Genomic DNA, 115343 nt, shown 5'->3' with positions numbered 1-115343 from the left:
CAAAAATGCTCCCACTGTGGTTTCATCCAAAATAGAGATGCCAAACCGTTCCTCCATCTCGGTATTCAAAAACCAATACTCTCTTTCCGTCACATACCAATTCCATTTCCCTTCAAAAATAACACCAACAATGATGTTTTGTGCATATTCAGGCCATAATTTCATGAGCTTCCCGCGTTCCCCTCTTTCTCACTCACAGTTCGATCCAAAACCGGTTTACACGGTTTCCGTCTTCCTCTATGTAATCCTTGTCCGGCGTTCCGCCGTTTTGTATGATTGTTTTTTTGGAGGCAATATTATCGGAGTCGCATACGACCAGGGCTCGGGAAATCCCCAGCTCTTTTGCTTTTTCTAACGCCAAGGCCAGCATTGTAACAGCGTACCTGTTCCCTCGTGCAGAAGGACGGATACCGTAACCGATATGACCTCCGGCATTCATTAGGTGTTCGTTAAGGTCATGTCTGATATTCACTGCTCCCACAACCTGTTCATTCGCATTCACAAGCCAGTATGTTGAGCTTTTGACCCAGCCTTCAGACAGGTTCATTCCATTTTCCTGATTACTTAAAACCGTCAGCATACCTTCAAAATCGTACGGCTCTACAGAGATCACCCAAGGTACCATATGCTCCTGACTCTTTTTCCATTCCTCATAAAATGAAAGATAAGCTTCCTTCCAGTCCTGATCCGGCTTTACCAATCTGACGGTCTGCATTCCACTCACTGTCCTCTCATTAAACACCCAATTCATCTGCTATTTCTCATATACCTCAATATCTATGAACTTTTGCGCCCAATCTGCAAAAGAGAGCTTATCATCCCAAGTGACTAGCTTCATCGCTTTGGCACATCCCCAGTTTAGAACCTGCTGATGCAGCATATGCACCCGGAAACGCTCAGTAAATCCTTCTTTGGCTTCCATCCCTTGTGCGTAAGCAGTAAAGAACCCTTTTGCCAACTCTTCTTCACCATTCTCCAGATGTCGTTGTCATCTCTACACACCATAGCTCTTAATCGTTGCTTCCAGGGTTTCATCCGTATCTGCCAGCCAAACGAAACTAACCTCAAACGTTCCCGGCTCGAAAAACAATGGAAATCTCCGCTTAAACCAATCCTGCATCGGCAGATTTAGCGCCTCCTTCATATCCACCCAAAGCAATTCTCCCTCAGGGGGATTTTTTAATAGTTCACCTTCAGTAGCTGTAGCTAGATAGTTAAAGACCATATACCTCAGCCCTTGATTTGGATCACAATATTCGTCGATTCCTTTAAATACAATTTCCGTCACGGTTAAGCCCGTTTCTTCCTTTACTTCACGAATGGCCCCATTCACAATGCTTTCTGGAAACTCTACTTTTCCTCCTGGAGCAATATAACCTGGAAACCCCTTTCGATTGGGTCTATTCATAAGCAATACCTTGCTTCCGTCTTGAATCATACACATGGTATATATTTTGTGGGTCACTTCTGTTGTCAATCCGATCATACCTTTCTTTATTCACGATTCACTATAATCTAGCTTTACTTTCACACCGACAAACTGTGGTTAAATATGGCATTTCTCATACTTTAACTCGTTATTTTGTAGAGCGCAATAACTCTAACCATAGACTAGATCAGAGAACCTGCTGCGAAACCTTTGGGCGAAATACGCTCGATCTCTTGAAGCTCTGCTTCCTGCAGAGTAACCTGAAGCGATCACAGTCCCTCGTCAAACAACTGCATACCTATGATTTCAAAGGCGACACCTTCACCCGCTTTAACGTTGACATCACCATTTATTTCTTCAGAATCCAAAATAAACGTAGTGTCTCCTACTACAATCTCCAGACATTCTATCTCGCCTGTTTCGCCCTGTATCACTTGATGTATCGTTCCTTGAATCCAATAGTCGCCTAGCTTTGGTTGAGGTCGAAAAATCCCTGTCTCTTCAGTAGACTTCAGCCTTCTGAACCCCTCTATACTGAATTGAGAAGTCTCGACCGAAATTACACAACCGGGAATCATCTTATTCAAGCTTTGTTCATACGGGACAACATACGCATATCCGGAAGTCAGTTCATGCCAAAAATATGTCCAGTAGCCGTATACTTTTTCCTCGCCCATACTACGAATGATGATATGCTGATCTTTATTTATTTCCTTGATCTGTACACGCATATATAGAGTCCTCAGTAGATACTTTTCTTATAATAATAGTGTTTAAAGCCTCTCGGAGCATCGTCAATGACACCAACGACTTCATACCCATGCTTTTCATAGAATTTAGGCGCTTGAAAAGTAAACGTATTAAGTTGTATAAAATTACACCCTTTATCTCTAGCAATCTGTTCAATTTCACCAAGCAGTTGTGAACCGTAGCCCTTTCCTCTGTAACGCTGATCTACCCACAAAATATCAACCTCCACCCAGTTCCAACATAGTACACTTAGGAGACCGCCCATGACCTGACCGTCTTCATCTTTGAGCGTAAGATTAATCTCTTCGTATCGGGCTCGAATATCTGCTGGGACGTGTTTCGCATTAAACTCAATCAACTTGTTTCTGACTAAACGCGCTTCATCTCTACTACTTCGATTCATCTGAGGTTCCAGCGTCATGGCATAAATCCTCCAATTTGAAATGATTACTAGCACTTACTGATTTAAATATAGAAAATAATAGGGTTAAAATACTTTCATCTTCCTACTGTTATATATTGTATATACTTTTCTATGTTTAGTCACATGATTCAATTTAGATGGACAGAATTATTCTAATCTAAATATCGCTGATTAAAGTCGCTCCCTGGATTCATGCAAAATATTTAGTAAACGAAAAAAGCAGGCCCCTATGAAACGGAGAGCCTGCTATCGTTTATACATCGTCTGTCATACAGGAGAAGAGAGGGGATGATTAAATTGAAATATCCAGTGATTTCCCAACTCCCGTAATATCGCTGCTGTTAGCGCTGTTGATACGAGTTGTTTCTGTGTTACTTGGAGCGGGCTTTTCCATTTTTGGAGTTGACGTACTGCTGGATTGCGAACTTTGCTGTGCAATTTGAGCTTCAATCTGTTTAATTTGTTGCTGAAGCTGCTTCATTTTTGTTTCTTTTGTATCTTTATTATCCTTACTTTGCTGTACCTTGTTGTACTCCGCTTCAAGTTGAGCTTTTTGCTTTTCCAGACTAGCTGTATCGTTGGTACTGGATGAAGATGAAGTGCTTGCAATAGATATTGAACTGCTGGATGTGGATGAAATGTTCATACGAGATTTCCCCTTTATAAAAGTATGAGTTTTACACGTGTGGGCTAACCGGTTCTAAGCTATGGCATTGCACTCTAATGACTATGACGACGATGATACAGATTGTTCAAAAATCTTAGCGATTTTATCGAATAAAGCCGATATTTCTTCATCTGTGGCATTCGATTCATCTGTATTTCCCCACGCGTCTTTTAATGCAGAAAGCAGATCTGTTTCCTGATCTTTGTCCGAAGCTGTTGACCCGGATATAAGACTGGAACTCAGAACGCTCTGCAAATCACTCAGCAAGGACCTTTTTTCATCTACTTCTACTGTGAGCTCTTTTTCAGATGTAGTGCTGTTATCCACTTGATTGGAAGTCTCTTGGATATTCCATGCGAATGGAGGCATAATTCCACCCATTGCCTGCATCATAGGAGGCAGACCACTGCTATCTATTTCAGTATGGGACGGGTCACCTTCAGGCGGCGATGCAGGACGATTATTTTGGATCGTTTCTGCTATCTTATCGAATAGACCCGATACTTCCTCATCTGTTGCCGTCGAAATATCCACATCAGCTAATAAGTCTCTAACCGAAGCCAACGGATTCTTCGTGCTACTGGTGTGATCATCTGTATCAGAGGAAGCACTGGAAGACATCAGGTAACTTTGCAGATCAGACAACAGCGTTTTCTGTTGGTCTGTAGTTAGTGTAATAGTATCCTGGTCGTCGTACTTGTAATCATTACTGTAGTTTTCCGTAGGAAGCGGAACCTGCATTCCTCCCGTGTATTCCATGAATTCCTTGCTCAATTCGAGTGAATCGTTAGATTTCTTGTGTGTGGTATGACCCGCGGTATTTAGTCCATTCTCATTTGACTTCACCGTATTCGATTGATCATAGGAAGTCGTGATGAGATGCCTGTTAATGGATAGTGACAAAGTAGATCCCCTCTCAGTGTACATAATGTTTTAAGCTGCCCACCTACCTTTCATCGGTAACAAAACTGAATGCAACCTGAGGGTATGCTGAATGATAACTGAATAAATACAAACTCATATACCGTAACCCTTTTATTATTCCCTAGACCATAGTCAAGGAAAATCCCCTCCGCAAGACGGGGGGATCAACCCTACTTGAGACAGGAGTAAGTAAAGGGATAATTTGTTACTCTTAGCAAAGAATAAATGAACGTATTTTAAAAATTGAAAGTAGGGAAATGATGTATGATCCGTATTAGCCATTTGGTTCACGAGAGACTTATGTTCCTAGTCAAATTTTTGTACTCGCCTGCATACGTGGGTAGTGTAACACCAAGTTCCAGATTTTTAGCTAAAAATATGATAGAATCCATTCCATGGAGTGAAGTTCATGCTGTTGCCGAGCTTGGTGCTGGAACAGGGGCAATTACCCAATACATCCCGTCTGCTGCTGAATTTCAACCCAAGGTTTTACTCTTTGAGAAAGACCAAACCATGCAGCAGAGTTTAAAAAGAAGATTCCCGAATTATCTGTGCTATTCCGACTCGCGTGAGCTTCAGCTTGCTATGAAAAATGCCCAAATAGAACAGCTTGACTGCATAATCAGCGGGCTGCCATTTTTCAATTTTCCACAAGCGATGCGGAATCAAATTGTAGAACAAATTCATTTATCGCTCAGGGATGGAGGAATGTTTGTGGCCTTTCAATACTCTAAACAGATGAAACAACAGCTAGGTGAATGGTTTGATATTGAAGAAATCAAGTTTGTGCCAATGAATGTTCCACCCGCATTCGTGTATGTATGCCGAAAGAAAACCTAAGAAAGGAGTACGGGTATGGACGTGGAATATTTAATTTCCATCATCGAACAATACGGCTATGCCGCATTATTCTTTTCTCTATGGCTGGGGATTGTGGGTCTACCCATCCCGGATGAAGTCATCGTGATGACTGGCGGGGCTGTAACAGGCATGGGCATACTTCACCCGTTACCCGCTTTTTTAATTGTATATCTTGGGGTTGTATCAGGCTTGTCCTTAGGTTATGTATTGGGGAGAACCGTGGGCACACCGATTCTAGAACGTTTGCGTCGGAAGAAAAAAATGGACAGGTACATTACGTTTTCGGAAAAATTGATACATAAGTATGGAAATTTCACTATTTGCATCAGTTATTTGCTGCCGATCGTCCGTCACATTATCCCTTATATTGTCGGAATCAATAAAATGAGTTTCAAACGCTATGCCCTCTTCTCTTATTCAACAGGTTTGATCTGGACGCTGATCTTCTTTCTACTCGGACGTACCTTTGGCGATCATGTACAAGCAGTAGGAGAACTAATCCATCGTTATGGCTTGCAGATGGTATTGCTTCTCATCATGCTGACAATTATATTTCTTATAATGAAATTTGTATGGGGGAAGAAAACAACAGAGGAGTAAAGGTAGAACACGAGTGGCACTAAGATAACTTTTAAATTTGCTTATATTATGAACATACGTAGACGGATGGTGCTTCCCATCGCCACTGCCCCCGGATATCTGAAATAAAGTCTTCAACAGTAGAAATCCGGGGAGGTGATGCTTCCGAAGTGAGCTTTCCTACGGAAAGCTTTTAAAGCGACCGCTTCGCTTGTACAGCACCATTCCGTCTACTCCGTTTTCCATGTACATTTTTTTAGTTCAACCTATAGAGACTATTATTTCCTCACATGACAGGACAGAGCTATAGGATCAGCTCATAACGGTAAAATCCCCCATCATTGATATTTTGATTTCCTTCATACTCTCTTGTACTGAAATATTATTCTTTCCTATCGATACCCAATTCCCTTGAATCCTGTCAGTGTACATGTTGCTGAGCTGCGGTCAATAATAGTTGGGAGATCCCTCGTTTTCGGTATTCTTCATCCACGCATAAATCATCAACATCCAAGATCATTTTATAGAAATAGAAGAAAACGAAAGAAACAATTGTGTAAACTCAATCACTTTCTTTTTTGCTTATCATTTTAAGTAAAATCAAGAATGTTCACAAAATATTCGATATTTATTGAAATTTCCTATTGATTTGACGTCACTATGATGTCACCTTTCGGTATACCAAATCGCTATGCAATGATACAATATTTACATGATATTTTGTCATTACACATTAAAATATTTTCCCTCCGGAGGTTTGCAAATCATGTCTAATTCTTTAGAAATATTAGTTGAACCCATAATCAGAAACCGATTAGAAACATTGTATAGCAATCTTTCTAAAACCATCCCGGAATACAACCAATTTTCCACGGAAAGCAACCAGTATTTTCAACAAATCCGTGAATCCGTTCCCGAGCATCTCGAACATACCCTGTTTTTATATGAAGATGCCCAAATCTCTCTACAATCTATTTTAGAGAACCAAATATATTTACAGGGATTCAAAGATGCTATGCAAATTTTAGATGAGTTACGTAACACCTATACTGGGTAAGAACTACATAATAATTTTCAACTTTAAAAATATATCTTTTGAAAAAACAAAAAACGCCTAGAAACAGGCGTTTTCATTTTTGTCCTTTTTAGCAATACTATCCATATGATATACTATAAACTAACAACAGAATGGCTTAGATGGGCGGTCGGCTAGTCTCCTGCAAAGGAGGTGATGCCTGTGGAGGTTAAAGATACATTGATGTTGATGATTCAATTTGCGACATTGGTGATCTTGATTCTTTCCTTCAACAAAAAGAAATAGACCGCCCTCTAGAAAAGGTTAGCGGTCTATTTTACTAATCCAACCCTACAGCCACCGCCCTTATAAGCGGCTGTTGTAAAAGAGTGAGGATGTTGGCAGCATCCTTACTCTTTTTCAGTATATACTTATTAGCTTTAGTTTATCACAGGAAAAACCATATTGCCAATATGGCAAATCTTTTTAAGGGGCGGCTTTCCTTTCACACCATATTACTTCTTTAATTGAAGCAACTTTACTAGCTTGTCATGAATGGCAGTATTCGGATAATTCCCGCTAAACTGAGAAGACCCAGGTCCCATCGCGGTTAACGCCACATCAACAGATGTATGTCCACCCGTGGTCCAGTCGATATAAAACTTCTCATCGGAGCCTTTTACAGTAAAAGGACCATCCTCTTTGGAAATGCCTTCACCGGATTCATCCTCCGCATCTTCACCTTCAATCGCCAAACCGCCCGTTTCATGATCTGCCGTCACCAACACTAATGTATCTGGATGCGCTTTGGCATACTCTTTAGCTACTTTAACGGCCTTATCAAGTTGTTGCCCAGCCTTAATCGTTAACTCCCCTTCATTGTCATGCGCCATCTCATCCGTTCCTTCTTCTTCTACCATCAGGAAAAAACCTTTTTGGTTTTTGGAAAGAACATCAATCGCTTTAGCCGTCATATCCGGTAGAGAAACCGTTGGGTTGTAAGAGTTACCCAGCTTGTTGTGAGCTTGAAACATCTCTTCATTGGCGAACAGCCCTAGCAACTTAGAACCTTTGGCTGCTTTCATTCCTGCCTGATCCGTCACATAGCTATAACCCAGCTTCTTCGCTTGTTCTACCAAATTCCCTTGAGTTCCCTTACTAGCTTCCTCAGGATCTTCTGCCGGAGCATCTGGATGTTTGCCTACTGTTCCGGCAGGGTACCAAAAATCCTCACCACCGCCCAGAATAACATCCAGCTTGCTTTTCTCCAGATACTGCTTGGCAATCTCGCTTTGAGCGGAGCGTTTTTCGACATGCGCACCAAAGGCGGCCCCGGTTGCGTCTGTCACTTGGCTTGTCGTCACGACACCTGTAGACATGCCTGCTTTTTTGGCCAGCTCCATAATCGTTGTCACTGGTTTTTTATTCAAATCCATTCCGATTGCGCCGTTATACGTTTTCACACCTGTTGCAATGGCAGTTGCAGCCGCGGCAGAATCCGTAACCAGGTTATCCCCTGAACTTGTACTAACCAGGCCGGTTACAGGCATGTTATCCATTTCAAGTAATCCCGATTTCCCTACCGTCGCCAAGCGAATCGCGTTGCGACTTGCTTCTCCCATACCATCGCCGATAAAAAGAATGACATTCTTAGGAGCATCGACTTTCGCTGACGAAGTTTTCAGTCCTTTGGATACCTGTGCGGTAGTAGACTTGGTATTAGATGAGGCTGCAAAAGCGTTAGGGATATTAGCAGATAACAATGGCGCACTCAAAACGGTAATGGCACCTAAAGCAAGGATACTCTTTTTCATCGAACGCTTTTTCACAAGGTCACACTCCAATAAATTTGATATTCATATATGATAAAGTAATCATATATCTGCTTTGTAAAGCATCGTAAAGCAATAGATTATGCGAATGTAAAATTTGGAATGAGCGCCTATTTATTTATAAAACAAAAAAAGACACCGACTCTTGGTATATCAAAGTCGATGCCCTCTGGCGTTTTTATTTAAATGGCGGCGATATTTTTGCCGATCGGCATGGTGTAGTAGAGCGGTTTTTGCTGTCCATTTTGCTGATAGACTACAAGCAGCAGGGTGTGGCCTTCGGCTGTGAATGGGCTTCCTCCGCTCAGGATATGATCCAGACTGAACGGTAGTACATCCAGCACAGCGTGCTTTTGCAGTTCCTTTTCACTCAGCTTCAAGGAAGCAAAGGCTGGAATAATCTCGCGGTATGGCTGCGGCTGTTGACTGCCTACATCCGTCCCACCTGTACTCTCCTTGCTCGCATCTGCCACAAAATCTGCAACCACAGGTGACAACAGCGCATCCGGATGCTGGAGAACCATTTTCATATAGCTGGACCAATCATTCTTCTCCAAGGTATGCTCCCACCAAATTTTACGCGGCTTGTATTTATGGTTAAGGAAATAATCAAGCTTCATCAGTCCAAGCACCATATCCATTCGCTTTGTTCCACGCGATTCTAGAAAGGACTGGAGACGCGTGAACAAGTCTTCGAGCTGATGCCCGATTTTTTGCCAGCCCTGTCCTTCCCAGTAGTCTCCGAATTCCTGAAAGAAATCAAAGGCGGACGAGAATTCGCGCTCAATCAGATAGTTAACTGTATGATCCATACGATGAGAGTTCCAGTATTTTTCCAATACATCTTCCAAGCGCTTGAGCCGGACGATATCGGCAAAGGAAAGGACGTCATTGCTCAACATTTCATACGGCGCAACATCCATATACGTATAGTTATACTTGTCTGCGTCGATACGCAGTCCGGTGCCACGCAGCATTTTGAGGAAGCCAAGTTGAAGCTCTTCCGGGCCGAGCGCAAAAACGTCATTAAACGTTTTACGGAATGTGTTGTAGTCCTCCAAGGGCAACCCAGCGATCAAATCCAAATGCTGGTCGATTTTACCACTTTGTTTGACCTTGGTAACAGTACGGGAAAGTTTGGTAAAGTTCTGGCGACGCTTAACCAACTCATTGGTAGGATCATTCGTTGATTGGACGCCGATTTCAAAACGAAACACGCCAGGTGGCGCGTTTTCCGCCAAATAATCCAACACCTCGGGACGCATAATATCTGCCGTAATCTCAAACTGGAAGACACAACCACGGTGATTTTCAATCAAAAATTTGAACATTTCCAGCGCATAATCGCGTTTAATATTAAACGTCCGATCCACGAACTTAATTAGGTTGGCTCCATTGTCGATCAGATACAGAATATCCGACTTTGTACGCTCGATATCGTAATAGCGCACCCCAACTTCGATGCTCGACAGACAAAACTGGCAACTGAACGGACAGCCTCGGCTCGTTTCAAAATAAACAACCCGTTTCCCAAGTTCCGGTATATCCTCTGCAAAACGATAGGGCGACGGTAGCTCGTTCAAGTCCGCTTTCGGGCGACCGGGCATCTGAATAACCTCTTCTCCCTTACGGTAAGCCAGTCCATACACAAAATGGAACTTGCCATCCCCTTCCAGCTCCTGCAGCAGTTGATGGAAGGTTTCCTCTCCTTCACCAACCACGATAAAATCCACATTCGCCAAGCGCTTCATCCAGTGATCCGTATCGTAGGATACCTCTGGACCACCCAGAACAATTTTGACCTCGGGCATAATCTTTTTCAACACATCAATGACTTTGATCGTCTCTTCAATGTTCCAAATATAACAAGAAAAGCCGATGACATCTGCCCCGCGTTGAAACAAATCGGATACGATGTTCATCACCGGGTCCTTAATCGTGTACTCCGCCAACTCGATATCAAAGTCCTTTTCACTGTAGGCTTTGAGGCATCGAATGGCCAGCGAGGTATGAATATATTTTGCATTTAACGTTGATAAAATGACTTTCATAGGTCACAACCTTCTATAGTTTGCATGAACTGTTATATCCCCTTACCTTAGTATAGCTATTCAAAATCCTCGTACACATCGTCTGCATAAATCTCGTCCTCGCTTACCGTTCCCCCGATACTCCCCTGATTTTGGAAAAAATCAAGAAACGGCTTGCCGTACTTGCGGAACTTTACTTCGCCGACACCCTTGATCCGCAACATGTCTGCCTCGGATTGCGGGCTCGCTACGCTCATCTCACGCAGCGTTGCATCATTGAAAATGATATAAGACGGTACATGCTCCTGAGCGGCCAGATCACGGCGAATCAGGCGCAATTGCTCGAACACGGTTTCGTTGACTGCAGCCGGGTATGCATCGCGTCCCTGTCGTCCGCGTGAACCTGCTCCACCTGCAAAAGCCGTGGCATGTCGCACCACACGCTGCATGACTTCTCGCTGGCCTTTCAGCACCTCAGCCGCAAGCTGCTGCAAGCGTACAACCGGATATTGTCCCTCGGACAACATCAGATAGCCTTCCGAAACAAGAACATTGATAATTTCGGCAATTTCTTTTTCCGTCCGGTTGCCCATCACGCCATAGGTCGGCAGGCTGTCAAAACCATATTGCAGCACTTTTTTGTTACGCGATCCTTTCAACACCGAAGCGACCATCGAGACCCCATAACGTTCCCGCATGCGATGAATGCACGAAAAAATCTTCTGCGCATCTATGGTCATATCAACCAATTCCCGCTCATCTGTACATGAACTGCATATGCCGCAAGCTTCATGCTCCTCCGCTTCTCCGAAATACTCAAGCTGTGCCGTACGTAGGCAACGAGTCGTGTAGCAATAATCAACCATCTGCTGGAGTTTGCGGTAGTCGTTGCGCTTGCGGTCTTCATCCTGTGGATTTTGCTCAATCAGAAACTTCTGCGTCACAATATCTTGCGGTCCGAACAGTAAAATACATTGACTCGGGTCGCCATCACGTCCTGCGCGTCCCGCCTCTTGTACGTAAGCCTCCATATTTTTAGGCATGTTGTAGTGAATGACATAGCGTACGTTCGATTTATCTATCCCCATGCCAAAGGCATTGGTTGCTACAATGACACGGATATCGTCGTACAGAAACCCTTCCTGGCTATCTGCACGTTCCTGATCTGTCATCCCGGCATGATAGCGTCCAGCCGCCATGCCTGCGTCACGTAGCCGTTGGTACAAATCGTCCACGTCCTTACGTGTCGCCGCATAAATAATGCCCGATTCACCCTCATGCTCACGGGTATAATTCAGCAAAAAGCTGCGTTTGTCTTCCCCACGCAGCACACTGAACGCCAAATTGGGCCGTCCAAGGCCTGTAACGAACGTCTCCGGTGAGCGCAGACGAAGCAGACGCACGATATCATCCATGACCTGCGGTGTCGCGGTTGCCGTAAACGCCGCCACGATTGGGCGTTCATACAGCCCGTCCACGAATGGAGCCACAGCCAGGTAGCTGGTACGGAAATCATGGCCCCACTGGGATACGCAGTGAGCCTCATCTACCGCAACGCAGGAAATCGGCAACTGAGCCATTTCATCGCGAAACCAGTCCAATTCCAGTCGTTCCGGTGCGACATATAGTAACTTCAAGTCACCATTCCGTGCGGCTCGTATGCGATCATTCACTTCTCGACCACTCAACGTACTATTGATGTAGGCAGCAGCAATCCCCATGGTGGTCAGCGCATCCACCTGGTCCTTCATCAGCGAGATGAGCGGTGACACGACAATGGTCAGCCCCTCATGCAACAACGCGGGGATCTGGTAGCATATCGATTTTCCGCCCCCTGTCGGCATGATGCCCAACGTATCGTTGCCCTCCAGCATACTGGCCACAATTTTCTTTTGTCCCTCCCGGAAATCGGGATAGCCATAAAATTTTTGCAGCAAGTCCTGCGCCCGTTCCAGTGTTGGTGCTTGTACACTCATAGTTTCAAAACTCCTCATATTTCTAGCGTCCTTGACGCATATCGGCTTTTCTTTCGTTACCTTTAGTTTACCGGGGTTCAGGGTAATGTTCAACCGCTAGAAGACTGCCAATCTGGTTTAGTCCCTTATGGCGTTCGCTGTTTTCTCATGATATAGTGAACACGGTGCCGCAAATTTGTCCATAATTATGAAGAGACACGGTTCCAAGAAGGAGAAAGAACCCATGAACAATCGGAAACCCCAACGGAAAAATCATACAAAATCTACGTCAAACGCAAGCCATTCCAAACGCAGTCATAAACCTGCCGCAAGATCTGGCTCCCATAGACCGGAAGCTCAACGGAGAACGAATGCTTTTGATAAAGCCCCTGCCAAAACATACATCGTCCAGGAGCCTGCCGAGCTGTTAAGCTTTTTAGTAGAGCATGTGACTGGCATGGGTCGTAACTCCATTAAATCAGCACTGGCTCGTGGGCAGGTGTCCGTCAACGGCATTCCACGTACCGTACACAATTTTCCACTGGAGCAAGGTCAGACTGTCGCGCTTTCCAAGGAAAAAGTAACTCCCGTCGTACCACTGACTGGGCTACGTATCTTGCATGAGGATGAAGCCATTATCGTTATCCATAAGGATGCCGGGTTGCTGTCCGTGGCTTCAGCGCAGGAGCAGGAAGTAACAGCCTATCGCCAGCTTACGGCCCATGTGAGGCGCGAACATCCGTACAATCGTATTTTTGTACTGCATCGTTTGGATCGGGATACATCAGGAGTGATGATGTTTGCAAAAAGCGAAGCCATACAGCAGGAAATGCAAAAAGCGTGGAAGGAAGTTGTGTATGAACGAACATACATTGCTCTTGTAGAAGGACAGGTTAAAAAAGCTGAGGGTACAATCACCTCATGGCTGAAAGAAAGCAAGACGCTAAAAATGTATTCCAGTCCTTATCCAAATGACGGGCAGCACGCAGTCACTCATTACAAGCTGCTTCAAGCCAATCGTCATTTTTCTTTGCTGGAAGTACGTTTGGAAACCGGACGCAAAAATCAAATCCGCGTACATATGGAGGATATCGGTCATCCAATTGTTGGAGATAAAAAATACGGTTCCAAATCCAAGTCGATTGGGCGCCTTGGCCTACATGCGAGGGTATTGTCATTTATTCATCCCGTCACCGGAGTATTGCTGCGTTTTGAATCCGATATTCCTAAAACTTTTTTGAATCCGTTTCGGGAATAGAATTGAGCAAAGCATACGGAGATTAGATGGAAAAGTAGAAGAGGAAATGAGGGGGCTGTAGAAAACAGCACCCTTTTTTGATTGATTAAGCGGTATACCTCCGAACACCATCAGCCATTTTCATCAACTCATCCCATATATATATGGGCGTATTACACACTGGACAATCTAGCCAACCGATTAAATAGGGTAATTGAGCAAGAAGCTTGTTCTCTTCAATTTTTTGGGCATATTCGTGTAACCACTGTATATTAGCACCTTTATGGTCCAATGAACGGGGGCGGATCGGATGGGGAACCAGATTGTCTGAATTTACAGGATCCTTATCATAGACAACCAGGGTGTCATTCTGTTCATCAGGCCAAATATAGAGCGGGGTACCGCAATGCGGACAATCCAGCGTATATTCGTCACCTGTATCGAAACTTTGTAGCATATAAGCTATGCTGCGATAACCCTGAAAAGCGGCACCCGCAGCCAGAACATAGCGTTTACCTACATCTCCTTCGTGTTCTTTCGCATAGAGCACCATTTCTTCAGTCAATTCTGCAAGTCGGACAATGGCACACCGATATTGCGCATAAATATATTCAGCCACACTAGAATCCACTTTCACCTGATCCCTTGTAAATTCCAATGGAACTTTGGTATGTAAGGGATTGTTATTCTTCGCTTCGAATATTCCGCAAATGTTATAGATATCTGCACGAATCCCTGTATCAGAACTTTTTAACGCAATGTCTACAAGGTAAGGAACAGCCGCAAATGTACAAGTATACAATGTATTTTGGTGATACAGTTCCTCCCAATACAAGGTGTCAGCCATTTCGCCGTCATATCCGGCTTGGAGCTGTTTCAACATTTCTGGGACATATTGAGAGGAACCGTAGGGGCCTTGGAGCAGAGTCCAGGCCGGATCGGACAAAGCCAGCATCTTGATACTCCTTCCACCGTTTTTTTACAGTAGAGGATTTTGCAAAAATCCAATAAGCAAATTCCAATGAACAACATATAGATCGAAATGGTTTAGTTCGTCTATAACTTGCACTTCGGAGCGACTCGAATCGAATTTTGTAAAATCCTTATAGTAACATGCGATCGGTTTATAAAATGAATTTTGCTATCAAAATTCATTTTAACTTCATAATTCTCAGCTTCTTACGTTTATTTCATTATACGCACATTATTAGCTGAAGTTGCTTTTTTCGATTTACGCAATATACAAAATCACTATTTTTTTGGGTCTATAATCATATTCGGTTAAGCTTTCGGCATTGTGAAGGTGAAACACATTAAATTAATGAATTAATGAATTAATGAATTACTAACCCGGTTCTTATGTCTTACTACGACTCCTCTGTCCATTCAGTTCCTTCTTCGTATACATAGTTCATATTATAAGTCCTGTTACTTAAAAATTACTGAGTAAGAAATAAAGTATATATACATTAAAATTTCCATACATGTAAAAACAAAGCCACTCCCCTACCTGTTTTTAATTATGCCAAACGGGTAAGACATACTTGTTCAAGCCTTTAATCTAACAGTTACAAAACTGATTTCGTGAATCGGTATATGAAAAGGCGTGTTGGGAATATTATGTACGAATACTGCGACTATAAGGGGAAATAGCCTATGACCATAACACCGGAACAGCGGATTACCCTGCACGGATTTAACAACCTGACCAAATCATTGAGCTTCAATATGTACGATATTTGTTACACCAAAACCAAAGAAGAACGCGAGGCGTACATTGAATATATTGATGAACAATACAACTCAGATCGACTGACAGCTATTTTAAAAAATGTATCTGACATTATCGGCGCCCATGTGCTCAACGTAGCCCAGCAGGATTATGTACCTCAAGGAGCCAGCGTGACCGTACTTATATCAGAAGGACCCATTGTGGAGGTACCGACTGAATCTTATGCCGAGTCACCCGGCCCCCTACCTGAATCTGTCGTGATACAGCTGGATAAAAGCCACATTACGGTTCACACCTACCCGGAATATCATCCAGACGAGGGGATCAGTACGTTTCGAGCAGATATTGATGTCTCTACCTGTGGGGAAATCTCCCCGCTCAAGGCACTCCACTATTTGACTCATTCTTTCGACACCGACATTATGACGATTGATTATCGGGTGCGCGGCTTCACACGTGATACGAATGGACATAAGCTTTTCATCGACCATGATATCGCCTCCATTCAAAACTATATTCCGGACGAAGTCCGCAGTCAGTATGACATGATCGACGTGAATGTGTATCAGGAAAATATTTTCCATACCAAATGTAAGCTAAAACAATTCGATCTGGACAATTACCTGTTCGGCTACACCAAGGAAAGCCTGAGTGAAAAAGAGCAACAAAATATATCAACACGTCTCAAAATCGAAATGGACGAAATTTACTACGGTAAAAATATGACATAACAGATCGAATGCGTAAAAATAAAATAGATCATTTCATTGAAAAAAGGAGGATCGCTTGGACTGGAATATAGCCGGGCTTTCGTCCTTTTTTAAATACAAAATAATAGATATTACTCAACTTGATCTGTACAAGCGAGAGATTGTTCACTATGATAGGGGAAGAAACCACTAATTTAAAATAACAGCATGGATTTTACGTCCGCTTCTTATTGTAAGCGCAATCAATTGATCCTACGTATGATTTTGTTATGGAAAACAAAGGAGGAATTTGTATGCAAGGCGGTATTGGCGGTAAAAACATCATTTTACGATTGGAAATTTCCACCGGGCACATCCAATTTGGTCAATTGATTACGCTGGTAAACGAACATGGCGGAGATGTGATTGCCATTGACGTCATTAGCACCTCTGAGAAGGTCACCGTGAGGGATATTACGGTGACCATTGCCGATCCAGCAGAAATCGACCGTATGATTGCCCGAATTAAAAAAGCACAAGGTGTTAAGGTATTATCCATCTCTGATCGTACCTTCCTATTACACCTCGGGGGCAAAATTGAAATGCAGCCCAAAGTCCCAATTCAAAACCGCGATGACTTATCCCGGGTATATACCCCCGATGTGGCACGCGTATGTATGGCGATTCACGAGGAACCGGACAAAGCTTTCCGTTTGACGATCAAGCGCAACACGGTCGCTGTCGTCTCTGACGGAAGCGCTGTACTCGGGCTAGGTAACATCGGTCCCTATGCAGCCATGCCGGTTATGGAAGGCAAAGCCATGCTGTTCAAGCAGCTCGGCTCCGTCGATGCCTTTCCAATCTGTCTGGATACGCAGGACACCGAAGAGATCATTAAGGCCATTAAGCAAATGGCCCCAGCTTTTGGCGGTATTAATCTGGAGGATATTTCATCGCCACGATGCTTTGAGATTGAACAGCGGTTACGTAAAGAGCTGGACATACCTGTTTTTCATGACGATCAGCACGGCACAGCTGTCGTTTTATACGCAGGGCTGATCAATGCGCTCAAAGTTGTCGGCAAAGCCCTGTCTGACGTCAAAATTGTCGTCTGTGGTATCGGGGCTGCGGGTGTGGCTTGCACCAAAATTTTGCTATCTGCAGGGGCTGTCAACATCATTGGCGTAGACCGCCATGGGGCTCTTACAGCTGATGAAACATACGAGCATCCGATGTGGAACTGGTATGCACAGCATACCAACCCTGATCGGCTGTCGGGCACGCTGTCTGAGGTTCTGAAGGACGCTGACGTGTTTATCGGTCTGTCGGCAGGTGGAATACTGCAACGAGAAGACGTGAAACGTATGAAAGAAGCCCCGGTGCTGTTCACTATGGCTAACCCGGTTCCTGAAATTGCGCCAGAGGACGTCGAGGACATTGCAGGTGTCATCGCCACCGGACGTTCGGACTATCCCAACCAAATTAACAATGTACTTTGTTTCCCTGGCATCTTTCGAGCAGCGCTCGACTGCCGTGCCCGTGAAATCAACGAAGAGATGAAGCTGGCGGCCGCAGAGGCCATCGCAGGCACGATCCGTCCTGAAGAACTAAACAAGTTGTATATTATCCCAGGTGTATTTAACGAGAGTGCGGTTCAACGGGTTCGTGAAAAGGTGATTCAAGCCGCCATTGCGAGCGGTACAGCCAGAAGAGTGCCTCGGGATTTCAGATAAAAGAAAAGGATTGCTCCCCTAATGCGGGTGCAATCCTTTTTGCTATCGAAAGATCAAGCTGCATATCCGTTATCTTTACAGCGGTTATGACCTCCATTTAGAGAACAATTGGCTGGCACGCTGAGCAAACTCCTCGAGATTAAAGTTGGAGTTATCCAGCTTGTAGTACCATTTTTTAATCGTATCCAAAATCCATGAGGGAACCTTAACCTCCGAGATACCGGAATAAAACGTATGATATGCCCACACCAAATGCTCCCAGCGCTTGTCATCGCCTTCCTTCACGTATTCCGATACGTCCAATACCTTGGCACGCCCGTCTTGCATAAGTACATTCTTAAGGTGAATATCACGGGGATTCAGCCCCTTGGACCGGACAAATTCCCTCGCCTTTTCCACATCCAGAATGACCTGCTCTGGCACAGGAATTCCTTGCAGCAAGCAATCCAGCAGCGTAATACCGGATTCATAACTTATGACAATATACTTGTCGCCTTTTCCGTAATAATGAGGAAAAAAGTCAGACCCTCGCAAACGCTCATATACGTCGGCCTCCGCATCTTTTTTCTCGATCGCCATGTCTGAGTACACCTTGAACGCGTAGCCTGGCAACGTATCGAGCGTAAATACGGCCGCATCTGTCCCGATGCCAATACAGCGGACGTCTTGAGTGGCTGTTTTAATGGTAACCGGATCATTATCCTCCGTACTGTATACGGTCACTTGACTTATGATGTCTTCTGCCTGTCTCCATTGTTCTACCATGCGCGATCCCCTCCTTCTCTGTTCTAAACCTTTACCAATGAAGTTAGTTCTATAACAGATAAATAGTATTACGGGTTATCTTTTGGAATGGCTTCAAAATAGGTTGATTCTTTTAAAAAATACGGTATGTACCGTGTCTAACGAGCGTCCGGCAGCAGCAACCTTCTTAACTCTGCATAGCTTGCTGCTGTTTTATAGTCCCCCAGCACATCAGTTTCCGGGGGAGCATTCCTGTGATTGAACCAGATCACCTGCCAATTTGCAGCTATAGCTCCCGCCACGTCATTACGCCAGGAATCCCCAATGTAGCAGCAATGCTCTGCTAACGTTCCTGTCCGCTCATTCACTACTTCGAAGATGCGCGGATCAGGCTTGGCATAGCCAACGGTCCCAGATACAAAGATATGCTCTGCCGCAACATGATTTTCCAACGCCATCGCCTTGATCTTGCTCATCTGGTGTTCTTCAAGACCGTTTGTAATTAATCCAACTAAAAAGCCAGCCGAGCTCAAATCATTTATTAACGAGGTAGCCCCCTCAAAAGGCTCAATTCGGTACTGACGATCCAAGTATTCTTCCTGAACATGTATTGCCTGCTCACGGGTAATTTCTACCCCGAATTCTTTTAAAGCCAGAATGAAACGGCCTTCCCTCATCTCATCCAGTTCATCCGGCCCTGCCTTCCCCTCCAATAGTCCTCCTTTAGCCGACAGTACATCGCTGTAATAGCGAATACGATGGTAGGCTTTCTCATAAGGAAAACGCTCACTCAATCCTAATACTGTACGCAATGCATCGCGTGTAGGGTGCAAATGATCGTACATCGTATCATCTACATCAAAAAAAACAGCCTTCTTTTGCAAGTTCATATGCTCACTTCTTTCTGTTAAATCTTCGGATGACGCTCCTTTTCACCTTGTCCTGATATTATACCCGTTGGCCTGTTACGTTGCACCCTGTCCTTCACACCGCGCATCCTGCAATCACACTTCACGGTTGCTAACATACACTGAAAAGACCGCATTTTCGCAAACCCACTTTACTTCTCTACCGAGCTAACATAGGTATCTTGTCCTGCTTTGCTCGAAAGCGTTTTATTTGACAACACACGGGTAAAAGGTCACATTTTTGAAAATATTCGTCATACAGGTTTACATTTCGTGTAAAATCACGTACCTTTTAGGGATGAACGCTTTAATGGATGTATTGGATAAGGGAGGCATACACGATGGATTCCGGTTCTAACCTAGCCTATGGATCAGCTACACCTTTGATTGAGGCACTTATAGAATTTGAAAAGGAGCTCGAAGCGAACCGGCATTCTCTGAGTTTTGATTTGGGATTGATTATGGAGCAGGGCCGCGCGCCACGATATATGGCTACACCACCAGATGTTATTCCTTTTGCCCACGCAGGAGTGGACGGAATACATTATGGCTTTTTAACGGATTTTGGTCTTGAAAAGGACCTTTCACAGGCCCCTATCGTATGCGTATCTCCCGTCGATTGGACGGGTGTATGGGTGGTTGCCCGTCATTTGCAGGATTTTTTAAGCGTTGTTTATACAGAGAACAGTTCATTAAAACGATACTACGCCAGCGGAGACGACTATTCTGGACATGCAGGTCAGCGACTGCCTCAGCTTGTAGATGAACGTACCGCGTTTGTACGCGAATGCTTTCGGGAACGATTTGGTATCGAACCGATTCAGGATATGGCTGCCTATATCGACAGCTTGCGAGCAGAACGGAAGCACAATGAAGCAGCTCCTACGCTGAACGGCTTGGGCATTCAGGTATCTTCTTCCGCGAAGCATAGCTCTTCTATGGAAAGTACCCTCTTGACCGTAACGGAGCCTTTCCTTTGGGAACAACAAGGCGAAGCTGTGCGTGAATTGTTCTATAACGGTTCGCGTGAAGCCAGACTGGCCTTTATTCGGGATGCCCAGACACGGCATCTGTTCACCCATTCTGCCCTTCGTGCTTTTGTAGCTGGACAGCTTAAGTTGATGGGCCTATCTGAGGCCGCAACATATCTGGAAGAGTCCTACTATACCGTTATTCCCGATATGATAGAATCTTGACGAAAACTTCGATTCCCCCTAACATAACCGCCTCTGAAAAGGCGGCTTTTTGTGCTACAATAAATGAAAATAATAGGGTCGAACGGCCCGGTACGAATGAAAGAGAGCGAGTATGAATAATCATTCCTATCCTACTCCTGAAATCATTGAAGTTTGTCTGTTGGCGGGCAAACTGATGATGCAAAATGGAGCCGAAACCTATCGTGTTGAAGACACGATGTCCCGCATTGCTTCAGCCTATGGCATATCCCAGTCCCATAGCTATGTAACACCAACTGGGATTTTTTTTGCCATTAATGATTCGGAGCCTGCCAAGCTCATCCGCATCGTAGAGCGGACCACCGATTTGCACAAGGTGACAGAGGTCAATTCCATTTCACGTAAAATCAGCACAGGTGATTTGTCTCCCCGCGCTGCCGTCAAGGAGCTTGCGGAGATTGAGCGTGGCCCCCTCCGCTATTCCAACCGTGTACAGCTGATGGCTGCTGCGTTGGCCAGCGGTTGCTTTATGATTATGTTTGGTGGTGTCTGGCGAGACTTCCCCGCAGCTGTGTTATGCGGCGGTATCGGATTTGCAGCCGTACAGTATTTTCACAGGCTCGTTAAGGTCAAGTTTTTCTCAGAGTTTTCTGCATCTTTTCTAATCGGCTTGCTGGCGGCTCTATTAACGATAGTAGGCTGGGGACAGATGATGGATAAAATTATAATTGGCTCCGTCATGCCACTGGTTCCAGGCTTGTTAATTACAAATGCCATTCGTGATTTAATGTCCGGGCACCTTGTTTCGGGTCTTTCCAAGGGAGCCGATGCTTGCCTGACGTCTTTCGGCATTGGAGCTGGCGTTGCGGTTATCATTTCTTATATGTGATTCGGAGGAGATTCAAGTCTATGCTTGCACAATTATTCACAAGCTTTATTGCCACCGCTGGTTTCGGCATACTATTCCACGCCCCCCGGCGCTCGCTGCTGCAATGTGGTTTTGTTGGTATGCTAGGTTGGCTGGTCTATTATTCAACCACGGACAGCATGGGACCTGTGAGCGCCAGCCTTTTGGCAACGATCCTCATCGGCATCGTCAGTCAAGGCTTTGCGCGGCTGTACAAAATGCCTGTGATTATTTTCAGTGTGGCAGGCATGATTCCGCTCGTTCCAGGGGGAATGGCCTATAATGCCATGCGCCAGTTCGTACAACAACATTATCCTCAGGCACTAGAGCTGGCCATGAGCACGCTGATGATCGCAGGAGCTATTGCTGTCGGTTTGGTGCTGTCTGAGGTGCTTAATCAAATTTTTCACAACATACGTTTTAGACCTCAGCGTTAAAAGCGATGAAAATAGCAAAATAAAAGAGGCTGCTCCCAAAATCATCCGCAGTGTATGAGACGATTTTGGAAACAGCCTTTTTCTGTACACATTACAAAAAATATTTAACTGTCATAAGCTATTATTCATCCACTCGCTTGCCCAATATCGCCAAATCTCGCTCTATGCTGTCCAGCACAGCTACACGCGGATAGTACCCCCATTGCTCAAAACCAAACTTCCGCAGCAGCCCAATACTTGGCTCATTATGACCAAAAACAAATCCCAACAACGTTGTAATCCCCAGTCTCGGACATTCATTTAGCAAATGCTGTACCAGTCGACTTCCTGTTCCGGTTCCACGAGAATCCTCATGGACGTAAATACTAATTTCTGCTGTACCGTTATAAGCTGGACGCCCATAAAAGGACTGAAGGCTGGCCCAACCGGCAATTGTCCCCTTTTGCTTTAAAACCCACAAAGGGCGGTGGTTCTCCTGATGAGCCTCAAACCATGGAATGCGGCTCTCCACTGTCACCGGTTCCAGATCTGCGGTGACCATTCGTCCTGCAATCGTAGAATTATAAATATCCACAATATCGGGAAGATCCTCTCTGCACGCAAATTCAATGGAAAAAGATTGGTCCTGATTCATTATTCGTATCCGCCTCCTATGGTGTGATTTATTTATTGTACAAGACAAGCGCCCGATCAGCCATATCGAGTTGTTTTGCGGATTAGTCCCAAAGGGTTTTATAATAGAGCTTGAAGATAAGGAAAAATAAAAACGGGGAAAGCGATTTAACACGATGAGACGGGAGGTATGTTTCGGAGTCAAGGATTCTGAAGCAGCTTAATATGAATATTGGAACTCAACTCTTGATTTTGGAAATACCTATGGAATCTTTTTTTGGAAAAACGACTATTTATCCTGTACTGCTCAAGGACGAGGATGGACTTACACTGATTGACACGGGAATGCTCGGCCAATTTGAGCTATTACGCAAGGCTATCTCAGATGTGGGTGAGGATATCAGCCGCGTGAAAAGAATTATTTTAACACATCAGGATATTGACCATATCGGAAATGTTCATGCACTGCTGGATCTGCTGCCGAATACTGCCCTGTTAGCCCATAAGGATGACGTTCCTTATATGACAGGGGAGCGACCGTTTGTGAAGCTGACGTCGGAACGGATTAAACAAATGGATACTGTGCTCAAGCAGCAAGCAGAGGATATGATTCGCCGCCTGCCAGATTTGCGCTTTGCTCATATTCTTGAGGACGGTGAGCATCTACCCTATGGTGGAGGAATACAGATTATACATACACCTGGCCATACACCCGGGCATATCAGCTTGTATGTGCCCGCACAAAAGCTACTGTTGGCAGCAGATGAACTGCTGGTAGTCGAAGGTGAACTGGTCGGTCCTGCTGAGTCGGCTACGCCGGATATGCCATTGGCTCTGAAGAGCCTCGAAAAGCTGACGGTATTGGATGTTGAAAAGGTAATCTGCTACCATGGCGGCTACTATGATCAGAACGTACAAGCACGTCTGCAAACATTAAGTCAGACAAGAGAGTAAGCCATTCAAAGCTATAAATTATGATGTAATAAGAGCTATAATGAATACATGGACAGAAAGGAATGAGACTCTATGAATGATAAAATTACAAGATTATATGATGAACTGAAATCACAATCTTGGGATGGCCTGCTTGTGACCGATCCCAAACATATTTACTATCTGACGGGCTTTGCTAGTGATCCGCATGAGCGTTTTCTTGGTCTCGTGCTGCTTCGAGACCAAGAACCAGAACTGATCGTACCCGCTCTGGATGCAGAAGCCGCCCAAGCTGCTTCTTCTGTGACTCGTATATCCACCCACACCGATACGGACAATCCATATGATCTGTTGCGTCAACGTACAGGCACCGGAGTGAAAACATTCGCGCTGGAAAAGGAGCACGTCTCCGTCCTCCGTTATGAACAGTTACATACTGCTATTGGCGCGGCTCAATATGTGGATCTGGGTCCTGTGCTTCAAGAAATGCGTGTGAGAAAAACTCCTGAGGAAGTACAACGTCTGAAACATGCAGCTCGTTTGGTGGAAGATGCTCTTCGCCACGGCCTCACCCATGTGCGCGAAGGAGTGACGGAAGTCGAGCTGGTGGCCGAAATCGAATACCAGATGAAAAAAATCGGCGCAGATGGCCCGTCCTTTGACACGACAGTGCTGTCTGGACCTAAAACAGCCTTGCCTCATGGTGTTCCGGGCACCCGCAAGCTACAGCCTGGCGATCTGCTCATGTTTGATATGGGCGTATATTCCGATGGTTATGCTTCGGATATTACGCGTACTTTTGCTTTTGGAAAGCTGCCGGCTGAGCTGGAGACGATTTATGATACGGTTCTTCGCTCGAACGAAGCGGGGATTGCCGCCATTCGCCCAGGAGTTTCCTGCGCATCCGTAGATCAGGCAGCACGGGCTGTTGTTGAAGCCGCTGGATACGGCCCTGCCTTTAACCATCGAGTTGGACACGGCCTTGGTATGAGTGTTCACGAATATCCATCTGTACACGGAGGCAATAGCGATCTGCTTCATGAAGGCTTCGTGTTCACCATCGAACCCGGCATCTATGTGCCAGGCCTCGGCGGTGTGCGGATTGAAGATGACGTTTTGGTCACCTCTAATGGTGTTGAAGTGCTTACCTCTTTTCCAAAAGAACTGACAGTGCTCGGATAAACCCATCGCTATTCATTATATTGGTATGTAAAAAAGGATGAAAAAGGAGGGGCAACCCCAAGCCATCATGGCTTGAGGGTTTGCCCCTCCTCTTCTATAAAGCGGAAATTGCGTGCGATGTACAAAATGGGTGTACCCGCCGCGGTCAGTACAAATTTTAAGATGTAGGTGGTGAATAATATCTCGAGCCATATCCCCCACGCATAACCGTAAAAGGCAATAGTACAGAAAATGAGCGTATCTATAAACGAGCTGATCATCGTGCTGCCATTGCCGCGAATCCAGAGCTGATGACGTTCCGGGAAGAACTTGCGAATCCAGGCGTACAGACGCACGTCCAGCAATTGACTGACCGCATAGGCTGTCAAGCTGGCAAGCGCAAGTCTTGGCAACAATCCGAACAGCTGTTGCATCGGTGTCTGGGCAAAATCCGTTGCAGTAGGCTGGAACTGCAGCACCATCTGCATCGTTATCGTCGTCATAATCAGAGTGAAAAAGCCGAACCACACAGCTTTACGCGCTTCTTTAGGACCATATTTTTCATTCAGTAAGTCGCTGGCCATATACATAGAAACATACATCGTATTTCCCAATGTCGTGGTAATGCCGACCAGATCAATCGTTTTGGTTACCTGAATGTTGGCCAGTACAGTAGCAACACCAATCCAGGCGTACAGCCCTTTTTTACCGAACAACCGAAAACATAACAAAAAGAACATAAAATTGACGAGGACAAAAGCTGCCCCCCATAACAGATTAAACATGAAATCCTCCTAGTTTTGATAGCGCGGGATGGTTGCGAACCGCGGTTCATCCGAAGCAAGCCGGAAAAACATTATTTTAATGTATCATAGATTAGGATTTGTGAACAGCCATAATTTACACTGCCCTAAACTCAATACAAAGAGCCGACCTTATGGCCGGCTCTTTGTACAGCGTACATACAGTACGTGTGTTATATAGGCTACAGATGTGATATGAGACTGATCGTACACCCTTCATTTATCATTACTTAAGAGTGTGCCGTTGCATCCAAATCCATACCATGATTATTGAATACGTCTTGATCGTTCTCCTTGAGCACCTTGCCTGAAATGAGACCTGCAGTAATAGAATCATTGACATTTAACGCTGTGCGTCCCATATCAATCAACGGTTCGACTGAGATAAGCAATCCTGCCAATGCCACTGGAAGATTCATGGTAGAAAGCACGATCAAGGAAGCGAAAGTGGCACCACCGCCTACACCCGCCACGCCGAACGAGCTGACCGTAACGACCAGAATCAGCGTGAGGATAAAATCCCAGCTCGTTGGATCAATACCCACGGTTGGAGCAATCATAACCGCCAGCATTGCCGGATAAATACCAGCACAGCCGTTTTGCCCAATAGTCGCTCCCAAGGTCGCAGACAGATTCGCGATGCCGTCGGACACACCAAGCTTTTTCGTTTGTGTTTCAACATTTAACGGAATGGTCGCCGCACTGGAACGAGAAGTAAAAGCAAAAACCAATGTAGGCAATACTTTTTTCACATACGTCACCGGATTGTAGCCGAACAAGGCCAGCAAAATAAGATGAATGATAAACATGACCAACAGAGCCACATAAGAAGCGAGCACAAACTTGATTAGCTTCAAAATTTCATCTGGATTGGTCGTAGCTACTACTTTAGTGATCAGTGCTAAAATACCGTAAGGAGTCAATCTCAGCACCAGCGTTACAATTCGCATCACTACAGCGTACACTGCATCAATCACTTTACGGAAGGTTTGCGCCTGTTCCGGTTTTTTACGATCCAATCCGAGTACAGCCACCCCGATAAAGGCCGAGAAAATAACCACCGCCAGCGTCGACGTACGACGTGCTCCCGTCATATCCTCAAAAGGATTTGAAGGAATAAATTCCAGCACCTGCTGTGGAATGGTCATGTCCTGAACTGTTCCAAGGCGCTCTTCCATCTTCAAGCCCTGTGCTTGTTCCTTTTCCCCACCTTGAATCTCAATTGCCTTTAGGTCAAACGACAGGCTGGTTACAATACTAACTGAAGCAGCAATTGCCGTTGTAATCAGTAGTACTGCAATAATGGACACGCTGATTTTGCCAAGGTTCTGTCTTCCCTTCAAATTCATAATAGCCGAAATAATCGACACCATGATAAGCGGAATAACGACCATTTGCAGCAAACGGACATAACCGTTACCTGCGAGGTTGAACCAATCAACCGATTTTGTAATGACCTCTGAGCCTGCCCCATAAGCATATTGTAGAATAGCCCCGTAGATCAGTCCGAAGCCAAGTCCGGCAAATACCCTTTTTGTAAAGGAGATGTGCTTTTTCTGCATCCAGACCAATACGCCTAGCAGCAAAAGCAGCACGATTACATTTAAAATAATAAAGAAGGTATCCATGTATTATTTCCTCCAAACTTATACTTAATATGTTTTATAAGGTGTCCTTCAATCCGAAGAATACTATATCACAAAACCAACTATTTTTGTAGGTTTTATAACAATAAAATAGTTAAGCAGCTTCAAATTTGGATTTTATCGAAACGTCAAACAGCAAGCCTTCATCTTTCGAGGGCTTGCTGTTTTTTTGTCCTGAACAGAACGACATGTATTCAACTTAGCTGCCGGGGCTCTTTTCCACAACCAAGTTCGGAGAAGCATTCATGCCAGATGTAGATACTCCTTGCGAATGCTCATCTTTTTCATCCACAAAGCCCATAAAATACGTAATTACGCCAGCTGTAACAAACGAAATCAGCATACCCACAATACCGTACACAAGCGTGGTATCAGAAAATAAAGGTAAGCTGAGCAGCCCAGCAGAGACACCAATACTAGTAAGCTCCGTTTCAAACAGACACATACAAGCCCCACCAACGGCTCCACCGATCATAACTGCTATTAACGGTTTTTTGAAACGGATATTGACACCATACATGGCCGGTTCAATGATTCCTAGCATGGCCAACAAACCTGTGGACGCAGCCAGCGTTTTGACTTTGGCATTTTTGGATTTAACACATACGCCAAATGTTGCGCCAGCCTGAGCGAAAGCCGCTGCAATGACCACGGGAAAAAGGTGATCATAACCCAATGTTGTCAGCGAGCTGATCATAATCGGTAGCATTATATATTGCATACCTGCAATAATAAGCAAAGACATCGTGCCTCCGAGCAACAACCCTGTAAATACTTCTGCATTGTCAAACAACCAGCCTAGTCCATCGGATACATGTTGGCCGAGATAACTCCACAGTGGCCCGAAAGCGAACACCATTAAAGGTATAGTGATCATCAGTGTCAAAGTCGGGACAACCATTAATTTAAGTGAATAAGGGATATACCTGTCTAACCATTTTTCGATATACGATGCTATCCAGACAACAACAAGTATGAGTACTATAGATGAAGCAGCTTGTGGGTCTATAACTGGCAGACCGGCAAAACGTACCTCCTCACCAGACTGGAGTAAACTTGTTAATTGGGGATGGAATACGGATGCTGCGATGGCTGCTGCAACAAACACATTGCTGCGCAGCCTTCTTGCCGCACTTGCCGCAACAAAAATAGGTAAAAAATAAAATATCCCATCGCTGATAGCCATTAAAATAGTATATACCTGCGGATCAGACAACAATAAACCGAAGGACATTAAAACTAATATAATTACCTTGATCATTCCCGCACCAATCATTGCCGGCAAGATCGGAGTAAATACGCCTGATACATAATCTAATAGTCGACTTATCGGATTTCTCCCTGTGGCAGCTCTATAACTGCCGGAAGTCAGCTCCTGTGTATCTTCTCCTCTGACCTGCGAAATCACTTCTTTGGAAAGTAAATCCCGATTCATAACAACCTTTTCCCCTTTTATATGTATATTGAAGACCACTTTCGAACTTACAAACCAAGCTTAGAAGAATATTGTAAAAAAGCCGTATTCCTTATGCTACTTATATTACTTCTTTTTTACAATAGTTTTAAAGAAGGAGTAATCTATTCGTTTTTATGCACCTGATAATTTACATCTAACTTACATCTAAACACCTAAGACCATAGTTATATATTTTTTGTTTGTTTTTGGGCAAATATGACTATTCAACCGTCTGTTAATTATGTAAAATAGGTCTAACCTACTTTTTAGTAAATCATGGATTACTTCCCTTTCACATTCTTGTCCCTTGAATTCAGCTGAAATATACATAGAATCCGAACATTTTCAGTCTTTTCTTCAAGCGAGGAAAGGAACAAAAGTAGATCATGGCGTGTCAAGTATCTATTGGACAAGCGGCCTACTTCAAGCAGGGAATTCGTCTGATTTTATTACCATCATGTGAGAGGAGATTTTTCATGAAGAGTTTTAATCGTTCCATTGGCGCGAAATTACGAATTATGTTTTTGCTGATTCAGCTCTTTGCGTCCCTTTTGTTCAGCATCAGTTTCTATGCAATATCCATGAGTATCATTAATAACAGTGTCATGCCTCAGGTAGACCAATTGCTAGAAACTGGAGCTAAAAATGTGTATCAGGATCTCAATATTTCCTTAGCTGTTCAGGCTGGGCAAGGAAGCGGTTCTGATTCCGGCTCCGCTATACAGATGGAATCCTATCTTCAGGACAAGGTCGATACCCTCAAATTAGAATCGGCATATATCGCGGTAGTGAAGGATGATAAAGCCGAAGTCGTCGCACGGAATGTAAAATCAGTATACAAGGTCAAGGATGCACTCATTCCTGTTGAGGATATTAAAAAAGCAAAACAAGGCGAGATGAATATCAGTGAAATTTACAGCGATTCATACGGAGTACACAAAACCGCCTTCTTTGCTATATCAGGTAGTAATCTAGTTCTGGGTGTGAACGAAGACGTCGGATTTGTACAGGAAAAATCCCAACAAATTCTATGGATTTGCATAGGTATTACAGTGGCAACGCTCCTGCTGGGCGGCATTATTTCTACCCTCGTGATACGTAAAGTTGTAGAACCCATTGCTGAATTGGTTCGTCATAGCGAAAAAATTGCTCAAGGTGATCTTTCACAAGAAGCGAAGGTTCATGGAGTTAATGAAATTGCCCAACTTGCCCGCAGCTTCCAATCCATGTCTCATAACTTGAAAGAAATGATCGGCCATGTGCTTTCTACATCCGGTGCGGTTGTTGAAGGATCGGACGAGCTACTTCGTCGGACTGAGGCTATAAGTGTAAAAGTGCAGGACTCTACAGTTGCCGCAGAGGAAGTAGCAAAGGGCAGTACCAGCATAGCTACAGCTGCTGCTGAAAATGCACAGGCTATGGAGGAAATCGCTCAAGGTGTTCAGCACATTGCCTCCTCTGCCAATGATGTATCCGATCAAATCAGTGAAGCGACAAAAGAAACGGTTAACGGTAATACGCTCGCTCAAAAAGCTGTAGCTCAAATGTCACAGGTAGGACATGCTGCCGATGAATCGCTTCGATACATCCATAGTATGAATGAGCGCTCAGAAGCCATTGGCAGTATCGTTTCGGCTATCTTCGATATTACGAAGCAAATTCAAATGTTGTCCCTGAATGCCTCCATTGAAGCCGCCCGTGCGGGCGAACATGGACGGGGCTTTGCCGTAGTAGCTGGAGAAGTACGCAAGCTTGCCGAGCAATCTAAAGAAGCCACACAAGAAATTTCCGACTATTTGGTTACCATTCAAGAAGTATCGCAACAATCTGTGGACTCTGTGACCCAGGTGAGCCGTGAAATTCATTCGGGAACGGAAATGGTTCAACAAGCGAGCTCAGCCTTTAACCAGCTAAGTGAGCTTATGCAAAAGATCAATGCTACGATTCAAACGGTCTCTGCAGCAACGGAGCAGGTATCCGCCAGCTCGGAGGAAGTATCTGCTTCCGTGGAAGAGACAGCTCTCATCGCAGCCAATGCACAGCATATGATTCAAGAAATCGGTTTAAATGCCGATGAGCAACTGAATGAAATGGAAAGCCACAGCGAGGTTGTTCGCCAATTAAGCAAACAAGCAACCGAACTGCAAAAGGCTGTCCAAAAATTTAAAATTACGTAAGCCGATACAATAAAAAGAGGTATCTCACAGTCTTAAAAATGGCTGTAGAGATACCTCTTTATTTTTTAAAATCGATTTTAATAATCATCCATGAAGTTTATGAATTCATTCCCATAATACGATAAATTTGCTCCATATCTAAATGAGCCCGTACCACTTCTGCGACACGGTCAAACTCTCGTTCCTTGGCTTCACGTACAGTAAAAGTGCTTTCTAAAGGTGCCAAGCCCTTGGCTTGTCGCAATCCATCCAGCCAGCAACGGCGAAAACGGTCATTATCAAACACACCGTGCAAATAGGTTCCCCATACTTTACCGTCTGTTGTACCCCAGCCTTCCTCAAAAGCTGTTCCTTCGCCACGCCGGATATGGAATAACCTTTTCATTTCGCTTAGGTTTAAAGTTCTATCTGTAGGTGCGCATGGTTCCGTAACATACTCCGTAACCCCCATATGTATTTCATAACCTTCAATGCTTGGCTTGCAGGCAGAACCTGAATCAGTCGCAGTGCTAAGCAAAAGCGGGCAATGATTAGACAGGGTTCCCTGTACGCGTACGGTTTGCTTTTCCTTTAAAAAGGTCGTGGATAGAGCAAGCCAACCTAACCCTTCTGCCTGCTGCGGCAACCCAGATTCGACGGCTTCGGGATCAAATAGTGCGGTACCCAGCATCTGATAACCTCCACAAATGCCAACGAGCTGCGTGCGTCCGGTATTCATAGCCTGCCGAATGTCTTTCTCCAGACCTCTCTCACGCAATTCCAGCAGGTCTCCAATGGTGTCTTTGGTCCCCGGTAAGATAATGGCGTCCGGTACGCCCAACTGTCCGGCTTCTGTGACATAACGAACACTCACATCCGGCTCTGCGGCCAGAGCATCCGTGTCTGTAAAATTGGAAATTCGCGGATATCGTATCACCGCAATATCCAGTTCTTTATCCTTTGCAGATTGTTTGGGCTTCTTGTCCAGTACTACCGAATCCTCTGCTTCAATGCGAATGTCTGGCAGATAGGGCAATACACCGAGTACAGGAATGCCTGTCCGTTCTTCCAGCCAGTCTAATCCCGGCTGAAGCAGAGACAGATCACCTCTGAATTTGTTAATGATAAATCCGCGGATACGCTGTACTTCATGGGGTTCCAGTAACTCTATGGTGCCTACTAGAGAGGCAAAAACTCCGCCCCGGTCGATATCTGAAATAAGCAACACTGGAGCATCCGCCCAACCTGCCAGATTCATATTTACGATATCGCGGTCCTTCAAATTAATCTCTGCCGGGCTGCCTGCCCCTTCCATAAGGACAATATCATAGGTATCACGCAACCGATTCAGAGCATCCATAACGGTCTGTTTGGCTTTTGGCAAAAAATCCTTCCGGTAATCGGAGGCGCTCATATAGGCATAAGGTACACCGTGTACAACAATCTGTGAGTGCATATCTTTGACCGGCTTAATCAGAATCGGATTCATGTCAGTTGTGGCCTCAATACCGCAGGCCTCAGCCTGCACCCCCTGAGCGCGTCCAATTTCCTTGCCGTTCTCGGTAACATAAGAGTTTAACGCCATATTTTGTGACTTAAACGGTGCGGGACGATATCCGTCCTGCGTAAAAATACGACAAAGCGCAGTCGTCACCACGCTTTTGCCCACATCCGACGCTGTTCCTTGAAGCATTAATACGGCTGCCGGGTTCGTGCAGGACGGTTCGAAAGTTGACAATTGCCTCTTCCCCTTTAACGAATTCATTTCAAATCTGGTCACAACCCGTACAAAATGACAATAAACAACAATAAAACAGTCTCCAGCAATTCGTTTAAAGTTCCGTATATATCTCCTGTAAGTCCACCCAAGCGGCGGTTAATACGGTTTGCCGTGAAGGTTCCAACACCGTAAGCCAAGACCGGAAGCAACACAAAACCTAGCGAGATTGGAAGGCTCTCAGAATACGAAAGGAACGGCTGCAAGTATGATCCTGCCGACGACAGATTCCCAGTCCCCCTTGTTGCTGTAGCCAAACCTGCCAGAAGATATTGTCCTACGGCAGCACTCAGGGTCACTAATACTGCCCAGAATACGGCCAACCCTACGCGGCCACCACTCATATCAGCAAAACGCGCAGCCAGCCCATCATCATTACGAGCTTTAGGCCAGCGCTTCATTGCATGTACCATAAACCAGCGGCTCCAAACCATCGGAAGCAGCAGCAAGCCAGACACATTCCGTTCAACCAGCACCGTATACAGCAAAGAAGCCTTGAGCATGAGTAGCAGCACACAAGCAATAACGCCCATAGCCCCTACACGGCTATCTTTCATAATCTCCAGCATCCGCTCACGAGATCGGTAGCTGAACAAGGCATCGGCCGCATCCATCCACCCGTCCAAATGCAATCCGCCCGTCAACCAAACCCAGACAACAAGCGTAAGAATCGCACACGGCAACGGCGGCAATACCATAGAAGTAAGCGCCGCAAAGCCCCAGACAATGATGCCAATAACCACTCCCACCAGCGGATAATAACTTGCACTGCGTTTAAGCAAATCCGGGGAAAAATCTATTTCCGCCTTCACCGGAAGACGCGTTAAAAATTGAAAAGCCGCCGCAACAGCCTGACGTTCGCGGCTCATAGCTTATATTCCAACTGTTTGAGTTCTACGGGAATGCCAGCCGTCACCAAAAATACTTCATCACAAAGGCGGGCAATCCGCTGATTCATAACCCCACTCAAATCCCGATACAGCCGACCCAGCGGATATTCGGGCACAATACCGTCACCAACCTCGTTGGTTACGATGACGAGCTGCCCTGGATACTGCTCCACAGCTGCCGCCAGTTCATTAATGGCAGCTCTGGACGCAGCTTCGCCGTCCTCGCCTGCGGCCAGCAGTACGTTCGACAGCCACAGGGTCAGGCAGTCGACCAGCACCATAGGCGCGGGCTGCGACGCTTGATCGCCACCAAGCTGCTGCAGCAGCTCCGGTAACGCCTGCGCTTCCTCCAGCGTCTGCCAGTCGTACCCGGCAGACTCGCGCTGGACCCGATGAAGGGCGATGCGCTCCTTCATCTCCATGTCATAGGCTTGCGCCGTTGCAATGTAGCAGGCGCGCGAAGCGCGCGACATGCATAATCGCTCGGCAAAGTCGCTTTTCCCGCTGCGTGCCCCGCCGGTCACGAGCGCTTTCATCGCTGCGCGGCTCCCTGACCGTCCGATACGACTGCATCGGCAAAGGTCGCCATTTCGCGCATGATGCGGCACGCCGCATCAATCAGGTGCAAGCTAAGCGCACCGCCTGTGCCCTCCCCGAGCCGCATGTCCAAATAAAGCATGGGCTCCAGCTTGAGCTGGCGAAGCACCGCCGCGTGCCCGCGCTCGTCCGAGGCGTGCGAAGCAAGCATGTACGCAGCGCTTGCAGGCGCAAGTGCACGCGCTGCGAGGGCAGCTGCGCCTGAAATAAAGCCGTCCAGCACAACTGGACAGCGATGTGCGGCTGCGCCGAGGATGACTCCTGCCAAGGCGGCAATCTCCAGACCGCCGACCTTAGTGAGCACGTCGAGCGCATCATTTGCATCTGGCTGGTTCACGTCCAATGCGCGGCAGACAACCGATATTTTACGGGTAAGCCCAGCCATATCTACACCCGTTCCCCGGCCTACGATAACTTCCGGCTCCAGTCCGGTGAGAGCACATACGACTGCAGCGCTGGCTGTCGTATTCCCGATGCCCAGCTCTCCGGTAACGAATAGCCGTGTGCCACCTTTGACCGCTTCTGCTACGGCTTCAGCTCCGGCCAAAACCGCCTGTTCCGCTTCCGTACGCAGCATTGCTGGCCCTTTAGCTATATTCGAAGTACCCATGCGTACCTTACGGTCCACCAGATTCGCGTGAGCGACATCCGCATTCACGCCAACATCTACCACCTTGACATCTGCGCCCGCATGACGTGCCAGCACATTAATTGCCGCGCCACCTGACAGCATGTTATACAGCATTTGCTGTGTAACCTCAGCCGGAAAGGCACTGACTCCCTCTTCACACACCCCGTGATCCGCAGCCATAACCATAACCGTTTTACGCTCAAATTCAGGCTTGTCCACTCCTGTAATTCCTGCTAGCTGAATGGCCACACTTTCCAACTTTCCAAGACTTCCCGGTGGCTTCGTTAATTGGTCCAAATGGGCTGAAGCTGCCGAGGCCGCCACCCCATCCGGCTGGGCAATGCTATCGATCAGCTGACGCAGCTTGTTGTTCATACCTTCCACTCCCTGCTCTTTTAAGTGTGTTTCATCGTTTATTTAATCTGCTGTGTCCGAAGCGCTCCTGCGCAGCAAGAGCTGCGGCACACCGCTATCGGGATGCGGAAGCATCACAGGCTCAACACCGTATACTCGTCGAATCCGATCCTCGGTTAATAACTTCGATGAAGCTCCCAATCCTTCAACCATTCCATCCTTGAGTACAAGCAAATCTTCGCAAAATTGGGCTGTCAAGTTAAGATCATGCAAGACCGCAATGATCGTCACACCCGTTTCTTGGCGCCAATCTGCCAGCAGTTCCATAAATTCAAGCTGATAGCGCAAGTCCAGATAGGTCGTAGGCTCGTCCAGCAGCAATATTCGTGGCTCCTGCACCATTACTTTTGCCAAAGCTACACGCTGTCGCTGTCCCCCACTCAAGCGGTCCAATGCTCTGTCCGCCAACGTGGTAAGACCCAATCGCTCCAGCACGCGATCCGTGATCGCCTCCACATCAACACCCTTTTCCCTGCCTAACCAGTCCTGATGAGGAAAACGTCCCATTTCTACGACTTCCCTGACGGTGTATCCCACTGGAGGAAGCCCTTCCTGTTGGAGTACGGCTATGAGTCGGGAAAGCTCTTTTCTGCTGTAGCTACCGACCTTTTTGCCATAGATATGAACGTTTCCCGAAGTTGGTTGATCTACACCCGAAAGCAGATGCAGCAAGGTCGATTTTCCACTGCCGTTCGGACCAATAATTCCCCACCAAGTTCCTTCGTCGACGCTCCAGCTTATATTCTTTAACGCATGGAACTCTCCATAGGCACGTGTCAGACCCGCTACCTCTAATGCTCGATCTTGCACCTTCTGTGATTCACTTTGTTCTGTCACAGCAGTTCCCCCCTGCGCAGCTTCTTGTTCCGGTACAGGAGATATGCGAAGAACGGTGCCCCAACAAAGGCCGTCATCACGCCCAGAGGAATTTCCGTGGGGGCTAACAACGTGCGAGCCGCCGTATCTGCCCAAGCCATAAAAATAGCTCCACCGAGCGCAGATAATGGAACAATCAACCGGTAATCAGGACCTGTCACCAGACGAATGATATGCGGTACAACAAGTCCCACAAAGCCAATCACTCCACATACCGAGACAGCGGCAGCTGTCAGCAGCGTGGAAATGATCAAAACAGATAGCTTCGTCGCATCTACATGAACTCCCATGTGAGCCGCCTGACGTTCACCCAAAGCCAAAATATTCAGCACACGTGCCCGGTTCCATAGAAATACCAGTCCTATGACCACATAAGGTAAAAGGATTCCTGTATATGACCAACCGCGCAGACTAAGACTTCCCATCGTCCAGTACAATATTTCATTGACCGTCTCCTTCGACATGGCTGTCAGAAAGGAAACAACTGCTCCCAGAAAGGATTGCATCACCACACCCGACAAAATGAGACTTTGTGTCGGAATTTTCCCACCTTCCCGTGCCAACGTCAGCACCATCCACAGCGTCAGCATTCCGGTCGTAAATGCCACTAGCGGCAGCGTCCATATGCCAACAAATGAAAATTGAAGGCCCCAATAGATCAGTACTGCCGCTCCTACCGAAGCCCCCGAGGATACCCCCAGTGTATACGGATCAGCCAAAGGATTACGCAGCACACCCTGAAATCCGGCTCCCGCCAGCGCCAGCGCTGCTCCTACCAACATTCCCAGTAACACTCGTGGCAATCTGACCTTCAAAATAATCTGCTCTGAGGATGTATTCCAATCCGGTATAAACGTATCGCCTAACCACGGAAGGTGGTTAACCAGAATGCCCGTGATCTGGCTGACCGGAAGCTTGGCCGAGCCGATGCCAAGACAGAGCAGCAGCGTCAGCAACAGCAAAACAAGACCTGTCCCTCCAAAGCCGATCAGTTTACGGTTCATTTGAAAATTTCAGGATACACGCCCTTGGCCACTTCCTTGAGACCTTCCGTTACGCGTGGACCCGGACGACTGATCAAATTATCATCCACGGCAAACACCCGGTTGTGGCGAACAGCCGATATTTGATCCCATCCACTGCGAGCTTTAATGATTTCGCCGAGCGTTTGACCAGTTTTGTCGTCCTTGACACTTTTGCTGTACAAAATCACGTCAGGGTTCGCAGCAATAATATTTTCTTCACTAATTTGGTACCACCCCTTCTGCGTGGCACCTACATTTTCGCCGCCCGCCAACGTAATCAGCTCGTCCATAAACTCGCCTTTACCAACTGTCCAGCCTGGTGAAAACTCGACGTATACCCGCAGCTTCTGCCCTTTACCGATATTTTTAACTCCTTCTTTCACTTCCGCTACATCTGCTCTCATCTTGTCAGTCACCGCTCTCGCTTCTTTCTGATGATCGGTGATTTTCCCATACAATTCGATGTTAGCTATGACATCTTCAACTGTCTTCGGTTCCGTTTTAAAAATCATAATTCCCATGTCGCGCAGCTTGGTCGTAGCCTGTTCACTAAGTGATATCCCTGCAAAAACGACTTCCGGGTTAGCAGCAATGATCGCCTCTTCGTTCGGTTTCATAATACCGCCTACTTTAGGCTTTTTCGTAGCTGCTTCCGGGTAATCAGAGTAGTCGGAGACGCCAACTATTTCCTTATCCAGCCCGATGGCGAACAGCGCCTCGGTTTCTGCCGGGGAGACGGAAACGATTTTATCCGGCGCTTTTTTGAATGTAAATTCCTGTCCTGTTGCATCCTTAACTGTGAGTGGGTAAACTGTTTTGCCCGGAGGCTCTTGTGCGGTTACGGTCTTTCCTGGCTGCTGTGCAGAAGTCTGATTCTCTTTATTTTCAGCATTTTTTCCATTAGCGCCACATGCACTCAGCACAACTGCCAATATCAGAACCAATAGACCTGTTGTCCAAACCTTTATTTTTTTTCCTACCATGATTTGCACCCCTTCATAAAAAAATCGTTAAGAGCGTTACTTGAGCATCATCAGATATCTTCTAAATCCAGCCTTCTTTTCCTATCAAAAAAACCCCGCATCCTTATATCAGGACACAGGGGTCACGTTAGCGCAGATCGTGCGCAGGCGGCAGCTTCTTTCCGCACGGACAGTCACTGCGAACACGTCATCCTTTCCTCGAAGGATTATGGTGACAGGCGGACGGGCAGGTATCCTGACTTATGGTAAGATGCATGTCCTGAAATTTCTTCATATGCTTAGTAGCACATAAAGCAGGACTAACGGGCATGTTTCCATTTACAGTGGCGGGACCGCGCCGGACTTACACCGACTTCCCTTTTAACAGCGCAGGCAAGGGAAACCATAGTTTCATCACACTGCGCCGACCTCGTCTGCTGGATATTTGATGTAGTGGTAGTCAAGCCGTTCTTTTACTTGATGATTATAGGTTAAAATGAGGCGGCTTACAACCCAAACAGCCTCTTTATCCACTGGTGTCTAACCTAATGAGGGAGCATTTCGGCTATGTAATTGTACGGTCCTGCCAGCCTCAATTGAATCCTAAATGCTTCTCCCGGCTTCGGATTCAGACTCCAAAAATCATGGCCCGGTATCAGCATACAAGCTAACTGACGAATTACGCCACCATGCGTAACGACCAAAACAGAGAGCGGCCCAGCAGTCAAATCCATGGGTCGAACTTCCATAGCAACACGCCATTCATACAGAGAGTCAAGAAATTTCCGCAAACGATTCACAAAATCTGTCCAAGACTCTCCTCCAGGAGGGGTTATCCGTTGTGGCTCATCAATCCAAGCGCGATACAACGACACATCCTTGAGCATGTCATACGTTTTTCCATCCCACTCGCCAAAATGAAGCTCTCGCAGACGTGGTTCCATCATAGGAGACATAATAGATAGGGAACCTCCAGACGTCAATTCTGATTCCGGCACAATGATCTGCAAGGTCTGGCGACATCGCATTAAATCGCTGCAGTAGATTCGAGCAAAGGACTGCCCCTGCAATTCTTCTTGCAAAGGCTTTAATTCCTGTTCTGCTCCCGGTAGCAAACCTAAGTCGGAGTGTCCCAGATATCGACGTTCCTTATTCCATAAGGTTGTGCCGTGACGAACTAACACGAGTTCCATGTCCCAATGCAGATCTTCTTTAGTATCATACGGCACCTTATCCTCCTGTGAGTTCGGACTTTGTACGTATTCTACCGTCCTTTTTGCTGCTATATCTTGTTTCAAGATCATGTCACTTCCTGCTCGATCATTATTCAGTGTGTTACTCCTCACCCTCATTGCACCCATCCCAAGGCAAAACAACCTGCGGCTCCTAACAAACACAATCCTACGAACATACTGGACACGGCGAACATCAGCTGGATTGTATGCCGTATATCTTTCGACTCTAGCGGTCGTATCCAATCGCCCATGTATGCACGAAAGGAGCGCACGCCATGATACACATTATAGCCTCCAAGACGAATCCCCAGTGCTCCAGCAACAGCTGATTCCGGGAAGCCACTGTTCGGGCTTGGGTGCAGACGAGCGTCTCGCTTGACTGTGCGCCAGCTTCTTGCAGCATCTCGCTTGTACATCCACGCCGCTACGACAAGCATTGCCGCTGTCAGGCGTGCTGGAATGTAGTTAGCCACATCATCTAGACGCGCTGAAGCCCAGCCTAAATGCAGATACTTTTCATTTTTATAGCCAACCATGGAATCTAGCGTATTCACAGCACGATAAGCCAGCGCCAAGGGTGCTCCCCCGATCAAGGCATAAAAAAGCGGCGAAATAATCGCGTCCACGATATTTTCAGCGACCGTTTCAACCGTACCGCGTACAATCTCAGGCTCATCAAGCTGTTGCGTATCCCGCCCGACAATCATGCCCAGCTCCCGCCGTGCTGCTGCCAGATCATCCGCCTGCAACGCTCGGTATACTGCCATTCCTGCATCCTTTAGTCCTTTGGAAGCAATCGTGGTCGCAATCAGCACCATTTCTGCGCCGACAGATAACCACGGATGAATCCAGGCAAGCAAGTGCAACAGCGCCCAGGCAAGCGCAAAGGAGCCTCCCGCCACAATGAGCGGAAGCAGTATGCCCGCACGTTTTAGCCCTCGGTCACTGCGGACCTGGCGACGAATCGCTTTTTCCAATGCTGAAATGGCATGTCCCATACCGATGACTGGATGCGGCAACCACCTCGGATCACCGATCAGCCTGTCCAAAAGGTAGGCTGCCAGGATAATCAAGCTAACTGTCACGCCGCTGCTCCTCCTCCAGCACTTCACCCAATACAGACAGCAGCCTGCCGTTGGCTTCTGCATCCTTGACCGCAATCCGAAAATGGCTCGTCGTCAGTCCCGGATACATAGCACAGCTACGTATAAGAATTCCACGTTGTCCAAGCGCCTGCTGAATAGCCGATGCGCTCCACGTACCCGGCGCCCTTGCCAGCACGTAATTGGCTTCGCCGGGAACGACACCGCAGCCCCATTCCGCCAAGGCGGTCAACAGGCGGTTGCGCTCCGCAGCAATCAGCTCCTGTGTTTGGCGCTCATATGCTTGCCCACTTCTCAAACACGCCTCCCCAGCCAGCAACGCCAATCCATTCACACTCCAGGTCACCTGTTTGGCCGTCATTCGCCGGATATAGTCCGGATGAGCAATCGCATAGCCCAATCGCAAGCCAGGAATGGCATAAAATTTGGTCATTGACCGGATCAAAATCACATGAGGATAGCGATCCAGCACAGGCAGCAGTGAGTTTCGCCGTTCCATCGGAATAAAATCAATGAATGCTTCATCCACCACCAGCACGGTACCCGTTGTGCCAGCCGCCTCTGCCAGCTCGCATAGCTCCTGCTCACTATATTGCACGCCATTTGGATTATTCGGCTGTCCGAGGAACAAAACATCTACCTGCTCCATGAGCTGAAGGATGTCCTCCACGTCCGCCTTCCATTGAAGCGAGGCCTTCCCATACACCCGGTTGACCTCGGCTCCGAATTTGCCAGCCAGCTCGGCATATTCCGAAAAACACGGCTCCACTGTACCCACACGCTTAGGAGCTAGTCCCAATAGTAGGAGAGCCATGCTTTCAGCCGCTCCGTTTCCGATACTTAGCGACTCCGGTGGAACATGCAGTCGCCGTGCGAGCATATTTTTAAAATTCCGATGCCCAGGGTCTGGATAGCGAATCACAGTGTCAAATGAGTGTTGCAGCGCCTCAAGCACCTCTGGCGGTGGACCAAGCGGATTAATATTTGCACTAAAATCTACAAAATCCGCAGCAGCTCCGCCAAAAGTCGCGGCAGCTGTCTCCCTGTCTCCGCCATGACCGTAAACCTCTATCATTGCCTCTCATCCTTTCCGCCCGTTTCCAATCATTTAGCTCCATTATGAGGCTGCTTTTTGCGTCCCGTCAATGCAAATGAGCTTTTGTACATGGCTCACTTGGGTTACAATAGAAGGAGGCACACATAAATTACACAGTTTATATACGGAGGAATGGACATGCTGTTCATCGACAACCAGGGGATACACGATCCAGCCATTAATCTTGCTATTGAGGAATACGCGCTCAAGCATTTACCGCTGGACGACAGCTATTTGCTGTTTTACATTAATCAGCCTTCTATTATTATAGGCAAGCATCAAAACACTATTGAAGAAATCAACGCCGAGTTTGTTAGGGACAACAATATTCAAGTCGTTCGTCGCCTGTCCGGCGGTGGGGCTGTATATCATGATCTCGGTAATTTAAATTTCAGCTTCATTACTAAGGATAACGGGGAGTCCTTTCATAATTTCCTCAAATTTACGCAACCTGTGATTGACGCCCTGCGCCAAATGGGAGTAGAAGCTGAAATGACAGGCCGCAACGATCTACAGGTCGGAGAACGTAAAATTTCAGGAAACGCCCAATTTGCCACACGCGGACGTATGTTCAGCCACGGTACATTGATGTTCAACCTGAACTTGGATAATGTGGCTGCATCGTTGCATGCCAATCCCGAAAAGTTTAAATCCAAAAGCACAAAATCCGTCCGCAGTCGCGTGGCTAACATCAGCGAACTGATGGACCGTGAGATGACCATAGAGCAATTTCGCGAGGAACTGCTACGTTCCATATTCGGAGCAGAATTGGATCAGGTGCCTCAATATAAGCTCACCGATGCCGACTGGGCCAAAATCCATGAAATTTCCAAAGAACGCTACCAATCGTGGGATTGGAACTACGGTCTATCCCCCGAGAGCAATATCAAGCACACACGTAAATTTCCGGTCGGTATTATTGATATCCGCATGGATCTTAAGGAAGGCTACATCCGTGATATTAAAATCTATGGGGATTTCTTTGGTGTGGGTGACGTTGCTGATATTGAAAATATCCTGCGCGGCAAGCGCTATGATGAAAGTGAGGTACGTCAAGCCTTATCCTCTCTCGATTTGAAGCACTATTTTGGTAATATTGAGTTGGACGATTTTGTTGGACTTGTATTTTTGGAAGACTAACCGTTACTTTTTCCCATCGTTTCAAGCCAATACTTCAGTGGTTATAAGGGGACAGGCTCTTATAGGAGCTGTCCCCTTTTCATTGCGATATTGTCATTTTGAATATTATAAGATACAATTTTAGCATTGCCCCATGATAGAGATAAAGGAGAGAATACCGATATGTATAAATTAATTGCCATTGATATTGATGATACACTCATTAACGACCAGAAAGAAGTCACACCAGCGACACAACAGGCATTAGAAGCTGCTGTAGCAAAAGGTGTGGTGGTTACCCTCGCTACTGGACGAGCTTATGCCTCTGCACACAAAATTGCTCGCCAGACTGGTTTGAACGTGCCGATCATTACGTACCAAGGAGCTTTGGTTAAAAACCTGCTGGACGAAAACGTGCTGTATGAGCGTTATGTTCCACTCGTGGCTGCACGTCGCCTGTATGAATTCTGCGTGGAACGCAATCTGCATCTGCAAACGTATATAGATGACAAATTGTACACACGTGAAGATAATCAGAAAATCAAAGATTACACGGAGCTGAACAACACGGAATATTTTGTAGAGCCTGTATTCAGTAAAGTTATAGAGCAGCCGGCTCCTAAATTGCTGATTATCGACGAGCCTGAAGTGTTGGATGAATTAATTCCTGAACTTCGCGAACTGCTTGGCAATGAAGTTCACATTACAAAATCCAAGCCTCATTTTCTGGAAATTATGCATCATGAAGGCACTAAGGGCCATGCGCTTACCTTCCTTGCAAATCATTTTGGCTGTGAACTGTCGGAAACAATTGCTATCGGTGACTCTTGGAACGACCACGAGATGCTTGAATGCGCTGGTCTCGGCATAGCGATGGAGAATGCCATTCCCGATTTGAAAAAGCTGGCTGATTACATCACTCGCAGCAATAACGAAGACGGTGTTAAGCACGCCATCGACAAATTCGTACTCAACGTTGAATAAAGTAAAAAGTGACTGTTCCCATAATACTTAAATGAAGTAGTACAACAACAAAGCCTCCAACGTCGCATGTTCAATAACATACGGCAGTTTGGAGGCCTTTTCTGTCAGATCATATAATAACCTGCCCCCTTTAAAATATCAGGCAGCAGAACGTACCTTACGCCTGTTCACCAGACGGATAATTCCATTGTTCATAAGGATTAATCCGGTCACAATGAGCAGCACCCCAGCCAGCATCCACCAGCTTACATGCTCTCCATACAACAACGCTCCCAAGCCCACCGCAATCGGCGGTGATATATACAGCCACGTCGTCGGAAACAGAGGATTTGTACGCTCCATGAGCCAGTAGAACAGTGTATGTGCAATCATCGAACCAAACAGGATCAGATAAAGTAAAGACCCCATGGCAGGAAGGTACTGCCACCCCTCAGAACTCCACGGTTCCGTGATCGCAGACAGTAACAGCAGCATCCATCCCCCATGGATCATTTGCGCCGCATTCAGGGCAATCGGGTTCGTTTCACGAAATACATCCATCACTCGCTTGGAATACAGAGCTCCCCCGGAATAACACAGCTCCCCCAGCAAAATGACAAGGCATCCCGCCAGCCACAGACCACTGATCTGAACCGCCAATCCGGGCAGCACAACCAGCACCACACCAAGAAAGCTGATCATGCAGCCAACGACCGTAATCCGTGACGTTTTTTGCCGTAGCAGTACAGATTGCAAAATGACGATCATCATCGGCCCGGTAGCTGACAAAATAGCTCCGATCCCGGAGCTGACATATTGCTCTGCCCAATACAAGGCTGAAAATGTACCGAAGGTCGTTCCTGCTCCAATCAGCAACATTTCCTTCCGCCATAATAACGACCATCGTACTTTTCCGGTCAGCTTCATAGCAATGAACAATATCGCCCCTGCCGCGAAAAAACGTACACCTGCCGATAGGAATGGCGGAAGTCCGGCTTCCACTCCCACTTTTATGGCCAAAAACGTTGTGCCAAAAATAAGACACATTACTGTAAACGCGATACCTATCATGATACGTCCCTCTCCCTTCAGTTGCCTTTAAGCATACAGGGAGACGAACAGAACAGATGTATAACTACAGAACAGTTGTATACGTTTTTGAAGTGCTATATAGTACAATACACAGAAAGGAGCGTGGATAGCATGGGTAAGAACAACAGCGAACTACTCTTTGCAGCCGATCATGCCTTAAAGCTGTATGAGCAGGTTATCCATTATGTAACTGTGCGGATTGATCGCGGGGATTGGCAAACAGACATGAAGCTGCCGTCCGTACGAAGCTTGGCTCAGGAGCTGGGTGTACATCGGCTAACTGTTTTCCGGGCATATCAGGAGTTGAAGCAACGGGGACTGGTCTATGTAAAGGACAAATCAGGATATTACGTTCATGCTTCCCAAGCGACTGGGCATGCAAAATATGCTGGCTACTCGGGACATTCGTCCATTGACCTCACGATTCACTCCAAATCTGCCCATGCGGCAGATGATCCGTCAGTTTCAGCCTGGAGAGGAATGGATGGACTTAGCCGCGTTCAATCCGTAAATACGAATTTCCAGTTTTCCAAAGCGCTGATTGACCCCTCTCTCCTGCCCAATCGATTTTGGGGAGAGCTAATGATACAGGTATTTGAAAAGCATCCGAAAGTAGCAGCCACCTATTCCGCTGTGCAGGGTGATGCCGAGCTTCGGGAGGCCATGGCGCAGCATTTTAGCGTGGATAAGCATTTTGCTTTATCACCGGATGAAGTGCTGATTACCTCCGGAGCACAGCAAGCCATTGATTTAATTGGCCGCTCTCTGCTCCGTACAGGAGACCGTGTATTGATCGAACGTCCTGCCTATGGCCCCGCTATGGAAATATTCCGTAGACTAGGCGCACGTCTGACTATGACTGATATTCGACCAGAAGGTTATGATATGGACCAGATTGAGTGGTGCATGAAAACGGAAAAACCACGCCTCTTTTATATGAATCCAACATTCCACAACCCGACGGGCTTTACGGTCCCCGATGAGCAGCGCAAACGACTGCCTGAACTAGCCGAGCGCTATGGTTGCCTCATTGTTGAGGATGACAGCACCTATGACATTAGCTTTGGGCAAAAGCCCCCTTCTCCGATTTTCGCCTATGATGTTTCGGGAAGCGTCGTCTACATTCGAAGTTACAGTAAATATGTCGCACCCGGTCTACGAATCGCAGCCGTGACCTGCCGACCACAGCTCATGAACAGCCTGCTGAACGTCAAAGCGTTAGTGGATAATGGATCGCCACTGCTGAATCAAAAGCTGTTTTTAGAATACTTTCAATCTCCACGTATGCAGCAGCATATTAAAAAGCTATGTATCGCGCTCCAGATTCGTAAAGAAACGATGGAAGACAGTCTCCGCGACTCCGGTTGGACATGGACCAGCCCGGCAGGGGGACTCAACCTGTGGCTCCAGCTGCCTTCCACGTTGAAACCTAATGAATTACTTGCCAAAAGTTTACAAGAGTCTGTATCCTTTGTCCCCGGCAATGTATTTGATCCCATCGGCGCAGAGGGTAAAACACATGTACGGCTGTCCTATTCATACGCCAACGAGCTACAAATCAAAGAAGGAATCTCCACACTTCTACGTATCAGTCAAACGATGTAAAGGTAAAGGCACCTTTATTCTAACGGCAAACTCATGCCGGTGTGTGCCAAGCTAATCCCTTCCAGAAGCCCATAGTTGCGTGTGACATCCACATCATGGGACATATGTGTAAACACTGTGCTTTCGGGTTTAAGCCTTCCTATAAGCTCCTGAGCCTCCAGCATGTCATATACGGAACGGGTGGCATACTCGGCCTCCTCATGATAAAAACTCGTTCCCAGGACGAGCAAATTCAGATTGTGCAAGGGCAGAATTTCCGCCTCATTCAATCCAATCGAATCCGAACAGTAAGCCCACGAGAAACCGTCCTTTTCCAGACGATAAGCGTAGGCATATCCGTTCTTCCCGTGATTCACACGCCATCCCCGGATATTCCATCCGCCAAGTTGGACTCCCTGGTCTACTGGAATAAGATCCAAGTTTCCAGAGAGCCAGGAAAATTGACGCAAGATCGTGTCAATCACTTCCTGTGGCGCGTACAAGCGACCTCTGTTCCCAGTCCAGCGACAGGCATCTGCCCATTCTGGTAATCCTCCAATATGGTCAAAATGTGCATGTGTCACAAGGATCGTAGGGATAAAACGCAGACCGCGCAATTCTAGCTGTCTACGCCAGTCCGGGCCACAATCAATCATAAAGTCCTCCGTCTCGCTTTCGATCAGCACAGACGATCTCAATCTTACATTCGCCCCTGTCGTGCGAGCTTCTGTGCATACGAGACAATCACAATATACACGCGGAACCCCCATTGCATCCCCCGTGCCAAGAAAAATAAGCCAATTCATGGTTTAACTCCTATCTACCTGGGTCTTTTTACTACTATTATAACGAACAGACCGATTCTACGTAAATCATCTGCGTAAATCCTTCCAGCGTCCAACGCCAAAAGGAGCATGCCCAAAGCCGTGAAATCCGGCTAGACATCCCCTCATGCGTGATCGTATTTATTTTCAAATGATGATAGGCATTGGATCTTCCTTCAGGCGGTTTTCCACCATCCAGCTGGACTGGTCATTATAGAGATAGGCTCTATGCACCAACACTCGCACCTGCTGACCAGGTTCCAGCGTAGACTTCTCCAGCGAGCGGTATGTCATGAGACGATGATCCCCGACCTGTACTTCAACCATCCACTCACTTCCACGAAAATGCAAATGCTTCACTGTGCCTTCCTCGGTCGCCGACAGAAGCGTAAATTCCTCGCTTGGCCCCACATCAATATACTCTGGACGGATCAAGGCACGTGTTCCCACTCCAGCAGCTTCTTCGAAGCCTCTGAGACTGCCTGCCTGTTCAATCACCGTAGATTCCCCAATAAAGGAAGCTACGAACGGAGTACCCGGTTTTTTATAAATATCCCAAGGTGTTCCCTTCTGCTCCAGTCGTCCCTGATTAATCACCATAATTTCATCCGCTACTTCAATCGCCTCATCCTGATCATGGGTGACAAAAATTGAAGTAATACCCACCCGCTCAATCAACTCTCGCAGCCAGGTGCGCAGCTCCTGACGAATCTTGGCATCAATAGCTGCAAAAGGCTCATCCAACAGCAGCAATTGAGGCTCTGGTGCCAAAGCACGCGCAAAGGCAACCCGCTGTCGCTGTCCACCTGACAACTGATGCGGATAACGATGCTCAAATCCTTTGAGCCCCGTTAGTTCGACCAACTCTGTGACCCGTTCCTTGATGCGGGTTTTGGAGCTTTTTTTCACTTTCAGGCCAAAGGCAATATTGTCGTAGACGCTCATGTGCTTGAACAAAGCATAGTTTTGAAATACAAATCCGATTCCACGTTCCTGCGGGGACAGCTCGTTTACTCTTTTTCCATGAAAATGAATTTCTCCCGCATCCGGTTGCTCCAGACCCGCCAAAATGCGAAGAATGGAGGTTTTCCCCCCACCACTTGGACCGAGTAAGCCAATAAGATGGCCCGCCTGAATATCAAAAGATACGTCCTTTACTGCATGAAAATTACCGAAATGCTTGTTTAATCCTCTTACTTCCACATGCATATCCGTACACTTCCTTTCCGCTTCTGGACCTGTTCAGGAACAGCAGCAGCCTTGCTTCTCGCAAAGCACGTACCTCATTTGAAATCATTTAATTATTCCAATGTATATACTATGTTTTTTCTTATGTGATACTTTATCAAAGGAAAGTAATTTTCGTCAACTATATATTATATTAGGAATTAAAAGGGTAAAGTATTAGGAAGAAAGGAGATGGAGTTATTGTTGCATACTTTAGAATTATCCACTACACGGCGAGATGAAATGCGCGATATTACACGAGAGGTTGCTTCATTGATCGAAAAAAGCGGGGTACAACAAGGAACCGCACTTGTTTATTGTCCACACACGACAGCCGGCATCGCCATTAATGAAAATGCAGACCCAGACGTCAAACATGATGTGATATTAAGACTAGATGAAGTTTATCCGTGGGAGCATCCCCAATATCGCCATATGGAGGGAAATACGGCTTCCCACCTAAAATCCATTACGACAGGCCCCTCACAAACGCTCATCATCCATGATGGAAAGCTGTTGCTCGGACGATGGCAGGGACTTTATTTTTGTGAATTCGACGGACCACGCAGACGCCAATACCATGTAAAGATCATAAAGGGCTGACGGACCGGGTAAAAAAACAGACCATGATGTTTTCCTACTGGATGCATCATCGTCTGTTAAATTCTTAGTCGCTTTCGCAAAGTAACGTAATGATAAGTCACCGTCATGAAGTGTATACACCCAAAAAAGCGCCCTACATGTTCATGGCTGAAGTGTGTGAATGCAGGTACGCTCATAGGTGTCTGCACAGTAGCTTTACATGTGCTAAAGCAGCGGGCCTAATTTCTTCAAATGTTAAACCGTCCTGAATATAAAATGATACAAAGCCATGCATGGATAAAAACAGGCTTTTCGGTACCCTTGCGCAATCTTCCTCCGAATGCCCCTGACCACTCAATTCTTGACGGATCATGGACGCAAATAGTTCCACACAACGGTTTTGCTCTGTGCGACAGTATGCAAATAGTTCTTCATCGTGCATCATGAACATAATTTCGTATTGATATGGATTTTCCAAACCAAAACGGATAAATTCCAGCATCAAGTACTCCAACCTGCTCAAGCCATCATCAGGCGTACCTGTTGCTGCTTGCAGTAGAATCCCACGCAATGTATTAAAATCTTCAATTACAATGGCATAGAACAGTTCAGCCTTCTCTTTAAAATGATAATATAACGAACCATGACTGTAACCCAGATGCTGGCCAATGCTGCGCATTGAAATCGCACGGTAGCCCTTGGTAATAAACAAGTGCCTGGCCGCTTCCAGAATCCGCCCTCTTGACAACTCCTGTTCTACTGCTCTTCTAGCCATATTATTTATTCCCCTTCAATAAAGTAAAGCTGCTCTCCCTCCGACACAAGCGATTGCCCCTGCGTCAAGTCTGTTATCCAGTTGCTGAAGGATTCCGCATCACCAGCCAGCGGCAGACAGGTTAAGGTAACTTTATCCGTAAACATTGTTTCTCCAGTGCGGATGCTGCGATTGCGTAATTCATTTTCCACTTTGCCCAACCAGGTATAATCCAATTCTACAAAAACTTCGCGATGCAGCACACGTGTAATTGCATCCCCTGCCTCGATTGCTGCAACAGCACCATCTGAATACGCGCGAATCAGACCGCCTGCTCCCAACAAAATCCCACCAAAGTAACGGGTAACAACAATAGCGACATTTTTTAGCTTCTGGTTGCGGATCACCTCCAAAATAGGCTTTCCAGCCGTACCACTCGGTTCTCCGTCATCCGATTGCTTTTGGATTTCGTCTCTTTCGCCAATCATGTAAGCAGAACAATTATGGGTAGCGTTCCAATGCTCTTTTTTGATGCGCTCTATGAAAGCAACTGCTTCTTCCTCAGTTTGAACAGGCTGAATATGGCCGATAAAACGGGATTTTCGGATCACAATTTCCTTGTTGCCGGCACCGCGTACAGTTCGGTATTGTTCCAACATACACGTATAACCTTCCTTAATTCATTTTACAAGAAAGCAGTCCCCCGCTTCTGGCAGCTGGTGAACTGCTTTCCTGTACTTTAATTGATGCTATACACTATAACACTTCTGACCGAAATCCTGTTTCGCATCAGAGATTACAGCACTCTTATTCAGACAATCTCGCTTCAAGCTCAGCTTTTTCTTTTTCGAAGCCTGGTTTGCCGAGCAGCGCAAACATGTTCTTCTTGTAAGCTTCTACGCCCGGTTGATCGAACGGATTTACACCCAACAGGTAGCCGCTGATGCCGCAAGCTTTTTCGAAGAAATAAGCAAGATAGCCGAAAGAGTAAGGGCTTAAGTCAGGAATATTTACAATCAAGTTCGGTACTTGTCCGTCTGTGTGAGCCAGCAATGTACCTTGGAATGCTTTTTTGTTTACAAAATCCACAGTTTTGCCTGCCAGGAAATTCAGTCCGTCCAGATCATCCTCATCTGCTTCGATGGTGATGTGACTTGGTACATTTTCTACTTGGATTACCGTTTCAAAAATGTTGCGGCTGCCTTCCTGAATGAATTGTCCCATGGAATGCAGATCTGTCGAGAAATCAACAGAAGCAGGATAAATGCCTTTGTAATCCTTGCCTTCGCTTTCTCCGTACAACTGTTTCCACCACTCGGATACAAAATGAAGAGACGGCTCATAGTTTACGAGAATTTCAATTGCTTTACCTTTGCGGTACAAAGCGTTACGAACGGCTGCATATTGATAAGCTTCGTTCTCAGCTACATTCGGGTTGCTGTACTCTTTGGAAGCGTCTGCCGCCCCCTGCATCATTTCCTCGATGTTAATGCCTGCAGTAGCAATCGGCAACAAGCCTACTGCTGTCAGCACGGAGTAACGACCACCCACATCATCAGGAATAATGAAGGATTCGTAGCCTTCTTCGTTAGCCAGTTTTTTCAAAGCGCCACGTTCTTTATCCGTCGTTGCATAAATACGCTTGCGCGCTTCTTCTTTACCGTATTTTTTCTCCAGAGCTGCACGGAATACGCGGAATGCGATCGCTGGCTCTGTTGTCGTACCTGATTTGGAAATGACGTTCACAGAGAAGTCTTTACCTTCAATCAGTTCCAACAGATGATTCACATATGTAGAGCTGATGTTATTACCAGCAAAATAGATAGCTGGACCCTTGCGTTGATCTTTAGGCAGCGCATTGTAGAAAGAATGCGACAGCATTTCGATCGCAGCACGTGCTCCAAGGTAAGAACCACCGATACCGATTACGATCAATACTTCGGAATCGCTTTGAATTTTAGCAGCAGCCTTTTGGATGCGCGCAAACTCTTCTTTATCATAATTGGTAGGCAGGTCAATCCAACCCAAGAAATCGGACCCTACACCGGTTTGGTTGTGCAGTTGCTCATGAGCCAGCTTGATGGGCTCTGCAAAATAATCAATTTCGTGCTGACCTACGAAGGAGAGCGCTTTAGTGTAATCAAAATTAACTTTTTTAGACATGTTTGGAACCTCCTGTTTGGTATTACTAAGACCATGAATACGAACATAAGGACTTAGGAATAGGATACTTTAATTTGCGGGGCCTGACAAGCTTGCGTTACCTGTGTATCCTTTGCTTGACAGCCCCTCCTGTAGATAGGGTAGCATGCCCATGCTACAATTAACTGAGATCAACCTGTTTTATATTCATTTCAAGCCGAACTCGCAATCTGCATCAGACGGCAACTTCCAACAAGAAAGGTGATTAGCAATGAAAAACATCGGATTTATCGGACTGGGCACCATGGGCGCCCCGATGGCATCCAATCTGCTAAAGCAGGGATTCGGAGTCACAGTTTATAATCGTACCGCTTCGCGCTGCGAACCACTGGCAGAGCAAGGCGCACGTACAGCTTCAACTCCTCGTGAAGCAGCTGAAGGTCAGCACTTGGTCATTACCATGGTCAGCGATGATCACTCCATTCGTGACATCTATTACGGCGATGACGGCGTGTTTGCCGGACTTACGGCTGGCATGACCGTGATGGACAACAGTACGATTTCACCTGAACTGGTCAAGCAACTGGCCGCCGAAGCGGACAAGCTGGGCTGCTCCTTCATTGATGCACCTGTAACAGGCAGTAAGCCTGCTGCTGTAGACGGTACACTTGTGTTCATGGTTGGCGGTAATGCAGAAGCCATTGCGGCACAATCAGATGTTTTTGATACCCTGGGCAAAAAGGTACTTCATATGGGACCTAATGGCAGCGGGGCCGTAGCTAAGCTCGCTCATAATACGATGGTGGGTATTCATAACCTCGCTCTGGCTGAAGGCTTTGCTATCGCAGCTAAATCCGGCATCCCGGCAGACAGCTTCCTTGAATTGGTACAACTCGGATCGGCAGGCAGCAAGGCCGCTGACCTGAAAGGGCGCAAAATCATTGAACATGATTTTAGCAACCAGTTCTCACTTGCCTTGATGCTTAAAGACTTGAAGCTTGCTTCCTCACTAACAGACAGCCTGTCCATCCCTGCACCTATGTTATCCATTGCCAAAAGCCTGTTTCAAGCCGGGCAAACACAAGGCTACGGCGATGAAGACTTATCCGCTGTCGTGAAGACATACGAAGCATGGATTGGCCACACCATTGGTGGTCAACCTCTCGAATAAGCTGCACCTTTCTTTGTAACCATACGGCTGTGCTTGTGTACATATGGCATAGCTTTAGGGTAAGCACACTTGGCTTGAAGGCTGAGTGTACTTACCCTTTTTAGCTTATTATTCGGGATAAGAACAGCAATAATCAGTTACACTTCGTACTTCCAGCTTGAATGAAGACTTTGCAGGTACGTGAAAGGTTGCCGTCCCTTGTATTTCTAGCCATTCCTCAGTACCTGGAAGCAACACTCTCAAATCCCCTGCCAAAATCTCCATGATCTCACGGGAATCCGTGCCGAACTCATACGTTCCTGGCAGCATAATACCCAGTGTAACCTTACTGCCGTCACCCAGGATGACTGTACGGCTTGTAACCTGACCATCGTAATAAACGTTTGCTTTTTTAACTACGCTTACTCCATCGAACTGTGTCATTCGTTATCCCCTCATCTGCTCTCAATGGTTGAATGAATATTGGTGCATCATAACATAGATTTGATTTCAGCTTCAGTATGAAAATACACACTGTATCACCGTATCCTATACATTGGAATTCAATAGTGATTTCATTGCAAAGCATCAACTGTATGAAACAAACAGCCGTAAGCCTTTCTCAGGTTACGACTGTCTGTTTTAGATGCTCAGTGTTTTATTTCAACAAAGCTTTCACACGGCTAACAACATTCTCTACTGTGAAGCCGTATTCCTTAATTACGCGGTCGCCAGGTGCGGATGCGCCGAATGTGCTGATACCGAGAATGTCGCCTTGGTCGCCAACATATTTTTCCCAGCCCAGTGGATACGCCATTTCTACAGCCAAACGAGCTTTCACTTCTGGCAGCAGAACGGAATCTTTGTATGCTTTGTCTTGTTTTTCGAACAGATCCCAGCTTGGGAAGCTGATAACACGTACTTGAATACCTTGTTCTGCCAGTGCTTCCTGAGCTTTAACAGCCAATTGTACTTCGGAGCCTGTAGCCAGAATTTGAGCAACCGGTTTGCCGTCTGTTGCATCTGCAACCACATAAGCACCGCGTTTGATACCTTCGCGTGCATGCTCAGCACTTGCAGCCAGGATTGGCAGGTTTTGACGAGTCAATACCAGAGCAACCGGGTTTTTCTTGTTTTCCAGCGTATAAGCCCAAGCAGCAGAAGTTTCATTACCGTCCGCTGGACGAATTACTGTCAAGTTCGGGATAATACGCAGGGAAGCCAATTGTTCGATCGGCTCATGAGTCGGACCATCTTCACCTACAGCAATACTGTCGTGAGTCAGAACGTAGGTTACAGGCAATCCCATCAGAGCTGCCAGACGAACGGCTGGACGCAGATAGTCTGTAAATACGAAGAATGTACCGCCGAATACTTTTACACCTTGGTGCAACGCCATACCGTTCATCGCAGCAGCCATACCAAATTCACGGATACCGAAATAGATGTTACGGCCGGCGTAGTCTTCTGGCGTAAAGTTCGTCAGGTTGTTCAAATGTGTCATCGTGGAGCTCTCCAGATCGGCAGATCCGCCTGTCAGGAAAGGTACGTTTGGAGCCAATCCGTTCAGAGCATTACCAGAAGCTACACGAGTCGAAACGGCTTTGTCTCCAGTCGTGTATTTCGGAAGATCACGATCCCATCCTTCTGGAAGATCGCCGTTTACAGCTGTTTCGAACTGAGCTGCCAAATCAGGGTGAGCTGCTTTGTATTTCGCAAACTGTTCATCCCATGCTTTGTTCGCCGCGATACCGCGCTCTTTTACTTTAGCAAAATGCTCGCGCACCTCTTGTGGTACGTGGAAGTCCTCTTCGTATACCCATTTGTAGAATTCTTTAGTCAGCTTAGCTTCTTCTGATCCCAGCGGGGAACCATGAGTACCACCGTGTCCGCCTTTACCTTGTTTGTTCGGGCTTCCGTAGCCGATAACTGTCTTCACTTCAATCAGCGTAGGGCGTGTGGAGTCGCCTTGCGCTTCTTCAATGGCTTTTTGGATGGCCGGAAGATCGTTACCATCTTCTACGCGCAGTACTTGCCAGTTGTAAGCTTCAAAGCGTTTGGCAACACTCTCGGAAGAGGACAGATTAAGCTTACCGTCCAGTGTAATATCATTGGAATCAAACAATACAATCAGCTTGCCCAGTTGTAAGCGACCAGCCAACGAAGCAGCCTCGTGGGAAATACCTTCCATCAGATCGCCATCGCCGCAGATTGCATATGTGAAGTGATCTACAACTTTAAATTCGTCTTTATTATATGTTGCACCCAGTTGAGCTTCAGCCATTGCCATACCTACGGACATTGCGAGACCTTGTCCCAGAGGTCCGGTTGTAGCATCTACACCAGCAGTGTGGCCAAACTCAGGGTGTCCCGGTGTAAGGCTTCCCCATTGACGGAATTGTTTCAGTTCTTCCATAGGAAGATCATAGCCGCTCAGGTGCAGAAGGCTGTATAGCAACATGGAACCGTGTCCTGCGGACAATACAAAACGGTCACGGTTAACCCATGTAGGTTGATCGGGATTATGATTCATCGTTTTAGCAAAAAGTTGGTATCCCATTGGCGCGGAGCCCATCGGCATACCAGGATGTCCCGAGTTTGCTTTCTCGATGGCGTCAATTGCCAACGTACGAATAGTTGTGATGGACAAATTGTCGATCGTGGAGTTTTCATCCTTTTGGATCGCTTGGTTCTGGTCAGTCATGGTTAGCCTCCTCATATTGTAAAAAGTATGTCAATTGCATTCGGTCATACTCTTCAACATCACCGTCTGATACAGAAACGATGTCTGTTGAAGTGAGTGAATCTGCTTGAATGTTTCAATATGACTTATACATTCTTAAGTATTGTACCATTTGCCGTGAAAGTTTGCCAGATCGTTTATAAAGATGATTGTGGAAATGTTGTACCGAGTCCTCATATAAATATACCCGTAATGTATTAACCTCATTTAAAAAATTATAAAATCAAAAAAAATATTATGTACTGACCGTTTATAAGGCAAATAACTCACATAAAAAAACAAAGCCCGTTATGCGACGGACTTTGTTCAACAAAAAATATATACTCACAAAATTTTTTCTAAAATTTTAGGATTAGTTAAATACGACCGTTTTGTTCTCATGAACCAGAATACGATCCTCTGCATGCCACTTCACGGCTCTTGCCAAAACGACCCGCTCTATGGTGCGACCGATCCGTTTTAGCTCATTTACATCATCTCCGTGACTTACACGCTGCACGTCCTGCTCAATGATCGGGCCGCCGTCCAATTCTTCAGTTACATAATGCGCAGTAGCACCAATAATTTTCACACCGCGATTATAGGCTTGGGCATATGGCTTCCCACCCACGAATGCGGGCAGAAAGGAATGATGGATATTGATAATCCGGTTGCGATAATGCTCAATAAACTTAGGCGAAATAATCTGCATGTAACGGGCCAAAATGATAACGTCAATGTCTTCGCCAATGACTTCTAGTTGACGGCGCTCTGCCTCCGGTTTGGTATCGGCTGTTACCGGAATATGGTGATACGGGATGCCAAACGATTCCACATACTCCTTCATATCCGGATGATTACTAATTACCAATGAAATATCCGCGTCCAGATCTCCTGCCTGCCATTGCCACAGCAGTTCTACCAAACAGTGATCTTCTTTGGAAACGAAAATAGCCAGTTTTTTCTTGCGGCTGACCGCAGAAATCGTCCACTCCATACGGAATTGCTCAGCAACAGCGGCAAAATCCTGCTCCAACTGTGGCTGGGTTGCACTCAAATTCGGCAGATCAAATTCAATCCGCATAAAAAACATACCGCCGGACGGGTCCATTGTATATTGGTCAGATTGAACGATATTGGCCCCATGCTCATACAAAAAACGGGACACGGCCGCTACAATACCTGGTCCGTCTGGACAAGATACAAGCATACGCGCGCGGTTTTCATGGGCTGATAGAGTGCTATTTGGCTGATGTTTTACGTGAATTTCCATGTGGCTATTAATCCCCCTTAGCTTATACCGTCACTGGCAAATGACTGCCGGCAAACCAGGCAATCAACCGTTGATTAATGTGTTCTTCGCTCAAATCTGGAAATAGTGCTGCTTCCGTTATCATGTCATACAGACGCTCCAACGGCTCACGTGGATCGGCTTTTCTTGCTTTGGCATCATTTTTCAGCAGAGCCCAGGTGTCCAGCACAAATTTACGGACATCCACATCCTGTTTTTTGAAAAACGAATGCAATTGCTCTACCTGACCCAAAAACTCATCCCCAAAGCGCTCCTTTACATTTCCGCGAAGCAGGGCAATTTCAACCTCATACATCGGACGCTGAGTTTTGGCTTCCTTCCCAATCCATGGCGTCTCCAAAATAAACGGACGTCCTTGAAGTGCTTCATGATGCACCACATTATGAATCGTCTGATAGCCAATCCAGCCTGATCCAATCGGAGTATGTCGGTCTTTATGAGCGCCAACTGGATTTTTACTGTCATTAATGTGAACAACTGCGATGCGATTCAAGCCGACAATACGGTCGAATTGCTCTAATACACCGTCCAGATCATTTACGATATCATAACCCGCATCGTGAATGTGACAGGTATCCATACAAACTGTAAGACGCTCGTTATGCTCTACTTTATCTATAATGGAGGCAATCTCCTCAAAGCTACGACCCATTTCCGTTCCTTTGCCTGCCATCGTTTCAAGCGCAATGTTAACATCTGTCTCCTTCACGCCGTTTAGTACCTCGTTCAAACCATCAGCAATACGCCCAATTCCGTATTCTGCATCCTTATCGGTAAAAGCGCCTGGATGTAGCACGATATTTTTCACACCAATCGCGTGTGTGCGTCGAATTTCCTCCTGAAGAAAGCTGACCGCAAGCTCATAGGTATTTTCTTTGTAAGAGCCAAGGTTGATGATATACGGGGCATGCACCACGATATCTTCCATTCCCTTCTCAGCCATTAACTGCTTGCCTTCCTCCAAATACATGGACTCCATCGGCTTACGGCGCGTGTTTTGCGGTGCCCCCGTGTATATCATAAAGGAGCTGGACCCGTAAGAAGACGCTTCTTTTGTAGCGCTGAGCAGACCTTTGTCCGAGAAGGACACATGAGAACCAATTTTCAGCATGATTCTGATTCATCCCCTTATCCTGTTATGCTTGTCTTATTTTAATTTAATCATTTTAACGTGATTATTGAAATCAAACAACATAGCTTTTATGGCAGCTTTCTTAAATGACTCTATTAAGGGAACACGTAGATAAAGTACACATCCGAATATATGTTAGTCAAACGAGGGTAAATAAAATCATGGATTGACATCCTTAACCGTATAAAGGTACATTCATATGAAGTTTTTTTCTCGAAAAGGGTTATATTCTATAACAGATGTATTTTTTTGTGAATCGGAAGGAGAGCTGGCTCCATGAACATCATCGTATGTGGAGGAACTGGATTGGTGGGGAGTGCACTGGTCAAAAGCTTGCTAGACGACGGATACACTGTGAAAGTCGTTACCCGCAAGCCACTGGTAGGACACGAAGCGAGCCCCCGTTTGCAATATATGAGTTGGAACGAATTAAAACAAAAGCCTGAAGTACTGGAAGGCACCGATGCGGTCGTTAATTTAGCAGGCGAAACGCTGAATCAGCGCTGGACGGATAAATCCAAACAAAGAATTCTTCAATCTCGACTGCTATCTGTTGCCCGGTTGGCTCAAGCATTGAATGCTCTACAAAAAAAGCCGAAAGTTATCATTCAGGCTTCGGCTGTTGCCGCCTATGGTACTTCCCTGACCGAAACATTCGATGAAACGAGCCCACGTCGATCGGGAGATTTTCTGTCTCAGGTGGTTGAGCAATGGGAGGAAGCCGCCAATGCCTACCCTTCTGATGCCCGTTTAATTAAGTTACGCATTAGCCTTGTGCTGGACAGAAAAAAAGGGGCATTCCCCCTCATGAAGATGCCTTATAGCTTCGGATTCGGCGGCAAAATAGGCAGTGGCCATCAATGGATGAGCTGGATTCATATTGAAGATATCGTTCGTCTGATCACGTACTGCATCCATACGACGGAAATCGTCGGGACAGTGAATGCTTCATCACCACATCCCTTGACGAACGACCAGTTTGGGAGGACAGTAGCTACGGTATATCACCGTCCGCACTGGTTTCCCGTCCCCAGCATTCTCGTTTCAAAGCTAGTTGGTGAGATGAGCACGCTTGTATTGGATGGTCAAAAGGTACTACCGCGCAAAGCGCTGGAGCACGGATTTAAGTTTAACTATCCTTCACTTAAGGACGCTCTTGAGGAACTCCATTCTTCCCAAAAACAGCATTGAATCTAAAAAGAGGAACTCCAGGCTGGTAGGTAGTGTCACTGCCAGCTTAGAGTTCTTTTTTAGTCCGACACAATCTTTCAAGAAGACTGCAAGTTTTTAAGATGCTCATTTTATTCCTATGAATAGCCCCCTATTACAAAGAAAGAAGCCCTGAACATAACAGGCCTCTTCTTGACATATATCCATATAACCTTTATTTATGATGCATTGGAGGATTTAAAAGAGTCCAACCGATAAGTATAAGATACCCCGGCGATTTTAAAAGTGTCTCCATCCTTCATTGTGTACTCCTTATAAGGCACCATAGGCTCTCCATTCAGAACAGTTCCGTTCGTCGAGGATAAATCCTTAACAATGTGGCTATGTTCTCCTGTAACTATACAAAGCTCAATATGAGAACGGGAGGCTCCATCCGTATGCTCCACAAACTGGACCAGTTGCGGGTCTCTCCCGATGATAAAGCTGCCTGCAACGAATTGGTCTGGCTGCAACCGGATGCGCTCGGTCCCTCCACTACCTGGTGGCTTGCGATCCAGGCAAGCAATCGGTGGTTGCTGAACAGGTGAAATCTGTATCTCTTGATCTGGACGAAGCAGCATCGTTTCCTGCTTAGATGCAGCATTTAGCAGCTCCGTTACTCCGGAGAGAGACTTATAATAAGCCTCACTGGTATTACTGGCTTCCAATTCATTTCCCCGCTCCGCACCTTTCCACGATGGCTCGTGTAAGTCATAATTTGCTGAAGTTTTCTCCCTGTCTTCCGTAACTCGGTCTCCCACGCTTTTAGATTCTGAGTTTGGAAAAGTCCATCTCCAGCTCTCCTGCCCTTGATCACTCAAATCGGAAGATCGCTTGTCTTGATGATGCTGTCCCGCTACAAATCCGGTCAGCTTATCTACCTGATAACGATCATTTTTCCGCTGCGCTGGGGAAGAAGTAGTTCCTAACCATTCCGAATCCAATACAGGTACTGAATCGCTGTACATATGAGATGAAGTTCTATTGCGCTCCCATTTCCCCGTCCAGCTTATATAAGCAACGGCGGCAAGTACCAAGGTCAGCACCACGGAAATGATCAAAGGTACCGTCTCTGGATGATCCAGATAAATATAACGCCACACGATGGCCGAAGCGAGCAGACATCCAAGAGCAATGTACGTTTTATATTTTTGCAATCCAGGCTCCACATCTTCAACTTCGTTTTCTGTTACAAACTCAGAATTCTCCTCTGGTTTCATGGACGGTTTGAGCCGATTGATCCGTTTAAGCTCCTGAATCTCCTGCAGAGTCTCCCGATGCTCTTGCCCGTATGTTCCGCTACGATCAGTATAGTTCCCCTGTGAGGTATGAGAGACATGAGAGGTATGAGAGACATGAGAGGTATGAGCAGATATGAGAGGGTCGGCTGATGAAAAAGCTCGCCCCTCCATACTTTCTCCCTGCACGCTAGCACTCTCTGTACCGGCCTTCATTCCTTGTAATAACAGTTCCTTTAGCAATCCCAATTCAAATTCATTTCTATCACACAGATCCAGTATGCGTTGTATATATTCTCCCTGAAAATGGGCCACACGAGTCATTAAACGAATAACCATCTGCTTAAATTGACTGCCTGTTTGCCCTGCATACTGTACACTGCGTAAAGGAACATAGGTTAAACTGGCGGTTTCCCTAGTACCTGAACCACTTAAAAAAATATAATCCTCATGCAAAATAAACTGGCGGATATCTAACATATATTGCGGGCTGCGATGGAGGGCATCTGCCACTTCATAAAGAATCCGGTAGAATTCAGAAGTCGACACGCCCCCACCTTTCCATAACTGGGAAAGCATGCGTTGCCCCGAAATGTCGTAATGTAACTCAATCTGAAAATCGACTTCCTTTATTCTAAGTTCCAGCAGACCAGGAATCCGATTACCAGTCATCATTCCGGTCTGTACGGAATTTAAATCATCGGTCTTGAGCCCGTCTTCCTTGTTTAGAATCATAAATGTCCCGCCGTTCCGGGCAAAATCCCTACTTAAACCAAACAATTCATGACCTCCTTAACAATTTCCTATCTCCGTGAGGTAGCATGATCTCCCCCAGCGGACATGTCATGGCAAGAAGTAAAGATAAGCACTGATCGCTCCCGGAATGACTGCCGTCATAAAAGGAAACCTGAGGTGCGCTTCATTTCCACTGGTCAGCGCTTTGCCGCTGCGAAATAGAAAAAATCCTCCTAAATTAAAAGCCACGCGCCGCAGTCTCATGATCGTTTCCCTCTTCCATAGCAAAATTCCTATGCCAATAATACCTGCAAAAAAAATCGAATATAAAGCTGACTGCCATGCAAAAGCGGCACCTGTCCATGCTCCAATCAAGCCGAACAGCTTTACATCTCCTGCACCAACAGCTCCCATCCAGTACAAAATCAGCATGAACCCAAATCCGGTACCCAGTCCAGCAACAGCAAATAAAAAACCGTGCCACCCTCCAAACAGAGTATTGAACACCAAGCCTACCACTATACCGGGCAATGTAAGCTTATTAGGGATTTTCATGCTACGTAAATCCGTAACTAACGCAATCGCGAGCAGTACTCCGCATACAATATACATCCACGTCAATGCGATCTTCCCCCTTTAAAAAATAGAACTAGCAGACTACCAAATCATTTTCCATCGTAGTTATTCCTGTCCGTCTATGTCGATCGATCCTATCTATCCATCAGCTGGCTTTTCCACGGTAAACGGAACTTCTATACGTTGACCGTCCTCCGTTTCAATCACAAAGCTCCATTGACCGGGTGTTGTATTCGTTCCCACAAACCAGTTCCATTCAATAATCCCGTCCGCATTGGCAGAGGTCCAGCCCAAGTGCTGAGCTGTGCTCTCACCCGACTTATAAAGTACAGAAAGGTTAGCAGTCGTCCCAGGCTCAACCTTGGCCTTGATCAAATTGTACACACCTTTCACAGCAGGTTCAGGCTTGACGAGCAACTGTATGGAATGCTGCGCATCCTTATCTCCTGTCGCATTTCCTGTACCTGCTCCTTCCCCTGTGTCGCCAATCCAAAGACGTTCCTCTGCCGCCGCCTGAAGCACAATGCTGCGATACAGAAAGGGGACCTTCATCGGCAGTTCATACGACAGCTCTACTCTAAAATAAGGGTCCTTAGTTCCTGTAAGAGCAGGTACATGTATGCTCGTTATATGAATACGGTCATACTCCAGAATGCTTTCCTCCATAAAAGGCTTTAGCATCGGCTTCAGAACAGGGTCAAGTGCAGCTTCCGTAAATCGCCCCCGCAGCTCCTCCATCGGCTTTTGACCGCCCTGAACAGCGCTTTCTACCCAATCACCAATTGGAGGTGGCAACTGGGCAGCGAATTGGCTTGCATATTCACTCACAGATAACTTGGGCAATTCATCCAGCGGTTCACGGACTGCATCTATTTTCGCGGACGCCGCCTCCACGGCTAGAGAAACTGGGTAGATTTTAGTCGAAACCTGCTTAACCGCTTCTGAAGCGGTGGTCTGCAAGGCTGTGGATACCAGCGTCATCTGAACCATATAAATGAGAAAAATAATAAAAAACAGAAACATTGGCAACACGAGTGACGCTTCTAAAACAATACTTCCTTGTTCACGCCGCTCCTGCCCACAAACCTGCCGTAAATACTGATTAATAGGAAAAATGCGCTGTTTTCGTGACATAGTACACACTTCCCTTAATACTCTCGCCTTCTTTTGAGGCGGTCCCGAGCATCTTCATTACCCCAGGTAGAAACCACAGCCTCATCCCATTCTTGACCTCACCCGTTGCATACGTTTGCCGCTCAGCAGGATTGACATCTGTATTCAGGCGGATCAGAGCAAGCATACGGGACATTTTTCGTTCATTATTGCTATGGAGCATCAGGAACAATCGCAAATGATCTTTGTATGTCATTCGAAATTTTAGAAAATCAGACAATGGCACGTCCCCCTTTTGTGCCAGCATAATCATATCTTCTATCGCTTTTTCTACTCCATATAACAAAGCTGCCGCCAAAACGACCAGCGGATTACCTTTTGAGCTGTTTTTAACCAATCCCTCCATTGTTCGAATGGCGAGTCTCATAGCAAAAATTTCTCCATAGGCGGATGCCAGATTACCCGTCGGATTATGGAACCCATACAGGATGTACTCAACTTCCTGATTATTCACCTCCAGCTGATCTCCCAAAATCTGTGCAGCATTTCCCACATTTCCACCCGATCCGGCCAAACTGCCAAAACGGCTAAAATCCACATGATGAAAGTAAGAAAGCGCGTATTCATTCTGGTAAAACTCGTCTCCCAGTTGAGTCAGTAAATTGGATGCCGACCCGTATAGACCATCCATACTATCCATGGAAGCTCCCGCTGCATCATAGGTGTCATAGGACAAATCAGCGGATACAGATGGACTGGATGTAGACTGGTTAAACGAAATACTTTCATTGTAATACCGCTCCAGATTTCGGAATTGTTCTGCACTTTGTTTACCTTTGGAAAGAACCTCAATGATCCGATAGGCTTGTTTGAGCTTGTTTTTCGCCTCTTTTTCCATTTTCTTGCGTTCTTTATCCGGTCCACGTCGCGTATCCATCATTTTGGCTTCACCGTCGAGTACATTCGCAGGTCCCGTCCAAGCGTACGCACTCAAGTATTTATCTATCTCTTTGAGCGTTGAAGCGACTTCTTGCTTGAGCATGTCTGCATTCAAAAATGGATCTGTATAAAAAGATAATGTACGCATCATACTCGTTATTCTATTGTTAGCAGCATTTATAGAAGTCCGTTGCTTTTCAATTTCTGCTTCCCATTGCTCAAATTCCTTGTCTGGAATCAACAAATCCTCTACCTTTTGCCGTGCGCTTCCTACCGACGGATCTGCGCTGGAGCCTGCTCCGCTTGGAGTAGGCGCTGCTGAAACCTCATCGTAGCCTGCATTGGCCGCCCTCTGCTTATACTGGGCAATGACTTTGCGCATCTCTTCATTGATCTGCCGGGCCTCATTTAACGGTTCCTTGGCTTCCAGAAGCAGCTTATCATGTTCTTCTCCAGCCTGAGCCATGATCTGACACAGGCGATCAAGCGCTGCCCTCGCTCTACGTGCATATTTTTCCATCTGCATGATTTTAACGTCGTCCACACTCTTCTTATTGTCTTCATATACATGTACGTAATGCTTATATTGAGCGGCAATATCAGCTACAACCTCAAGCGGGTCCCATATATACTGATTGGGCATATAGGTGCCCCTCTGTTTAATAATCCGCTTACGAACCTCTTCCATATAAGCTCCTGCCTTACGCTGCTTCTCCAGCATGTCATCTAGTTTGGCCTCTCGTCTGTCGTACAGCTTTTGCAGCCGTTTCAGCAAATCTACCGTATGTGAAGCCTCTTTCATATTTTGAGAGAGCGGCTTTAGCTTTTCGAGCACTTCAAACGTAAAATCGACAGGTGCTTTATACTTCATCTCTTCACGGATCTGCTCGTTAAATATGGCATATTTACCAAGCTCCCTTTCCATTTTCAGGGAACTAGAATCCAGCTTCATGTTCATAAGCGGTAGCGTTTCTGCGCGTGCCGTACGTCGCGCGCTGTCATTGAGCACTTTGACCATAATTTGTTCTCCGCCGCCTTCGCAATAAGCAAACAAACCGTACTCCTGTTGTAATGTCGGATCATAAGCAGACATCACTGAACGAACCGCCGCATGGGTCAGCCGTTCGGTCTGCACATGCAGTGCAGCAATTCTCGCGTAATCAATAAATACAGCAATAAAACCGAACATGACCGCCAAAATCAGAATTAAAAAGACCGTGACAGCACCTGATTCCCCGTCCTTTGTATTGTGTCCCTTACCAAACACCCGCTTCCTCCTTTCCAGTTACATTCCCATTACTTACTTCTCACTGACCGTTTTGACCATATTGCATCAATACTTTCCCTACAACTGCCGAATCTACCTTTTCACCTGATCCTCTGCCCATAAACTTCGCACCATAATAACGGACCAACTCCACCGTACGAATCCATTCTACAGGTTCGACCACGCCAGAACTCATTTCCCCTTGCAAATCTGTCTGATCTAAAAACTGATTCAGCAAAGGTACCTTCACTATCTTATTTAACTTTGTGGTCACCTTACGGTGAATCATACTGTTCTCATATGTCATCTGCCCCTGCATGCCCGCAGGCATATTATTTTCTGCATTGGACAGCTTTTGAGCAGGTAACGAGCCTCCCCCATTGCCGCCCGGCACCTGTACATTTTCCTGATTGTTGGCTCCGGTCCAGCCAAACAGGGCTCCTAGCATAACATCATCCTTCAAGCGCCAATAGAGAGAATCCCGTTGCCCTTGTGTAAATGCTCCCGTACGCGGGTCCTTGAAGCTGTTATCCCAACTGTAAGCGGCCCTTTCCGAAGCAGTAGCAGCGACCTGCACCAATATAGATTTTTGATATATGTACAGGCAAAAAAATAACATCACAAAAATGACCAGCAGTAGAATGGGAAAGACGAGGGAAGCTTCCAAGGAGAAGCTCCCGTCCTCTTTTTGTGCCAATTTGCGCAGCATTATGAATCCATAAAATCGTTACTTTTTTTATCCGCCTTTTTCAAAAGCCCTTCTACAATTTTCTTGATCTGATCTTTGAAAATAATTGCCACCGCAATCAGAATGGCAATGATCAGGATCATTTCTAACGTACCCAGACCATCCTCATCCTTGTACAATTTACGAATACTGCCTGTTACTAATGTCATCATCGTTGTATTCCTCCTACATATTCATCATCATTAAAGCCGGAGCGCCCACCAGCACAATTACCGTTAGCAAAATCAGCGCCATCGGGAATACTAGCTTAGATGAAGCCTGCTCCCCCCTTGTGCGGCTAATTGAAGTCCGCTTGCCCCATAACGTCTGGGATAACTCACGTAAAGCCATCACGAAATCGCTCCCGCCGCGCCTCATATTCAACAAAACTGTCGTCGTAAATACCGTCATTTCCTGAATACCACAACGTTTGCTCAGGTGCTCAAATGCCTGTTGAAAGGAAAAACCACTTTCCCATTCCGCCACCGTCTGCCTCAGTTCTCGATACAACGGATGTTCCGTATCCGTCCCTTTACGTTCCACGCAATGTAGCAATGCCCGTTGTACCGTCTCACCTGCACCTACTAAAAGCATCATTTTACTCAACAGTTCAGGCAGTTCCATTAAAATTTGCTGATCTCGCTTCTGTACTTTCCCATGTAAATCCTTGATCAGCGCGATGGGTACCAGAATACCAAGTCCCAATCCGACCACCAGCCCAGTCGCATCCCCGCCCAGCATAAGCGATATTAAAGCTCCACCAGCAGCCATCATATATCCGTAACCCAACATTTCTGCCAGAAAAAGCATCGTTTTTTCTCCGCTGTTGCGCATACCATACAGCTTCTGCACCGAACGCTGGAGCTTGAACATCAGCAAAGGCAGCCGGTGAGTAGCACGTGAAGCATGAATCATGTGTACAAATGGGACCGAAAGTCTTTGCAGCCGCAGTCCCTCCAGCTTCATATGGCGAAAATGCGCATACTTAGCACCATGCATCTGGTTCAGCACCACCCAACCTCCCACTTGCAGAACCAGCATGACCAGACAAACCAACATCACCACACCCATCTCTCCTTACACTTCAATCTTCATAATGTGGTTGATCCACACAAGACATCCACCAAGCACCAATAAACAAAAGGTTGATAAAATCATACCTGTACCGCTGTATAAGGGCATCATGTAATCACCCGCTGTCATCGTCATAAACAATACAAACAAAAAAGGCGCCGCAAACATAACCCTCGATTCAAAACGTTTCTGCGCAATCATTACACCGATCTCCTGCTGAATTTCCAACTTCTCACCAATGACATTTGAAGCTCGTCGTACGACTTCCACCAGATCACCTCCGGTTCGTTTGCAAGCCGCAAATACGTCCGCAAAATTCGTAATATCCTCCATCTGCGCGCGACGGGCCAAATCCTGCAAAGCAGCCTCTACAGGCTGTCCGATTTCAAGACAGGCGGTAATGATATTAAATTCAAAAATCAGGTCGTGATCTCCATCTGGACTAAGCAATCTCAAATCCTCTACAGCCTCACGAAAACCATTCTCCACCGACCTTCCCGCTGAAAGAGAAGATGAGAGTGAATATAAAGCCTGCTTGAATTGGATGCTTAGAGCAGACCTGCGTCGTTGCAGCAAAAATTGCCTAAAATAACGAGGCGTCACCACAGCCCCGGCAGCGCACAGCAATGATAATATCCATTGGTGATAAAATAGATAGCCGATCATCGCAAACAGCACGCCACTAAACAATATGCACAGACTTTTTTGTACTGTCGATAATGTATATACCGTATAATCTGGCAGAGAAGGGACCTCACGTGATACTTGCTTGGCAGTCGTTTTTCCTGACTTCACGCTGATACTCCTCCCCTGTGCCAGCTTTCCGGATTGATCCCGGCCATTTGCAGCTTCAAAGTATGTTGCAGACCCTCGCCACAACGTTCCAGATCTCCTACGATTCGCCCCTTACTTTCTCCTCGTTCCTGAAAACGATAAAGAGGATTAAGCGTCACCTCACCATTTTCAAAACCAATCACTTCGCTAATTTCCAGTACTCGTCTGGATTTGTCGCGCATCCGTGACAGATGAACGAATATATCAATAGCTGAGCTGATCTGCTGCCGTACTACTCCAAGCGGAAGCTCTGCCCCTCCGAGCACCATCGTTTCCAGCCGGCTGACCATATCGCGGATATTATTCGCATGCCCAGTTGACAAACTTCCATCATGGCCAGTATTCATCGCTTGCAGCATATCCAGCGCCTCACTCCCCCGGACCTCACCCACCACAATGCGATTGGGCCGCATACGCAGGGAGGAACGAATCAGATCACGAATTGTGATTTCTCCCTTTCCCTCGGTGTTCGCATTCCTTGTTTCCATGGAAACCAGATTAGGGACCGTCACAATTTGTAGCTCTGCTGAGTCTTCAATAGTAATAATCCGTTCAGACGACGGGATAAACTGGGATAATGCATTCAGAAAAGTTGTTTTACCAGAACCCGTTCCCCCGCTTATAAAAATGTTGTACTTGCTACGTACCAAGTCCTTGAGCATAGCAGCGGTTTCTGCATCCAGCGCACCCATTCGTATCAAGTCATCCATCGTCATAGGACGCTCGGGAAACTTCCGTATTGTCATCGTCGGACCCTTGAGAGCAACTGGAGGCAGCACAATATTTACGCGTGACCCATCCTTTAACCGGGCATCCACAATGGGGGAAGCCTCATTCACAATTCGGTTCACCCCGGCTACAATCGTCTGGATTAAATCCTCCAGTCGCTCGCGGGACTCAAATTGATCGGGTACCTGCATCACCTCACCAGCCCGCTCCACAAAGATTTCGCGGTGACTGTTGATCATAATTTCCGTAACGGTCGGGTCGTCAATCAATGGCTGGAGTACATCTAGCCCACGGAAAGAGTTAAAAATCTTGCGGACAAGTGCGTGCTTCTCACGGGAAGTTAAGCCCGCCAGCTCTACATCGTGTAAAATTCGATTTTCAATATGCCGTACCAGATCGGTATCCTTTACCGAAGACGTTACGTCCAGCCCGTTTCGGATATCTGCTCGCAATGCCTTAAACCGTTCCTCATTCATGTTCATCAGCCCCTTTTAAGACCAAACGGCCGGCGGATGTGTTACACTGTCCACATTCAGCAGCTCGTGGCACAGATGACGAATTTCCCGCTGATAAATAGGTGAACTAAGCAGTAGCTCACGGTGCTGCATCTGCTTCCATGAAGGTATATAGGGTAACGCTCCGTTTAGCTCCATGAAGTCACGAGGTAACGAGTTGATCATCGTTCCCATATAGCGGTTCACCACAAAGCTGGTTTTGCATATCATATCTTCAAGCCCTTCAGGCTGCGTGGTTTCTAAAACATCCAGCCATAATCCGCACTTGTGCATGCTCATTAAATCGTCTGCCAGCAACCAGATCAGCTTATGACTAGCTTCAAGCACGGCTTGAGCCCGGTCACCTTTTTCAGAATCGCCATCTACGATCACTACATCATACTGTCCGCTTTCGGCAACCGTTCGAATCAGTTCTTTCGCTTCATCACAAGTCATGTCCGTCAGTTCCTTACGATTATAAACAGGCTGAAAAGTATCCGCCTGAATTTCAGGGCGGCGAACACAATAGGCTGCCACGGATAATGGAATGCCCTCATTCCCCTCCGCCTTGAGATCATAGAGCAGCCTGGATAGCCCTTCTCCTTCTGCTTCGCTAGCACTGCCTGAACCAGTGAACAACGAGCTTGAATCCACCGTCTCCAGATTCAGATAGAATACCGAATATCCCTCACTCCCCAGCTGTTTGGACATATTGAGTGCGGCCGTTGTCTTGCCCAGTCCGCCGGAAGCTGCTACCATGCCGATAATCAGTCCACCTTCCCGGCTGTTTACACATTTCCGACCGTTCGACTTCTGTCTCGCCGTTTCCAAAATAAAACCGACCAGCTCAGATAAGGGCTGATATTTTAATAAAGACTGTCCACATTCGCTCACTTGTTCTCCCTCATGCAATACCAAACAAGGAATATCAGCAGCTTCCCTATCTGTCCATAGATTCAAAAAAGCCGCTTCACCAACCACCACGTCCGGTCTTTTCATTCCGCTGGTTTCCATCATGTATTGATGAAATGCCTCCGGTTGCGAAAAAGCCGTTATTCTCAGCCTTCTGGCGTACTCGCTTCCGTGAACATAATTCAGCAGCGGCTCAATATAATCCCGGCCTTCTACAGCCAATACCACTTTCACTGGAACCATAACGCTCATCCCTTTCCCTAACACAACAACGCAAAAAAGCACCGTTCATCCATCCGTAAGTACATACGGTTGGTGAACGGTGCTTCCGTCACGTGCAATCTATTTACTGGTAGAATAGCATAGCGCTTATATTAGAGCAAGTATTTTTTGTGCAAGTATCTTCCAAAATCCTCGTACTAGGAGAAGGCGGGCAGTCTAGCCCCGCCTCCTACTATCTTCATCTTAGTAGAATTTGTGGTGACGACGATGACAGTCATGATGGCGATGATGGCGACGTTTCCGGCAATGACATTTCTTATCAAAATCTTCATGTTTCCAGTGATCACGTTTAAATTTAGGTTTAAACTTAATGACAGTCACCTTAATGATCTTCTTAAAGACACGTTTTTTTGGCTTTGGAAAATGACAATCATGCTTACGATGTTTATACATTCAAATTCGCCTCCATTTCTTTGAGATAGAATATACTATGGAAGCAGCGAACCATCGGTAACCAGCATATGACTATTTATGAATTTACTGGGCTAATTAATGATCTACCTCCAGCTTAATATCTGGATCATAATCCGCCACAATTAGAACATCCATATGACGTGCTTGACGGAGAATCCTTGGCACAACCGCAGACTTACCCCAACGGCTACTTCGGGAAAACTGCCCCACGATGAGCTGTGTACCTGAATATCCTTCCACCGGAGCAATCAAAATGTCGGCAATTTCGCGTCGGCTGGAAACAAGCCGTATCTCAAAGGTCCCCCCCAGTCGGTGGGTCAGCAGCTTTAGTTGTTCCAGACGAGGGTTCAGTCTCTCAGGTATACGCTCACCGACATGAGCATAAGTCACAATCCACACAGCCTTCAGACGAAAGGCGATACGAAAACCACGGCGAATCAACCTTTCAGCATTTTCACTTAGCGTCACGCCTACGAAGATTACTTCCTCCCTGCGCCACGGTCCCCGAAGTGATTCATGTCGATCCCAGGATTCCAGCCGCTCATCTACGTCATCTGCCAATTCCCGCAAAGCAAGTTCACGCAGCGCAATCAGATTGCCCAGTTTAAAAAAGTGGCTAAGTGCCTGTTCCACCTTCGCATGATCGTATATTTTGCCTTCACGCATACGCTGCTGCAACGATTTAGGAGCCACATCCACAAGCTGTACCTCATCGGCCAGACGCATCATATGGTCGGGAACAGTCTCTCTCACTCGTATGCCAGTAATCTGTTCTACCGCATCATTCAGGCTCTCCAGATGCTGTACATTCATTGTGGATATCACAGAAATACCTTGTTCCAAAATGGTAAGCACATCCTCATAGCGCTTAGATCTCATACTTCCGGGCACGTTGGTATGTGCCAGCTCATCAATAAGCACCACCTCGGGATTACGCCTGAGAATGGCTTCGGTGTCCATTTCTTCCAAATGTGCGCCATGACGCTCAATGGACTGACGGGGAATCATCTCCAGAGAGCCTACTTGTGCCAATGTTTCTGCTCTTCCATGCGTTTCCAGCAGTCCGATAACTACATCGATCCCGCTTTCCAGCAGATCATTCCCCTCTCTCAGCATCGTGTATGTTTTGCCGACCCCCGGAGCAGCGCCAATGTATACCTTGAGCTTGCCCCGCAGGATTTTGGCTGCCTCAGCCTGTGCTTCCTCAACGCTCAAACGATGATACGGATCATTATCTCCCTCTTCCTGTCTCATTGTTGGCAAGATTCGCTCACCCTCCTGCTCGGCCCGGTCCGCAATCAGCAGCAAATCCATATTTTTCATTCGTTTTAAAATCCCGTTCACCAGCGATCCTTTCATCAGCTCCTGCCACGGAGTCTGCCGAGAATGCCCCATAACAATTCGGGTAACATTGTGCGTCACCGCATAATGAATCAGTTGACGAGGCAACCTTCTGCGGGAAAAAAGCGGGATTTCTTCAAATGTTGATCCGATCTTGTCAGCCAACTGCTCAATCGAACGCTTGAAGGCTGCTGATTCCTTGGACAGCCTGCGCTTCGAGCTGACAAAGGAAACCACTAGCATATCTCCACCCAACCGCTTGGCTACCTGTTCTCCCCTACGTACATAAATAGACCCATTCCAATGATATTGAACAGGTACCAAAATACGCTCCGCCGCTCCTGACGCCCCGTGCAAGCCTAACTCCTCTCGGTGCCGTTCCAGCGAATCGTTCACATCCTCTGCTACCAATCGCAGGGCTAGCTCACGCAATTTACCCAGATTTCCCCGGTGAAACATCTCAGGATTGGGTGTATGCATGTAGCCTTTCGCCAGCCGTTCCAAAATCATCTCCGGGGTGGCATCAATCAGACGAATTTCATCCGCCAGTTCCAGTGTATCAACTGGAACCGTATATTCCGCTTCAAAGCCTGTTAGCTGATATACCCACTCCGTAATTCCTTCGAGTTCATAAACATTAACCGTCGTAATGACGCTAATTCCCTGCTCCAGCAAATACCGAATATCCTCCAGCCGTGTTGGAAATGGGGCGTCTTTCCGGTTATGATGTGCCAAATGATCCACCAGTACCACCTCGGGATTTCGTGCCACTAAAGCTTCCACATTCAGATCCTTTTGCTCCTCACCATCTTTTATCCAATGAATACTAGGCACGCGCTCCAGCGTGCCGACCTGTTCCACAGTCACAGGCCGCTGCATGGTTGAGACCGCGCAAATTACAACATCAATACCTTCATGCTGCAACGATTGTCCCTCCTGCAGCATATGATACGTTTTGCCCGAGCCACTGACCGCACCCATGTATATTTTGAGTCTGCCTCGATGCAGTTTGTTAATCGAATCCAGTATTTCCTCTGGTGATTTACGTTTGAAGCTCTCCACTTTCGTTCCTCCCCGCAGCGTAACCGCTCATTCCGTTCATTCTTATATGGTTGTAATGAATGTACTCCCGTGTCCCAATCAATTCAAGATGATCAATCAAGTTTGCTCCAAAAAAAGCCGCGCAGGGCAGTATAAGCGCAAAAAAACGTGCATTCAGGTCTCTTATGCCTGAATACACGCTATTTTGGGTAACTCATATGGGATCACTTCCTACAATCACTTGCTATCTTCGCCAACTTCGCCAACGATCCCCCGTTGTTGAAATAACTTTTGCCATATCACACCGTGAGACGGGGAAAAGAGAAAAGCCAAAAGCAGCAACACACCCGATACACATAGCATACATGCCGCAATAGAAGCATCCAATACACTTGCTGTGTAAAAGCCTACGACCGAACTGATGGCTCCAAATCCGACGCTGTATACAATCATACGGGACAACTTCTCCGTCAGCAGATAAGCGGTAAGAGGCGGTACAACGAGCATGCCAACCACCAGAATTGCACCCACGCTCTCAAATGACGCCACCGTCGTTAACGAGACGAGACTCATCAGCAGATAATGAAAAAAAACAACTGGAATGCCTAATGAAGCTGCCAGGGCGGGGTCGAAGGAAGTGATTTTAAATTGCTTGAAAAAGCCCCCTATCACGAGCAAATTGATCAAAAACATCGCGCCCGTAATCCACACAGCCCTCGGACCGACATCGAAACCGGCAATCTCGAACGTATTCCATGGCACATAAGCAATTTCCCCATACAAAACGTGATCCATATCCAGATGGGCATTGGAAGCAAACACACTGATCAGCAAAACACCGATAGCAAACAATGTCGTAAACACCACGCCAATGGCAGCATCACTTTGCAGACCGCTTTGTTGGAATAGCTGAATTAGGTACACCGTTAGAAGACCCAGCACAGCCGCACCAAACATCATCCACACCGAATCCCTCGATCCGCTGATGAGAAAGGCAATGACAATCCCCGGCAATACCGCATGACTGATTGCATCACCGATCATAGCCATTTTTCGAAGCACGAGAAAGCACCCAACGATACTACATCCCCCTGCCACTAACATTCCCGTCAAAATTACATAAAATGAACTCATAGGGCACGCTCCTCCCTTGGCTGTGTTCCGACTGTCTGCTCCAGATTTTTTCTGGCGTTCAACCGAACGATAGCCTTGGAGATCATCCCGCGCTGCGGCGCAAAAATCAAGCTCATTCCAAACACCACAGTCGCACACAACACACATAACGGTCCTGTAGGCAGATTTTGCCCCAGAGAGCTAATGAGCGTCCCACCAAGGCCTGCTATAGCACCAAACAAGCCTGATAGGCACACCATGACGCCCAGCTTCTCTGTCCAGTATCTTGCCGACACGGCCGGGGTAATCAGCAGGGCAGCCATCATAATGACTCCCACGGCCTGAATGCCAGCAACCACTGCAATGACAATCATTAGCATCAACAACTTATCCAGCAAACCTGCCGGATAACCAAGTCCGCGGGCAAAGCCGGGATCAAAGCTGAGCAATTTAAATTCCTTGAAAAATAATATACATATTCCGATGAGTACCACCGAAATTACCGCCATCGTATAGACATCAGACAATACCATTGCCGCAGCTTGACCAAATAGAAATTTATCCAATCCGCTTTGGTTGCCTGCGCCACTATGCTGAATTTCGGTCAACAACATAATGCCGAAGCCAAAAAATACCGACAGCACCGCTGCAATCGCGGAATCGCTTTTAATTCGTGAATACCGGGTTAACGCACTGATGGCAAAGGTCGCAACAATCCCTGCAATGGCGGCCCCAATCATAAATCCAAACACCGATTTTGTACCTGTGATCATAAAAGCCACACATACCCCCGGCAAAGCCGCATGTGCCAAAGCATCTCCCATGAGCGACTGCTTGCGCAAATACATAAAACTGCCAATCACTCCGCTGCTTAAACCGAGCAAAATACAGCCCAGCAAAATCCACTGCATATTCGGGTCGGTCAAAAGCGTTGCCAAGCTTGTCATACTGCTCACCTCACTCCGAGTATCGTACCGGAATCCGGGCTTGTTTTGAGTATACTCAGACGCCCGCCATACGTACGCTGCAGATTTTCCTCGGTAAAAATATCTGTCGTCTCTCCAAACGCCATAAGATGCCCGTTCAACAGCATAACCTGATCAAAATAATCCGTGACTGTAGATAAATCATGATGAACGACAAGTACGGTTTTACCCTGCTGTTTCAGATCGTTGAGCAGCGAAATAATGGCTTTTTCTGTTGCAGCGTCCACACCGACAAACGGTTCATCCATAAAATAAAGCTGAGCATCCTGCGCGAGTGCTCTGGCTAAAAAAACACGTTGTTGCTGACCGCCAGACAATTGACTAATCTGCCTGTCTGCATATTTGCTCATTCCAACCTTGTCCAAACTCTCCATCGCAGCCTGACGATCTGCTGCACCCGGACGCTTAAACCAGCCCAATCTGCCATACCGTCCCATCATAACCACATCCAATGCGTTCGTCGGAAAATCCCAATCCACCGACTCCCGCTGTGGTACATAGCCAACCTTGAGCAGCTGTTGCTTATAGGGCTTGCCGTAGACCAGCACCTCGCCCCTAAGCTTTGGAATCAGTCCAAGCGCTGCCTTGATCAACGTAGATTTCCCAGCCCCGTTCGGGCCGATAATACCAATCAGCTTGCCTTCCGGCACCTCAAAGGAAACATCGAACAAAACGGGCTTTTTTTGATAAGCTACCGATAAATCACGAACGACAAGTGGTGAATGCCCCATGTATCTTTTCCTCCTTATTTAAGAGCTTTAACAATCGTATTAACGTTATGCTTGACCATTCCAATATATGTGCCATCTTCTGTGCCTTCTTCACCCATGGCATCCGAATACAGCTCGCCACCAACCATAATTGTATGACCTTGCTGAGCGGCCCCCTGAATAACCGCATCTATGGCCTTTCTCGGAACACTAGATTCTACGAATATAGCCTTGATTTTATGTTCGACCAGATAATCTCGCAGCTTGGTCACATCTTGAGAACCCGCTTCTGATTCTGTGCTCATACCTTGAAGTCCTCTCACTTGAATGTGGTAGGCATCTCCGAAATAGCCGAAAGCATCATGTGCCGTGACAAGCACGCGCTGGGCTTCCGGTATACTGGCAATCTGCTCTCTCGTGTAATCATCCAGCTCTCGCAGCTCAGTAAGATAGGCTTCTGCGTTGGCCTTATATTCCTCCGCATGAACAGCGTCTAGCGCCGACAATTCATCTCTGACGGTTTCTACCGCAGACATCCAATTCTGTACGTTAAACCAGATATGTGGATCATGCTCAGATCCCATTTCCGGGCTACCTGCACGCAATTGATCCTGTGCGATGTTTTTGGACACGGGTATGACGGGTTTTTGCTTGCTGATCTTCTCCAGAATGTCCTGCATTTTTCCTTCCAGATGCAACCCGTTATAAAAAATAACGTCGGCCTGATCCAGCTTGCGCATATCTCCCTGAGAAGCCTTGTACAAATGCGGGTCAACGCCTGACTTCATAATTCCCGTGACCTCCACATGATTACCGCCGACCTTGCCGACAATGTCAGAGATCATACCGATGGTAGCCGTAGCCTTTATTTTTTGTCCTGTTTCTCTCGCAGTTCCCTGCTCCTTCTTCTTAGCATCGGTACATGCAGTCGCTAGAACCAGAGCTAGAGACAATACTCCAACTGTCGTTACCCATCGCGGCAAAGCCTTCCTAAACTGCTTGTTCATGTTTTAAAATCCTCCTTTGAACTTCGTTTTGGGATAAACTATTTCCTTAGTTCAATTATTTTTTATCAATACTATATTTTAGAGTATACACTAAAGTTTTTACCTAGGGAAACATTTTAAAAAAATATAATTCTTATGTATTTCGTTCTACCGTTCGATTTTCGTTCTCCCAATGTGTAATATATAGAAGATATCCAATAGTAAAATTAAAGAACGTATTTAAAGAAGGGGCAGGTCATGAAGCAAACTGGATACAGTCCTTATCGGAACCAACGTCAGCAAAATCTAATACGAAAAATACTGTTCATTTTTATGCTAATGTGTTGTCTGCTTATCCTTACTTCCTGTGCTCGGGGTGACATCTATGTAGATGTTCATCTCGATCAAAGTGTAGATCTGGATGCAACGTTCAGTGTAAACAACCAGACACTGATGATGTTGGACAATCCCGGGCTGCTAGATCGATTAGTCAAGCGTATTCAAAGCAACAATGTAGATGTACAGCCGCTAGCTGAACAGGGAAGAAAGGGATATCAAATCAAGGGGCATTATCAAGGAGATTGGAGCATAAACAAAAAAAATCCCAGTCAGGGATTAAATCTACCTGAGGGATTAGAAATAAAGCGCGCTGTGAGCCCACATTTTTTCACAACGAATATTGATCTTACCATGAAGCTCGATCTACCACGGATGCTTCCTGAAGAAGCTCAAGGACTGAGTGACAAATTTGAGCAAATGAATGTGTTTGCGCGCAAATTACTGGAGCGGCAGCTGGATCTTAACTTCAGCCTATCCTTACCCATCCAACCTGCTACCAATAATGCAGACCGTGTGTCGGAAGACGGAAAAACACTGTATTGGGACATTGCTCCATTAGAATCTAACGAGCTAAAATTGTCTGTTAACGTACCCAATGTACAACATATCGTGTATGTAGCTGTTACGAGCCTGATACTAATCGTGATCGCTGTGATCTTACTAATTCGTAGACATCGCTCCAAAAAAGAAACTTAAAAAAGCAACTAAAAAAATCGTTGTCTAATTTCTGGTGGGGGGATCTGACATTGATCCTCTTCATCCTTGCCAAACCAACGATATCGGTTACGCGCCACCCAGTTATAGACAGCGTTGCGCACAAAGCGGGGAACCAGGATGAACACATAGGCCAGCGGGTATGGAAAACGAAGACGTTTGGCAATTCGCAAAGCCGCGGTGGACCTTGTATAATACGTACCGTCTTCAATCAGCACGAACGTATCCAGCTGATCTGTAGATAGTCCTCCTGCACGTAATAGGTCTTGTCCTGCCTCAGATTGCAGGGAACCAAAATGAAATGTTCCCTTAGGGTCACGCTTGATAATAAAGCGGGCAGCTCCCTGACAAAAGTGGCATACCCCATCTACCAACACAATGGAATGATCTGAATGAGCATGATCAGTCTGGTTCATAAATGCATTTCACCTCCAAGAAAATCAACGGCATGAATACCAGCAACGCAACCATATGAATATAAACAAAAAAACGCCGAAAGTATCCGACGCTTGTTTAGAAATGTATAGTCTTTACCTGTTCGAAAAACTAGCTCAATGCTTTCTCAAACAGCTGTTTCGTATTAATTTGCTCTAAAAACTCCTCATGGAACTTATCCATACACTTGCAGATAAAATCCTTATGGCATACCGGGCAAGGCGTCGTTAGCAGTCGACTAATATTCGTCAAGGTCCACTCCGGATTACGTTGAGAAAAAACGCGGCACTCCGTTCCATCGGCCAAACTCATTTTAAACTCATAAAGCCCTTCTTTTTCGTTGCTGCCAGCCAGCGTGAAATTAACAATATTCGGTCTGTAAGACATCATATCACCCGTATTTTTCAAATTTGTTTCGTACCTGATGACCAGAATCACCTAAGCCATCTTAATGAATTTTGGCGATGATGTCAAATGGTCACAAATCTCAGCGAATCAAGATCTATGTGCAAAAGCCACCGATAAATCGGCGGCCAGAGTGTAAAAGTTATAGAAATGCAGTCAAATGACATTAAGCTCGACATCAATGTTACCGCGTGTTGCTTTGGAATACGGACAAAAATCATGCGCTTGGCGTGCCAGATCTTCGGCCTGAGCGCGTTCAATACCGGGTATTTTCACATCCAGACGTACCGCCAGCTGGAAGCCGCCATCGCGTGGGTCCTTGCCGATAGATACGTGGCTGGTGACCTCAACATTGTCTACCTTCACCTTAGCCTTCCGGGCCACATTAGCCAATGCGCTCTCATAGCAGGCACCATAGCCTGCCGCAAACAATTGCTCCGGATTCGTAGCTTCTCCACCTGCGCCACCCAGTTCCTTCGGCGTGCTGAGCTTATGCTTCAAAACTCCATCAGATGAAGCGACTGAACCGTCTCTTCCACCATGTACCGTTGCTGATGCTGTGTATAATGCTTCCATGATTTCATCTCTCCTTCTCTATATCATATGTTTTCCGCAGGAATCTATCGTCATGTTAATACATGATTTCCTTCTCGTATGTACTTTAAACGAACTACACAAAATGAATCATTTGAAATAAGGTTGTTAACCAGTACATTTACCGTTTAGTTCCATCTCACCTTGTTTACACTATATGTTATAAGCCCCTAGCTTGATGGGCCGTCAACATGTGTCTTGAAGGCTTACTCGCATCATTTTATTGTATCTGCTCAGACTTCCATGACTGACAACCCTGTCGTACGCGAGATCGTAGGCTACTTGTTGGTGCGGGGTGGAGTCCATGTGATGGCCTATACCAAAGCGTTGGAAAAGCTTACAGGCGTAGAAATGACCAAAATGCTTCCGATTCCGAACTTGGAGAATAAAGCCTTTTCTGAAACGCGTAAATTCGAAGAAAAAGGATTGCACCGGACTATTTATCGTTTCAGTCCGAATAACTACAAGGAAATTGATAAATATGGAGCAGCGTTCACCCGGAAGATGGACAACAATTTAAAAAAATCCAAAACGACCAAGCTGCTCCCCTCAGAGCGATATAGCTTGGTTTTTTCTAGTGTTCGGCTTTATACGATGCCCATATTGCTTCAAAAATACGATTAACTTGCTTGACCACACAAAAGTTGCACTAGACAAAAACTATTGTAAGTGTACAATAGAGATAAACACAATCGTTATGTCACTAATAATATATTTCAACATCAATAAAGAAGGTGAAGCGTATGAAAAATACAAAGGGTAACTTCGCGGAAATCGCTTCACTGTCGGAAGTGAATCGTTCCTTGAGCGTCCCGAAAGACGGAACCTGGTTTCGGAAGTTTCTTGCCTTTGCTGGACCCGGCTATATGGTCGCAGTCGGCTATATGGACCCCGGCAACTGGGCCACAGACATCGCTGGCGGATCAAAATTCGGCTACACGCTGCTTAGTGTCATTCTAATCTCCAACCTGATGGCCATCCTGCTGCAAGCCTTATCCGGCAAGCTTGGCATTGCCACAGGTAAAGATTTGGCTCAAATGTGCCGTGATGCCTACAGTCGTCCTGTCGCCATCGGCTTATGGCTCTTGTGCGAAATTGCTATTGCAGCCATGGATTTGGCCGAGGTCATCGGTTCAGCCATTGCGCTGAAGTTGCTGTTTGGTCTACCGTTACTATACGGAGTCATCATTACCGCATTTGACGTCATGCTTATTTTACTGCTGCAAAACAAAGGTTTTCGGGCATTGGAAACACTTGTCATTGTGCTGATGGCGACGATTGCCGGCTGTTTTGGGATTAATCTCATTTTGGCACAACCGGAATGGGGCGGCGTATTGGGCGGCTTTGTACCAGACTCGCAAATTTTGACGAATCCAAGCATGCTGTATATTGCCATCGGTATTATGGGCGCTACTGTAATGCCGCATAACCTGTATCTGCATTCTTCTATTGTACAAACTCGCAAATTTGAGCAGACTTCAGCAGGTAAACGGGAAGCTATTACATTTGCAACTTGGGATTCCAGTATAGCGCTGATGTTCGCTTTATTTATTAATGCCGCCATCTTGATCGTGGCAGCTGCTGTATTCCATACGGCAGGAAGAACAGATGTAGCCGAAATTAGTGATGCCTATTACCTGCTTTCGCCACTACTGGGAACCACACTGGCGAGCATACTATTTGGGGTGGCGTTACTCGCCTCAGGTCAAAATTCAACCGTTACAGGCACTTTAGCTGGACAAATCGTGATGGAGGGCTTTTTGAATCTTCGTCTTTCACCTTGGTTGCGTCGTCTAGTGACCCGCCTCATCGCGATCATTCCAGCGGTTATCGTCACTGCTATCGCAGGTGAAAAAGGTGCGGAGGAACTCCTTGTGCTGAGCCAGGTCATCCTGTCCATCCAGCTTCCCTTTGCCATCATTCCATTACTTCTCTTTACCAGCGACAAAAAGATTATGGGTGAATTCGCAAATAAAATGTGGCAAAAAGTATTAACCTGGATCGTGACCGCTGTCATTATCATCTTGAATGTAGTGCTCATCATCCAAACGATTTCAGGTTAATCGGTAGCCAAATATGAATATATTAAAAAGGTATCTCACTAGCCCCAATGGCAGCGAGATACCTTTTTTTGTTCATCCTATTTTATTTATCCTGTATACATAAAGAATACTCAACGCTTGGCAGGCTCTACCTTTATTTGCGCCTCAAGCGCGAGATTCAGCTTGAGCACGTTCACACGCGGCTCGCCGAATACCCCGGCGCTGCGGCCTTCTGTCTGCTCCTGCACCAGTGCTCTCAGTTGATCCTGCGGGATACCCGTCAAGCCGCTAATGCGCGGAATTTGCACCCGTGCCGCCTGTGGCGAGATGTGCGGGTCCAGACCGGAGCCGGAGTTCGTAATCAGGTCCACCGGAACCTGACTGACGGGTACATCCGGGTTATGCTTCTGCCAATCCGCAATAGAGTCCTTGACTCGCTGTATCAAGGCCGGATTCGACGGCGCGTAGTTGCTTGAGCCTGAACCAGCCCCATTGTAATCAACGCTCGATACCCGACCTTGAAAAAATGCCGAATCGGCAAAGGACTGCCCAATCAGTTCGGAGCCGACCACCCGTCCCTCTGCGTCACGGAGCATACTGCCGTTTGCTTGCTGCGGAAACAGAACCTGCGCTACTCCTGTACTGACTAGCGGATATGCCAAACCACACAAGAGAATCATCAGCACCGATGTTCGCAAAGCCACTCCAATAACTGTACTTCCTCGCATCTCTTGTCTCTCCGGTTGTCCTTCCGACACTGTCCCGGTCCCTGTACGTTTGTTATGACCTTGCCCGCCAGATTCGGCTTTTTCGTGCGCTGCAAATCTGCGTCCAGACATCATCCGATAAAAACCACTCATGTCGTTCACCCTTTCTGCGCTAAATCCACAAATGCACCAGCAAATCAATAGCCTTAATGCCGACAAACGGTACGACCATACCGCCCAGACCGTAAATCAGCAAATTCCGTCCCAGCAGGCGATCCGAGCTCATCGGCTTATACTTCACGCCCTTCATGGCCAGCGGAATCAGAAGCGGAATAATAACCGCGTTAAAGATCAGCGCCGACAAAATAGCGGACAGCGGGGAGCCAAGCCCCATGACGTTCAAAGCGCCCATTTGTGGAATGGCCAGCATGAACATCGCCGGGATGATGGCAAAATATTTGGCAACATCGTTCGCAATGCTGAACGTTGTCAATGCTCCGCGCGTCATAAGCAGCTGCTTGCCGATCGCGACCACCTCAATAATTTTGGACGGATCGGAATCCAGGTCCACCATATTAGCTGCTTCTTTGGCCGCGACTGTGCCGCTATTCATGGCCAGACCGACATCCGCTTGCGCCAGCGCAGGTGCATCATTGGTGCCGTCTCCGGTCATGGCAACCAGCTTTCCCTGTTCCTGCTCACGTCGGATAACCGCGATTTTGTCCTCCGGCTTGCTCTCAGCTACAAAGTCGTCCACACCCGCTTCTCGTGCAATTGTAGCTGCTGTTAGCGGATTATCTCCGGTACACATGATCGTACGGATACCCATTTCCCGGAGCTGATCAAACCGTTCCTTCATGCCTGGCTTCACTGTATCTTTCAAATAAATAATGCCGTATATCTGATCATCCAGCGCGACTGCCAGCGGTGTACCTCCTTCAGAGGCTACCTGATTCGCTTTTTCCTCCAGATCGGCTGGAACACTGCCGTTTTGCGATACGATCCATTGCCGAACAGAATCCACCGCGCCCTTGCGTACCTTTCGTCCATCGGCCAGATCCAGACCACTCATCCGGGTCTCCGCCTTGAATTCGATAAAGGTTCCACCTGCTGCCAAGGATGCATCCAACGTATGCTCCTGTTTGCGCATCAATTCGAGAACCGAGCGGCCCTCTGGCGTCTCATCCTTCATAGAGCTAATCGCTGCCCACTTCACTAACTCTGCCTTCTCCACGCCCTCCACAGGCACGAATTCGCTCGCCATTCGGTTCCCGAAGGTGATTGTACCTGTTTTATCCAGAATCATCGTGTTGATATCCCCAGAAGCTTCTACCGCCTTGCCTGACATGGCCAGTACGTTAAACTGGGTGACCCGGTCCATACCGGCAATCCCGATAGCTGACAGCAGTCCTCCAATCGTAGTCGGAATCAGACAGACTAGCAACGAAATCAGCACAGGAACAGGCAAATCAATGTTAAAATGACGGGCAATCGGCGCTAGCGTAACCACCACAATTAGAAAAATAATCGTCAAGCTAATCAACAAAGTGTTCAGTGCAATCTCATTCGGCGTTTTTTGCCGCTGTGCGCCTTCCACGAGCGAAATCATTTTATCAATAAATGTCTCGCCCGGCTCTGTCGTAATTCGCACCTTAATCCGGTCACTGACTACCCGCGTCCCGCCGGTTACCGAGCAAAAATCACCACCCGATTCCTTGATGACCGGAGCCGATTCTCCCGTAATTGCAGATTCATCCACCGAAGCCAGACCTTCAATGACCTCACCATCGCTTGGAATCATCTCGCCTTGGGAGACAATAACCACGTCCCCCTTACGCAATTCGGTTGAGCTAACCACCTGAATGTCATTTCCGATGAGCTTGTTAGCTTGTGTATCCTGCTTGGATTTTTTTAAAGAGGCAGCTTGTGCCTTACCCCGCCCCTCTGCGAGCGCTTCGGCAAAATTAGCAAAAAGCAACGTAAACAACAGAATAACAAACACGGCCAGGTTAAAGCCCATTTCCTTACCAGTTCCAAAATAACCAGGAAACAGTAACATGAGCAGCACGACCAATGTACCGATCTCCACGACGAACATGACAGGATTTTTCATCATAATCATCGGATTTAATTTTATAAAGCTATCCTTGATCGCATGCTTCAAGATGCTTCTGTCCAGCATGTGTTTGCGTTGTTCCTTCATGATCAAACACCCCGTTCATCCATTCTCATTTTCTTCTTCACATGGTCAAAAATTCAGCAACAGGTCCCAATACGATGACGGGTAAAAAGGTCAACGCACCAATCAGCAGCACGACCCCGATCAGAATGGCTCCAAATAACTTGTTGTCCGTGCGCAGTGTCCCCGTCGTCACCGGAGTCGGTGCTTTGGCATTCAACGAAGCCGCCACAGCCAACAATGCAATCATAGATACATATCGGCCGAAGAACATAACCATCCCCGTCGTCATGTTCCAGAATACATTGTTATCCGAAAGGCCTTCAAATCCCGAACCGTTATTTGCGGCAGATGACGCATATTCATAGAGCACCTGAGTCAACCCGTGATAGCCAGGGTTCGTGACCGCATCGTATCCCCAATGACTCATAAATGCAAGTGCAGTTGGGGCGAGAATGAGAAACGGATGTACCAAAATGGCAATCGCGATCAGCTTCATTTCCTTGCCTTCAATTTTCCTCCCCATAAATTCCGGAGTTCTCCCGACCATCAGTCCGCATATAAACACACCCAGAATCGCATACATCAGCATATTCATCAGTCCGACACCCTTGCCGCCAAAAATGACGTTTAGCATCATTTCTCCCAAAGCAGCCATACCACCCAGTGGGGTTAGTGTATCATGCATATTATTGACTGAACCTGTCGTTGCCGCTGTTGTGACCGCAGTGAATAATGCCGATTGTCCAATGCCGAAACGAACCTCTTTCCCTTCCATGCTTCCCTGAGAAGCATCCACACCCAGTGTCTGGATTAACGGATTACCTGTCTTTTCAGACACATACGTAATGGATAGAAAAATAAGAAACAATACCATCATGGAGCTAAAAATAATCCAGCCCTGCTTACGATTACGGGCAAACAATCCAAAGGTATACGGCAACGAAGCCGGCATTACCCACATTGCCAAAATTTCCAGCACGTTCGTCCAAGGACTTGGATTTTCAAAAGGGTGCGCAGAGTTAGCTCCCGCATAACCCCCCCCGTTTGTCCCCAAATGCTTGATGGACTCCAGAGAAGCAATGGGTCCCATAGAAATCTGCTGCTGTGTTCCGCTCAGCGTCGTAATATCCGCCGTAGGCTGTAGCGTCTGGGGTACCTTCAATCCAACCAGCACCAGCGTAAGCACAAAGGCCAGCGGCAGGAAAATTCTTATAATGGCTTTAATAAAATCTTGAAAGAAATTGCCCATTCCTTCACCGCGCCGCGTCAATCCTCTCATAAAAGCCGCAGCAACCGCAAAACCGGAAGCAGCCGAAGTGAACATCATCATCGTGACGAACGCCATCTGTGTCAGATACGTAAGCCCGCTTTCTCCGCTATAATGTTGGAGATTCGTATTCGTCATAAAGCTGATTACCGTATTAAAAGCTAGTGATGCTTCCATATTACTGTTTCCAGCCGGATTACCGGGAAGCATTCCCTGTAAACGCAACAGCAAGTAGCTGATTGCCACAAGCACGGCGTTCGTAGCAATGAAACTCATAACATACGTAGTCCAACGCATGCTCTCCACTTTCTTCAAGCCTACTACCTTATAAATCAGCTTTTCTGTTCTGCCAAAAATCCGATCCGTCCGATTGGGTTCATTCGAGAATACATGATACATATATGTACCCATTGGCTTTACCAAGAGCAGCAATATAACGATCACAATTCCAATTTGAAGCAGCTCCATCCTTTATTCCTCCTTCAAAATGCTCCTGCGTTTGGAACAACAGGCCTGCTTCCAGAGCACCAATTGTGTGCACACGTTTGCGAAAACCTGCTACCTATGATGCTTTAATGTTCAGATCTGTTGTTCCCGCCCGCTCTATCCCTACCAGTGACTAGAACTTTTCAGGGTTCAGGAGTGCGTAGATTAAATACATAAACACAATAGCCGTAAGCCCAAGTATAACGATCATCCTCTTCGTCCTCCTTTAGAGGTCTGCGCATCACACCAGCGTACAAACAGCAGTATCACTCCATAACTCACAGCCATGACGAGCAGCATGTATATATCCATCATGTTCATACCCTCCGTATCGGTCCTCAGATCGCCATTCTTATTTCATCATAAAATCATAAAACAACTATGTTATAAGTGCTTATCCGTTCAGCAGAAAACCCACCTCTCCGTTCAATGTGTAGATCACATGGTCCGCTCCCAATCCTCGATAAATTCCTTGTGGATTACAGCCGTGCGTAATAACATAGATCGATTCCGATGTTAGCGGCCGACATATTTGCAGGAAACGGCAAGTCAGATTCAAGCTGTTCTCGAACAAATACACACTACCAATTTCTTTTTTTGGAAAATTCCATTTTCCCGCTTGCATGGTATTGATGCGGACAATGTGCTCCACACCCATTTTTTTGAGCTGTCGTTCCTCCTGGGCGCTATTCGTCAGAACTGCAAACGCCAATTTTTTGAAAATAAGCAATTTCACAAAACTTCTGCCCGCTTCATTCGGTGCAGTGACAATAATTAACCGACCTTCCATCAGTAGCTCCTCTCCCGGTATAAAAAGACAACAAAAAGAAGCCGAAGGAAAAAGGCTTTCCTCCGGCTTCTGACATATCCATGATAAAATAAACCATGGCTGCACACGGCGGTTTGTTGCCTCTCCCTGTACGCTTACGAGGTTAGCTGTCGGATTCGGACGTGAGAGTCGCCCTATTTCTGGCACTTGACCGGAAAATTCACCCCATGAGACCCACGGCAAGCCGTACAGTCTCGATTGGTTCCCCCGCTTTTGCAACTGCAAAATTCAGCGCTATAGACATTTCGTTGTTGCTTCATTCAAGTTAATTTGAAATTACGTCTTGAATCATACACCCGCGCATGGAAGACTGTAAAGCTCAACTGCGGGGTTATAAATCGGCCTTTAGAGCATAGAAGATTAATAATAACGCTTACAATGCAACTATGCTTCTCACAGCTCACTCAATCTCTGTTTTTCATCCCTTTTCGAAAATGACAAGCATGTCAATATTGGCGTAGGGTAGAGCGTTTTTGGCCTTTTTTTGTAAAAAGAGAAGAAAATACGCTATATGTACCAGCTAAACACCGATTGAACCCGCTTTTATAAGAAGAAACACCTTAATTCGCTCCATTTGCAATGCGATTTACTGTTTTGAACAAAATACGATTTTACAGCGGCTAAAGGCTTAATACAGCTTTTCCAGACTTGCAACCTTACTTTGAATTGCTTACAATTTAATTGCTGAATATTGAATAAGGAGAGATACTATGACCGTTTATGAATATGATGCGCAAACCCTGCAAGGGAAACCAATTCCGTTATCCACATATAAAGGGAATGTTCTGCTTATTGTGAACACAGCCAGCAAATGCGGGTTAACCCCCCAATACAAAGCGTTACAAGAGCTATATGACCAGTACCATGAACTGGGGCTCGAAATTTTAGGATTTCCCAGCAACCAATTCGCCAAACAAGAGCCAGGTTCCAGCGAGGAGATTTCCGAGTTTTGCCAGATCAATTATGGTGTTACCTTTCCGATGTTCGCCAAGACAGATGTCAATGGCGATCAAGCGCACCCCTTATTTCGCTACCTGACCCAAACAGCTCCGGGGGTATTAGGGTCCAAAGCGATCAAATGGAATTTTACTAAATTCTTAATTACACGAGAAGGTAACGTATTTAAGCGCTATGCACCGCAAACCACTCCAGATAAGCTGGCGGGAGATATAGAGAAGCTTTTGCAGCAAAACTGATATTCTTCTTTATCACAGTTATTAAAACAAAAAAAGCATCCCTTCACGTAAACCGTGTCAGGATGCTTTTTCAACTAGGTCTTGCATATAATGCGGTCGAGAGGACTCGAACCTCCACGGGCGTACGCCCACTACCCCCTCAAGATAGCGTGTCTGCCATTCCACCACGACCGCAAATCATAATGTATTGAGGCAACAGATTTATTATACTCTCTCATCAACTATTTGTAAACACAAATATAATAATTATTTTATATGTTATTTTACCTAACATATATGAGCGATAATAATATTTAATTTGACAAAAGGGCTACTAAAATGTAAAAATATATTACATACATTTCGAATTTTTTCGTTATCCCTAAGTAAAGAGTGAAATAATATAACATAAGGATTCACTTCGAGGAGGCGAACCGCCCTGCATAAAGGCAACCGTTTGCTGAACTATGCATTATTGTTGGACCCTTCCCTACCTGTTGGTGGCTTCACCCGTTTTAACGGACTGGAGAAACTATTCCGCAACGGACATTTGAACAGTCTACAAGATCTGGAACATTACATGCTGGATGATTTGTATCCTCAATTTACAACCGTTGACGGCATGGCTATCAAAAGTCTGTATGTCGCCATCCAGCAGAATGACGGTTGGCGAATCGCTCTCATTGATAAGATGCTGCATACCCAACGTCCCTCCTTGCAGCATGTGAAGGAGTTGCGTCTATCCGGTCAGCGTCTACTTAAGCTCGCTAAGGCTCTTTATCCTTGGCTTGAATTTGACCAGTTGGAATCTATACTCATTCAATACAATGCAATTGGCACACTCGCTACCGTTCACACCTGGATTAACTTCCTCCTCGGAAACGATGTAGAACAGACCATGCACGGCTATCTTGGCGCAGCGGTGTCCTTCTGTGTGGAAGATGCCTTCAAACTACTCAATCCTCCCTATGAGGAAAAGAACCCTTTTATGGAGCGTATGACCAGCGAGCTGCTCTCCGCATGGAAGAAGCTTAACGAACCTGAGCCAACCACATTTCAGCGTCGCTTTCTTCACAGACATTGGTGCAACTCCTACATCACTCTACCGCTTTATATGAGCCATAATAGCCAATTGGATGAGCCTAGACTGTTTTCCTCCTCAGGTCTATTCAAACGCCTTCCAGCATCCCCCTGATGCGTCGCTTCACCAATCTGGCAGCAACACCAAAAACACTCTGTCCCTTTCCTCAGGTGGCAGAGTGTTTTTTATTCACACATAATCGAAATTCACACTATTAGTAGACTCTAGACGGGTTATCAGAACCACCTAGCACTTAATTAAGTAATTAATTCAACAAAATAACGTATTTGCGATTGTAAAAACACGTATAAAAGTGTATCATAGTTTCAGATGGTTAATTCTAACATGTTTACTGATGATTATTATAACACACCAATTATTCCGCAAGAATCCGTAAGGGGCGATTTCTCTTGAACAACAAAATGCCTGTCACCTCCTTCGGGTGGGCCATCAAACAACGGCTTGTCGAACTTCGACTGGATCAGAAAACATTTTGTGAGACACACAATATTCCGCCTTCACGCTTGTCCAATCTGATTCACGGCACCCGCAAAGCACAAAGGTACAGAAAACAAGTTGCTGCAATTCTGAACATCGACGATAACGATTATAAGGAGGCACCGCCACTCTAAATCCAACAAGCATTCCAGTTACATATAGGTCATTCCATATCACCCAGAAACCAAATAAACCCGTAAAGCGAACCCCTCCAGTTCGTTTACGGGTTTTCAACCCAGACGATCTTTAGCCAAAAAATTATTCCGGCTTTGTTTTATCCTTCTCACTTTTTTGCTTACGGTATTTCGCAAATTCAACATATTCTAAAATAAAATTCTGTTCTTCCGTCTCAAGATCTTCTGCCTGGCAATTCAGTGGCCCCATCACTCCAAAAAAATAAGCAGCCTTCTGCTCCTGAAGTACGCCTTCCCCTGGCTTAATCCCTTTCATTAACCAATCAAGCGATACATTAAAAAAGTCCGAAATCTGAATCAAATGGGCGGTACCCGGCGTTGTTTTACCTCTTCTCCAATCACCGAGATTCCCTGAACTGATTTTAAGTTTTTCACAAAATGCCTTCTTGGTCATTCCGCGATCCTTAATCAAAGCTTCAATCCGCTGATAAATAGTTTGATCTCCCAAAATGTTTCCCCTCCGACACAGTAACTTTTTCTGAAATAATTTTCATTTTTCAGCCTTACTCATTAGTAATCCTCATCAAATCCTAAGCAACCATTACCCCATAGTAGAATTGCGCTGGTTTTTCTCTTTACGAAAGCGGGTAAATTCAATATACTCAAGTATAAAATTTCTTTCCGCCTCACTAAGCGGTTCCCCCTGGCAATTCAGTTGCCCTGAAGCGTCAAAAAAATAAGGGTCTTGCGACTCCTTCAGCACCTCACCCTGTACATCTCGACCCAGCATAATCCAATCCAGACTGGCATCAAAAAAAGAAGCGATTTCAATGAGTTTATTCGTGCCCGGCGTCGTTTTTCCTCTTTTCCAATCCCCGAAGTTCCCTGTACTAATGCCTAACTGCTGGCAGAACGCCTTTTTCGTCATTCCCCGTTCCTTGATGAGTTCCTCAATGCGATGGTAAATAGATTGCATAGAAGTTCCTTCCTCCCTAGCAGGCTCTCAAATAACGATATCATGTTCTCTGTTCTCATTTCAAAGATCACGTATGCTAAAATTACCGAATTATGTATGTTGGTTTCCATTATACCACAACACGCAACAAAAACCGCCTGTTTTCCGAAGAAAGGGCGGTCTTTAAGCCAGTTCACTTACGCTAATCACGTAGCAGCGTTGTCGATTTTAAGTAAGATATGCTTCAATTCATTCAAAGTTTCGCTCAGATGCAATAAATCTTCTTCTGGCAGATACACCAGTCTTTCTTGAATTTTATTGGAGAAGGTATGAAATACCTGTTCACAAAAAGCATCGCCTTCCTGTGTAATCGCCACATTCACGACTCTGCGATCCGAATCACACGACTGGCGGTCAGCCAACCCATGCTCCACCAGTTTGTCCAGAAGAGGAGTCATGTTCGGACGTGAGACATTGAGCTGTTTGGATAAATCAGATACCGTAGACAAGCGCACCTCACGCAGAAGCAGTAATACCTGAAAGTTATTAGGCGACAAATGTAATGGGAAATCGAGCGGACCGTAGGTGAAAAATTTCTTCTTCACAATCGGAAACAAGCCCAAAATATTTTCTGATATATTTCCTAACAGTTGAGTGTCCATATTTTTCACCGTCACTTCATAAGTTTATACTTATCATTCTATAACATTATGGCATTATATTATACTATGGAATCATTATTTCATCATAATCATTACTTTATTACATCACTACACAAATAAAAAAAGCCTCTACCGCGAGAGACTTTTCCGTTTATTCCATTGATGCGGTCGAGAGGACTCGAACCTCCACGAGCGTACGCTCACTACCCCCTCAAGATAGCGTGTCTGCCATTCCACCACGACCGCATAACAAAATATAAATGGTGAGCCATGAAGGACTCGAACCTTCGACACCCTGATTAAAAGTCAGGTGCTCTACCAACTGAGCTAATGGCTCATGCTGTTCATCCAAGCTGTCCGCCATTAGACCAGACCTCAGGAATTTCCCTTAAGCATGCAACATGTAGTCTATAAAGACAACAATGACCCGTAGGGGATTCGAACCCCTGTTACCTCCGTGAAAGGGAGGTGTCTTAACCCCTTGACCAACGGGCCTTATTATTATGCGCCAACTTGGCGACAAGAAAGAGTATATCAAATAGAATAACGAATGGCAATACTTATTTCTAAAATTTTTAAAAAAGCAGTTTTTATAAGTACAAAATGCATATTAACTTACAATCCCTTATCTTAAATCACTAAAATCCTGAAAATAGCGATGAACGATTGCAATATCACTTGTATTTACTTATAATCACTTACAAGATACCGAAATAATTATATATCAGAGGAGCTTTCTATGTATCAGGAAGAACGAATGTTAAAAATCGTTGATTACTTACAGCTTCATAAACGTATTTCGGTGGATGATATTTGTGAATTTTTTAATGTTTCACGAGATACGGCCCGTCGAGACCTCGTAAAACTTGAAGAACATCAAAAAATTATTCGCACCCGCGGTGGCGCTCTTCTCCCTACACTTCATCACGATCCAATTGGAAATTATAACGAAAGACTACTTACTGTATCCGAGGAGAAACAAGTGATCGGACAGCTGGCTGCCAGCATGGTACGAGATAAGGATCGTATTATATTGGATTCCTCTACCACCGTACAGGCGTGTGCAGAAAGACTGAATGTGCAGGAATGTTCGGTCATCACCAATTCAATCAATCAGGCTGACGTGCTATCTGGAAAAGACGGTGTCTCCATACATCTGTTGGGAGGCCGCCTGCAAAAAGAACACCGATATGTATATGGCTCCTCCGTGATCGCCACTTTGTCTCACTATTTTGTAGACAAAGCCTTTATCGGGATTGGTGGTATATCTGCCCACGGACTAAGCCTGATTCATGAAGAAGACGGTATGCTGAAGCATCAGATGATGAAGCAGGCAGATCAGGTGATCATCCTTGCGGACCATTCGAAATTCGGAATCAATTTTCCATATCGTTTTGCCGATCTGTCTGAAGTTAATATCGTGATTACCGACAGATTGCCAGAACCAGCGATGCTGGAAATTTTGCAACATTATGATGTTGAAGTTGTTGTACCCTCATAAAATATGAAACTGCTTAGCTAGAACTCAAGATTTATCACAGAGATATCAAAAGACAGGAGCTGGAGAGAAATGAAACTGTTTGCGATTGATATGGATGGAACACTGCTGAACGAGGAAGGAAAAATAAGCAAAGTGAACGCGGAGGCTATACGCCAAGCACAGCAGCAAGGCGTTCAGGTGACAATTGCCACTGGTAGAGCCGCTTATGACGCCTGGACGAAGCTAGAGGAAGCAGAGCTTATAACTCCAGTCATTGGAGCAAACGGTGCAACCGTACACGATGTGCATCGTCGTCAGTTAACCTCTACTCCTATGGGCCGCAGTGAAACGTTTGAAGTGCTGAGCTGGCTGCATGACAACGACTTTTACTATGAGGTCATGACAGACCGCGCTATTTATTCTCCACAAAACGGACATCAGCTGCTTGCTGTTGAAATGGACCGCTTGCTGAGCTCCAACCCGGATATTTCGCTGGATACTTTATTACATGCAGCTGAAAAACAATATGAACAGACCGGACATACCCGCATCGCTTCATATGAGGACATTCCACTGGATGTAGAGATTTATAACGTGCTCTGTTTCTCCTTTGATCAAGCCAAATTAGAGCGGGGTCGTGAGCGTTACCGAGGTTTTCAGGGCCTGAACATGGTCATCTCTTCAGACCGTAACTTTGAAGTCGAGCATAGGGATGCGTCTAAAGGTAATGCATTGCGTTATCTAGCGAATCATCTGAGCATTCCCATGCAGGAAGCCGTAGCGATTGGGGACAGCTACAATGATATCTCCATGCTGACAATGGCAGGAACAGGCATTGCCATGGGCAATGCAAAAGACGACATCAAGGCTGTCTGCTCCCAAGTGACTCTGACTAATGCGGAAGATGGCGTCGCTCATGCTCTGTTGAACATACTCAAGACAGTCGAGGCTGACACCGTGAAATAGACGTCATTGGCTGTGTACAAGACAGGCTAACGCCGCTTCAAGCTGTACGCAGCACGTCCCCTCTCCATTTAAACGATTTCAGTCTACCGTTATTCTCAAAGCAGATATAGACGAAAAGGACGCTCGCAAGCATCATTACAATGCATACGAGCGTCCTTTTTCTACTTAAAATACCAACGGAGAGAGAGGGATTCGAACCCTCGCACCGCTTTCGCAGCCTAACCCCTTAGCAGAGGGTCCCCTTATAGCCACTTGGGTACCTCTCCATGGCTCCCCGAACAGGACTCGAACCTGTGACAACTCGATTAACAGTCGAGTGCTCTACCAACTGAGCTATCAGGGAACATTACTGTAAATTATCTTACAGTATGGTTAATTTACCATGATTCAGGGGGTGCCGTCAAGTGCCAACAGGCGAAGCTTCCCTCCACATTTCCCACAGCGATACCGCTGAGGATTCATCTTACGCTTGCGCATATACTCCTGTTTACAGGAAACGCATACTAGCTTGTAACGATAAGGCTGAGGCTTACGTTCCGTTCTTCCCGGCAGAGTCTGACAATGCCTGCTTCCTCCTACACGGGCCAGCCATGCTTTGAAGTCAGCATCTCGATGCTGATAGCCCATCCCGCGCAAATGCAAATGATAATGGCACAGCTCATGCTTAATAATTTTCTCCACCTCAGAACGTCCGTAAGCTGCGAGTTGATGTGGATTAATTTCAATATGATGACTTTTCATGAAATACCTACCACCTGTGGAAGACAAGCGCGCATTAAAGGTGGCTTGATGTCGAAACGGCACGCCGAAGCTCTCCAGCGAAATGCGCTCTACCCATTCTTGAAGCTCTTCATTACTCATAGAACGGCTCATTGAATGGTTCATTGAATTGCTCAGGGACTTGGACTCCATCCTAACGGTCTCTCCTCCTTTGCTCCTTACTGACAAGCATATTATAAAATAACGACCGAAGTCTAACCCCCAATTCATAAGCACACTTTAGGTACCCACCCCATATGCTAAACATACAGATGTAACGCAGAGGAGGAGATCGGCTTGCCTCAATGGCTCAGCAACCAGCTCATGCGGGCCTTTTACAAAAAGGACCGGCGCCAAATTAAACTGTTGAACGATTGTTGGTTTTTTTATCATAAAGCACCTGGCGTGGAGTTCGATGCCAACAACGGGTAAAAGCTAAAGGTATCCAAAAATGAAAGCCGGAATCTCCGATACAGTTCGGAGCTTCCGGCTTTTGTTATACCTTCACAAGAAGGTTGTACAGCTTTATTTAAAGTATTATGCCTGCGATTGCGCCTCTGCAGGAGGTTTCATCGTCAGACCAACCCTGCCTTTTTTCAAATCAACATTCAACACCCACACCGTTACGTTATCACCGACAGATACGACATCCATCGGATGCTTTACGAAGCCACTGCGCAGCTGTGAAATATGAACCAACCCGTCACTTTTAATACCAATATCGACAAACGCGCCGAAATCAATGACATTGCGGACGGTTCCCTGAAGCTCCATACCCGGTGCCAGATCCTCGATCTTCAGCACATCCTTGCGGAATACCGGCAACGGCAGCTCGTCACGTGGGTCACGGCCCGGACGCTGGAGGCTGTCCAGAATATCCTTCAGTGTCGGCACGCCGACTTCCAGCTTGGCGGCCAGTTCGTCAATGTTGGACACACTCAGTGCTTCCATTGCAGTCTTAGTACCCAGATCGTGAGCGCTGATGTTCAGTTCCGCCAACAGGCGGTCTACGACAGCATACGATTCAGGGTGAATCGGTGTGCGGTCCAGTGGATTTTCTCCACCCGGTATACGGATAAATCCTACAGATTGCTCGTAGGTTTTTGCACCAAGACGCGGCACCTTCTGCAACTGACGACGGTTGCTGAATTTTCCGTTTTCCTCACGGTACTTAACGATGTTTTTGGCAATCGTCGCGTTGATCCCTGCTACATAGGATAACAGCGCAGAGGAAGCCGTGTTCACATCCACACCGACATGGTTAACGGCTGATTCGACAACGTCCTTTAAGCTTTCATCCAGATGTTTCTGCGACACATCATGCTGGTATTGGCCTACACCAATAGCCTTCGGCTCAATTTTGACCAACTCAGCCAGCGGGTCCTGCACACGACGTGCGATGGAAGCCGCACTGCGCTCGGCCACGTCCAAATCGGGAAATTCCTCCTGTGCCAGCTTGGAGGCAGAATATACGCTCGCGCCCGCCTCATTGACGATCAGATACGCTAGACTGCTGTCACCAATGTCCGCGATGACTTCCGCTACGAATTGCTCTGTCTCGCGCGAAGCAGTTCCGTTACCAATGACAATCAATTCGATACCGTATTGGGCAATCAGCTGCTTGAACTTTTCAGCAGCCTCGCGCTTCTTGTTGTTCGGCGGTGTCGGATACGTCACTGCCACTTCCAGCAGCTTGCCTGTGTCATCGACAACCGCCAGCTTACAGCCTGTCCGATAGGCCGGATCGACACCGAGCACACGTCGGCCCTTGATCGGAGCCTGTAGCAACAGACTCCGCAAGTTGCCTGCAAAGATGGAGATGGCCTGCTGCTCGCCCTTCTCCGTCATTTCAGCGCGCACTTCACGCTCGATAGACGGCGCAATAAGTCTTTTGTACGCATCCTCGATGACACTGCGGAGCAGATCTTGCACGACTGATGATCCTTTAATCACTTGACCTGCCACGTAATTGTAGATGGAATCTGGCACTACCTCCAGACCAACCTTAAGAATGCCTTCCCGCTCTCCGCGATTAATCGCCAGAATACGGTGAGGTGGCATTTTCTTAGCAAGTTCACGATAGCTATAGTAGTTCTCATACACGGATTCTTGCTCCGCATCCTTCGCTTCGGAGGTCAACATACCATGGTCCAGCGTATATCGACGTACCCATTGGCGAATAGCCGCATCATCCGCTATATTTTCAGCTAAAATATCTAAGGCTCCTTGGATGGCCGCCTCGGCGCTGTCCACTCCCAGTTCCGCATTTACATAAGACTCGGCTTCTTTCAGAGCATCGCCCTGCTTCGGCTGGCTCCAGATCCAGATGGAGAGCGGCTCCAGTCCCCGTTCCTTTGCTACACTGGCGCGGGTTTTGCGCTTTTGCCGATACGGACGGTATAGATCCTCCACTTCCTGAAGTTTAACCGCAGAGGTGATAGCAGCCTGCAGGTCTTCCGTCAGCTTGCCCTGCTCATCAATAATGCGGATGACCTCTACCTTACGATCCTCCAGATTACGCAAATACACCACACGATCTTCAATTTCACGTAGCTGATTTTCATCCAGCTCTCCTGTCATTTCCTTACGATAACGCGCGATAAAAGGAATTGTATTCCCTTCATCCAACAAACTGATCGTTGTCCGGATTTGCTTGAGTGCCAGCGACAGCTCTCTCGCCACTTGTTTGACAATCCGCTCTTGGCGTTCTGCTTCGTTCGGCTCCTGCCGGATTTCCGTCTTCGTTTCCTCGTTAGACAAACCTATCCCTTCTTCCTCACAGCTCTTGTCTTACACCATGTCTTTCATTATCACAAAAAATGATTCAAAGCGCCAGCAGGTGACGTTAAAGCAAGCCCTACCTGCATTTTTCATCGGACAAACAAAAGGACAGCGCCCAAGCGCTGCCCTTTTCCCGTTTCACTCGTCGTTCCATCACGCTAAAAATCAATCAAACCGAGACTGATTTGTAGCGAATCGCTCACTTTGCGCATGGTTTCTTCATCTAAATGGGTGATTTTGTCGGTAAGCCTTTGCTTGTCGATCGTCCGAATTTGCTCCAGAAGAACAACAGAATCACGATCAAAGCCATGCGTCGCCGCGTCGATTTCCACGTGTGTAGGCAGCTTTGCCTTCTGAATCTGGGCGGTGATGGCTGCTACGATCACAGTAGGACTAAACCGGTTGCCGATATCATTTTGAATGATCAGCACAGGTCTGACGCCACCTTGCTCGGAACCGACTACGGGTGAAAGGTCTGCAAAAAAAACGTCGCCGCGCTTTACGATCAATATGGATTACACCCCGCTAACTGTACGGCCCAAGGTGCTGTTTGCATCTTCCTCCGCGTGAAAGGCTTCGGATGCCATGGTTAAGTTAATTTTAGCCATTTCCATGTATCCACGCTGCATAGCTTCACGAATGTAACGTTTTTTACGTTCGCCTACATACAGCTTCATGGCCTGCCTGATAAATTCACTGCGGTTGGAATTTTCCATAGCTACGATCCCGTCCACTTCCTGCAAGAGATGATCTGGCAAACTGATCATTATTCTTTTGGTGTTCTGCAAATTGGCCAACTTCTCTTCCACCCCCAAAACCTTGTCGCCATTGTACCATTATAACGTTATTCCCGGTAATTTATTCAAACGGAATACAAGAGAATGTATATGATATTCGTATATCATCTATGCTGCATTCCATTATAAACTACGCAGTTCGTTTTCGTACAGGCGTTTGATCCCCGAAATACAAGTGTCAGCGGAGCCTGATGCGTCTTTTGACAGTTATAGCGCTCTTTTCTTTCTTTTGTACATATTTCGGGACGTTCTGCGAAAACTCCTGCTTTTATTCGGTAATTTGCGTTATGAAATTAATTCCAGCGGGTTGGAAGAAGCGAGTTCACTCGAACAACAGGAACATGACCTCGTGTGTATACACGCGGTACCCTGTCTGCGATCATGCAGATCACCTCATAGTGGATCGTACCAAGCTTGGATGCCAGCTCATCCGCCGCGATAGTTTCGCCGGACTGCTGGCCGATGAGAACAACCTCTTCGCCGGTTTGGATTTCTTCCGCATCTTCTGCGAAAGATTGTAAGGATACCATACACTGGTCCATGCAAATCGTACCGAGTACCGGGACGCGGCGACCGCGTATCAACACTTCGATCTTCCCACTCAGCATGCGGGAGTATCCATCCGCATAGCCGATTGGCAGTGTACCGATCCGTTCTTCACTGGAGGTTACATACCGGGTGCCATAGCTAACTCCCCAGCCGGGAGGAAGCGTCTTGGTATAAACCACCGCCGTCTTCAAAGACAATACAGGCAGCAGCTCAATAGCTTGCCGGTTAACCTCATCAGACGGGTACAGACCGTATATACTGATACCAATCCGCACCAAATTGGGGGAAAGAGAAGGGGTATCAATGGTGGCGGCGCTGTTGCCCGTATGTATAATGGGAATGGTGATACCTTGTTCCCTTAGCGCTTCCGCCACGCCCCGAAACCGATCATATTGTAGCAGTGTATAGCTTTTGTCTTCTTCATCCGCGCGGGCAAAATGGGTGTACATGCCTTCCAGCAGCACTTGCTCTAATTCGTTAGCCTGCCGAACAAAAGCCATAGCCTCTTCTCCAGGCAGCAAACCCAGTCTTCCCATGCCGCTGTCTATTTTGATGTGCACCTTCAACTTGCGTTCGTTTCCTTGGCGGTCCAGTCTGCGGATACCCTCCAGCACTTCCTCACTGAACACTGTCAATGAGATATCATGCTCCCAAGCCGTTTGTACAGCTTCCGGTGAGGTATAACCGAGTACTAGAATTGGTAGCTGAACCCCCGCATGACGAAGCTCCAACGCTTCATCCAGAAAAGCGACGCTCAAATAATCCGCACCAAGGCGTTCCAATTCCTTTGAAATTTCCACGGCACCGTGTCCGTAGGCATTAGCCTTGACACAGACCAGTATCAGCTTATCCGCTGGCAATGCCTTGCGAAAAGCTTCATAGTTGGCGCCAAGGTGATCCAGGTTGATTTCGGCCCGGGTCGATCTGTATTGTGCTTGCAAATCCAGTCACCTTCTTCAATTGTTAGCCTGTAACATAACCTTTTACCATTCGGAGTGTGGCAAAGTTCTTGCTTCCAAAGGTTAATGGTAATGTTCAAAAACGTGGCTGTCAATGGCAGGGGGACTTTGCCAGCCTCCTCTACCATATCTACAATAGAACAGGATATACAAGCGATGCACATCTTAGACTGCGAATGAATAAAAAGACGGATACGGGCGGCAGCAGAGCATTTTTACACTCTAGACCGTCTGCATCCGTCTATAAAGTTTTATTTACCCGATTGATCCTGTATAGAAGCGGCAATTTGTATCATTTCGCTCACAGGCAGGTCAGCACTGGTGATTCTGAACTCGATTCCGTCATTCATCCAGGTCATCGTCTGCTGTTCGCTTCCGGTCAGAACGGCAAAGCTTCCTCCAATATCAACCAGTTCGCCTGCGGCTAGTGCGACTGCCCGATCTTTTGGACGCGCCTCCACAATGGTATAATTATACGTTCCACTATACCGCAGCATAACGGCATGTGTACCATTATCCTCCAGCTCCGGCGTATCCTTGATCTGTACTCCGGCTGGCGTGTAGGATGGTTCGATCAAGCCGAACTCACCCATCACAGCTTCTGCCGCATCTGTTCCCGCTGACGTTCCGTTTGCGGCATCCGATGTGCCCGGGGTTTGTTGCTGCGCATCTGCGTTGGCTGCTGCGTCCGGTTTGGACGTATCATTTGTGGCAGTACCGTCCACGTTCGCTTCCCCTGACGGCTGCTGGACTGCATCCCCTGCTGTTCCCTGCTCTTGTCCGGGTTCGCCAGACGTCACGCCAGTCGTCCCATCTATCGCACCGGAAGGATCAAGCTGACCGCTGGGCTCCACTGCTCCAGAAGATGGCGCCCCTTCGCTACCCGTACTCGTCTTACCTGAAGCCATGTTCCGCTCCATATCAAAAGAGTCTTTGTCAAACTTCGTATCAAAAGCAAATTGATCGAATTTCAGATCAACAACTACCTTGGCATTCGCATCAGACACCTGTACCTGAGTGGGTGCATAGTCATTTTTGGACAGCCATATCTTTTGTCTCACCAGCGCATGGCTGTTGTAATTCGCTGCCACATCAAACACATAGGATTTATCGTCGGTAGCCAACTGACGGGAGGCATCGCCGATAATGCTGCGAACCAACGTTTCATATAAATATACTTGACCCTGATTGTTTGGCCAGTCGCTTTTGAAACGGAAGCTTTTGTTCAGGCTGGGTGTCAGTACAAATACACCCTCATCATTACGAAGCACAATTTGCGTAACATCCTTTTTCTCGTTCGTCATGGCAATTCGGTAATAGGACGGCTTGCGGTAGGAAATATCCACCTTGTATTCCTGCGGCGTGTCGCCGGTATGCAGCGTCATCAAAGCTGTACCGTGGTAGCTGTTCAGGTCGCTCACCACGTCACTCAAATCTTTAACCACATCGTCCGCGCTCTTCTTGCCGCACCCGGCCAGCAGCAGCGTTACACACATGACCATGGCAAGCATCCATGAAATCCGGCGCATGTCATCAACCCCTTCAGCACATGTTTTAAATGAATTAGTACATGTCTATGAAGGACTTGTTCGATTTATGCAGACTGGCATGACAAGCTTGCGCGTATCCTTGCGTAATACTATAGAATCTTTTGGAGACTGATAATAAATTCATACAGGAAATAAAAAGAACCTCCCCCGTTCAGTTCACTGCTTTTTCATTTTAAAGAAATTGCGTTGATTGGTGAGCCTACCGATGAATTATTATCACGTCCCAATTCATATCACTGTCTGCTTATGTTCATCGGTGGGACAGGTATGGTGGACATTGGCTCAGAGCAGTATCTATTCCATACAGGTCATGGATATTGGCTAGCTCCAGGTGAATCCTATCAAATCGCTCCCCTGAATGGAACTGTGCCCGAATACTACAAAATCACGTTTGAGGTCATCGCTTTGCCGTCAGAACCACAAGCGGACATGGCCTTGGGTGAACACGCAGTACGTATGCCATCCCTATATCATGGACCTGTCCTGCCGAGACCGCGCGAATGCATCGTCTCCTCTTCTTCCTCCAAACTTATTCAGTTGACTGAAGAGCTATTTCATAGTACCCAACAAACGATACAGCCGCATACCCAGATATCTGTATTACGGCAGCAAATTATGTTTCAAGAGTTGCTCTTGCTGTGGCAGGAAGACCACACCCATATTGATCAAAATACTACCTCTAATCCAGCATTGCCAGCATCGGTAGAAGGCACTCTCTCATATATGGAAAACAACTATGAAAAGCCCATTACCGTCAAGCAGCTTGCCGAGCAGGCAAACGTCTCAATATAGCAATACTCCCAAATGTTTCGTAAAATCACAGGCAAAAAGCCGCTGCATTACCTCACTGAGCTGCGCTTGAATCATGCCAAGCGACTGCTGCTGGATTGCAAATGGCCTTTACGTGAAATTGCCCGTCAGGTTGGTTTCTCTGACGAATATTATTTTAATCGGCGGTTTAGGCAAATGACCGGGATTCCCCCGGGCAAGTACGCGCTTTCTGTCTCCGGTTCTGTGCGCGTCAAGGATTGGACGGGTCACCATATTCATATTCCGCGCCGAGCAAGCCGCATCAGCCCGTAATCTGGCAATGTGGCAGCAGCTCGGTACGCAAATCACAGCCGGAGAAACAGCCTCCGTCTTCATCTTCGATCATGGTGATCGACTCTTTGTCATGGGTATGTCTGGATTCTCGTCGGCCCTCTACCACCCACAGGGCTTTCGGCCCGTTGAGCCGATCCAAAAGTTGCTCGACGAGGGACATGGCTTCGCGGAAATAGATCTGAACGAATTGCCTGATTACGCCGGGGACCGCATTTTTATGCTTGTCCCGACAGCCCCAGAATCCAAACGTACGCTGGAACGCATGATCAGCAGCCCTCTCTGGCGCAGCCTTCCTGCTGTACGTCAAGGTCGGGTATATTTCGTAGAAGCTGACCGATGGAACTGGAGCGATGCCATGACCCGGCAAAAACTGCTTACTGCACTGCCCAAACTGCTCGTCACTTCAACCTGATAAGCTGCCATTTTTCTAAAGATACTACATTAGACCATGAATTCTTCCATCTGCCTCCAGCGACATATGCTCAGCTGCTGGGGATTTGGGTAATCCTGGCATCGTCATAGTATTGCCTGTTTCCACGACCACAAAGCCTGCCCCTGCGGACAAAGAAACGCTGGACACGTGAATGGTAAAGCCCTCCGGTGCACCTAGCAGAGAAGGTTGATCTGAGAAAGAATACGGTGTTTTGGCCATGCATACAGGCAGTTGTCCAAAACCAAGCTGCTCCATACCGGCCAACGCCCGTTTGGCCGCAGGAGTGTAAGCTACCCCTGCCGCACCATAAAGCTCCTTCGCAATGACACTAATTTTCGCTTGCAAATCAAGTGTATGCTCATACAATGGTGCAAAATGGGCTTTGTCCTCCTGGAGCAGGTTTAGGAGGCTTTGAGCCAGCTTTTCTCCACCTTGGCTTCCCTGTGCCCACACCTGTGACAGCTCTACGGGTACGCCCAGCTTGCGGCATTCCGAGAAAATCAGTTCCAACTCGGCTTCGCTATCTGTTACAAAATGGTTGACCGCTACCAGTACTGGCACGCCAAACTTTTGCAAATTCCGAACATGCCGATTCATGTTGACTAATCCAAGTTGCAATCGCTCCAGATTTTCTGCGTCCAGCTCATTTTTAGCTACACCGCCGTTATATTTCAGCGCTTTGGCGGTTACGACCAACAGAGCCGCATCTGGCTGCAAACCGGATTGACGGCACTTGATGTCAAAAAACTTTTCCGCGCCCAGCTCGGCCCCGAATCCAGCCTCCGTGACGACCACCTCTCCCAGCTTCAGGGCCAGCTTCGTACCGATCAAACTACTGCATCCATGCGCAATATTTGCAAAAGGTCCACCATGCACAATAACTGGAGTTCCCTCCAACGTTTGCACCAGATTGGGTTTCAATGCTTCCCGAAGCAGCACAGCCATACCTTCCACCGCATGGAGTTCCTCAGCTGTTACCGTTTCGCCATCTTCGTTATAACCAATCACCATCCGACCCAATCGCACTTTAAGATCGTCCATATCTTCACTTAAACATAATACCGCCATCACTTCTGAAGCCGAGGTGATCAGAAAACCACTTTCTCTCACCGCCCCATTACCTGCCCCCAATCCGGTCACAATATTTCGTAAACTCCGGTCGTTCATATCAACAGCGCGTTTCCACACGATCCGCTCCGGTTTCAACCGCAAAGCATTTCCATGAAACAAATGGTTATCGATCATCGCTGCCAGCAAATTATGCGCTGCCGAAATCGCGTGAATATCACCTGTAAAATGTAGGTTAATGTCTTCTGCCGGAACAATCTGGGCTTGTCCTCCCCCGGTTGCTCCTCCTTTCATGCCGAAGCAAGGGCCAAGGGACGGCTCACGCAACGCAGCAACGGTTTTATGCCCCAGCGCATTCAGCGCCTGTGACAGCCCGATGGTTGTCAGCGTTTTTCCTTCTCCCGCCGGCGTGGGATTCATTGCCGTAACCAGCACCAGCTTTCCATTCGGGCGATCCTTTAACTGCTCCCACAGGGACGGATTCAGCTTCGCTTTATATTTTCCATACGTCTCCAGATGTTCTTCTTCAATTCCTGCTTCCTTGGCTACATCAATAATCCTCTTCATCTTTCGTTATGTACCCCCTGTTTTATAAGTCTGACCGATGGTGTCAAACCCTGTATCGTTTTATTTTACCAAAGTGTGCCGCTTATTGCGCTATGATTCATTTCATCGCAAGCGTTGCTATCATGTGAGTTATAAAAAAAGAGCATTCCCCGCCCGCATGGACTTTGGTGGATGCTCTTTTGATACGTCTCGTTTAACAAACAGCTCTCAATTTAACCTGCAAAGTTAGCAGCGTAATTTTCAGCAATAAATCCCTTAGAAATCAGGATAGCTTGGGATTTCTTAGTAGCAGGGCCATAGCCTTGGGACAACAAATCATTAATATGTAAGCGGTTATATATGAAGCAAAATACAAAGTTGGATGCCCCACTCGTAAGGATCGACACCAGAAAAATAATAACAGCCCACTTCCAATCCCCTCTAAACAACGCAGGAAAAAAACCAAAAAAGAGCGTAGTCCATGAAAAACCTACTTTGCGTTCCTTAATCATTCCAGTTTTATTTCTCAATTTAATCTTCATTTACCCCTTACCTCTCTTTATATAGTCTTTTAGAACTATATTAGATTATATAGGACAGAGGGAATAAATGGAACTCATTTCGTAAAATCATAAAATTCTCAAATACTCTCTAGTTTATAATGCTTTTCTAGCATTTCTTTAAAAACATCAACAGGGTACTTGTATTCGACTGTTTTGAAAACAATCCGGTTATTCCACTGGTTTTTTTCCAGCTCGCACCCATGCTCCATATCCAGTTCCTTCATGATAAAAATAATCTCATCTAAGGTTCTCATTACACTATGACTATTCGTCGTAGTAGCCAGCATCTGCTTGCCTTCCTGTATGTAGGCCTTTACGATCTGTTCATCAAAGCCTTCGCTGATCATAAATTCCTTCAAGGCTTGCATAAAAAGAGCTGGCAAGCTTTTGTACTGCGATTTTTTAATCCCAAAAAGCGTGATGCTTAAGCGGGATATATCATGCATAAACACTATATTTTTTCTTCGATTAAGTAAAAACATGCTGGCATGCCAACTATTCAAAGGCGGATAAATATCAACTTGAAGTGGTTCAGTCTCCCATTCCTTCAGCAGTTTTTGTGTTCCTCGTATGACAAACATCGTTGCTCTCCTTTATTGACGGTCCTGTACCGCAGCGTAATTCGACATACCTAATCTCTCATATGAGGCATGTCCCAGATATCATAACACCGTATTCCAAACATCGGATTATAAACTCTTTCAGTATAATATAGCGGAATCATAGATTACCAGACACATTAATTTTCTCTTTGGATATTTTTTATGGAAATCCCCTCCACTGCTCTATATAATTCAGGTACAGTTCGTCACGCGAGCTTAATCTAAAAATTAGGGGTGTTCCACACCTATGTCACAACATATTTTACTAATTGAAGACGATCTATCCATTGCCGAAATGCTACTCAAAGCACTCAGCAAGGAAGGTTACAATTTAACTACCGCCTATGACGGGGAAGAAGGGCTTCTTGCCTTTGAACGTCATACCTATGATCTGGTACTCGTGGATTTGATGATGCCGAAGGTGGACGGTATGGAGGTGATTCGACGAATTCGCACCCATAGCGCTGTCCCGATTCTGATTATGTCAGCCAAGGACAGCGACGTGGATAAAGCGCTTGGACTGGGCTTTGGGGCAGACGATTATGTTGCCAAACCTTTTTCAATGCTCGAAATGACGGCTCGTATTCAGTCCGCGATCCGCAGATCTACTACATATGCCCGTCAGCAACAACAGGAGGAACAGCCGCAAGCACAAGTTTTGACCTACGGCAGTCTGCGCATTGATTTTGATCATTTTACAGTCATACGCAATGAAAATGAAATTCAGCTAACAGCCAAAGAGTCCGATATTTTGAAGCTATTTGTAGCCAATCCGAACCGGGTATTTACAAAAGCCCAATTATACGGATTTATTTGGAAGGACGATTATATGGGCGACGAGAACGTGATTAACGTCCATATTCGCCGCCTGCGTGAGAAAATCGAAGAAGATCCCTCTCATCCTGTCCACATTAAAACGCTATGGGGCATTGGCTACAAATGGGAGAATGGCTGATATGAACATCGAAAACATTTCTGAATGGATTGTCGGCCTCATCATGTCAGTCGTTATAGTATGGCTTTGGCGGGAGCGTATGGCCTATAAGCGCAAAATAAAGGATATCCGAACCCTACTAGAGCGGATTGTGACGGTGAATCATGCGGAAAAGCTGCTATATGTCACAGGTGACGTTGAACTGCAACGACTCATGACGGAAATTAACCGACTGCTGGACTTGAATCTCAGAGTGTCTGCAGATTACAACCGTAGCCAAATCGCCATGCGCAAAATGATTTCGAACATTTCCCACGATCTCAAGACCCCGCTTACGGTTGTGCTTGGATATGCCGAGATGCTGGATGGCGATCCGACTATTTTGCCAGAAGAACGTATAAAGCTGCTATCCAAAATTCATCAAAAGACAAGCGAAGCGATTGAGCTGATCGGCAGCTTTTTTAGCTTGGCGAAGCTGGAGGCTAATGATACGGATATTCCACTGACTCGACTGGAAGTGGGAGAACTGTGCAGACGCAGCATTTTGGAATTTTATGACCTGCTGACCGCACAGGGATTTACTGTGCATATTGAGATCCCGGAGCACCCCATTCATGCCTTGGGGAACGAAGGAGCGATTGGGCGGGTGCTGAACAATCTGATCTCGAATGCCATTCGTTATGGGGCAGATGGACGGACGCTGGGTCTGGCTCTATTGGAACAGCAGGATACAGTGCGTATAGAGGTATGGGATCGTGGCAAAGGCATACAGGAAGCTGAGCAAGATAAAGTTTTTGAACGTATGTACACACTGGAGGACTCCCGTAATAAGGCGGTACAAGGCAGCGGATTGGGCCTTACGATTGCCAAACGCCTGGTTGAAACGATGAACGGAGAAATTCAATTGACTAGTAGACCTTATGAGCGGACAGTCTTCTCTTTTACATTGAAGAAAATCAACTATTAATCGAACTCAGCATTTTGCATAATTCGATTTGTGCTCAACTTAATAAATTTGTAAGAATCACGAAAGAAAAATGAACATTTCGCCCTTTATCCTTGAATTATCAGCAGTATACGAAGGGAGAACACCTATGACTTACGTAATACGTACACATCAGTTGACCAAGGCCCTGAAAGGCAATGAAATTGTAGCGGGAGTCAGTATGAATGTGCGCAAGGGAGAAACCTATGGCTTTCTCGGCCCTAACGGGGCAGGCAAGACAACGATGATGAAAATGATTACAAATTTAATCAAGCCGACTTCGGGTGAAATTGAATTATTCGGTGAGAAATTAACGCCAAAATCGTATCATCTGCTCGGACGGATGGGTTCGATTATTGAATACCCGATTTTTTATGACAGGCTGACGGCACAGCAAAATCTCGAACTTCATTGTGAATACATGGGCTACTATAATAAGCAGGCGGTTCGGGATGCCCTGGAATTAGTGAATTTGCGAAATGCGGATGACAAGCCAGTAAAGGATTTTTCGCTGGGAATGAAGCAACGTCTTGGGATTGCCCGCGCTATTGCAACTAAGCCAGAGCTACTCATTTTGGATGAACCCATTAATGGTCTGGACCCCGTGGGTATCAAGGAAATCCGCCAATTATTCCACATGCTATGCAAGGAATATGGGATGACTCTGCTCGTGTCCAGTCATATTTTAGCGGAAATAGAGCAGATTGCGGATACGGTAGGCGTGATTAATCACGGACGACTGATTGAGGAAGTATCGATGGAGCAGGTGCGGGAAACCAATACGGAATATATCGAATTTACGACCAACGATTGTAAAAAAGCGACCTACGTCCTCTCCCATCATCTGAATCTGAATAATATAAGGGTACTCAATGAACAGAGTATACGTATTTACGATTCAAATGTACCGCAGAAACAAATTACGAAAACGCTCATTTTAAATGATATAGAGGTGGATTCCATTCATCAGAAAAGCAGCACGCTGGAAGACTACTTTTTGCGCCTGTTAAACGGAGGTGATCTCCATGCTTAAATTGATGCAGTTGGAGGTGAAAAAATTTCATCTCGCGGGTTATATCCGATCAGCACTGATTGCCAATGCATGCATTCTTGGGCTGCTCTGTATTATCGCGCTGGACAGTCAAAGTGAAGGAATACCCGAATTCACACAGTACACTCAACTCTTGGATCTAATAGACAATTTTGTGAGAGCAACATTTATTGTATTTTCCTCTGTTTTGCTATGCCGCTTTATCGTCGGAGAATTTAAATCCAAATCGATTACGATCTTGTTTATGTATCCGATTCACCGTCAAAAGCTGATGATCGCCAAGCTCTTGGTTGTGCTGCTGTTTACATTCTTGTCTATTATTATTTCGGAAATAATCATTACGGCTGCTATTCATCTGCTCAACCAGTTTGTCTTGATTGTACCGGATAACCTTACTCTTTCCATACTGGGCCAACAATCAGCACGGACGCTGATCAATGCCGTTGCTACCAGCTTTATGGGATTGGTTCCGCTGTATATGGGGATGCGAAGATACTCTGTACCCACCACCATTGTGACCTCAATCCTGATTGTAGCATTGCTTTTCTCCAATAATAACGGCGCTACACTTAGCTCCATAGCCCCCGTGCAAATTGGCTTCTCTCTACTAGGAATGCTTGTGGCTTATGCGGCGATTCGACGTATTGAGTATAAGGATATTACCTCGTAATATGTAATTTCGTAGAGCGCTTTCAAAAAAAAGATGAAAATCCTTGTTAGATATACACACATTTTTCACTGGACTTCATTCTAAAACAGGTATATCCTATAGGAGAAATTAAAAAACGGAATAAGGATCTTCGGGGTAGGGTGAGATTCCCAACCGGCGGTATGGCTCATGGAGCTAAGCCCGCGACTCTGTATCTGGCAACAGGATACGGACTGATTTGGTGAGATGCCAAAGCCGACGGTAAAGTCCGGATGGAAGAAGATCGAAATATCAACATGCCGCGAAGTGGATGAATACTGCGTTATTAGTTTTGCAGCAACTTCATTTAACTTGCATAAAGCGGCAAGTTTATTTGATCAACCCCCGTCTTGCATGGCCTTTCGCCATGGACGGGGGTTTTTGTGCCACCGGTCCTGTATTCGCAAGGAGCTAATTGAGTATGAGTCAATCTTCTACTGTACTAACATCCAAAGGTTTTGATCGTAGCTCCCACATGAAAAGCGGTTTTTGGCTGGTCGCAATTGGAGCAGCCTTGTGGGGCGCAGACCCGCTGTTTCGTATTATTTTGCTAAAGTCATTTACTTCAACACAAATTGTACTTATGGAGCATGTGCTGCTCTTCCTCGCTCTGACACCGATGCTGTGGAAGCATCGTGAGGAACTCAAAGCGGTACGGCTTCGTCAAGTTTTCGCTATTTTATTCGTCTCGTGGGGCGGCTCGGCTCTGGCCAGCGTGATTTTCACTATGGCACTCAGCAATGGTGATTTGAATGCTGTACTCTTACTCCAGAAGCTTCAACCCTTGGTCGCTATTGTTCTAGCCCGTATTATTTTGAAGGAAATGTTGCCGCGTCATTTTGGATTATTAATTGTCGTCGCTCTGTTCGGGACGTATCTTCTGACCTTCGGTTGGTCGCTCCCCTTCGGACATGTTCGTGATTTTGTTCAGGTTGGTAGTCTGCTTGCACTCGGCGCAGCAGTGCTGTGGGGCGGTTCGACAGTCATGGGAAGTTACTTGCTTCGTTCAATGAAATATGAAACAGTAACCTCCCTCCGCTTCATGGTGGCGCTCCCTCTGCTGATTGTCCTCACCTCTGTAGAGCATGCGCCATGGAATATGCCTGCCGGTACATGGGCGGGCGCAGCTGTGATTATCAATCTGCTATTGCAGGCATTGCTTCCGGGTCTTCTCAGCTTGCTGCTGTATTACAAAGGCTTAAGTACGACCAAAGCGTCTTATGCTACGATGGCAGAACTGAGCTTTCCCATGGTTGGTGTCGTGATTAACTGGATCGCATTTCAGCAAATTGTCACTGTAGCGCAATTGACTGGTTTTATGCTCATCTGGATTACGCTCTTTATGATTTCACGTCAGCAAAAAAATTAACTGTTCAACGTCCCTTTCATGACTCACCCAAGCCAAATCGTGAAGATGCTTTTGCATCTCCGATTTGGCTTTTTTATGTATTCGTATTCATATAAAATATAGTTCTTTAGACCCATCTTTCAGAAAAAGTGTCTAAAACATGTAATTATTCTTCGTTTCTCAAAGATTACATCTATAAAATTAGTCGGTTTCTGTCGAATAAAACAATGTAGTGATCATCAGACACAGAGGAGCAAGGGCTATGACTAAAACAAAACAAACAGTTCCGTGGTGGAACAGGTTTCTCAAGCAGTTTTATTTAATGAGGACAAGATTAATAATATCTTTTTTAGCTGTGTTATTAATTCCGAGCGTACTTATCGGTTACTTTTCTTATCAGGGCGCTACGACGCAACTCAGTCAGCAAATGGGCGGTGCCGTGTACACGAATCTGTATCTGATCCGAAGCAATGTCAATCAGTATGTATCGCCCATTATGAAAGACGTTGACGTGCTATCCACTGAAATCCAATCTGATTCCATTGATTCCAACGAAGAGGCCCTTCAGAAAAAGTTGGATGTCATCGTCAAAGCTCATCCCGAGTTAGATGCTGCGCTCCTCGGCAATGCGGAAGGACAGTACATTCGTACGCCGAAAAAAAAGGAGGCTGATTATGATCCAAGGGAGAGAAAATGGTACAAAAACGCGATGCAGGAAAAGGGTAAAGTAGCCGTTAGTGTTCCAGCTGTCAGCGTCACGACAGGGAATTTAGTGGTTAATGTATCAAAAACGCTGGAGGACGGTCAAGGAGCTGTTGCCCTGGCTTTGAACCTGGACAAAATGAGTGAAAGTCTGCAGTCTGTTAAGATAGGTGAACGCGGAGGACTCATTATTGTTGATTCTGATCATAAAATTGTGGCTGGAGCTGGAACAGCCTTTAAAAATACAGGCAAAAAACCAACAGACATCATGGAGGGACTTCCCGAAGTGGCGAAAACCGCCGAAAATGATACTCCTTCCATATCACAAATTCAATTCATGAATCGGGACGTGCTGGCTTTTACAATCCAGGACCCTCTCACCGGCTGGAACATTATCGCACTGTCGGATCTGGAGGATTACAGTGATGCAGCCCAACCGATTCTGAAGCAAAGCCTGATTGTAATTGTTATTTCCATACTGGCCGCTACGATCATCATTGTGCTTATGGTTCGCTCGTTCCTGATTCCACTCAAGAAGCTGCAAGCAGGAACACGGATCGTCCGTGATGGAAATCTGACCGAACGTGTTAACCTATCCAGCAAGGATGAGTTCGGCGAACTGGCACAGAATTTTGACCAGATGACTCATTCCTTGCATACGATGGTTTCCGAGGTCAATCAAACGTCCTCCCGACTTGCTTCCTCTTCTCTGATGATCAAGGAAAGCACAGAGCAAACGACGGAGTCCGTACAACACGTAGCGGAAACGGTTATGGAATCCGCAGAAAATGCAGCCACCAGCGCCGAGGCATCCGAGCAAACCGCTAATGCCGTTGAAGAAATGGCCAAGGGTGTCAGCACCATTGCCGAATCAGCAAGCTCCATCGTGGATTCAGCAGGACAAACCGAGCATGATGTAGCTCAAGGCAGTCAAATGATCAGCCATGTGCGGACACAAATGGACCGTATTCTGGAAGCTGTAAGCCAAACGGCTAGCCTGATGGATGAGCTATCCCAGCTCTCAGACGATGCGAAGCAGATGAATACAGCTATTGCCGCCATTGCCAAGCAAACCAATTTGTTGTCTCTGAACGCGTCTATTGAAGCTTCCAGAGCTGGCGAAGCCGGGCGTGGATTTGCCGTAGTCGCTATAGAGGTACGCAAGCTGTCTGAGCAATCCAAGGAAAGCGCAGATTCCATCAGTCAGATCATTACTCAGATGCTCGATTTGATTCAACGCTCCACCGCTACCATGAACGGTAATGTTCGTAACCAGGTAGGTGAAGGATTACGTATTAGCCAAGATGCAGAAGGTGCATTTACGAATATTGAACGCTCTACATCTCATATTGTGGAACAAATACAAAGTGTGTCGGCTGCAGCTGAACAAATCTCAGCCAGTACAGAGGAAGTTTCGGCTACTGTAACCCATTTGGCAAGTCTGTCTCGCAATTCGGCGGACAGTTCGCAGACAACATCTGCTGCCGCTCAGGAGCAAATGGCGGCCATGGAGGAAATCGCATCTTCGTCTCAGGAGTTGTCCAACATGGCCCAGGATTTGCAACAGCTGGTTAAGCGATTTAAGATTTAAGTTACACATCGTATCGTTGCAATTTCATGCAAGTAAGAATGAGCGGCAGTACATCTAATGACTAACAAAAGCCTTCGTCCGTATACAAATTACGGGCGAAGGCTTTTTCCATGTAAGTACTTGGGGTGATTTCTCTCTTGCTTACTTATAGGGTCATCTGACCGGTTAACTGACGGCGTCTATCTCCTTCGGGGTCATGCTCCATTTTAATATCCTGATGGAAAATAGCTGTAGTCCGCTCTTCCCTGTCGTACATCGGCCAAGCCTCCTCGGACAGCACAGGCTTCCCATCACGTGCAAAAGCAACCCATGCCTGCTGCATAGCTTGAGCGAGCTTCTGCATCGACGGTTGAATCTCTAATCCAAGCTTACCTAGCAGCTCCAGATTATCGAAAACAAACGCAATTTCGGCACCGTGAACCGCTTGTCCAAAGGTAGGATGTCCCGGCAATGTCCAATCAAAACGATACATCCATACAGGCGCATGCGCCGACTGCGCAACAGCAAGAGCCAATGCAGGACGCCAAAAAAATAGATCAGTCAACATTTGTGCCTGTCCCTCAATCGTAACAGGAAATGGTTCTATCAGGTCGCCGATGTCTGACATGCCCGTCATCATTTCCAATGCCTGACTCGCTGTTGACTTGTTCATTAGATGGGATTCTTTTCGGATGAAATAGGCCCCCTCATGCAAGTTCGTTCCAATCAAAACGGATACCTGCTTTGCTGAACCTTGCGCGATTGCAGACAGCGGTTCATCTGGCAAGGTCACACCGTCCACGACGGGTTGATAGATCATCGCCAGCCCTGGTCCGATGACTTCATGCGTCTTCGCCATAGCTAGCATCAGCGCATCTGTCGGCAGCGTAAACAACCGTTCTGGATGCTGAGTGTCCACACCCAGCTGCTGCAGATACACAGCCGTCACTTGTTCGGCCTGTGAGGTTGGCAATACCTGCGACGCACCGCTCTGCAAAATCGCACGCTGGAACAGTCCCTCAGCGGCTGGCATCGCCAATAAAGCGGCAATACTCATCGCGCCTGCCGATTCACCGAACACCGTTACTTCGTCCGGGTTACCGCCAAAGGCAGAGATGTGATCCCTAACCCATTCCAGCGCAGCGATCTGATCCAGCAGTCCCGCATTAGAGGTCAGGCCATCTCCCTTTGGAGTCAGATGCAAAAATCCTAACGGCCCCAATCGATAATTGATCGTAACAACCACAACATCGCCATTCTTCGCCATGCGTTCCCCGTCATATAAAGGTATAATCCCGGACCCCGTGACAAAGGCACCGCCATGAATCCACACCATCACCGGACGTCCCTTCTCAGGAGCCTTCGAAGCAGGTGTCCAAATGTTCAGGTATAAGCAATCCTCTGACTGCTCAGGCGGTTCCACCAGATTTCCAGTCATACTTTCAGCGGATGGCATAGGTTGCGGACAGATTGGCCCAAAACTCGTCGCAGCCCGTACACCCTCCCAAGACTCCAAAGGCTGGGGCGCGTGAAAACGTAGTTTTCCAACAGGAGGCTGTGCATATGGGATACCTTTCCATACATGATATCCATTCCCCGTTTCCCCACGTAATTGACCTAAACGAGTATGTACTGTAATACTCTCCATCATGAAGCCTCCTTTATTTCGTATCTTCAACACAACGGTATAATATCAATCTTTACATATCTCTATTATACCCTTTGCACACGGCCAAACCAAAAAATACCGGAAGCACTTTTGCGCTCCGGCATTTTTATAAACAAGATAGAGAAATAGCGATTAATCCCGAACTTCTTCTTTGGGAATCAGCTTATAAATTTCTTCGCTTTCCATAGAGTCAATTAGTCGGTCTAGCCACTTGTAATAAGCGACAGCCTGCTTCATTTTCATACGATCTTGCTGAAGAATCGCCTTAAATTCCTCGTACTCTTCACCCTGATTCATCAATCTGTCCAGCTCATCAATGGCTTTGCGCAACACCAGTAAATTTGTTTCTACCGCTTTTCTCCATTTAATAGCGAAGAAGTCAGTGAAGGTTTGATGCCAGTCATATTCGACTTCATACAAGTCTTTGCGTGAGCCCTTGCTCCAAACCTTATTTACCATTTTCAGATCCAGTAATGTTCGAACTCCTGTACTCATGCTCGTTTTGCTCATTTCCATTTCACGGCCCATCTCGTCCAGCGTCATCGGTTTATCCGCAAAGAAAAGCAAACCGTACAAATGCCCCGCAGACAAAGTGATCCCATACAGGTCCATGTTTTTACCTATAGCTTCTATAACACGTTTGCGAATTTTTTGCAGCGAAGCCTGCTGCTCATCACCTAACTGGTACAAGCTCATGCTTGCAACCTCCTAATTTTAGAGCATTTTGCACAACCTAGTATGAACGATTTACCCGTAAAAGATTAGCTTTGACGCAATGTATGAAATCTTTCAATTAATAAATGAAATGTTTCAAAAACAAAGCTTCTGTCTATATTACAACAGCATGGATCGTTCAAAATCATAATTCGCAAAATTGCTAATGATAGTAAACTTTTAAAATTATGGATATACATAAATCTTTTTCTTATGGTTATATTTCATTGTCTATTTTAAAAAAAGCACTATCGGTTGTAAAGTTCCGAATGTTTGAGCATTCTAAAGAACGAAGG

111 protein-coding genes, 6 tRNA genes, 1 pseudogene and 3 riboswitches (1 of these 121 only partly in view) are annotated in these 115343 nt (G+C 46.4%); of the genes and pseudogenes, 37 read left to right on the top strand and 81 right to left on the bottom strand.

The genetic code is table 11. The annotated features are described in order from the left end of the window. The 8 genes from ACWGXJ_RS07255 to ACWGXJ_RS07220 form a co-directional block, all read right to left on the bottom strand. Positions 1-165: the 5' end (the start) of a hypothetical protein gene (locus ACWGXJ_RS07255; protein ID WP_322173887.1), read on the bottom strand. It extends 285 nt beyond the left edge of the window; 165 of the gene's 450 nt are visible here — the first part of the coding sequence; the start codon lies at positions 163-165; its stop codon lies beyond the left edge, outside the window. 28 nt (positions 166-193) lie between these two features. Then, on the bottom strand, positions 194-715 hold the full coding sequence (locus tag ACWGXJ_RS07250; protein ID WP_209949613.1) for a GNAT family N-acetyltransferase: 522 nt from the start codon (positions 713-715) through the stop codon (positions 194-196). Positions 716-754: 39 nt separating this feature from the next. Continuing rightward, the gene (locus ACWGXJ_RS07245) at positions 755-958 is read right to left on the bottom strand and encodes a hypothetical protein (protein ID WP_322173889.1); all 204 of its coding nucleotides are present in this window, start codon (positions 956-958) and stop codon (positions 755-757) included. Positions 959-994: 36 nt separating this feature from the next. Then, entirely contained in the window at positions 995-1486 is a 492-nt protein-coding gene (locus ACWGXJ_RS07240) for an 8-oxo-dGTP diphosphatase (RefSeq protein ID WP_165176227.1), read from the bottom strand. A 212-nt stretch (positions 1487-1698) separates the two neighbouring features. Beyond that, on the bottom strand, positions 1699-2160 hold the full coding sequence (locus ACWGXJ_RS07235; protein WP_250262001.1) for a hypothetical protein: 462 nt from the start codon (positions 2158-2160) through the stop codon (positions 1699-1701). Between the two features lie 11 nt (positions 2161-2171). After that, complete coding sequence (locus ACWGXJ_RS07230) at positions 2172-2600, bottom strand: GNAT family N-acetyltransferase (protein ID WP_452566480.1); 429 nt, start codon at positions 2598-2600, stop codon at positions 2172-2174. A gap of 295 nt (positions 2601-2895) precedes the next feature. Further along, positions 2896-3249 (bottom strand): FlxA-like family protein, encoded by a 354-nt coding sequence (locus ACWGXJ_RS07225; protein ID WP_053324926.1) that lies wholly within the window; start codon positions 3247-3249, stop codon positions 2896-2898. Between the two features lie 81 nt (positions 3250-3330). Further along, positions 3331-4173, bottom strand: a complete 843-nt coding sequence (locus ACWGXJ_RS07220) for a hypothetical protein (protein WP_452566479.1) — start codon at positions 4171-4173, stop codon at positions 3331-3333. Positions 4174-4458: 285 nt separating this feature from the next. Between ACWGXJ_RS07220 and ACWGXJ_RS07215 the strand changes: the two genes are divergently transcribed. The 4 genes from ACWGXJ_RS07215 to ACWGXJ_RS07200 all read left to right on the top strand — a co-directional run bounded on the left by ACWGXJ_RS07215 (position 4459) and on the right by ACWGXJ_RS07200 (position 6955). Next, positions 4459-5034: a class I SAM-dependent methyltransferase gene (locus tag ACWGXJ_RS07215; RefSeq protein WP_061829083.1), complete on the top strand. Its 576-nt coding sequence runs from the start codon at positions 4459-4461 to the stop codon at positions 5032-5034. A gap of 15 nt (positions 5035-5049) precedes the next feature. After that, the gene (locus ACWGXJ_RS07210; RefSeq protein ID WP_452566478.1) at positions 5050-5655 is read left to right on the top strand and encodes a DedA family protein; all 606 of its coding nucleotides are present in this window, start codon (positions 5050-5052) and stop codon (positions 5653-5655) included. Positions 5656-6400: 745 nt separating this feature from the next. Beyond that, a complete protein-coding gene (locus ACWGXJ_RS07205; protein ID WP_235307835.1) occupies positions 6401-6691 on the top strand; it encodes a hypothetical protein in 291 nt (96 codons plus the stop codon). 174 nt (positions 6692-6865) lie between these two features. After that, positions 6866-6955, top strand: coding sequence for a putative holin-like toxin (locus tag ACWGXJ_RS07200; RefSeq protein ID WP_367988533.1), 90 nt, complete (start codon positions 6866-6868; stop codon positions 6953-6955). A 209-nt stretch (positions 6956-7164) separates the two neighbouring features. Here ACWGXJ_RS07200 and ACWGXJ_RS07195 read toward each other — a convergent pair whose 3' ends face one another. The 3 genes from ACWGXJ_RS07195 to recQ form a co-directional block, all read right to left on the bottom strand. Beyond that, the gene (locus tag ACWGXJ_RS07195; protein WP_061829081.1) at positions 7165-8478 is read right to left on the bottom strand and encodes an alkaline phosphatase; all 1314 of its coding nucleotides are present in this window, start codon (positions 8476-8478) and stop codon (positions 7165-7167) included. Between the two features lie 185 nt (positions 8479-8663). Further along, positions 8664-10532, bottom strand: coding sequence for a B12-binding domain-containing radical SAM protein (locus ACWGXJ_RS07190; RefSeq protein WP_254351416.1), 1869 nt, complete (start codon positions 10530-10532; stop codon positions 8664-8666). Positions 10533-10588: 56 nt separating this feature from the next. Beyond that, a complete protein-coding gene (gene recQ, locus ACWGXJ_RS07185) occupies positions 10589-12487 on the bottom strand; it encodes a DNA helicase RecQ (protein WP_165176242.1) in 1899 nt (632 codons plus the stop codon). A gap of 223 nt (positions 12488-12710) precedes the next feature. Between recQ and ACWGXJ_RS07180 the strand changes: the two genes are divergently transcribed. Further along, a complete protein-coding gene (locus ACWGXJ_RS07180; protein WP_452566477.1) occupies positions 12711-13724 on the top strand; it encodes an RluA family pseudouridine synthase in 1014 nt (337 codons plus the stop codon). A gap of 85 nt (positions 13725-13809) precedes the next feature. Here the strand turns inward: ACWGXJ_RS07180 and ACWGXJ_RS07175 are convergent, their stop codons facing one another. After that, complete coding sequence (locus ACWGXJ_RS07175) at positions 13810-14658, bottom strand: hypothetical protein (RefSeq protein WP_452566476.1); 849 nt, start codon at positions 14656-14658, stop codon at positions 13810-13812. 701 nt (positions 14659-15359) lie between these two features. Between ACWGXJ_RS07175 and speD the strand changes: the two genes are divergently transcribed. Both speD and ACWGXJ_RS07165 read left to right on the top strand, forming a co-directional pair. After that, positions 15360-16166, top strand: coding sequence for an adenosylmethionine decarboxylase (speD, locus tag ACWGXJ_RS07170; protein WP_013309324.1), 807 nt, complete (start codon positions 15360-15362; stop codon positions 16164-16166). 272 nt (positions 16167-16438) lie between these two features. Continuing rightward, positions 16439-17857, top strand: a complete 1419-nt coding sequence (locus ACWGXJ_RS07165) for an NAD-dependent malic enzyme (RefSeq protein WP_081330736.1) — start codon at positions 16439-16441, stop codon at positions 17855-17857. 84 nt (positions 17858-17941) lie between these two features. Here the strand turns inward: ACWGXJ_RS07165 and ACWGXJ_RS07160 are convergent, their stop codons facing one another. Together ACWGXJ_RS07160 and ACWGXJ_RS07155 are read right to left on the bottom strand one after the other, a co-directional pair. After that, a complete protein-coding gene (locus tag ACWGXJ_RS07160) occupies positions 17942-18622 on the bottom strand; it encodes a protein kinase family protein (protein ID WP_069291431.1) in 681 nt (226 codons plus the stop codon). Positions 18623-18759: 137 nt separating this feature from the next. Further along, positions 18760-19491 carry an HAD family hydrolase gene (locus ACWGXJ_RS07155; RefSeq protein WP_452566475.1) on the bottom strand — a complete coding sequence of 244 codons (732 nt, stop codon included), beginning with the start codon at positions 19489-19491 and terminating at the stop codon, positions 18760-18762. Between the two features lie 359 nt (positions 19492-19850). Here ACWGXJ_RS07155 and ACWGXJ_RS07150 point away from each other — a divergent pair, with 359 nt between their 5' ends. The 3 genes from ACWGXJ_RS07150 (at position 19851) to ACWGXJ_RS07140 (ending at position 22028) form a co-directional block, all read left to right on the top strand. Beyond that, positions 19851-20705 (top strand): hypothetical protein, encoded by an 855-nt coding sequence (locus ACWGXJ_RS07150; RefSeq protein WP_250262103.1) that lies wholly within the window; start codon positions 19851-19853, stop codon positions 20703-20705. A 112-nt stretch (positions 20706-20817) separates the two neighbouring features. Next, entirely contained in the window at positions 20818-21573 is a 756-nt protein-coding gene (locus tag ACWGXJ_RS07145) for a threonine/serine exporter family protein (RefSeq protein WP_061829072.1), read from the top strand. Positions 21574-21593: 20 nt separating this feature from the next. Continuing rightward, on the top strand, positions 21594-22028 hold the full coding sequence (locus ACWGXJ_RS07140) for a threonine/serine exporter family protein (protein ID WP_103047615.1): 435 nt from the start codon (positions 21594-21596) through the stop codon (positions 22026-22028). A gap of 121 nt (positions 22029-22149) precedes the next feature. On the opposite strand, the gene ACWGXJ_RS07135 is transcribed toward ACWGXJ_RS07140, so the two are convergent. Continuing rightward, the gene (locus tag ACWGXJ_RS07135) at positions 22150-22662 is read right to left on the bottom strand and encodes a GNAT family N-acetyltransferase (protein ID WP_061829070.1); all 513 of its coding nucleotides are present in this window, start codon (positions 22660-22662) and stop codon (positions 22150-22152) included. 203 nt (positions 22663-22865) lie between these two features. Here ACWGXJ_RS07135 and ACWGXJ_RS07130 point away from each other — a divergent pair, with 203 nt between their 5' ends. Further along, a complete protein-coding gene (locus tag ACWGXJ_RS07130; RefSeq protein WP_452566474.1) occupies positions 22866-23594 on the top strand; it encodes an MBL fold metallo-hydrolase in 729 nt (242 codons plus the stop codon). 72 nt (positions 23595-23666) lie between these two features. Beyond that, positions 23667-24755, top strand: a complete 1089-nt coding sequence (locus ACWGXJ_RS07125; RefSeq protein WP_452566473.1) for a M24 family metallopeptidase — start codon at positions 23667-23669, stop codon at positions 24753-24755. Positions 24756-24820: 65 nt separating this feature from the next. On the opposite strand, the gene ACWGXJ_RS07120 is transcribed toward ACWGXJ_RS07125, so the two are convergent. The 3 genes from ACWGXJ_RS07120 to ACWGXJ_RS07110 all read right to left on the bottom strand — a co-directional run bounded on the left by ACWGXJ_RS07120 (position 24821) and on the right by ACWGXJ_RS07110 (position 28618). Further along, a complete protein-coding gene (locus ACWGXJ_RS07120; RefSeq protein WP_069291426.1) occupies positions 24821-25519 on the bottom strand; it encodes a queuosine precursor transporter in 699 nt (232 codons plus the stop codon). A 248-nt stretch (positions 25520-25767) separates the two neighbouring features. Then, positions 25768-27165, bottom strand: coding sequence for an L-cystine transporter (locus tag ACWGXJ_RS07115; RefSeq protein WP_061829066.1), 1398 nt, complete (start codon positions 27163-27165; stop codon positions 25768-25770). A gap of 217 nt (positions 27166-27382) precedes the next feature. Beyond that, complete coding sequence (locus ACWGXJ_RS07110; RefSeq protein ID WP_452566472.1) at positions 27383-28618, bottom strand: PTS transporter subunit EIIC; 1236 nt, start codon at positions 28616-28618, stop codon at positions 27383-27385. 497 nt (positions 28619-29115) lie between these two features. On the opposite strand from ACWGXJ_RS07110, the gene ACWGXJ_RS07105 reads away from it, so the two are divergent. Further along, a complete protein-coding gene (locus ACWGXJ_RS07105) occupies positions 29116-30816 on the top strand; it encodes a methyl-accepting chemotaxis protein (RefSeq protein ID WP_069291424.1) in 1701 nt (566 codons plus the stop codon). A gap of 97 nt (positions 30817-30913) precedes the next feature. On the opposite strand, the gene ACWGXJ_RS07100 is transcribed toward ACWGXJ_RS07105, so the two are convergent. The 10 genes from ACWGXJ_RS07100 to cobD form a co-directional block, all read right to left on the bottom strand. Continuing rightward, positions 30914-32533: a cobyric acid synthase gene (locus tag ACWGXJ_RS07100; protein ID WP_452566471.1), complete on the bottom strand. Its 1620-nt coding sequence runs from the start codon at positions 32531-32533 to the stop codon at positions 30914-30916. A 38-nt stretch (positions 32534-32571) separates the two neighbouring features. After that, complete coding sequence (cobS, locus tag ACWGXJ_RS07095; protein ID WP_348621890.1) at positions 32572-33441, bottom strand: adenosylcobinamide-GDP ribazoletransferase; 870 nt, start codon at positions 33439-33441, stop codon at positions 32572-32574. Next, a complete protein-coding gene (gene cobU, locus ACWGXJ_RS07090; protein WP_452566470.1) occupies positions 33438-33998 on the bottom strand; it encodes a bifunctional adenosylcobinamide kinase/adenosylcobinamide-phosphate guanylyltransferase in 561 nt (186 codons plus the stop codon). The genes cobS and cobU overlap by 4 nt, the downstream gene beginning before the upstream one ends. Further along, complete coding sequence (gene cobT / locus ACWGXJ_RS07085) at positions 33995-35065, bottom strand: nicotinate-nucleotide--dimethylbenzimidazole phosphoribosyltransferase (RefSeq protein WP_452566469.1); 1071 nt, start codon at positions 35063-35065, stop codon at positions 33995-33997. Before cobT ends, cobU begins: the two co-directional genes overlap by 4 nt. Positions 35066-35107: 42 nt before the next feature. Beyond that, entirely contained in the window at positions 35108-35941 is an 834-nt protein-coding gene (locus ACWGXJ_RS07080; protein ID WP_452566468.1) for an ABC transporter ATP-binding protein, read from the bottom strand. Next, positions 35938-36984 carry a FecCD family ABC transporter permease gene (locus ACWGXJ_RS07075; protein ID WP_452566467.1) on the bottom strand — a complete coding sequence of 349 codons (1047 nt, stop codon included), beginning with the start codon at positions 36982-36984 and terminating at the stop codon, positions 35938-35940. Before ACWGXJ_RS07075 ends, ACWGXJ_RS07080 begins: the two co-directional genes overlap by 4 nt. After that, complete coding sequence (locus ACWGXJ_RS07070; protein WP_452566466.1) at positions 36981-37988, bottom strand: ABC transporter substrate-binding protein; 1008 nt, start codon at positions 37986-37988, stop codon at positions 36981-36983. Before ACWGXJ_RS07070 ends, ACWGXJ_RS07075 begins: the two co-directional genes overlap by 4 nt. A 208-nt stretch (positions 37989-38196) precedes the next feature. Next, a riboswitch (cobalamin riboswitch) is annotated at positions 38197-38390 on the bottom strand. Positions 38391-38512: 122 nt separating this feature from the next. Beyond that, positions 38513-39271, bottom strand: a complete 759-nt coding sequence (locus ACWGXJ_RS07065) for a histidine phosphatase family protein (protein ID WP_452566465.1) — start codon at positions 39269-39271, stop codon at positions 38513-38515. 44 nt (positions 39272-39315) lie between these two features. Continuing rightward, positions 39316-40287 carry an adenosylcobinamide-phosphate synthase CbiB gene (gene cbiB / locus ACWGXJ_RS07060; protein WP_452566464.1) on the bottom strand — a complete coding sequence of 324 codons (972 nt, stop codon included), beginning with the start codon at positions 40285-40287 and terminating at the stop codon, positions 39316-39318. Continuing rightward, on the bottom strand, positions 40277-41380 hold the full coding sequence (gene cobD, locus ACWGXJ_RS07055) for a threonine-phosphate decarboxylase CobD (protein ID WP_452566463.1): 1104 nt from the start codon (positions 41378-41380) through the stop codon (positions 40277-40279). Before cobD ends, cbiB begins: the two co-directional genes overlap by 11 nt. A gap of 159 nt (positions 41381-41539) precedes the next feature. Between cobD and ACWGXJ_RS07050 the strand changes: the two genes are divergently transcribed. Both ACWGXJ_RS07050 and ACWGXJ_RS07045 read left to right on the top strand, forming a co-directional pair. Further along, complete coding sequence (locus ACWGXJ_RS07050; RefSeq protein WP_452566462.1) at positions 41540-42541, top strand: lipoate--protein ligase; 1002 nt, start codon at positions 41540-41542, stop codon at positions 42539-42541. Positions 42542-42703: 162 nt separating this feature from the next. After that, a complete protein-coding gene (locus tag ACWGXJ_RS07045) occupies positions 42704-43504 on the top strand; it encodes a Cof-type HAD-IIB family hydrolase (protein WP_023987642.1) in 801 nt (266 codons plus the stop codon). A 138-nt stretch (positions 43505-43642) separates the two neighbouring features. Here ACWGXJ_RS07045 and ACWGXJ_RS07040 read toward each other — a convergent pair whose 3' ends face one another. Beyond that, the gene (locus tag ACWGXJ_RS07040; RefSeq protein ID WP_013309297.1) at positions 43643-44554 is read right to left on the bottom strand and encodes a DMT family transporter; all 912 of its coding nucleotides are present in this window, start codon (positions 44552-44554) and stop codon (positions 43643-43645) included. 132 nt (positions 44555-44686) lie between these two features. Between ACWGXJ_RS07040 and ACWGXJ_RS07035 the strand changes: the two genes are divergently transcribed. Continuing rightward, positions 44687-46180, top strand: coding sequence for an aminotransferase-like domain-containing protein (locus ACWGXJ_RS07035; protein ID WP_452566461.1), 1494 nt, complete (start codon positions 44687-44689; stop codon positions 46178-46180). Positions 46181-46194: 14 nt separating this feature from the next. Here ACWGXJ_RS07035 and ACWGXJ_RS07030 read toward each other — a convergent pair whose 3' ends face one another. Together ACWGXJ_RS07030 and ACWGXJ_RS07025 are read right to left on the bottom strand one after the other, a co-directional pair. Further along, positions 46195-46965 (bottom strand): MBL fold metallo-hydrolase, encoded by a 771-nt coding sequence (locus ACWGXJ_RS07030; RefSeq protein ID WP_452566460.1) that lies wholly within the window; start codon positions 46963-46965, stop codon positions 46195-46197. Between the two features lie 165 nt (positions 46966-47130). Further along, positions 47131-48192 carry a sulfate/molybdate ABC transporter ATP-binding protein gene (locus ACWGXJ_RS07025; RefSeq protein ID WP_061829549.1) on the bottom strand — a complete coding sequence of 354 codons (1062 nt, stop codon included), beginning with the start codon at positions 48190-48192 and terminating at the stop codon, positions 47131-47133. Positions 48193-48411: 219 nt separating this feature from the next. Between ACWGXJ_RS07025 and ACWGXJ_RS07020 the strand changes: the two genes are divergently transcribed. Continuing rightward, positions 48412-48813: a secondary thiamine-phosphate synthase enzyme YjbQ gene (locus ACWGXJ_RS07020; protein WP_235307813.1), complete on the top strand. Its 402-nt coding sequence runs from the start codon at positions 48412-48414 to the stop codon at positions 48811-48813. A gap of 172 nt (positions 48814-48985) precedes the next feature. On the opposite strand, the gene ACWGXJ_RS07015 is transcribed toward ACWGXJ_RS07020, so the two are convergent. From ACWGXJ_RS07015 to ACWGXJ_RS07005, 3 genes are all read right to left on the bottom strand, one after another. After that, on the bottom strand, positions 48986-49567 hold the full coding sequence (locus tag ACWGXJ_RS07015; RefSeq protein WP_235307812.1) for a TetR/AcrR family transcriptional regulator: 582 nt from the start codon (positions 49565-49567) through the stop codon (positions 48986-48988). A 5-nt stretch (positions 49568-49572) separates the two neighbouring features. Further along, positions 49573-50205, bottom strand: coding sequence for a YigZ family protein (locus ACWGXJ_RS07010; RefSeq protein WP_029516377.1), 633 nt, complete (start codon positions 50203-50205; stop codon positions 49573-49575). A gap of 148 nt (positions 50206-50353) precedes the next feature. Then, on the bottom strand, positions 50354-51709 hold the full coding sequence (locus ACWGXJ_RS07005) for a glucose-6-phosphate isomerase (RefSeq protein ID WP_061829551.1): 1356 nt from the start codon (positions 51707-51709) through the stop codon (positions 50354-50356). A 250-nt stretch (positions 51710-51959) separates the two neighbouring features. On the opposite strand from ACWGXJ_RS07005, the gene ACWGXJ_RS07000 reads away from it, so the two are divergent. Beyond that, positions 51960-52859: an NAD(P)-dependent oxidoreductase gene (locus ACWGXJ_RS07000; protein ID WP_061829552.1), complete on the top strand. Its 900-nt coding sequence runs from the start codon at positions 51960-51962 to the stop codon at positions 52857-52859. Between the two features lie 108 nt (positions 52860-52967). Here the strand turns inward: ACWGXJ_RS07000 and ppnP are convergent, their stop codons facing one another. The 4 genes from ppnP to ACWGXJ_RS06980 form a co-directional block, all read right to left on the bottom strand. Then, entirely contained in the window at positions 52968-53282 is a 315-nt protein-coding gene (gene ppnP / locus ACWGXJ_RS06995) for a pyrimidine/purine nucleoside phosphorylase (protein WP_013309288.1), read from the bottom strand. A gap of 214 nt (positions 53283-53496) precedes the next feature. Continuing rightward, the gene (gene tkt, locus ACWGXJ_RS06990; protein ID WP_061829554.1) at positions 53497-55542 is read right to left on the bottom strand and encodes a transketolase; all 2046 of its coding nucleotides are present in this window, start codon (positions 55540-55542) and stop codon (positions 53497-53499) included. A gap of 391 nt (positions 55543-55933) precedes the next feature. Continuing rightward, complete coding sequence (purU, locus tag ACWGXJ_RS06985; RefSeq protein WP_069291410.1) at positions 55934-56833, bottom strand: formyltetrahydrofolate deformylase; 900 nt, start codon at positions 56831-56833, stop codon at positions 55934-55936. A gap of 22 nt (positions 56834-56855) precedes the next feature. After that, positions 56856-57983, bottom strand: coding sequence for a deoxyribonuclease IV (locus ACWGXJ_RS06980; RefSeq protein ID WP_025722686.1), 1128 nt, complete (start codon positions 57981-57983; stop codon positions 56856-56858). A 297-nt stretch (positions 57984-58280) separates the two neighbouring features. Here ACWGXJ_RS06980 and ACWGXJ_RS06975 point away from each other — a divergent pair, with 297 nt between their 5' ends. Continuing rightward, positions 58281-59195 (top strand): TIGR01777 family oxidoreductase, encoded by a 915-nt coding sequence (locus ACWGXJ_RS06975; protein ID WP_250262027.1) that lies wholly within the window; start codon positions 58281-58283, stop codon positions 59193-59195. 197 nt (positions 59196-59392) lie between these two features. On the opposite strand, the gene ACWGXJ_RS06970 is transcribed toward ACWGXJ_RS06975, so the two are convergent. The 15 genes from ACWGXJ_RS06970 to ACWGXJ_RS06900 form a co-directional block, all read right to left on the bottom strand. Then, entirely contained in the window at positions 59393-61231 is a 1839-nt protein-coding gene (locus tag ACWGXJ_RS06970) for a DUF6382 domain-containing protein (RefSeq protein ID WP_452566459.1), read from the bottom strand. Positions 61232-61294: 63 nt separating this feature from the next. Beyond that, a complete protein-coding gene (locus tag ACWGXJ_RS06965; RefSeq protein WP_025722689.1) occupies positions 61295-61807 on the bottom strand; it encodes an A24 family peptidase in 513 nt (170 codons plus the stop codon). Between the two features lie 93 nt (positions 61808-61900). Next, entirely contained in the window at positions 61901-62896 is a 996-nt protein-coding gene (locus ACWGXJ_RS06960; protein WP_452566458.1) for a TadE/TadG family type IV pilus assembly protein, read from the bottom strand. Next, positions 62865-65081, bottom strand: coding sequence for a hypothetical protein (locus ACWGXJ_RS06955; protein ID WP_452566457.1), 2217 nt, complete (start codon positions 65079-65081; stop codon positions 62865-62867). Before ACWGXJ_RS06955 ends, ACWGXJ_RS06960 begins: the two co-directional genes overlap by 32 nt. Positions 65082-65121: 40 nt before the next feature. After that, entirely contained in the window at positions 65122-65790 is a 669-nt protein-coding gene (locus tag ACWGXJ_RS06950) for a TadE family protein (protein WP_250262031.1), read from the bottom strand. Beyond that, positions 65790-65981 carry a Flp1 family type IVb pilin gene (locus tag ACWGXJ_RS06945; protein ID WP_013309278.1) on the bottom strand — a complete coding sequence of 64 codons (192 nt, stop codon included), beginning with the start codon at positions 65979-65981 and terminating at the stop codon, positions 65790-65792. The genes ACWGXJ_RS06950 and ACWGXJ_RS06945 overlap by 1 nt, the downstream gene beginning before the upstream one ends. A 13-nt stretch (positions 65982-65994) precedes the next feature. Continuing rightward, positions 65995-66879: a type II secretion system F family protein gene (locus ACWGXJ_RS06940; protein ID WP_452566456.1), complete on the bottom strand. Its 885-nt coding sequence runs from the start codon at positions 66877-66879 to the stop codon at positions 65995-65997. A gap of 6 nt (positions 66880-66885) precedes the next feature. Further along, positions 66886-67677 (bottom strand): type II secretion system F family protein, encoded by a 792-nt coding sequence (locus ACWGXJ_RS06935; protein WP_254326496.1) that lies wholly within the window; start codon positions 67675-67677, stop codon positions 66886-66888. Further along, entirely contained in the window at positions 67674-68921 is a 1248-nt protein-coding gene (locus ACWGXJ_RS06930; RefSeq protein WP_452566455.1) for a CpaF family protein, read from the bottom strand. Before ACWGXJ_RS06930 ends, ACWGXJ_RS06935 begins: the two co-directional genes overlap by 4 nt. A gap of 15 nt (positions 68922-68936) precedes the next feature. Continuing rightward, positions 68937-70094: a ParA family protein gene (locus ACWGXJ_RS06925; RefSeq protein ID WP_452566454.1), complete on the bottom strand. Its 1158-nt coding sequence runs from the start codon at positions 70092-70094 to the stop codon at positions 68937-68939. A 528-nt stretch (positions 70095-70622) separates the two neighbouring features. Then, positions 70623-72950, bottom strand: coding sequence for a histidine kinase (locus ACWGXJ_RS06920; RefSeq protein ID WP_452566453.1), 2328 nt, complete (start codon positions 72948-72950; stop codon positions 70623-70625). A gap of 216 nt (positions 72951-73166) precedes the next feature. After that, on the bottom strand, positions 73167-74063 hold the full coding sequence (locus ACWGXJ_RS06915; RefSeq protein ID WP_452566452.1) for a metal ABC transporter permease: 897 nt from the start codon (positions 74061-74063) through the stop codon (positions 73167-73169). Then, positions 74060-74989 carry a metal ABC transporter permease gene (locus tag ACWGXJ_RS06910; RefSeq protein ID WP_235307737.1) on the bottom strand — a complete coding sequence of 310 codons (930 nt, stop codon included), beginning with the start codon at positions 74987-74989 and terminating at the stop codon, positions 74060-74062. Before ACWGXJ_RS06910 ends, ACWGXJ_RS06915 begins: the two co-directional genes overlap by 4 nt. Before the next feature lie 5 nt (positions 74990-74994). Further along, a complete protein-coding gene (locus ACWGXJ_RS06905) occupies positions 74995-75759 on the bottom strand; it encodes a metal ABC transporter ATP-binding protein (RefSeq protein WP_061829566.1) in 765 nt (254 codons plus the stop codon). 14 nt (positions 75760-75773) lie between these two features. Then, positions 75774-76745 carry a metal ABC transporter solute-binding protein, Zn/Mn family gene (locus ACWGXJ_RS06900; protein ID WP_452566451.1) on the bottom strand — a complete coding sequence of 324 codons (972 nt, stop codon included), beginning with the start codon at positions 76743-76745 and terminating at the stop codon, positions 75774-75776. 237 nt (positions 76746-76982) lie between these two features. Between ACWGXJ_RS06900 and ACWGXJ_RS06895 the strand changes: the two genes are divergently transcribed. Beyond that, a complete protein-coding gene (locus ACWGXJ_RS06895) occupies positions 76983-77759 on the top strand; it encodes a DUF3153 domain-containing protein (RefSeq protein WP_452566450.1) in 777 nt (258 codons plus the stop codon). A gap of 8 nt (positions 77760-77767) precedes the next feature. On the opposite strand, the gene ACWGXJ_RS06890 is transcribed toward ACWGXJ_RS06895, so the two are convergent. From ACWGXJ_RS06890 to ACWGXJ_RS06880, 3 genes are all read right to left on the bottom strand, one after another. Next, complete coding sequence (locus ACWGXJ_RS06890) at positions 77768-78193, bottom strand: thiol-disulfide oxidoreductase DCC family protein (protein ID WP_452566449.1); 426 nt, start codon at positions 78191-78193, stop codon at positions 77768-77770. Between the two features lie 130 nt (positions 78194-78323). Beyond that, a complete protein-coding gene (locus ACWGXJ_RS06885) occupies positions 78324-78650 on the bottom strand; it encodes a hypothetical protein (protein WP_025722703.1) in 327 nt (108 codons plus the stop codon). A gap of 123 nt (positions 78651-78773) precedes the next feature. Then, positions 78774-79193: an organic hydroperoxide resistance protein gene (locus ACWGXJ_RS06880; protein ID WP_061829570.1), complete on the bottom strand. Its 420-nt coding sequence runs from the start codon at positions 79191-79193 to the stop codon at positions 78774-78776. Between the two features lie 261 nt (positions 79194-79454). Here ACWGXJ_RS06880 and ACWGXJ_RS06875 point away from each other — a divergent pair. Next, positions 79455-79741, top strand: a pseudogene (locus ACWGXJ_RS06875) (manganese catalase family protein); the annotation flags it as partial. Positions 79742-79954: 213 nt separating this feature from the next. After that, entirely contained in the window at positions 79955-81274 is a 1320-nt protein-coding gene (locus ACWGXJ_RS06870; RefSeq protein ID WP_061829572.1) for an Nramp family divalent metal transporter, read from the top strand. A 110-nt stretch (positions 81275-81384) separates the two neighbouring features. On the opposite strand, the gene kdpC is transcribed toward ACWGXJ_RS06870, so the two are convergent. The 5 genes from kdpC to ACWGXJ_RS06845 all read right to left on the bottom strand — a co-directional run bounded on the left by kdpC (position 81385) and on the right by ACWGXJ_RS06845 (position 86685). After that, positions 81385-82113 (bottom strand): potassium-transporting ATPase subunit KdpC, encoded by a 729-nt coding sequence (kdpC, locus tag ACWGXJ_RS06865; RefSeq protein ID WP_061829573.1) that lies wholly within the window; start codon positions 82111-82113, stop codon positions 81385-81387. A 19-nt stretch (positions 82114-82132) separates the two neighbouring features. Then, complete coding sequence (gene kdpB / locus ACWGXJ_RS06860; protein WP_069291384.1) at positions 82133-84163, bottom strand: potassium-transporting ATPase subunit KdpB; 2031 nt, start codon at positions 84161-84163, stop codon at positions 82133-82135. Between the two features lie 37 nt (positions 84164-84200). Continuing rightward, on the bottom strand, positions 84201-85877 hold the full coding sequence (gene kdpA / locus ACWGXJ_RS06855) for a potassium-transporting ATPase subunit KdpA (RefSeq protein WP_446674287.1): 1677 nt from the start codon (positions 85875-85877) through the stop codon (positions 84201-84203). A gap of 151 nt (positions 85878-86028) precedes the next feature. Beyond that, entirely contained in the window at positions 86029-86106 is a 78-nt protein-coding gene (locus tag ACWGXJ_RS06850; RefSeq protein WP_071559652.1) for a potassium-transporting ATPase subunit F, read from the bottom strand. Positions 86107-86289: 183 nt separating this feature from the next. After that, a complete protein-coding gene (locus ACWGXJ_RS06845; protein ID WP_023987603.1) occupies positions 86290-86685 on the bottom strand; it encodes a hypothetical protein in 396 nt (131 codons plus the stop codon). A 115-nt stretch (positions 86686-86800) separates the two neighbouring features. Beyond that, positions 86801-86968, bottom strand: a riboswitch (cyclic di-AMP (ydaO/yuaA leader). 466 nt (positions 86969-87434) lie between these two features. Here ACWGXJ_RS06845 and ACWGXJ_RS06840 point away from each other — a divergent pair. Beyond that, positions 87435-87920: a glutathione peroxidase gene (locus tag ACWGXJ_RS06840; protein WP_235307732.1), complete on the top strand. Its 486-nt coding sequence runs from the start codon at positions 87435-87437 to the stop codon at positions 87918-87920. 91 nt (positions 87921-88011) lie between these two features. On the opposite strand, the gene ACWGXJ_RS06835 is transcribed toward ACWGXJ_RS06840, so the two are convergent. Next, positions 88012-88094 (bottom strand) — tRNA-Leu (locus ACWGXJ_RS06835). Between the two features lie 262 nt (positions 88095-88356). Between ACWGXJ_RS06835 and ACWGXJ_RS06830 the strand changes: the two genes are divergently transcribed. Beyond that, positions 88357-89094, top strand: a complete 738-nt coding sequence (locus ACWGXJ_RS06830; RefSeq protein WP_250267765.1) for an urease accessory protein UreF — start codon at positions 88357-88359, stop codon at positions 89092-89094. Between the two features lie 296 nt (positions 89095-89390). Further along, positions 89391-89612 (top strand): Rha family transcriptional regulator, encoded by a 222-nt coding sequence (locus ACWGXJ_RS06825; RefSeq protein WP_069291380.1) that lies wholly within the window; start codon positions 89391-89393, stop codon positions 89610-89612. A gap of 124 nt (positions 89613-89736) precedes the next feature. Here the strand turns inward: ACWGXJ_RS06825 and ACWGXJ_RS06820 are convergent, their stop codons facing one another. From ACWGXJ_RS06820 to ACWGXJ_RS06795, 6 genes are all read right to left on the bottom strand, one after another. Further along, positions 89737-90120, bottom strand: a complete 384-nt coding sequence (locus ACWGXJ_RS06820) for a helix-turn-helix domain-containing protein (RefSeq protein ID WP_069291379.1) — start codon at positions 90118-90120, stop codon at positions 89737-89739. A gap of 93 nt (positions 90121-90213) precedes the next feature. After that, positions 90214-90588, bottom strand: coding sequence for a helix-turn-helix domain-containing protein (locus ACWGXJ_RS06815; RefSeq protein WP_025722343.1), 375 nt, complete (start codon positions 90586-90588; stop codon positions 90214-90216). A 185-nt stretch (positions 90589-90773) separates the two neighbouring features. After that, positions 90774-91229, bottom strand: coding sequence for a MarR family winged helix-turn-helix transcriptional regulator (locus ACWGXJ_RS06810; RefSeq protein ID WP_061829577.1), 456 nt, complete (start codon positions 91227-91229; stop codon positions 90774-90776). Positions 91230-91392: 163 nt separating this feature from the next. Beyond that, positions 91393-91475 (bottom strand) — tRNA-Leu (locus ACWGXJ_RS06805). 15 nt (positions 91476-91490) lie between these two features. Continuing rightward, positions 91491-91566, bottom strand: a tRNA-Lys gene (locus ACWGXJ_RS06800). Positions 91567-91652: 86 nt separating this feature from the next. Further along, positions 91653-91724 (bottom strand) — tRNA-Glu (locus tag ACWGXJ_RS06795). A gap of 244 nt (positions 91725-91968) precedes the next feature. On the opposite strand from ACWGXJ_RS06795, the gene ACWGXJ_RS06790 reads away from it, so the two are divergent. Then, positions 91969-92730, top strand: a complete 762-nt coding sequence (locus ACWGXJ_RS06790; protein WP_013309250.1) for a DeoR/GlpR family DNA-binding transcription regulator — start codon at positions 91969-91971, stop codon at positions 92728-92730. 69 nt (positions 92731-92799) lie between these two features. After that, complete coding sequence (locus tag ACWGXJ_RS06785; RefSeq protein WP_452566448.1) at positions 92800-93675, top strand: Cof-type HAD-IIB family hydrolase; 876 nt, start codon at positions 92800-92802, stop codon at positions 93673-93675. A 177-nt stretch (positions 93676-93852) separates the two neighbouring features. Here ACWGXJ_RS06785 and ACWGXJ_RS06780 read toward each other — a convergent pair. The 3 genes from ACWGXJ_RS06780 to ACWGXJ_RS06770 all read right to left on the bottom strand — a co-directional run bounded on the left by ACWGXJ_RS06780 (position 93853) and on the right by ACWGXJ_RS06770 (position 94587). Continuing rightward, a tRNA-Ser gene (locus ACWGXJ_RS06780) sits at positions 93853-93941 on the bottom strand. 1 nt (position 93942) lies between these two features. Beyond that, positions 93943-94018: transfer RNA gene (locus ACWGXJ_RS06775), tRNA-Asn, on the bottom strand. Between the two features lie 44 nt (positions 94019-94062). Then, positions 94063-94587: a SprT family protein gene (locus ACWGXJ_RS06770; RefSeq protein WP_053324897.1), complete on the bottom strand. Its 525-nt coding sequence runs from the start codon at positions 94585-94587 to the stop codon at positions 94063-94065. A gap of 144 nt (positions 94588-94731) precedes the next feature. On the opposite strand from ACWGXJ_RS06770, the gene cmpA reads away from it, so the two are divergent. Beyond that, on the top strand, positions 94732-94866 hold the full coding sequence (gene cmpA / locus ACWGXJ_RS06765; RefSeq protein ID WP_007429337.1) for a cortex morphogenetic protein CmpA: 135 nt from the start codon (positions 94732-94734) through the stop codon (positions 94864-94866). Positions 94867-94971: 105 nt separating this feature from the next. Here cmpA and ACWGXJ_RS06760 read toward each other — a convergent pair whose 3' ends face one another. The 5 genes from ACWGXJ_RS06760 to ACWGXJ_RS06740 all read right to left on the bottom strand — a co-directional run bounded on the left by ACWGXJ_RS06760 (position 94972) and on the right by ACWGXJ_RS06740 (position 101049). Further along, positions 94972-97194 (bottom strand): Tex family protein, encoded by a 2223-nt coding sequence (locus ACWGXJ_RS06760; RefSeq protein ID WP_322173977.1) that lies wholly within the window; start codon positions 97192-97194, stop codon positions 94972-94974. Positions 97195-97373: 179 nt separating this feature from the next. Further along, positions 97374-97724 carry a type II toxin-antitoxin system PemK/MazF family toxin gene (locus ACWGXJ_RS06755; protein ID WP_007429335.1) on the bottom strand — a complete coding sequence of 117 codons (351 nt, stop codon included), beginning with the start codon at positions 97722-97724 and terminating at the stop codon, positions 97374-97376. 6 nt (positions 97725-97730) lie between these two features. Continuing rightward, positions 97731-98012, bottom strand: coding sequence for a CopG family ribbon-helix-helix protein (locus tag ACWGXJ_RS06750; protein ID WP_007429334.1), 282 nt, complete (start codon positions 98010-98012; stop codon positions 97731-97733). 293 nt (positions 98013-98305) lie between these two features. Continuing rightward, the gene (gene alr / locus ACWGXJ_RS06745) at positions 98306-99502 is read right to left on the bottom strand and encodes an alanine racemase (RefSeq protein WP_452566447.1); all 1197 of its coding nucleotides are present in this window, start codon (positions 99500-99502) and stop codon (positions 98306-98308) included. A 269-nt stretch (positions 99503-99771) separates the two neighbouring features. After that, positions 99772-101049 carry a DUF4367 domain-containing protein gene (locus ACWGXJ_RS06740; RefSeq protein ID WP_452566446.1) on the bottom strand — a complete coding sequence of 426 codons (1278 nt, stop codon included), beginning with the start codon at positions 101047-101049 and terminating at the stop codon, positions 99772-99774. A 288-nt stretch (positions 101050-101337) separates the two neighbouring features. Here ACWGXJ_RS06740 and ACWGXJ_RS06735 point away from each other — a divergent pair, with 288 nt between their 5' ends. Genes ACWGXJ_RS06735 through ACWGXJ_RS06725 form a run of 3 tightly spaced genes read left to right on the top strand, consistent with a single transcriptional unit; the run spans position 101338 to position 102586 of the window. Further along, positions 101338-101862: a hypothetical protein gene (locus ACWGXJ_RS06735; protein WP_452566445.1), complete on the top strand. Its 525-nt coding sequence runs from the start codon at positions 101338-101340 to the stop codon at positions 101860-101862. 12 nt (positions 101863-101874) lie between these two features. Continuing rightward, the gene (locus tag ACWGXJ_RS06730; protein ID WP_452566444.1) at positions 101875-102153 is read left to right on the top strand and encodes a helix-turn-helix transcriptional regulator; all 279 of its coding nucleotides are present in this window, start codon (positions 101875-101877) and stop codon (positions 102151-102153) included. 7 nt (positions 102154-102160) lie between these two features. Next, positions 102161-102586: an ABC transporter substrate-binding protein gene (locus ACWGXJ_RS06725; RefSeq protein WP_452566443.1), complete on the top strand. Its 426-nt coding sequence runs from the start codon at positions 102161-102163 to the stop codon at positions 102584-102586. A gap of 24 nt (positions 102587-102610) precedes the next feature. On the opposite strand, the gene ACWGXJ_RS06720 is transcribed toward ACWGXJ_RS06725, so the two are convergent. The 3 genes from ACWGXJ_RS06720 to ACWGXJ_RS06710 form a co-directional block, all read right to left on the bottom strand. Beyond that, a complete protein-coding gene (locus ACWGXJ_RS06720) occupies positions 102611-104242 on the bottom strand; it encodes a formate--tetrahydrofolate ligase (RefSeq protein WP_452566442.1) in 1632 nt (543 codons plus the stop codon). Between the two features lie 212 nt (positions 104243-104454). Then, complete coding sequence (locus ACWGXJ_RS06715) at positions 104455-104763, bottom strand: hypothetical protein (RefSeq protein ID WP_013309242.1); 309 nt, start codon at positions 104761-104763, stop codon at positions 104455-104457. Positions 104764-104861: 98 nt separating this feature from the next. Beyond that, a complete protein-coding gene (locus tag ACWGXJ_RS06710; protein ID WP_452566441.1) occupies positions 104862-105365 on the bottom strand; it encodes a DUF6933 domain-containing protein in 504 nt (167 codons plus the stop codon). 268 nt (positions 105366-105633) lie between these two features. Here ACWGXJ_RS06710 and ACWGXJ_RS06705 point away from each other — a divergent pair, with 268 nt between their 5' ends. The 6 genes from ACWGXJ_RS06705 to ACWGXJ_RS06680 all read left to right on the top strand — a co-directional run bounded on the left by ACWGXJ_RS06705 (position 105634) and on the right by ACWGXJ_RS06680 (position 112685). Beyond that, positions 105634-106341 carry a response regulator transcription factor gene (locus ACWGXJ_RS06705; protein WP_069291369.1) on the top strand — a complete coding sequence of 236 codons (708 nt, stop codon included), beginning with the start codon at positions 105634-105636 and terminating at the stop codon, positions 106339-106341. A gap of 1 nt (position 106342) precedes the next feature. Continuing rightward, positions 106343-107287: a sensor histidine kinase gene (locus ACWGXJ_RS06700; RefSeq protein ID WP_452566440.1), complete on the top strand. Its 945-nt coding sequence runs from the start codon at positions 106343-106345 to the stop codon at positions 107285-107287. Positions 107288-107414: 127 nt separating this feature from the next. After that, a complete protein-coding gene (locus ACWGXJ_RS06695; protein WP_452566439.1) occupies positions 107415-108338 on the top strand; it encodes an ABC transporter ATP-binding protein in 924 nt (307 codons plus the stop codon). After that, a complete protein-coding gene (locus tag ACWGXJ_RS06690) occupies positions 108331-109026 on the top strand; it encodes an ABC transporter permease (protein ID WP_452566438.1) in 696 nt (231 codons plus the stop codon). The genes ACWGXJ_RS06695 and ACWGXJ_RS06690 overlap by 8 nt, the downstream gene beginning before the upstream one ends. A 122-nt stretch (positions 109027-109148) precedes the next feature. After that, positions 109149-109293: riboswitch (FMN riboswitch) on the top strand. A 172-nt stretch (positions 109294-109465) separates the two neighbouring features. Next, positions 109466-110413, top strand: a complete 948-nt coding sequence (locus ACWGXJ_RS06685; protein WP_076292438.1) for a DMT family transporter — start codon at positions 109466-109468, stop codon at positions 110411-110413. Positions 110414-110654: 241 nt separating this feature from the next. After that, positions 110655-112685, top strand: coding sequence for a methyl-accepting chemotaxis protein (locus ACWGXJ_RS06680; RefSeq protein ID WP_452566437.1), 2031 nt, complete (start codon positions 110655-110657; stop codon positions 112683-112685). A gap of 145 nt (positions 112686-112830) precedes the next feature. Here ACWGXJ_RS06680 and ACWGXJ_RS06675 read toward each other — a convergent pair whose 3' ends face one another. After that, entirely contained in the window at positions 112831-114312 is a 1482-nt protein-coding gene (locus ACWGXJ_RS06675) for a carboxylesterase/lipase family protein (RefSeq protein ID WP_452567876.1), read from the bottom strand. A gap of 153 nt (positions 114313-114465) precedes the next feature. Next, positions 114466-115029: a GbsR/MarR family transcriptional regulator gene (locus tag ACWGXJ_RS06670; protein WP_028543060.1), complete on the bottom strand. Its 564-nt coding sequence runs from the start codon at positions 115027-115029 to the stop codon at positions 114466-114468. Positions 115030-115343 lie beyond the last annotated feature (314 nt).

Source organism: Paenibacillus sp. S33 (genome assembly GCF_053615415.1).
This window is presented reverse-complemented; position numbering and strand designations above follow the sequence as displayed.

What these genes read in the sequence shown, in the direction of transcription:
- speD (WP_013309324.1), top strand. Translation starts at nt 15,360, where the DNA reads ATGACCATAACACCGGAACAGCGGATTACCCTGCACGGATTTAACAAC.
- ACWGXJ_RS07010 (WP_029516377.1), bottom strand. Translation starts at nt 50,205, where the DNA reads ATGTTGGAACAATACCGAACTGTACGCGGTGCCGGCAACAAGGAAATT.
- ACWGXJ_RS07105 (WP_069291424.1), top strand. Translation starts at nt 29,116, where the DNA reads ATGAAGAGTTTTAATCGTTCCATTGGCGCGAAATTACGAATTATGTTT.
- ACWGXJ_RS07115 (WP_061829066.1), bottom strand. Translation starts at nt 27,165, where the DNA reads ATGGATACCTTCTTTATTATTTTAAATGTAATCGTGCTGCTTTTGCTG.
- purU (WP_069291410.1), bottom strand. Translation starts at nt 56,833, where the DNA reads ATGGAAATTCACGTAAAACATCAGCCAAATAGCACTCTATCAGCCCAT.
- ACWGXJ_RS07240 (WP_165176227.1), bottom strand. Translation starts at nt 1,486, where the DNA reads ATGATCGGATTGACAACAGAAGTGACCCACAAAATATATACCATGTGT.
- ACWGXJ_RS06910 (WP_235307737.1), bottom strand. Translation starts at nt 74,989, where the DNA reads ATGACAAGCTTGGCAACGCTTTTGACCGACCCGAATATGCAGTGGATT.
- ACWGXJ_RS06725 (WP_452566443.1), top strand. Translation starts at nt 102,161, where the DNA reads ATGTGGCAGCAGCTCGGTACGCAAATCACAGCCGGAGAAACAGCCTCC.
- ACWGXJ_RS06960 (WP_452566458.1), bottom strand. Translation starts at nt 62,896, where the DNA reads ATGTCACGAAAACAGCGCATTTTTCCTATTAATCAGTATTTACGGCAG.
- ACWGXJ_RS06880 (WP_061829570.1), bottom strand. Translation starts at nt 79,193, where the DNA reads ATGGAAGCATTATACACAGCATCAGCAACGGTACATGGTGGAAGAGAC.
- ACWGXJ_RS07040 (WP_013309297.1), bottom strand. Translation starts at nt 44,554, where the DNA reads ATGATAGGTATCGCGTTTACAGTAATGTGTCTTATTTTTGGCACAACG.
- ACWGXJ_RS06690 (WP_452566438.1), top strand. Translation starts at nt 108,331, where the DNA reads ATGCTTAAATTGATGCAGTTGGAGGTGAAAAAATTTCATCTCGCGGGT.
- ACWGXJ_RS06715 (WP_013309242.1), bottom strand. Translation starts at nt 104,763, where the DNA reads ATGAAGATTAAATTGAGAAATAAAACTGGAATGATTAAGGAACGCAAA.
- ACWGXJ_RS07030 (WP_452566460.1), bottom strand. Translation starts at nt 46,965, where the DNA reads ATGAATTGGCTTATTTTTCTTGGCACGGGGGATGCAATGGGGGTTCCG.
- ACWGXJ_RS07250 (WP_209949613.1), bottom strand. Translation starts at nt 715, where the DNA reads ATGCAGACCGTCAGATTGGTAAAGCCGGATCAGGACTGGAAGGAAGCT.
- ACWGXJ_RS06900 (WP_452566451.1), bottom strand. Translation starts at nt 76,745, where the DNA reads ATGAACAAGCAGTTTAGGAAGGCTTTGCCGCGATGGGTAACGACAGTT.
- ACWGXJ_RS06770 (WP_053324897.1), bottom strand. Translation starts at nt 94,587, where the DNA reads ATGGAGTCCAAGTCCCTGAGCAATTCAATGAACCATTCAATGAGCCGT.
- ACWGXJ_RS07160 (WP_069291431.1), bottom strand. Translation starts at nt 18,622, where the DNA reads ATGGTAGAACAATGGAGACAGGCAGAAGACATCATAAGTCAAGTGACC.
- ACWGXJ_RS07125 (WP_452566473.1), top strand. Translation starts at nt 23,667, where the DNA reads ATGAATGATAAAATTACAAGATTATATGATGAACTGAAATCACAATCT.
- ACWGXJ_RS06730 (WP_452566444.1), top strand. Translation starts at nt 101,875, where the DNA reads ATGTTTCGTAAAATCACAGGCAAAAAGCCGCTGCATTACCTCACTGAG.
- ACWGXJ_RS06710 (WP_452566441.1), bottom strand. Translation starts at nt 105,365, where the DNA reads ATGTTTGTCATACGAGGAACACAAAAACTGCTGAAGGAATGGGAGACT.
- ACWGXJ_RS07045 (WP_023987642.1), top strand. Translation starts at nt 42,704, where the DNA reads ATGTATAAATTAATTGCCATTGATATTGATGATACACTCATTAACGAC.
- ACWGXJ_RS07025 (WP_061829549.1), bottom strand. Translation starts at nt 48,192, where the DNA reads ATGCATGTGGAAGTAAGAGGATTAAACAAGCATTTCGGTAATTTTCAT.
- cobS (WP_348621890.1), bottom strand. Translation starts at nt 33,441, where the DNA reads ATGAGCCGCGAACGTCAGGCTGTTGCGGCGGCTTTTCAATTTTTAACG.
- ACWGXJ_RS07165 (WP_081330736.1), top strand. Translation starts at nt 16,439, where the DNA reads ATGCAAGGCGGTATTGGCGGTAAAAACATCATTTTACGATTGGAAATT.
- ACWGXJ_RS06925 (WP_452566454.1), bottom strand. Translation starts at nt 70,094, where the DNA reads ATGGTTCCAGTGAAAGTGGTATTGGCTGTAGAAGGCCGGGATTATATT.
- ACWGXJ_RS07120 (WP_069291426.1), bottom strand. Translation starts at nt 25,519, where the DNA reads ATGTTTAATCTGTTATGGGGGGCAGCTTTTGTCCTCGTCAATTTTATG.
- ACWGXJ_RS07110 (WP_452566472.1), bottom strand. Translation starts at nt 28,618, where the DNA reads ATGAATCGGGATTTACTTTCCAAAGAAGTGATTTCGCAGGTCAGAGGA.
- ACWGXJ_RS06695 (WP_452566439.1), top strand. Translation starts at nt 107,415, where the DNA reads ATGACTTACGTAATACGTACACATCAGTTGACCAAGGCCCTGAAAGGC.
- recQ (WP_165176242.1), bottom strand. Translation starts at nt 12,487, where the DNA reads ATGAGTGTACAAGCACCAACACTGGAACGGGCGCAGGACTTGCTGCAA.
- ACWGXJ_RS06870 (WP_061829572.1), top strand. Translation starts at nt 79,955, where the DNA reads ATGAAAAATACAAAGGGTAACTTCGCGGAAATCGCTTCACTGTCGGAA.
- ACWGXJ_RS07005 (WP_061829551.1), bottom strand. Translation starts at nt 51,709, where the DNA reads ATGTCTAAAAAAGTTAATTTTGATTACACTAAAGCGCTCTCCTTCGTA.
- ACWGXJ_RS07130 (WP_452566474.1), top strand. Translation starts at nt 22,866, where the DNA reads ATGAATATTGGAACTCAACTCTTGATTTTGGAAATACCTATGGAATCT.
- ACWGXJ_RS07190 (WP_254351416.1), bottom strand. Translation starts at nt 10,532, where the DNA reads ATGAAAGTCATTTTATCAACGTTAAATGCAAAATATATTCATACCTCG.
- cobD (WP_452566463.1), bottom strand. Translation starts at nt 41,380, where the DNA reads ATGATAGAGGTTTACGGTCATGGCGGAGACAGGGAGACAGCTGCCGCG.
- cobU (WP_452566470.1), bottom strand. Translation starts at nt 33,998, where the DNA reads ATGAAAGCGCTCGTGACCGGCGGGGCACGCAGCGGGAAAAGCGACTTT.
- cobT (WP_452566469.1), bottom strand. Translation starts at nt 35,065, where the DNA reads ATGAACAACAAGCTGCGTCAGCTGATCGATAGCATTGCCCAGCCGGAT.
- ACWGXJ_RS07050 (WP_452566462.1), top strand. Translation starts at nt 41,540, where the DNA reads ATGCTGTTCATCGACAACCAGGGGATACACGATCCAGCCATTAATCTT.
- ACWGXJ_RS07175 (WP_452566476.1), bottom strand. Translation starts at nt 14,658, where the DNA reads ATGCTGGCTTTGTCCGATCCGGCCTGGACTCTGCTCCAAGGCCCCTAC.
- ACWGXJ_RS07015 (WP_235307812.1), bottom strand. Translation starts at nt 49,567, where the DNA reads ATGGCTAGAAGAGCAGTAGAACAGGAGTTGTCAAGAGGGCGGATTCTG.
- ACWGXJ_RS06950 (WP_250262031.1), bottom strand. Translation starts at nt 65,790, where the DNA reads ATGCTGCGCAAATTGGCACAAAAAGAGGACGGGAGCTTCTCCTTGGAA.
- ACWGXJ_RS06785 (WP_452566448.1), top strand. Translation starts at nt 92,800, where the DNA reads ATGAAACTGTTTGCGATTGATATGGATGGAACACTGCTGAACGAGGAA.
- ACWGXJ_RS07155 (WP_452566475.1), bottom strand. Translation starts at nt 19,491, where the DNA reads ATGAACTTGCAAAAGAAGGCTGTTTTTTTTGATGTAGATGATACGATG.
- ACWGXJ_RS06915 (WP_452566452.1), bottom strand. Translation starts at nt 74,063, where the DNA reads ATGAGTTCATTTTATGTAATTTTGACGGGAATGTTAGTGGCAGGGGGA.
- kdpA (WP_446674287.1), bottom strand. Translation starts at nt 85,877, where the DNA reads ATGGAGCTGCTTCAAATTGGAATTGTGATCGTTATATTGCTGCTCTTG.
- ACWGXJ_RS06810 (WP_061829577.1), bottom strand. Translation starts at nt 91,229, where the DNA reads ATGGACACTCAACTGTTAGGAAATATATCAGAAAATATTTTGGGCTTG.
- ACWGXJ_RS07035 (WP_452566461.1), top strand. Translation starts at nt 44,687, where the DNA reads ATGGGTAAGAACAACAGCGAACTACTCTTTGCAGCCGATCATGCCTTA.
- ACWGXJ_RS06845 (WP_023987603.1), bottom strand. Translation starts at nt 86,685, where the DNA reads ATGGAAGGTCGGTTAATTATTGTCACTGCACCGAATGAAGCGGGCAGA.
- ACWGXJ_RS06840 (WP_235307732.1), top strand. Translation starts at nt 87,435, where the DNA reads ATGACCGTTTATGAATATGATGCGCAAACCCTGCAAGGGAAACCAATT.
- ACWGXJ_RS07225 (WP_053324926.1), bottom strand. Translation starts at nt 3,249, where the DNA reads ATGAACATTTCATCCACATCCAGCAGTTCAATATCTATTGCAAGCACT.
- ACWGXJ_RS07150 (WP_250262103.1), top strand. Translation starts at nt 19,851, where the DNA reads ATGGATTCCGGTTCTAACCTAGCCTATGGATCAGCTACACCTTTGATT.
- ACWGXJ_RS06975 (WP_250262027.1), top strand. Translation starts at nt 58,281, where the DNA reads ATGAACATCATCGTATGTGGAGGAACTGGATTGGTGGGGAGTGCACTG.
- ACWGXJ_RS06705 (WP_069291369.1), top strand. Translation starts at nt 105,634, where the DNA reads ATGTCACAACATATTTTACTAATTGAAGACGATCTATCCATTGCCGAA.
- ACWGXJ_RS06685 (WP_076292438.1), top strand. Translation starts at nt 109,466, where the DNA reads ATGAGTCAATCTTCTACTGTACTAACATCCAAAGGTTTTGATCGTAGC.
- ACWGXJ_RS06850 (WP_071559652.1), bottom strand. Translation starts at nt 86,106, where the DNA reads ATGATCGTTATACTTGGGCTTACGGCTATTGTGTTTATGTATTTAATC.
- ACWGXJ_RS07000 (WP_061829552.1), top strand. Translation starts at nt 51,960, where the DNA reads ATGAAAAACATCGGATTTATCGGACTGGGCACCATGGGCGCCCCGATG.
- ACWGXJ_RS07065 (WP_452566465.1), bottom strand. Translation starts at nt 39,271, where the DNA reads ATGATCTTGAAACAAGATATAGCAGCAAAAAGGACGGTAGAATACGTA.
- ACWGXJ_RS07180 (WP_452566477.1), top strand. Translation starts at nt 12,711, where the DNA reads ATGAACAATCGGAAACCCCAACGGAAAAATCATACAAAATCTACGTCA.
- ACWGXJ_RS07135 (WP_061829070.1), bottom strand. Translation starts at nt 22,662, where the DNA reads ATGAATCAGGACCAATCTTTTTCCATTGAATTTGCGTGCAGAGAGGAT.
- ACWGXJ_RS06980 (WP_025722686.1), bottom strand. Translation starts at nt 57,983, where the DNA reads ATGCTGAAAATTGGTTCTCATGTGTCCTTCTCGGACAAAGGTCTGCTC.
- ACWGXJ_RS06890 (WP_452566449.1), bottom strand. Translation starts at nt 78,193, where the DNA reads ATGAACCAGACTGATCATGCTCATTCAGATCATTCCATTGTGTTGGTA.
- ACWGXJ_RS06735 (WP_452566445.1), top strand. Translation starts at nt 101,338, where the DNA reads ATGGTGGACATTGGCTCAGAGCAGTATCTATTCCATACAGGTCATGGA.
- ACWGXJ_RS07235 (WP_250262001.1), bottom strand. Translation starts at nt 2,160, where the DNA reads ATGCGTGTACAGATCAAGGAAATAAATAAAGATCAGCATATCATCATT.
- ACWGXJ_RS07230 (WP_452566480.1), bottom strand. Translation starts at nt 2,600, where the DNA reads ATGACGCTGGAACCTCAGATGAATCGAAGTAGTAGAGATGAAGCGCGT.
- ACWGXJ_RS06720 (WP_452566442.1), bottom strand. Translation starts at nt 104,242, where the DNA reads ATGAAGAGGATTATTGATGTAGCCAAGGAAGCAGGAATTGAAGAAGAA.
- ACWGXJ_RS06700 (WP_452566440.1), top strand. Translation starts at nt 106,343, where the DNA reads ATGAACATCGAAAACATTTCTGAATGGATTGTCGGCCTCATCATGTCA.
- ACWGXJ_RS07200 (WP_367988533.1), top strand. Translation starts at nt 6,866, where the DNA reads ATGCCTGTGGAGGTTAAAGATACATTGATGTTGATGATTCAATTTGCG.
- ACWGXJ_RS07140 (WP_103047615.1), top strand. Translation starts at nt 21,594, where the DNA reads ATGCTTGCACAATTATTCACAAGCTTTATTGCCACCGCTGGTTTCGGC.
- ACWGXJ_RS06930 (WP_452566455.1), bottom strand. Translation starts at nt 68,921, where the DNA reads ATGAATGAGGAACGGTTTAAGGCATTGCGAGCAGATATCCGAAACGGG.
- ACWGXJ_RS06675 (WP_452567876.1), bottom strand. Translation starts at nt 114,312, where the DNA reads ATGGAGAGTATTACAGTACATACTCGTTTAGGTCAATTACGTGGGGAA.
- ACWGXJ_RS07075 (WP_452566467.1), bottom strand. Translation starts at nt 36,984, where the DNA reads ATGAACCGTAAACTGATCGGCTTTGGAGGGACAGGTCTTGTTTTGCTG.
- ACWGXJ_RS07145 (WP_061829072.1), top strand. Translation starts at nt 20,818, where the DNA reads ATGAATAATCATTCCTATCCTACTCCTGAAATCATTGAAGTTTGTCTG.
- ACWGXJ_RS06815 (WP_025722343.1), bottom strand. Translation starts at nt 90,588, where the DNA reads ATGCAATCTATTTACCATCGCATTGAGGAACTCATCAAGGAACGGGGA.
- kdpC (WP_061829573.1), bottom strand. Translation starts at nt 82,113, where the DNA reads ATGAGTGGTTTTTATCGGATGATGTCTGGACGCAGATTTGCAGCGCAC.
- ACWGXJ_RS06670 (WP_028543060.1), bottom strand. Translation starts at nt 115,029, where the DNA reads ATGAGCTTGTACCAGTTAGGTGATGAGCAGCAGGCTTCGCTGCAAAAA.
- ACWGXJ_RS06895 (WP_452566450.1), top strand. Translation starts at nt 76,983, where the DNA reads ATGAAGCAAACTGGATACAGTCCTTATCGGAACCAACGTCAGCAAAAT.
- ACWGXJ_RS06740 (WP_452566446.1), bottom strand. Translation starts at nt 101,049, where the DNA reads ATGCGCCGGATTTCATGGATGCTTGCCATGGTCATGTGTGTAACGCTG.
- kdpB (WP_069291384.1), bottom strand. Translation starts at nt 84,163, where the DNA reads ATGAAGGAACAACGCAAACACATGCTGGACAGAAGCATCTTGAAGCAT.
- ACWGXJ_RS07215 (WP_061829083.1), top strand. Translation starts at nt 4,459, where the DNA reads ATGATCCGTATTAGCCATTTGGTTCACGAGAGACTTATGTTCCTAGTC.
- ACWGXJ_RS06905 (WP_061829566.1), bottom strand. Translation starts at nt 75,759, where the DNA reads ATGGGGCATTCACCACTTGTCGTTCGTGATTTATCGGTAGCTTATCAA.
- ACWGXJ_RS06940 (WP_452566456.1), bottom strand. Translation starts at nt 66,879, where the DNA reads ATGGGTGTGGTGATGTTGGTTTGTCTGGTCATGCTGGTTCTGCAAGTG.
- ACWGXJ_RS06790 (WP_013309250.1), top strand. Translation starts at nt 91,969, where the DNA reads ATGTATCAGGAAGAACGAATGTTAAAAATCGTTGATTACTTACAGCTT.
- ACWGXJ_RS06945 (WP_013309278.1), bottom strand. Translation starts at nt 65,981, where the DNA reads ATGATGACATTAGTAACAGGCAGTATTCGTAAATTGTACAAGGATGAG.
- tkt (WP_061829554.1), bottom strand. Translation starts at nt 55,542, where the DNA reads ATGACTGACCAGAACCAAGCGATCCAAAAGGATGAAAACTCCACGATC.
- ACWGXJ_RS07205 (WP_235307835.1), top strand. Translation starts at nt 6,401, where the DNA reads ATGTCTAATTCTTTAGAAATATTAGTTGAACCCATAATCAGAAACCGA.
- ACWGXJ_RS07210 (WP_452566478.1), top strand. Translation starts at nt 5,050, where the DNA reads ATGGACGTGGAATATTTAATTTCCATCATCGAACAATACGGCTATGCC.
- ACWGXJ_RS07070 (WP_452566466.1), bottom strand. Translation starts at nt 37,988, where the DNA reads ATGGTAGGAAAAAAAATAAAGGTTTGGACAACAGGTCTATTGGTTCTG.
- ppnP (WP_013309288.1), bottom strand. Translation starts at nt 53,282, where the DNA reads ATGACACAGTTCGATGGAGTAAGCGTAGTTAAAAAAGCAAACGTTTAT.
- ACWGXJ_RS06680 (WP_452566437.1), top strand. Translation starts at nt 110,655, where the DNA reads ATGACTAAAACAAAACAAACAGTTCCGTGGTGGAACAGGTTTCTCAAG.